A 115,037-nucleotide genomic window follows, 5' to 3' on the forward strand; every position below is an offset into this window, starting at 1 on the left:
GGACTGGTTCTTGGGCCCCTTCGACGGGTTCGCCCCATCGCTCGGCTTGGTGGACGGCCCCTGGGAGGCCGAGTGGTCCGAGCCCGCGGCCGATTCACTCTTGCCGCCGTCGCGCGCGGTCTGCTCCGCAGACACGACGCGCCGCCGCTACGCGGCGGAAAGGCGCCGCGCTCCGCGCGGCTGGTCCGCGACTCCGTCGCGGACTGTGGTCAACTCCGTTGACCACAGTCCGGATTGCTCCGCAATCCGGGTGCCGGCCCACTCCGTGGTCCGGCACGTTCGCTGTGGCCGGGTGAGTGTACACGTCTGCACGTCAACTAGGCAGGTAAATCGCATAGTTCAGTGTCTGACGGACAGTCTGTGTCTAGGTTGGAGAGTACCGGATTCCACTGCGTTCCATCCGGTGAGCTGGCTACGGGAGGGGGTCGCGGGCTCGGCTTTCGGGATACGGGGTGGCTGTCGGAGGGGGTGCCGGTCTGAACCGACGATGTCACGGTATCAAGTTCCGGTAGCCTTGTCAGGAAATTGAGAACTTGGAGCACGGTCAAAAACGCCACCCACCCCCGCAGGGAGCAGAGCCGACGGTTGGCCGGCTCCCGACGCTGAACGAAGTGGCCTGAACCCTATGGGAGTTGTCGTGACGCACAGCGAGATGGTGTTGGCGGGCGGTCCCCACATGGTGGCGCAGGCCGCGAGGGACAAGTCGGATGAGTGGGCGTGGCTGTTCGATCACCAGCCGGATGTGGTGGAGGCGGTGGCCGAGGCATTCACAGCGAAGCCGGGGTCGCGGCAGAAGTGGTTTCGGGCGCAGGTGCATCTTGCGCCGGGGCTGGGCAAGACGCGGATCGGGTTCATGGTGCGCGAGCGGGTCGCGGCACAGGGCGGGATGCTGTTCGCGGTGCCCACGCGCGGTCTTCTGGAGCAGACGTACAAGGCGTTGCGGGAGTACGGGTGGCGGGGGCCGGTGGTGGCGGTCTACTCGCCTCGGGATGCCGCGTTGGCGGGGCGGGAGGGCGAGGGGGTGCGGGTGACGACCAGCTCTCGTGAGCTGGCCGTGCTGGTGCACCGGTTTCGGGCGGCCGGGGTGCCGTACACGGTGCTGACGACCTACGCGAGCGTGGAAGCGGTCATCGCGGCGCACCGGCTGCAGGCCGAGCGGGACGGGGTGGAGCCGCTTCCGGCTTGGGATGTGCTGGTGAAGGACGAGGCGCACCATACGGAGTCCTCGGCGGTGTGGGGGCGGATCAATTCGCAGCGGTTGGTGCCGGCGGTGCGCAGGCTGGCGATGACCGCGACGCCGCGGCTGATGGGGCTGGTGAAGCGGGATAAGCGGGGTCGGATCGTGGTGACTGCGGGGGTGCGGATGTCGGAGAAGATCCACGGTCCGGTGGTGTACCGGATGGGGCTCAGTGAGGCGCAGCGGCGGGGGAAGCTGGCCAGGTCCCGGGTGGTGGTCGCGGAGGTGAACGAGGAGCGGCTGCGGGTCATGGTGGACCGTCTGGGGAGGGGGGAGGCGGGAGTTCAGGCGGAGTTGATGGCGTCGGCGTCGGGGGCGGTGCTGCGGGCGGCGGGGCGGTACGGGTGTCGGCGGATGCTGGCGTATCACCGCACGGTGGCGGGGGCGGTGGCGGCCGCGGGGTCGATGGCCGAGCAGTCCCGGCTGTTGCATGAGCAGGGCACGAGTGCGCCTTTGCGGGTGTTCGCGGTCGCCCTGCACGAGGACACCCCGGCCAAGGAGCGGGAGGCGGCCCTTGATGCTCTGCGGGCGGGGAGCGACCTGGATGGCAACGAGGTCGACTTGGTCGTGGTGTGCTCGGTTCGTGTGCTGAACGAGGGGATCGACGTCCCGCGCGTGGACGGAGTTGCCCTGATCGAGCCGCGGACGCAGCCGCACGAGCTGCTGCAGATCGCCGGGCGGGCGCTGCGGTTCGACCGGGCCAATCCCGAGAAGATCGCGAACATCATCGTGCCGGTGATTCACCTCGAAGGCCCCGCAGCCGAGGGCGATGATGCGGAGATCGGGGAGTCGTCGGACTGGGATCCGGTCACCAACATGCTGCGGGCGGTGGAGTCCTACGAGCCCGACGGCGGTCCCCAGGCGTTCCTTGAGGGGTCCACCAGCCGTACCTGTCCGGTGATCGGGGGTGAGGAGCAGCGCGAGCGCCAGGAGCGGCGGGCGAGGGAGCTTGCGGACATGCTGGTGCTCACCCGGGAGCGGTCGTCGCGGGCGGTGGTGGACTGGCTGCGGTTCACCGTGGTCAACGACCCAGTGGCCGGGGACCTGTTGAAGGTCATGGAAGCCGCCGCCGCGTTCCGGCAGGAGCATCAGCACCTGCGGGTGCCTGCCGACTGGGAGGAGGACGGACTGCTGCTGGCCGTCGAGCTCGACAAGCTGCGGCGCCGTGCTCGGCGGGACCGCGAAGACCTGGCCCAGCTCACCGCGCAGAAGGGCGGCGATGCCTCGGCGGCGCGGGAGGAATGGCTGCGGCGCGGGCCGCGGATCCACCCCGACGACCTCGACCGCCTCGCCGGTATGGGGTTCGAGTGGGACCCTCGGGCGGACGGACGGGCCCTGCTGCTGGCCGCCGCCCGCGCCTACACCACCGCCCACGGACACCTGCTGCCCGGCAGGGACGAGACCATCGACCTCGGCGGCGAGAGAGTCCCGATCGGAGCGATGCTCACCGAACTGCGCCGCCCCCACACCACCGATACCGAACTGGACGCGATCGGTGAGTGGCGGCTGCCACCCGAAGCGGTCTGGACCGCGGTCTGGCACCGCCAGCTCGTACGACTGCGCCTGTTTCGGGCAGAGGGCGGCCGACGGGCCGAACTCCTTGCCGGGCCACGGGAGTTCCGCGGCAACGACCTCGGGAAATGGCTGCGCACCCAGCACGTGCGGTGGAAGGACCTGGCCGAGGCGCAGCGAGCGGCGCTCAAGGACCTGCGTATGGGGCCCGCCGCCGGCGACTTGCGCCTGAACGCGGCGGGTGTGCCCCAGGCACGGCGCAGCCGCAGTGAGCGGGCCATGGAACTCGTCCTCGCCGCCCGGCAGCACCTCGCCGAGACCGGGCCCCTCGTCGACGAGGCGGGCAGGATCATCGTCGCCGACTCCTACCGGCCCGTCATCGCCGGACGCGAGGTCCAGCTCCGCAAGCGCCTCTACCCGGTACGCGACAGCTTCAACGACTACCCACCCGAACTGCAGGCCCTCTTCCACGGACTCGGACTCCCCTGGGCAGACAAACCACACCAGCCACAGGACACGATGGATACATGAAACGCCCACCGTGTCCCGGCGCCGGGTGAGGCGGGGCGGGGGTCAGGTTACTGATGGAGCTACCCGGCGCCGCGTCGAAGCCGTGCTCCGAAGTCGGTGCCGGTCTGGATCAGCGTGCAGCTTCCAGGTCACCGAGGGCGAACGCGGCAGCAAGAACGCCCAGTGAATCTGTCCCCGAACGTGCGGGCCGGTCAGTTCAGCAGGGCAGCTGTGAACGTCTCGCGGCGGTCTGCCAGCCAGGTCTGCATGCGGTCCCAGCGTTCCCATCCACCACGCTCGGCCAGCGCCTGGAGATAGACGGGGTCGCCGTTGGCCACGCGACGGGCGACGAACGCCCGGCAGACCTCCGTGGCCTGCTCGATGACGGTCGGCAGATCGGCGCGGTCTCGCGGCGAAAGGCCGTAGTTGTCGGCAAGAATCCGCAGCCGCTCGGGCGCATCCAGTCCCGAAGGGTAGAGGGCGGCGGCGGATGCGGGATCGACCATGGGCACCCAGTAGCGGGCGGTCATGGCGACGTCCCAAAGGGGACGGCCCGGAGCCGCCAGGTCGAAATCGATCAGGGCAGCGGCACGACCGTCGCGGAAGACGACGTTCTCCGGGCACACGTCGTTGTGACACAGCATCGTTCCCCCCTCCGGGGTCGGCAGGTTGGCTTGGACGTCGTTCTCCGGCCCCACCGTGACGGTCAGACCTGGGCCCGGTTTGTGAAGGTCCATGACGGCTTGGGACGGCCCCACTTGGGGATCGATGCAGATCGGCACCGTCAGGTAGTGGGACCAGCGGAAGCCGACATGGTGGGGCCGCTGAACAACGTCATAGCCAGGCTAGGTCCCCGGGCCACCCGGCACAGGTGTCGACCGTGATGGCGCTGCTCGCCTCATGCAGGCGCCGCAGCAGGCTCCCCACCGATTCCAGGGCGGTCTTCGTCATCGCCCAGTCCTCGAAGGGTGGCAGAGCCACGTCGCCGGGGATGAAGGTCAGCTGCTCACAGCCATCCGCGGTGAGACCAACAGGGGCCGGCGCCTCGTCGAAGCCGTGCTCCTTCAGTGCAAGGAAATAGGCATGCAGGGCGGCCGCGTTGCGCGGCGCCGGGCGCTCAACCAACGCACCCCGGCGAAAGACCGCCCCAGCGTTCACCATGCCGCCGACCAGTGCTTCGCCCTCAGCCGTCATGACGATCACGCTACTGCCAGATCGACCAGGCGCGTGCCGGTCCTCAAACTCGGCGCGAACAAGCGCCCGACGCCGCTCGCAAAGACCGGGGACGCCCAAGCCATGCCTGTTCAAGGACACGGTCCAGGGGACCCCGGGGACGCCCAACCTATCCACCCGACCCGCTTCCACCGGCACGAACACACAGGGCTTCATGCAGACCACGGCAGAAGTCACCCAATAGAGCTGGCCCCTATTCTTGTTGCCGATCATGACCCTGCGATGGTGTCCACCGCTTTCACGAACGAAGCAAGGCAGTCCCCATTCTCATTGCCTAATTGGTCCCCTCAGATCCTGCCGAAAACACGAGCCGTGATGCTCTCGCCGGAGCGGATGGAGCAGCTGTCCGCGATCCGGGTGCGCTGGGCGTGAATTTATCAATGGGCTCTCCATTCCGTGACATCCGTCACCGAACATGTGACGGGTTCTCGTAACTTCCCTTCCATTGTTTGCTTTTGAATACACGTCAGGGCGAGTCCGGACTCTGTCCGGGTGCCGGACGCACCGCCGGGAACCAATGTCCGGACAGTGTCCGCGCTGGTGACGGCACATTTGGGCAGGCCACGAGCGTTGGGCCCCGGGCAGAGTGTCCGGACACTCTGCCCACGTGTCCGGGCAGGTCACGTGGGGTCGCATCCGGCTGTCCGAGCATCGGCAGACAGACTGTCCGGACACTGTCCGGACAGCTCCCTAGAGCTGTCCGGAAATTGCATAAGGAAATCTGTCTTCGCGTATTCGGTATTCGATGAGCGATGAGATTTCTGCTCCGGCCCGCTGGTTCGTAGGCGTGGATAGACTCGCTCACATCCGGCGTCGGTCAACCTTCCTTTCTTCCTGCTTACTCCAGGGGGCATCCAATGAACTTCTTCCACTCCGTATGGGCGTACGTCGAGAAGGCCCGTCATGAAGCGCGCCGCAAGCAACAGATGATGTTGACTCAATTCGTGAAAGGACTGTCTTACGGGGCTGGAACGGGTGTTGCAAGCCTGGCGATGTGGTGGCTGCAAAGCCACCACGGTGGCTGACCACCGGCCAAGGCGCAGCCAGCCGTTGCCAACACGGTCTGTTCCCGATTTTCGTCCCGGCAAGTCGGCGACCACTGCGGCGTGCAGCGGTGTCCAGCCGCCACACGCCCTCTTCCGGGCTGGGCAGTCTCTTCTTGCCCAGCCCGGAAGAGGGGGGAGGGCGGAAGCCCGGGCGGCCACGCTTCCGTACCATGCGGCGCCCCCACCATGAGCTCCGTGGCCTCAACACTGCCCGTTGACAGCAGGACTTGCCTCGGGGTGCTGTGGTTTCCGGGAGGGTGGGGGGATGGTTCCTGGGGTGTTCCGTCTGTCTCCTGTGCGTGGGGAGACGACGTTGTCGTTTCTTTGCCGGATCGCTGACCGGTACGGGCTGGAGGAGAAGGCGCTGTTGGCCTGTTGGCAGTGGCGCGGTCACCGGCCCCGGCATGACGGTGGCGGCCTGCGGGCGGATGCGGAGGTGCTGCTGGATGCGGCGGGCAGGCGTGCGCTGGTGGGGTTGTCCGGGGTCGGGGAAGAGACGCTGGCGCGGGCGCTGCCGTCCTGGGGGCAGGAGGACTCCAAACTCACAGCGGTGGAAGAGGGTGTTGCGCGGGGGCTGTGGCGGGTCGGGGGCGCGGTGGTGGGGCCGGTGGCGTTCGGATGCCGGTTGTGTGCGGCGCGGCGTACCGGGGCCGCGGTGCGTGTGGTGCGGTACGCGCAGCGGTGGGAGCGGGTGTGTGTACGGCACGGGCGGTGGGCTCTGGACGCGGACGCCGATCAGCCTCTCGAGCACCTGGATCTGCGCGGGATGCCGGAGATGGCCGCGGCGCAGCGGCGGTGGTCCGGGGTGGCCCGGCGCGCGGCGCGGAAGGGGGTTGATGCGGGTGAGGTGTTCGGTCTGGCATATGCGGTGGTGGCCCGGTGGTGGGAGGGGGCGTACGGGTGGGAGCGGGAGGAGATCTGGCCGCGTCGCCTGCACTGGGTCGCGGGCGGCAACGCTGGGGGTGATCTGGAGCGTTGGCGGGTGGTGGGGCGGGATGCGGTCATCTTCCCCGAGGTGGTGGCGGTCGCGGATGCCTTGCTGGATCCGGTCATGGCGCAGCTGGTGTGGGCCGACAGCGGCGGTGAGCGTCCGCGGGCATTGCCCGCGGATGGGCAGTTTTGCCGTCGGCTCGGCGAGCGGCTGGGAAGGGACTGGCTGGGGCCGCTGATCGCAGTCGACTACGGGGGTCCGCTGATCGCGTGGATGGGGACCGTTATCCGCCTGCGTCGCCATCCCGGGGGACGGCCCGGGCCGTATGCGCGGTTCGACGAGAACCTGTGGTGGGTGCGGCAGGAACACCAGCCATCGACGATGGCCGCCGGACTGCGAGTCTTGTCCAGAGAGAAGAAGGCGCCCGGCTCCGGGACGAACTGGCGCGCTGTGGTGCCTGCGGAGCAGCGCTTCCTGATCACCAACCTCCTTGGGGAGGCCGAGGAGCAGCTGCAGCAATTACACGGCGCCCAGGTCGGCACCACCGCCGAGGTGACCCGGTCCATGCTGGAGGGTCTGAGCCGTGGGAGCGATCTGCTCGACCAGGTGCTGCTGCGAGTCATGGTGGCGGCCGTGAACGCCGGGGTGGGACTGGAGGAGGTAGCCCGATGGGCGCGGCTGACCTTGGATGAGGCGGCGGAGGTCCTCGGGCCGTACCGGGGCGCACACGACCAGTACCGGTAGAGGGAGCGGATGCTGCTGGTCGTTGAGAGCTCGGCCGTGGTGCGGGCAGACCTCGCCGTCGCGTGGCACCAGGCTGTATCGCGTCGCGTGGTGGCGTGGGGCCAGAACGCGGGGAACGCGCCCGGCGCGGGCCGGTACGGACCGTACGGGAAGTGGCGCCGCGCGGTTCGCACTTCCGCTGAGAATCACCTTTTTGAGTGGGACGGGCGGTGTTCGCGGGTTGTGCGTGGCCGGTACGCCCTTGGCTGTCCGGCGTGAAGGGTGCGGAGTTACGTGTGGTGCCCGGTGTGCTGCTGAGGAGGGGTTCGGGCGTGGAGGTCGCTTTCAGCAGTCCTGCTGGACAGGTGACGCAGCTGTCGTGGGAGCAGGCAGTGGCATCGGTGCGGTTCGAGGAGCTGGGGCCGGTGTCGGCGTTCCCGGTGGTGCCGGGGCGTCGGTGGGGTCCGGGCTGGTGGTGGTCGGCGAGTACCGGGCGGCATGTGGTGCACGGGTCGGCCGCGATGCGCACGCAGCTGATGCTGCTGGACCGGGAACCGGCGGTGGCTGGCCTGGCGGGGCGGCCTGTTCGGTTCGTGTGGCGGGACGAGCCCGGCGGTCGGGTCCGCTCGTGGGTACCGCAGTTGTTCGCCCGGTACGTCGACGGCACCGGGCTGTTCGCCGACTGCCCCTCGAGCCGGACCACTGGCGGGGCGGAGGCGCAGCGGGCGGGAATGGTGATGGGAGCGGCGTGTGCGCAGGTGGGGTGGGCGTACCGGCGGCTGGAGCCGCCGTCCGTGATGGTGGCGGCGAATCTGCGGTGGCTGGCCGGCTACCGGCATCCCCGGTACCGGGGCACGTCCGGGCTGCAGGCTGCGGTGGCCGAGGCGTTCGCCGTGTCGCGGCCGCTGTTCGACGGGGCGGCGTCGGTGGGTGATCCGCTGCAGGTCTTGCCCGTCGTCTACCACGCGTTGTGGTCGGGCCAGTTGGTGGCGGGGCTCGATGAGCCGCTGCATGGCGGATCGCTGGTCTGGGTGCCTGCCGACGGTGGCCCGGTGCGTGGATGGGGAATCGACATGCTGGGTGGGGAGTGAGCGCGGTGGGTGGCAGCAAGGAGACGGGGCGGCGTCCGGTGGTGGAGATCGGGGCGCACGTCATCTACCAGGGGCAGACGTTTCAGGTTGCCGCTGTGCAGGGGCAACAGGTCTATCTGCTGTGTGAGGACGGCACGGATACGGCCATGCTGCTGGGCCAGTTGTTCGCTGATCCGGGCTTTGAGGTGGTGGGCGCGCGGGCACCGGACGCGGTGCCGCAGTGGGGGCTGTTCGAGACAGTGCCGACGGCGGCGCAGCAGCGGGCGTTGGCGTGGCTGCCGCACATTCGGGAGGTGGAGACCGGGTGGCCGCACCCTGGTGGTGGCCGCGAGGGGCAGACGATGCGGGAGGAGTACGACCCTGAGCGGTGGACGCTGGCGCAGCGGGAGGCGGCCAAGGCGAAGGAGATGACGGCGCTCGGCTTTACGCGGGTGACGCATTTGACGGTGCAGAAGATGCGGCTGGCGTACCGCAAGCAGGGGCTGTGGGGTCTGGTCGACAAACGCACAGTCCCGGCGCGTGGCCGTCGGCCGACGGGTTACGCAGACGAGCGGGTTGTGGCGGCGATGCTGGAGGGGCTGCGCCGGCAGCGGGGCCGGTCGAAGGGGACGGTGAAGGGGCTGCAGGTACTGGTCGGGCAGATCCTGGAGGAGACGCACGGGCGCGGGGTGGTGGAGATGCCGTCACGGTCGTCGTTCTACCGGCTGGTGAGCGTGCTGGCCGATCCGGCCGATCGGCTGGGATACGGTGCGCGGACCGCTACCGCGCCGGGGCGGGGGCCTGCGACGCCGGTGGTACTGCGGCCCGGGGAGCAAGTGCAGATCGACACCACCCGCCTGGACATCATGGCAGTGCTGGAAGACGGCAGCCTGGGACGCCCTGAGCTTTCGATCGCGGTGGACGTGGCGACGCGGTCGATCCTGGCGGCGGTGCTGCGCCCGCACGGCACGAAGGCCGTGGACGCGGCGCTGCTGCTGGCCGAGATGGCGGTTCCCCACCCGGCCCGGCCTACCTGGCCTGCTGCGCTGCATCTGTCGCGGGCGCAGGTGCCGTATGCGCGGATGCTGTCGCTGGATGCGCGACTGGAAGGGGCGGCGGCCCGGCCGGTGATCGTGCCGGAGACGATCGTCGTGGACCGCGGGAAAATCTACGTCTCGGAAAGCTTCGTCGCCGCGTGCGAGGTGCTGGGAGTGAGCGTGCAGCCGGCCCCGCCGCGGCGGCCCCAGGCCAAAGGGGTGGTGGAGCGGACCTTCGGGTCGATCAACGACCTGTTCTGCCAGCATGTCGCCGGCCACACCGGCTCCAACCCTCTCCTGCGGGGCAAGAACACGGAGGCGGAGGCGTGTTGGACGATTCCGCAGCTGCAGGACTTCCTCGATGAGTGGATCGTCTGCTGGCAGAACCGGCCCCACGATGGCCTGCGTCACCCGGTGTTGCCGAAGACGTCGCTCACCCCGAACGAGATGTGGGCCGCGCTGATCGCCCTGTGCGGGTACGTGCCCGTGCCGCTGAGCGGAGCCGACTGGCTGGAGCTGCTGCCGGTGCGCTGGCAGCCCATCACCGAACGCGGCATCCGCATCGATTACCGCACCTACAACCACCAGGTCCTGGATTCCTGCCGCGGTAAGCGTTCCGACGTCGTGGCCAGGGACGGCAGATGGGAGGTCCACCACAACCCGCATGATGCCCGCCAGATCTGGGTGCGCCTGAGTGACGGGAAGCTCCACGAGATCCCGTGGATCCACCGCGACCACGTCCATCAGCCCTTCAACGACCAGACGTGGCGCCACGTCCAAGGCGAAGTCGCCCGGCACGGCGAACGGGAGCAGCACGAAGCCGACCTCGCCGACGCCCTCGACCAACTCCTGCGCCGCACGCGCGCCACCGCGGGGAAGCCGCCGAAGCGACGGGGCCGCAAGAGCCCCATCACCGCACCCGGCAGCACGGCCGTGCTCGAAGGCCTGGCCGTCGGCCTGCCAGCACCGCGGTGGCCCTCTGATCCGGAGAGCGGCCAGGCCACCGGGGGCGAACCTGCGGTTGACACAGGTCAGGACACGGCAGCAGGCCCGGCCGAGACCGTGGATACCGCGCAGACGGGGCCGGTGCCGGACGGGGAATGGGGCGAGAGTCTGGACGACCTCGCCGCCACCGGTACGACGGACAGGACCGATGGACCAGAGGAAGCGGACACGGACGCATCGGCGGCTGATGCCCTTGCCGGCGGATACGGGCTGTGGAATGCCGAAGCGGAGGCCGAACAGTGGTAAGCGGCCCGTCGGGCACGGGAAAGGCATGGAGGAACAGCACCGCTTCAACCGCACATCAACCGGCGGACTCTTCGGTGAGCACCGAGGACGTCGTGGGCAGCGACGGACAGGCGCAGCCCGGAGCGGTGACGGTGTGGGACGGGTTCGCCCGGTTCGCCACCACGCCCGTGACCGCGCCTCCCGCGCCCGGGGCACCCCCGCGCAGCCTGGCCGAACGCCTGGCCTACCACTCGCAGTTCGTCACCGTACGCACACCCGCGATCGACGCGCTCGCCAAGCAGGTGCGCACCTTGATGGTTCTGGGCCGCCACCAGCAGGTCACCGCACGTCCGTCCCTGATCGTCACCGGTCCGGCCGGGGCCGGGAAGACCACGGCTCTGCTCGAGGTCGGGCGTGTCTGCCACCTGGCACACACCCGTCGCCATGGCCAGGCGGCGGCCGGGCAGGTCCCGGTCGCCTACGTGCTGGTGCCGCCCGCTGCCAGCGCCAAGACCCTCGCCCTGGAATTCGCCCGCTACCTCGGCATCCCCACCACCGGACGTATGTCCCAGGCCGGAATCGTCAACAGCGTCTGCCACGCCTATGCCGCGGCCGGGGTACGGCTGGTAATGATCGACGAGATCCACCGGCTCAACCCCCACACCACCACCGGTGCCCAGAGCGCCGACCTGATCAAAGACCTCACCGAGCGGATCGGTGCGACGTTCGTGTACGCGGGCATCGACGTGGCTGCCACGCCGTTGTTCACGGGGGTGCGCGGGGAGCAACTCGCCGCACGCGCCAGCCTCGTCGACTGCGACCCCTTCCCCGCCCGCGACGGTACGCACGAACCGTTCAAGGACCTGGTACGGGCGCTGGAGAACGCCCTCGACCTCCGTCATCACCGGGCCGGGAGCCTGGTGCGGCTCGCGCCGTACCTGCACGCCCGCACCGCCGGCCGGATCGGATCCCTGTCCCGGCTGATCAAACAGGCGGCCCTGACCGCGCTGGCCGACGGCACCGAACGCATCACCAAAACCACCCTCGACGCCGTCCGTCTGGACCACCTCGCCGAACAGCACTACCGGCCCCGCACCCGCACCAGGAACAGCACCCGGTGAGCCAGACCGCTCTCGCGGCTCCTGCGGCTGCCGCGTCCGACACCGAGCGGGGCGGCGCGCTCATCGTCGAGGCATGGACGCAGACCCCGCCCCCGGCAGCGGGCGCATTCCGGGTACGGCCCCTGCCGTACGAAGCGACCGCCTCCTACCTGGAACGCCTCGCCCACGCCTACTGGCTGACACTGCCCCAGCTCCTCGACGGCACCGGCATCGCCCTCCACGGCCACGGCACCACGCCTACAGCCACACTGGTCCTCTCCCCCACCGCCGCAAGCCGAGTGGCTGAAGTGGCCCGTCTCCGACCGGACACCCTCGCACGCGCCCTGCCCGGCCTGACCCAGGACGGCGCAAAGGCAAGCGGCCCGGCCACCGCGCGCTGGAGACCCGTCGAGCGCCGACAGCAAGCCGTACGAGCGTGCACGATATGCGTCCGCCACCACAGCCACGGCGCCACCGACACCGCACGGATAGTGCGGCCGTGGCACCAACTGGTCTGCCCACGCCACCAGCAAGCCGCCCCCGACCCGCGACTCGACACACCCGTGCGCACCAAGGCTCTGCCCGAACTCACCACGGCCCACCATGGCCACCAGCTCCTGGTCCGGCATCCCCGCAGTCCGAGTGCCTGGATGACGGCACGCGCGATCACCACCCGCTGGTACGACCACCAACAACACCTGACCGGCCGGTGGCAGCGACGCCTGAATCAACTCGTCGTGGTCAACGCGCACTTGGGCCGCGCAGGAAACGCTTCAGCAGTGCTCCTGGCCCGCGACCTCGTCATCTATCCAGAAACCGTCGCCCTCGCCCGCACCCTGGCACCCCTCCCCCACCAGAGCCGAACACGCTCCACCCGCGACATCCTCGACGTAATCGCCCACCGGCTCAGACTCAACACCCTGACCCCGACCACCAGCGACCCCTTGGTCGCCTACCTCACACGACCACGCCCCTGACCAGCACAAAACAAGCACCGCACAAAACCCGCGCCCTACAGCCCCTACAGGCGTGCCATCACACCCACAACAAAAACAAGATCAATCCCATAAGACCACGAAACCGCAAGTCAGCACACCGAACAGCCAAACCGAACACCTCCACACGACACCCAAAACGATCAGCCAAAGCCATCCCGCCCCACCCTCAAATTCCCACCACAAACACAAAACACCAGCCCACAACCTCTCAACTACCGCAGAACCAACGCTCCGTCACAGAAGCCTTCGAGATTGTGCAGGTTGGCGTCATCCGCGAGAGCCCGGGCGACGTCGTCGGGGAAGGGCCGGCGCCGTCCGCCTTTGTAACGGCCGGTCGGCAGGGTGACGATGAAGCTGCGGGGCAGCCCGATCCGTTCGGCCTCGCCGGACTCCAGGGCGAAGCGCAGGATGCGCCGGGCGCCGTTGAAGGTGGCTGCCATCGTGCTCCTGGTCACCAGGGTGGGGCCGCCGTCCGGCCCGCGACCCTGGGTGTGGGCGCCGAGGGATTTCAGTCCGTGCTGGGCGCGATATCGCTGGTCGGCGATGAAGTCGGTCATGTGGGCTGCGGTCAGTGCGGTGGGGTCGTGTCCGCCGCCAGGGGCCTGGGCTTCGAGGAACGCGGACAGTTCCACGCATCCGCGCCGATGGGTTTCGAACGTGGTGCGGCTGCGGGGCGGATCGGCGGTCAGCCGGGCGGCGATCGCGTCCCAGACGAGGTCGCGAAGCCACCGCTGCGAGATGAGGGTGAGATCGAAGTGGCTCCTGGTTCCGGGGAAGCGGACCCCGAAGTGGTCGGTCTCGATGAATCCGGCGTCCTTGGTGTCCTCGCGCGTGAAGTAGACCAGCCGGAGGTACTTCAGCATCAGCGACGCGATCGGCTCGGCATGAGCCCGGCAGGCGTCCAGGTCAAGATCGGCCAGTGAGTTAACTCGCTGTTTTCGGCAGTCGTCGGCCACGTACTGAAGCCAGGCGAGAGGCCACTGGCTCGCCTCCTCCGGGCCGTTGCCATGGTGGAACATCGCCCACTGGATCTCGGCCTTGGCCAGGGGCCGCAGGCCGAGAAGGGACACCTTGCCGTTCATCCGGTTGGCCAGGCCCGTCTCCCGGCACCACCGGTCGAAGCTCACCCTGTCCGCGTACTCGACGGGGACGGGCTCACCCCGATCCAGCCACCGAGACCAGTTCGGTGACGGTGTTGCCGCCCCGCCCGGCCTGCCGGCCTTCTGGTAGCGGGTCGAGTGCCGTCGGCAGAGCCTCAAGGGGTTGTCCGCAAGCTCAGGACACGGCTCGACGACACACTGCCCGAAGGCGGGAAACGGCGACTGATCCTGGAGCCAGGTGTCGAAGTCGACCTCGGTTCCGTGCAAACGGCGGTGATAGCCGCAGTACTTGTCCCAGCGGCATGAGTGCACGTAGCACAGCCTGTCCATGGTCCAGGCCGGGACGTCCGGGCAGATCAGACAGGGCGGTGGGGTGAACCACGCCTGCGGCTTCAACGGCTCGGCGGTCCGCTGGAACTCGATGACCGACATGCCCTGCTTGCGCAGAGTAAGCCACTGAAGATCGTGCGTATGGCAGTAGTCGCGATGAGCGGCCAGAGGACGCTCACAAGCAGGGACACCGCAGGCCCATCCATAGACGAGATGCTCGCGAGGCACCACGATCACGTCTTCGCGAAACATCGGATCGACCGTCGGCGATGCCAGCAGCGCGGTCAGCACCTCCAGCCGGTCGGTGGTCGTTCGCGTCGGCATGTCGCCGCTCGGGACCAGCGGCAATAGCTGAAGAGCCGTCATTCTCCCTCCCCCCAAACCGTGTTCAATGCAGCGATGAACTCCGGGGAGTGCTGATCGGGATGCCCGTAGACCTCCTCGACGGTCCGCGCGGATGCCCAGTTCCCGGCGACCTTGGCGACCATCGGGTCGTTGCCCGAAACGTCGAGGACTTTCGAGGTCGTCGTGTGCCGGAAGGCATGGGGCTTGATCCGCCCGGGGAGTTCGGCCCGACGGCCAGCCCGCCGCAGCATCCCGCGAGCCCCGTCCGCCGTCCACGGCTCACCGCGGTTGGGACCTGCCAGCTGGATCAGCAACATCCCGTGCCCGGTGGCGTACTTCCTGTACTCCGTCGTCATGTAGGCGAAGTAGCTGCTGACCATCGCCGGGCTGACCCGGTAGATCTCGCCGCCGCAGATCACGCCGTCGCGCAGCCACCACTCCGGCTTGCTCTTCGCCGCAGCTCGGTTCGGGTTGCCCCACCGATGGCAGACGTGGACATGCGGTTTCGGGGAATCCCCGCAGGCCGCGTTCTCCCGCAGGTGCAGATCGGACAGATGCAGCCCGGTCAGGCCACCGATCCGCAGCGTGGTGTCCGACAGCCAGGTCACCACCATCGCGTCACGGGCGGTGTTCACCACCTCCAGCAGCTCCGGCCGTGCCCCGTCGGGCAGCATCTTGGGATGGCGGCGGCGCGTGCCCTGCTTCGGCGCCAGCGGATTCGCCGACGCCGAGGCCATCGTGTGCCCGAGAAGGGCCCGGTCCCGGTCCTGCTGGGTTGGCAGCCGTCGCACCTCCAGCGCGACCCGCAGGTCGTCGTTCACCCCATGCCTGGCGCACTGGTGCAGATAGAAGCCCTTCAAGCACGCTGCCGCAGTCTGCAGCCCCGACTGGCCGTACGGCTTCTTCGGCGGCGTCCGCCACGGCCGCCCGAACGGCATCGGCACCCTCGCCCCGACCGCCCCCATGTACCGGTGCAAGTCCAGCAGCGTGACCTTCTCCGTGTCCAGTCCCTCGCGCACCCGCCACCGCAGGTGATCGACCAGCGTGTACGCGTAGGTCTTCTGCGTCCCCGAGCCCTCGTACGTCCGCAGGAAGCTGTCCGCCTCCTCGTCCACCGAGCCGTCCGGCCAGACGACCGTGTACGACCAGCCACCGCCAGCCCGCTTCATCGGCTGTACTCGGAGGTCCTCAAGGACCATCACACTTCTCATAAGCTCACCAACCTCGCAAATCCACCTACGCGGCGAAGAGGCTTGCCAAGATTGGTAAACGGGAACGCGACGGGCTTACAAACCCCTCAAACGAGCGAGAACGACACCTGAAGGCCGCTCGGTAAAATCGTCGACGGGATCCGCTACGTCGTGGACACCGGCTGCAAATGGCGTGCTCTCCCTGCCGACTACCCGCCTTGGCGCACGGTTTGGGGCTTTATGGCCCGGTGGGCCGCCCGAGGGATCGTCGGGCAGATCCGCGACGCCCTCGCCGGCCGGATCCGCCGCGAGATGGGCAAAGGCCCCAGGGCTGTGGCCACCATCATCGACTCTCAGTCGGTCAAGGCCGCCGAGACCGTCAGCCGGGCGACCCGCGGCTACGACCCCGGCAAGAAGATCAACGGCAGGAAACGGCACCTGGTGGTGGACACCCGGGGGCTGCCGCTGCTGGTCATGGTCACCCCCGCTGATCTGCACGACTCCGCCGCGGCGAAGGAAGTCCTCTTCCGGCTCCGGCTGATGCACCCGGAAATCACCATCGTCTGGGCCGACTCCGCATACGCCGGGAAGCTCGTCGCCTGGGCGAAGAGGCACCTCCGCCTCACCATCAAGACCGTCTCCCGGCCCAAGGACGCCTCCGGCTTCGTGATCCTGCCCCGCCGTTGGGTTGTCGAGAGGTCGCTCGCGTGGATGATGCACGCCCGTCGGCATGCGCGGGACTACGAACGCCTCGTCCAGCACTCCGAGACCCTGATCACCTGGGCCGCGATCACCCTCATGACCCGTCGTCTGACCCGCACCGGACCACGGATCTCCTGGACGAAGAAGGCGGCGCCCGCCGTCTGAGTCAGCGGCGGAGGACGCTGACCACTCGGTCCCTGCCCAGGACGGGGGCGTCCTCGCAGCCGGCGGGGGTGACGAGGTAGGGGCCGACCCACTTGCGGGAGTAGCCCGTCGGGTCGATCGGGCTGCTGTCCGCCCTGCGACAGGTGCGACAGGACGGACAGCACAAGGCGGCGCGCTACCCCTTCAGCCCATCGCCAAGGCTCTGATGGAACTCGGCAACCAGATCAGCCGATCTTCGGCCACCCGCGAGGCCGGCGAATGCCGGTACCAGCGCAACAGAAGACCTCCGCCGCCCTGCTCCGGCCAACGTCCCGTGCAGGCCTCACCGTTGATAGGGCCTCCAGGTCCTGGCCCCGGACTGGACGGGACGTCCGCGAGGCGCTGGAGAAGCAGTTCACCCTCCCGTGACGGGCCGATGTGCGAGCGTGAAGGCTGGTGGATTTGCGAAATTCACTGGCCCCCATCAGGGCGGATCTTCGCCACGTCTGATCAGAAGGTCTTGGGCCAACCGTCGAGCACGGAGAATTCCTTGCTCCGCGTCTTCCACTCGACGAGAGGGCTGCCGTCCATTCGCTGAGCGACGTACCTGTCTCCCCGGTACCAGAGCGCCTCGGAGATCCTCTTCCCGTTGTCAGCGTAGGTTCTCTTGATGATGTCCTTTTCCCAGTGCTCCTCGGTATCGGAGGAAGAGTGGGTGGTCTTCAGGCTGTCCGTGACCGTCGTGCTGATCCCTGCCGAGAACCCCTTGAAGGCGAATCCGGCATCCGCGGTCACGGAGATGCTCGTGGTCCGTTCCACCTGTTCGTAATTCGACGTCGTGAGACCGATGTACGTCTCCTTGATGTGTTCGTGCGTAGATGTGCCAGGGTGCTCGTAGAAGAACACCTGGTCCCAGTACCCGTACCGCTTGATGATCAGGTATGGGTTGTGGGTTGCCTGGTCAGCCGCCGACCCGCCGCCATCCTGGACTGCGAAGGGCACCGCGACCTGCCCGACCAGCACTTCCTGCGTCTGCAGCGGATGCGGCTGGCTGTGGCTGGTGAACCGGATCACGTCGCCAATCCTGTCGACCGGCAGGTCGATCGGCGCGAGGTCGATGATGGACTTGTACTCGTCGACCACCTCGAGCTGCCACAGCTGTGACTGGAGCTCGTTCCCGCCGCTTTGCTTGTAGAACAGATCGACCTCGCTTGCCTTGGTCGACCAGCTCTTCGGCGTGAGCGCCAGCCCCGTTGCCTGGTTGATGATCTGGACATACCCGCCGCCGTTGTCGATGAAGTACCAGAGCTGGTACCGCTGCTGATCGGCGCGGTTGATATGGAACTGATCGAGAGCGCCCGGCTGATCCGACCAGCTCCTCGGCGTGAGCGCCAGCCCCGTGCGCTTGTTCACGATGAGGTAAGTGCCGTTGTCCATGGGGAATATGTGCCAGGTCTGCTTGTCCTTCGTCTCTCCCCCGCCTTGCTTGTCGAACTGGTCCACACCGCTCGGCCCTGTTGACCAGCTCTTCGGCGTGAGCGCCAGCCCCGAACGCTTGTTCGTGATGCGGTAAGTCCTGCCCGGCCCCAACTTCATGCGGCGTCCCCTTCAGACGGAGGAGTCGCTGCGGCTCTCCGCAGCCTCCCGAAGAGGCAGAAATTAGCGACACTTCACGTCGCCAGTCCCGACGTTGGTTCGCGTTGGCCGGAAGCAGCACGCTTCCGGCCGGATACCCCCGGGGCGGCGCCAAGGCGGATCTTTGCTGTAAGGAACCGCCCAGGTGGATGAACCCGCAGCCACCCCAGGAACGGCGAACCGCAACTGCACTGCACCGACCGCATCAAGCAGCTCGGGGCGGACGGCGTCGTTGGCGCTGACAGCCGCAGCTTCGGCGGCGGCAAGCTGATCTACGGCCGAAAGCGGCACCCGGGGACTGTGCGGCAGCCAGGGGTCTGCTCGCCCGGGTCGCCGCGCATCACCGGCTGGCCCTGGTCTGGCCCAACGTCGGCTACCTCGGCGAGTACGGCCTCGCCGCCCTCGTGCTGGCCCTCGCTATCGTCAGGCGCACTGGCGACATGCGCGGCTTCGTCGGGTTCTAGCATCCCGCCCACGGGCGCCAACCCCGCCGAGCGCGCCTACGTCCACTACGGCTTCACCTGCACCGACATGTGGAACACCAAGCTGGCCTTCGGCTAACGGACTACCCCAACTTGCCTAACGTGCCTTAATAGAGTGCATGCCTCTGACCTGCATCAATACCCGATAGCACTAGATAACCTTGGCGTCGGGGTAGGTGCGGCGGTGCGGCCGGACGAACCACTGGTGGCGGTAGATGCGGCCGGCGGTGTCGCGTGCTCCGAGGTCGTCCTCCGGGGCGGGGCGGACGGACTGCCGGAGGGTGATGTAGCGGACCGGCGCGTCGGGCTGCCCGGCACCCGCCCGGCGCAGACGCTTACGCGCGGCGGCATCGGGCCGCACCTCCTCGGCCTGCCAGAGGGAACGCCGCTCGTCGGCGGGCTGGCGGATCAGCAGCAACGTGCCCAGCAAGGTCCGGATCACCCTCAGCTGCATCTCGTGGAGCTCGTCGATGCGCTCGGTGCCCACGCCGTACCGGTCCTTTGCCGGACGGCCGTACTTGTCAACGGTCCACGCGCGCTTGATCTCCTCCCACCCGGTCTCGGTGTTCAGAGGGATCGTCGCGCCGAAACCGAGCGCCAGGTCGCCGGCGAGCGACATGGTGATCTGGCGGGCCCAGGTGGGATCAGCCCGGCTCCCGGCCTCCTCCAGCGTCCGCCGGAAGGGCCCGGCGTCATCCAGCACCAGCACACGTAGCGACGTCCCGGTCCGGCACCACAGCACCGCCCGCGGCCGCCCGAGGGTCGTCGGCCGCGGGCACGGGTCGTCCGACCACACCAGGAACCCCAGCGGGTCCGGCAGATCATCCGCATCGAACGCACACACCGGCAGATCCTTGCCCATGTCGCGCGCCAGCCACGTCATGCGGTCGTTGACGAAGAACTGCTCCGCCCCACGCACGGCCGACTGCATCAGGAAAGGATCGGTGAACCCGCTGACCTGCATTGCCCCCGAACCACGCTGCCCGCGCACCACGTTCTCGTCGGCCCACCCCACCAAGTCCTGCCGGACCTCAGGAACGTCACACGCACGCAGATGAGTCGTCGCCACGAGCGGCACGGTACAGGCCACCCTCCGAGACGCGGCCGGAAGTTGAGAAACACGTTGTCAAAGGATCCACACCCAAACCCTTTAGGCCCCTCCCCTGTCCCTCGTGCCCCTGACCGCCAGCAAGAGGTGGACAGACGGCCTTCCGGGACTCCGGGGCCCTCCTCGCAGTCACAGGAAGGACTGATTGCAGTGATCTGCGTCAACCGGCAGGGCCTCGCCTACCTCAAGAGGACTCTCCGACCCACCTACGCCTTCGTCCAGGCCACCCCCAAGAGCCAGTTCCTCGACCCCGCCTTCGACCGCTCCGTCGACGTGTACCCGGGCATGGTCCTCATGAAGACCAGCGGCGAGAACGTCACTGTCATCGATGCCAAGGGCGTCCCCTTCGGCCTCAGTGCCAACTACATCGGCGGCGACGGCATCGATGAGCCCCTCGAGGCAGGCCTGAACGCCGTCGCCTGCTGGGTCCTGACCCCGGCCGCCGAATTCGAGGTCCTCGCCCCGGCCTTCGACGACAAGCAGAGCTGGACCGAACCCGGCGACGGCACCGAAGTCCTCGTCCATGCCCAGACCACCGGCCCCAACCGCGGCAAGCTCGTCCCCGCCGGCACCACCGGCGCCAGCAAGGACCCCGTCGCCCGCCTCATCAAGGTCAACTCCCCGACCAAGATCACCATCGGCGGCCTGCGCTAACGCGCCCCGAAACCAGAGCGAAAGGACACCCCTTACATGAGCACGACGCTCGCCCACCGGGTCGCCAAGAAGTCGGACGACTACGTCGGCGACATCCTGGCCCGGCGCGCCGGTGCCGACGGGAAGACCGCCTCCCTCTCCCACGAGGCCAAGGTCAAGAAGCTGGCCATGGTCCTGCAGGACGAGTCGGCCGGCATCAAGCGCCTCGGCGTCGGCATGATCGGCCCCATCCAGCTCAAGCTCCGCTACCAGGGCATCGTCCGCAACGTCCTAGTCGAGGACCCGGTCACCCCCGGCACCCCCGTCCAGTACGACGTCTGGGACGACCGCGGTCAGGCCTACCTGATGTCCGGCACCGAAGGCGAAGTGCGCATCACCCCGTTCGAGGGCAAGCGCGTCGACATACGGTTCTTCCGCATCGCCAGCCGCCCGGCGATCCGCAAGGAAGACCTCTTCTACCTGCGCATCAACGCCGTCGAGCAGGTCCAGGACGAGACCAAGCAGGCCATCCTCAAGCAGGAGGACTCCCGCCTCATCGCCCTCCTCCAGGCCGCAGTCACCGACTACGCCAAGCGCCCCGACCACACGGTCACCCCGAACCACACCATCACCGAGTCCTCGGGCTACCTGACGCCGGGCTCGCTCTACAGCGCTGTGTCCATGACGGACATGCACGAACTGCAGTCCTCGCGGATCCTCATCAACCCGATGGACTTCCGCGACCTCTACCGCTGGGACATCAACCAGACCGGCTGGGCCTTCAAGGACCGCGTCGTCGCCGGCGAGACCATCACCTCCTTCGGCGAGTTCCAGATCCAGCGCTCGATCGTGGTCCCGCAGGGCAAGACGTTCCTCACCCCGGACCCGCAGTTCCTCGGCGTCATGCCGATCCTCTACTCCCTGGACGTGGAGGAGCGGCACATGGTCGAGGATTTCTGGAAGGGCTGGGTCTTCGACGAAATGATCGGTCTTGCAATTTTGAACAGTGCCGGTATCGCGCAGATCGTCAAGCAGTAGACTGGCCTGAACAGCTCGTTTGTCGAGTGATCCCAGGTTTTCGAGAGGGGTCATGCTCGCAAAAAACCCTCTCCTTCCATTAAGATCTTGCGATGGATCTTGCAGAAGGGGAGGGTTTTCTGTGACGGGCAGGCCATCCAGGAGCCACCGGTATATAGATGACGCGCTGCGTATGCACAGCGAGGACTTGATGTCCTTGAGCGAAATCAGCAAGACGTTGGGTCCGAGCGTTCAGAGCTTGTCCCGGTGGTTGAAAGCAGCCGATGTCGAACTGCAACCACGCCCGCGCAACCCCAATGCCGGACGCTCCCAGGAAGTCCAACAGGAGATCAACGCCCGCATCAGTCAGAACCGCCAGGGACTTGGCTGCGGCGAACGGGTTGCGCGGGAGGACCGGACCTGCCGACGATGCGGCAAAGAGTTCCGAGTCCCCAAGGCCTCACAGAAGAAATACTGCTCCGTCGGCTGCTCACAGGCCGGGCGCCGAGACCCACAGAAGCGGATAGTTGCCAACTGCGAAGTCTGCGGCACGGAGTTCGAGCGCTTTGTCAGCGCTCAGGGAGCGAACAGGTTCTGTTCGATCCCTTGCCGTAGCAAGGGATCGAACGCGATCCAGTGGAAGTACCAAGAGAACGTTCTGGACTCCGGCTACGAAGCACTCTTCGTCGGCCTGTGCGCCGTGTACAACGTGACTTGCCAGCGATACGACCGGTCCAACGGGGCAGCGTGGGAAGACGGCCGATGGTACGCACCCGACTTCCTCGTCAAAGCCCACGGACAGGCTGTTGCAGTCGAGACCAAGGGCCGTGTCCGTGACACCGACTCACCCAAGTGGGAAGCGTTCCGCTTGTGCTGGCCGGAGACCCCACTCATCGTCCTCAGAAGAGAGGACCTGGTACCTCCACCGTCTTCGCGTGGGCAACTGCTCCGACTGCTCGGATTGCTTCCCTGAGGGCGATTTCTGTGCTCGTGAGGCTGCTTGCTGTCAACCGGCGAGGGCAAGCGCGTCGGCGAGGTGGTCCAGACCGGGGATGCCGCTCGGGAGCGTTCGGTAGAGGGCCAGGGCCCTGGTTCGGGTGAGGCCGGTTCGGTACGAGGTGGGCAGGCTGCCGTACGCCGTGGTGGCGGTTACAGGCATCGGCGGCGTTGCCGCGATGGTTCTTTCCTCCGGCCGACGGGCTGTTCTCGTGTGTCATCTCGGCGCTCCCGGCCTCGCCCGTGGTCACCCTTGGGTGATGCGCCACGACCGTGCCAGGGAGCAGGCTCGCTGACCTTGCGGATGACCGCTGTGCAGCGTGCGCCCGATCGCTCCCCCAGCGCCGAGATCGTCTCCACGTCCCTGATCACGCAGCGAGCCCCACCCCAGTGAATGATCAAGAACAATCTATCCCTGAAGCCCCACGCTCTGACAAGCCCTCAGATCCGGTGCATTTGGTCCCGTACCTGCATCAGGGCGAAGCCCAGCAGGTTCGTCCCCCGCCACCGCGAAGGGCGGGCAGCATCCGGATGGTGCTCCAGAAGTCCGATCCCCCACACTCGGTCCATCGGGCTCGCCTCCACGAGCGTCTTGCGCTCGGTCCCGGCGAGGTAGGCAGCAAGCCGTGGGTGCTGGCCGAACTTTGCTCGATTGCCCTCCACCACGGCTGCGAAACGGTGGTAGCGCCACGTCTGTTCGTCGAAACCCACCACCTGGGCGCCGGCCGACTTCGCCACCAAGGGGTCATCTGTCGCAAGAATCGCCGCCAAAGCCCGCTCATCGCCGAACAGCCGCGCCTTGTAGGCCATCATCCAGTGCTCGGCCGTCGCGTACCGGACACCGTCGACGGTGAACGGCTCGGGCCACCACTGGCTCAGACACCCAGGGCCGATACGGCCATCGGACTCGGCCGCGTGCGCAAGGAAGAACACGAACTCCTCACGCGGAGCGTCCGGCAGCATCCGGTGATCCGGCTCGGGCAGTGCAGTGGCCATCGGTCCCATGCGGCCCAGTGTCCCCCACACTCACCGGCCCCGGTAAGCGATGTGGAACTGAGCAACAGGCACCCGGCCTGGTATCGATGGGACGATGACAACGTATGGGGCACCTTGGCGGGCGCTGACCACAACCCCTTCCGGGACGGCCCCGCCTTACCCAGGTTCAGCGGCGGTTACCGCGACCACTTCCGACCGAACGGCCGCCCCCTCGAGGGCGACGGTCCCCACGCCAATGAGCTCGAACGCCACCTCAGAGGCGAAGCCGACCGCGCACAGATCGCTATACGGGCACGCCCCTCAACCCTCTGGCGCGCACTGGACCAAGGGCGGTTCGGCACCGTCCACGACGAGCCGGGCCACGAGTTCGCAGGCCGCCAGAACGCCCGCCGCGAAGGCGAGAACGCCCTGTTCGGCTACCCCATACACCACCCTGCACAAGCCCGGCCGGTGTACGGCTTCCTGACCGGCGATCCCGAGAACAGCCGCCGCGCCGAAGGCTACGGGGAGCACACGATCGTCCTCCACCGTCCCCGTATCGCACACCGGACCACCGTCACCTTCGGCGACAGCCTCAATCACGCGACGATGCGCAGGCAGGATGGCGGAGTTCCCGTAGTGCCGCACCCACTGGGCGACGTCCGGCTCTCCGCCTACCCGCACTCCCACCTCGGCCGCCCCATGGGCTCTCCCGCACGGTTCCGGCTCGACCACGACGAACCCGGCCAGGGACCGATGCCCCGATACGCCGAGACGCAGATCCACGGCGGGGTGCACCTGCCCGACATCGCACACGTGGTGCTACGCGGCCACCGAGACCCCGCACTCGAACGGACACTGCACGACAGACGTATCCCGTTCTCCCGGCCGACCCCATCCACCACCGCTCGTGTCACCGGTCTCTCCGGCTGGCAAAGCAGAAACCACACCCACAAAAGCCACACCAGCCCTACTCTCAGGCCCATGCACGGCTACGCCGCCTGAAGCGGTGACAGAGTCTCTCCTCCGGAAGGGGCCCGTATGACCGGCCGGTTCACGCGCATCCCCCACCCGCGCGATCTGGAAAGGGCACGGCGCATGCACCGGTTGGGATACGGAGTGTCCGTCATCGCCACGGCACTGGGGTGCAGCCGAGAGGACATCGTGCGCTGGGTGAAGCGCAGCGGCGGCGACCGTCAGCTCCCGCCGGCTTCTGCCCCGGCTGGGGCTTCGCGTACGGCCCGGGCGGTCAGGCAGGAGACCGTGCGTGCAAGGCAAGCACGCAGACTGTGGCAAAGCGGAGCGACGGCGGAGGATATAGCGCGCGGTCTGGCCGTACCGGTCAGCCGTGTGGAGACCTGGCTCGCCCTGCCGTAAGTCGCGGACAAACGCCCCCGTTCGAGATGCACCCCTGTGCAAGGATTGCGGTGTTCCGCCAAGAACCGTGTTTGCCCAGGGGAATCCACTGTGAGCGTTGCCGCCCAGGCGTTCGACGATGTCTACACCGCCCTGCCGTGCACAACGGAACCGGAGCTCTTCTACGCCCCGGACCGCCGATCCAAGATGTCTCCCGCCGAGGCAGCCCTGGAGGACGCACGGGTGACCCAGGCGAAAGCTCTGTGTGCCAAATGCCCCATCGCAGACCCCTGCCGGGAACTCGGCCGGACCCTGCGCGACCACGGCGGCATCTGGGGCGGCGAGGACGACGCAGACCGCGCGATGGCAGCCCGCCGCGAAGCTCGGGTGCGGGCCACGGCCTGAGTGCTGAGCGGTGAGCTGGGGCTCGGCCTCGCTCGAACCGACTGAATGAAAACAGCCCCGCCAGCCGATAGAGTCGCAGATCAAGAAGTGTCGGTCCCGCGCACGCGGGGATGGTCCTGCCTCGCCAACAGCCATGAGGAACATTGCGCCGTCGGCCCCGCGCACGCGGGGGTCAAAGCCTTCTGTGCGGACCCCAAGTCCGCACAGAAGGCTTTCATGACGATCTTGAGGCTGGGCTGTCAGAGGCGGGTGAGACGATGAGCCCCATTGGCCTCAAACCGCTTCTGGGGGATGACAGCATGCCGCTTGTGGCGATCCAGCCATCGTTTGGCAACCCTGCTGCCAGGCGCCACTGGCGCGACACCTTGGACCAGGAAGTACCTTTCGCCTCCGGGCAGCACATGTCTGCTCTCACCGAGACTGAGCGGGCACTGCTGCTGGAGGCACACCCCTCCGGCAGTGCGCGGTTCTGGGGCGCCACGGCGGTTCAGGACAAGAACATGGCGCGCCTCCGCACGGGCGACGTTGTGTTGTTCACCGGCGGAAATCTTGTGCGCGGCATAGGCGAGGTAGGCGTCACGCTGAGGAACTCGGGGTTCGCGGACACGATGTGGACGCCGGATCCGAACAAGGGCAGCTGGCACAACGTCTACAGCTTGCTGTCGTTCCAGCCCACCGAGATCCCTTACGCCGAGATCTGGGCTTTGCCGAGCTTCAACGTGGGCGACAACTTCATGGGTCTGCGCATACTCAGCGGGGAGAAGGCCGAGGAGATCCTGCAGGGTCTGGGTATCGACACCTTCGCCGGCGCGCAGCAGGAGATCGCCCGTGACATCGAGGTGGCCACTGCGATCGCGGAGGGTACCCAGGTCGTGCCTGTCGAAGGGCTCCATACCGCTGCCGCGACATACCGCCGTGATGCGCGTCAGATACGCGTGAACAGGGCCGAGGCACTTCTTGTGCGTGAGTACGTCGACACGCTGAACGGTCTTGAGGTGCAGCGCTTGCGAACTCCTGCCGGGGTGACGGACATCCACGTGTCGGGGCCGGACGGCACCGAGATCATCGAAGCTAAGCGGAGCAGCGACCACGCGTACGTACGGGCCGCGCTGGCGCAGCTCCTCGACTACGCGCCTCACAGCCCCCAGCAGGCGGACCGGCTCACCGGTCTGTTTCCTTCCCGTCCCGCAAGCCCTGACATCGGCCTGCTTCACCGCTACGGCATTGACTGCCTCTACCGGTCGGCTCCCGGTGTCTTTGAGCGGGTGGAGGCACCGGACGCGATGCGGGAGCACATGTGTCAGGTGTGGATCAAGGTCTGAGCTGTTCACGGAGGGCAGAGTTGCCCTGTCCGTCCCCCGGCCAGCCACCTGGTTAAGAAGCGAGACCTGCTGTTTGCCAGAGGGAGGCGCTTCGTGGGGACCACCGTCGAGGACATCGTCACGCAGATGCGCAACGCTCTGCGCGTAGCGGATCCGGAGCTGGACACCTCCACCGGCACGGTGGTCCGCAAGATCCTGGACGCGGTGGCGGGTCCAGTCGCCGATGCATACATCCAGAACCACCTGCTGTCCTATCCGTACGACATCGACAGCAAGATGGGTACGGACCTGGAGCAGTTCTGCCAGCTGTTCGGCATCGGCCGTATTCCGGCCCGCCGGGCGACAGGAACGGTGACCTTTTCCCGGGACGGCGACCTCAAGCCGACGGTCTTCATCCCGATCCACACCGAGGTGGTCAGCAGCAAGGACAGGGCTGCCACCGTGCAGACCGTGGCCGGTGCCGTGTTGCTGCCGGGCGTTGCGACCGTGACGGTCGCAACGCAGGCGGTCAACGCCGGGTCGGAAGGGAATCTCGCAGCCGGGTCTCTCAACTCGATCGCGACGCCGGTGCAGGGTGTCTCCACGATGACGAACACTCAGGCCTTTACCGGCGGGCGTAGCGGGGAGACGGATTCGGAGCTGCGGCAGCGGTGGAAGAGCACGGTGTTCCGGTCGTTGGCGGGTACGGAGCAGATGTACCGGGGGATCGCGCTGGATGACGCGGACTGCTCGGCGGTGAATGTGGTGTCTGCGTCGAAGCCGTACCGGGAGACGCTGCAGATGCCGCCCTCCGGCAACTTGGTGGGCAAGGTGGCGGATGCGAAGTTTGTGTATGCGTCTCCGGTGCGGGTTTCCGTGGACGGCAAGGTGCTGACGGAGGGCCTGGACTACAAGTGGATCAATTCGGTTCCGCCGCAGGTCCAGCAGTTGTCGTCGGGGAGGCTGGTGCCGGGGAAGCTGGTGACGCTGGAGTACGAGTACCTGTCGAATGCCTCCCGTAACGATCCGTTGTCGCAGATCACCAACCGGGTCGACATCTGGACGGTGGGCACGCGGGCGCAGGCGGCGCAGCAGTCGGTGGTCTTCCAGCAGTCGTTGAAGTTCACCGGCGCCAAGGGCCAGACCATGAGCGTGGGGAACTGGGTGCGGGCGGATCAGCGCAGGCCGGCGGATGGGAATGTGTTCGTGCCGCTGGCTTTCGGGCCCATCATCAGCGTTCCGTCCGAGCTGTTCGTCGACAACGTCGGGTACGGGCTGGTCGATGACGACCATCCCTTCGGGACGCTCAAGGACAACATCCGGTATGCGTACCAGATCGTGCACGAGGACACTCCCGACGGCTGGACGCCGACGAGCCGGTTCGGTCTGGAGTGGGATGCCCGCTATCTGCCTGCCGACAAGACCGCGTTCGAGGTCGGCCAGTACAGCGAGGGCAAGAAGAAGGCGCAGGACGGCGGTTACACCTACAACGAGCTGCCGGCGGCGATCCAGGATGCCGTGGACCGGTGGCGTCTGGCCGGTACGGACGCGAAGGTGCACCAGGGCAAGCGGCGGTGGCTGCGGTTTTCGTTCGGTGTGGTCTACGACCCGGATTTCAACGCCTCTGTGGCATCGGTCCAGAACGCGCTGCGCAGCGCGTTGTCGGGGTTTTTGGCGTCGAAGACGTTCGGGCAGCAGGTTCAGGTGGCCGATGTGCTTGGTGTGGTCAACGCCGTGCCTGGGGTGGACAACATCCGCTTGATGAACGGCTCGGATTTCCTGGACTACGACACGGCCAATCCTGGCAAGTCGCAGGTGGGCATTCAGTTGATCTCCCCGGACGCGGATCCCACGGACAAAGCGCTGGCTTCCTATGTGGATCCCGCGACCGGCCGTGCGATCGATGTCGTCTTCGGGGACGACGAAGTGCCCGTCCTCGGGCAGATGCTGCTGACGACGTTCGCCTCGAACACCTTCGGGGCGGTGTGAGCCGATGTCGGTGATGGACACGTCCACCGCGCCGGGGCTGCTTGCGGACCAGACGGCGGTCTCGGTCCCGCAGTCCGTCGCGCTGCGGTCGGCGACCAACATGCTGGTGCCGGATGTGCCGGTACTGCAGCGGCTGGAGAACTTCCCCGAGGAGCTCTACGACCTGTCACCCGGCTCGCATCTGATGCGGCTGATGCAGGTGCTGCTGGGCGATTCGGGTGTCGGGCAGCTGCGCAAGCGGCTGTTGATGGCGCAGTGGCAGGCCATTTCCGTGTCCGGGGCGCGGTTTTACGACCTGGACCGGTTCTACGGGCCGATCCTCGGCGCGTACCGGACTCCGTCGGAGGCGCTGCCCATCAGCCCCATGGATTCCGCGACGGCCACCGCGGAGGAATGGGAGCGCATCGAGACGGCCGATGCGTCCTACCGGGACCGGATGAGCTCACTGGTCCGCACGCTGCACCAGGCGGGGACGATTCCGGGGCTGAAGGCGGCCGCGGAGGCCGTGGTCGGTGCGGAGTGCGACGTCTTCGAGTCCTGGGGCATGCTCGAGGCCAGCCTGCATCCGGAACAGAACGGCCGCACCTGGGACTACTTCGCCACCCGCACCTTCGACAACATCGAGGGCACCCTCTGATACGTCCTGGAAGGCCTGCCCTTCATCGGCAAGTCCGGTGCCCTGTCCCGGTCCGAGATCCTTGTGCGGGTCCACAAGGACTACCCCGCCGATGCCGAGGGTGAACGCGAGCGCTCCCGCGACGAGATGGCCGTCGTCCAGGTGCTGCGCCAGCTCAAGCCCGCGCACCTGCTGCTGACCGTCGACACCCAGGGCGCCGGTGCGCTGGGCGAGGTGCCGGTGGCCGGGGCCCGGGCCGACAGCGAACACGCCGCTGTCGCAGACCGCGGGGGCCGACTGGTCGTACAACACCCAGCTTCCCCAGTCGTCGTCGTACGGCTTCGTGCCCTCGGAGGAGACCGGCTGGGACGAGCCGGGCGACGGCGAGGTGTTCACCGCCATCGACGAGATGGTGGCCTTCCGCGACGGCACCTCTGCCACCTACGGCTCCTCCCGGGCGCTGGTCACCCCCGTACGAGCCATCACCGGTGCGCTCAGCCGGTGCGTTACGCGACAGGTGCCCCCGTGGTGCTGTCGGTCACGGACTCGCTGCCCGCCATCATCACCGAAGGCGTCAACGACGATTCCCGGCTGCACCCCCAGCACTACGGTGCCGGCCACTGGCAGCGCCAGGAGCTGAAGACGACTGCGGTGGTCGCCCAGGCGTTCCGGCTGGTGATGACCCGCATCCCTTCCGCCGACGGGCCGCGGAACGTGGCGGGCGAGCCGGTCGCCTACTCGCTGGGGGTCAAGGAGGTCCAGGCCTCGTTCGCCGCCGTCACCAAGGACGACGTTCCCTGGCGGCCGCTGGCGGACCGTCACTACGCGCAGCCCATCGCCACCGGCCAGGACCTGCTGGGTTCGCCGGTGGAGTACCAGATGCGGCACAGCCTCGCCTTGAACGTCCTGGAGGACGAGGCTGTGTGGCGGTGTGAGCCGCAGCCCGTCCCGGACGCTGTGGTGTGCCTGTACCTGGACATGCGGGACGCGGCCGGTAGGCCGCAGACCCTCGACCGGCTGCAGCTCGATCCGCTCACCGCCGACCCGAGCATGAACGTGTACTACACCCAGGACCAGCCGCGCCCTGCGGCGTTCTCCCCCGCTCAGACCCCCGTCCCGCCGTCCATGCTCTCCGCTCCTCTCGGGCTGCCGCAGCCTGTCGAGGACGGGCTGCTGTTTCGGGGCGAAGGGGCGTGGCTGGACGTGGACAACCGGGCCACCCAGTTCGACCCGTACCAGCCGTTCCTGCTCGCCGGGGTCGTGCACCCTCAGTTCACCTCCGACGAGCCTGAGGAACAGGTCCTGCTGGCCAACAGCGCGCTGCGCGTTGCCGTGCAGTCCGGCCGCCTGTCGGCCACACTCGGGCCGCGCCGGGTGGAGTGCCCGACCGGGAGCTTCGCCTTCAACCAGGAACTGCGCTTCGCCGTCGCCCTGCACGATGACGTGCTCTACCTGACTGCGGGCGGGGCTGTGTGTGCGGACGCCGCCGGGCTGCCGGTGCCGCAACGGCTCGACCGGCCCCGGGTCCTGCGCTTGGGAGCCGGCATGGACGGGCAGGGCGGGCGGGCAGGGTTCCGGCTCCGTTCCCTGCTGCTCAAGCAGGGCTGCGGTGAGCAGATCCATGATCTGACCGGCTACTGGGACGATCCCGACGCATGGACGGTGCCCCAGGCCGCCGGGGAGGTTCCGGACGGGCTGTCGGGCAACGCGCTGCTGCGGTTCTCCCCCCGGCTGGTCACCGAAGGCGAAGGAAGCGTGTGCCCCACCGGGTTGATCGGTGGTCCGGCACACGCCGAGGACGCCGTCGCGTGGACGCCCGTGCTCGGCGACTACGTCCTGGCCAAGGGTGCGGCGAAGTTCCGGCCCGTCAAGGCGTCCTTCCTGAAGCTGGAGTTCACCAACCTCTCGCCCATGGTCGTCAGCCCCGGCCGGGAGGCGCCGGTGATGACGGTCAAACGCTTCCCAGCGAGCACTGGCGGACACGCCCCGACGCTCAAGGCCCGCGAGACGTACTCGTCGGCCGCCGATCCGGGGACCCGGCTTGCGGGTTCGCTGCCGACGCCCTACCGGTACTTCGACACCTTCTCGATCGACCGCGGCGACAAATACGCCGATCGTCCTTACCTGCCGACCGAAGCCCTCTACGCACCCGACCCGGCACAGGCCCAGGAACTGCGTTCAGGGTTGCGTGGTTTCCCTTTCCAGCCGCAGCCGGGTTCCATCGCGCAGCGCTGGTCGGCGACCGGCCGTCATGCCTATCAAGTCGAGGAGATCACTCTCGATACCAAGGTCGCCTACGAGGTCGCCCTCCACCGCGTGCGGGCGTACCTCTCCTCGGCGGGGGCCGAGCAGGATCTGGGCCAGTACGTCGAGCTGTTCCTGGACTCCGGGGCGCTGAGCGACTACCAGCACGGCCGCCCGGGCCAGTGGGTGCTGCGGGACGACGGTGGTCTGGAGTGCCCGGAGGACACACCGCCGGGCGGGGCTGTCGCCGAGTCCATCATTCATGTCTCGCGCCGCCGGGTGACGGCGGTCCAGTTCGCCGGTCAGCAGACCGATCCCGTCCAGCTCGCCGAAGACCCGTACATGGACGACGAGTCCCTCCACTTCTGGAAGGCGACCGGTGACGCGACCATCACCTCCACCGACGCCTACTCCGGCGACATCGGCCGTATGGTCCACGTCGTCCGCGGTTACGCGCACTCGACCTGGTCCGGGCTGGAGAGCGCATGGCGGTCCTGGGAGGCCATCGAGGCCTCCGGCCCCGGCCCGCTCAAGCCGAGCTGGGACGACGTCACTCAGGAGAAGGCGGCTTCCGACTTCGGCGGCATCACCCTGCTGCGCCCCAAGACGCCGCCTCAGGGCGGGCGGCTGTATGCCGCGGCCCGGGTCTACGCGACGCGGACGCTGACCGATCCGCTCGTCCTGCAGCTGCTCAATTACGACGGCACGGTGCTGGCCGAGGCCGAACACCGGCCCGTTCAGGGGCAGGTCGCCGAGTGGTACGTGGGCCGGACGTTCAAGAACACCCTCCCCGGCGATCGCGTGAACTGGGACATGGTCAGCGCCGAGGGGCAGGGGCCAGCCCGGACATGGCCTGGGCGATCATCGTGTACACAGCAGCGCTGTTCGGGTCCCAGTACCAGTTCTGCAGCCGTTTGAGCGTGCAGGATGCGGTCAGCGGTACCACCCGTGGCCAGGCGGTCACCAGTGGCACCGAGTTCAGATAGCCGGAGAAGACCGGAAGCCAGGTCACCCGCTTCATCTTCACCACGATCCGGTCGTTCGGCGCGCAGATCTGGTCGTACTTGCGGCGGGTGTTCTGCAGGGAGAAGTTGAAGGTGGAGATGCCATCGCTACGGCGGGTCATCGTGCCGTCCACCAGGTCATCCGACACATCGAGGATCCCGTGCTTCTCGGTGTGGATGTACGCCCGGACACCCGGTGCGTTCACGAAGTTCGGCATGGCGTCGTCGTCCCTGGGCTCGGCAGTGCGGTCACTGCTTTAGGCACCAGACCGTCAGCGCCGACAGGCGGCCTGCTGTCCTGCCCGCGAGCTGTGCGGCGAAGAGGCGCAAGAGCCCAGCCGAGACCGTGGAGCCTCCCCATGCCCGTGACGTAGCAGGTGACGACCCGCAACCTGACCGAGGGAGTCCTGGTGATCACCCCGGACCCGACCAGCCGCGACTTCCTGCGGTGGGAGGGCAAGGGAGACCCGGACGGCGAGGACATCAAGTACCTCTCCCGTGACGTCGTCGCCATGCCGGCGTTCATCAAGGCTGCCCAGAACGGCACGATCGCCGTCGAGGGCCTGGACGACTCCGACAGCCTCAAGGTCCTGCTCAAGCCCAAGCGCAGTACCAAGCAGCAGGCCGCACAGCTGCTGACGGTCGAGAACGTCGACTGGGACCAGAACGGCAAGCCGGTCACCACCCATGTGCCGGTGACGGTCGAGCCCCTCTACAAGGGCTGAGCGCACATGAACAGCCAGGCATCGTACGACCTGTTGATGTGCGTCTCCGGAACGCTGGACACCACCCACACCTCCGGTGGCGATCACGAACGCCTCGAGGGCATCGCGCATGCCTTCGCCCCCGAACCCCCGGCAGAGACCCTCCCCGAACCCGTTCCGGACGCTGATCCCGCTCCCCCGGCGAAGCGCACCTCCGCAGCGCCCAAGCGCAGCCGGGCCAAGGCTGCGGCTGCCAAGTCCCCCGAGACCGCGAGCACCGAGTAGGAAACACAGAGAGGTTCGCCGTGCCACAGAGCAAGACCGTCACCGCCGCCGACACCGCGTCGTCGGGCACTGTCGAGACCACCGGGGCCAACTCCGGCGGAGGAAAGAACGCAGCCGCGACGCCCACCGCAGTCTTCGTCGACACCTCCGGCGCCACGGGCGGCACCGGCGTGCTCGTGGACACCTCGCTCAAGGCGACACCGGACACCACCGGCCAGTCCTCGGTCATCGACCGCCAGCTGCCCTACCGTCCCCCGTCCACCGGAATCCCCGGCACGACGGCCGATACCACGCTCACGGACAAGCCGGTCTCCGACGGACGGGGAGCCACCTTCGTCCCAGCCAGCGTCAACGTCGGCGGCACCACCGAGACCGCGAACTTCGGTGCCCAGCCCCTCGGTTCGACGGCCGTACCGGCGGCTCCCGCAGCCCCCGCCGCCGTCAGCGCGGACCGCTCGGTGGCGCTCGAGTGGGCCCCGGTGCCCCACCCCGCTCCGGACGCGCCCGTCCTCGGGTACACCATCGAGTCCGACACAGGCGGCCACCTCAACGCCGCCGCGAACGTGACCCGTTCTTCCTTCGGCCAGGTGGTCGGCGGCCAGTCGTACCGTTTCCGTATACGGGCCGAGAATCGCAACGGCACTGGACCGTTCTCCCCTTGGTCCGCCCCGGCACAGGCCCTCAACTACGAGGAAGTCCCCGCCAAGGACATCTGGCCGGCCAACCGGATCAACCCCGTCTACCGCCAGGACGGGACTATCGTCGACGGCACCGGCATCGGCCTCGACGGCATCTCCCCGCTGCCCGCCCCCACCGGCGTGACCGTGACCACCGCCCAGGGCCCCGACAAGGCCCAGATCTCCTGGGCCAAGCCGGCCAAGACGCCGCGCGGATACGTCGTCACCATCACCGGAGCACTGACCACCACCGCCCAGGTCGACGGCACCGCCACCGGTTTCCTCCTGTCAGCCCTCACCAAGGACATGGCAGGCAAGAAGCTGACCGTGGTCGTCACCGCCATCAACGCCATCGGCTACGCATCCCCCGGCACCTCGGCGGAGTACACCGTCCCCGCCGAAGGCTTCCCCGCCGCGTAACCAGGCCTCCGGACGGCCTGTACGGAGGCCACACCCGTGACCTCCGTACAGGCCGTGTGCTGTCCAGCGGTCCCGGCCCGCATGCCAAGAAGCGGAAGACGATCCGAAGGGGAGCGCCCAGGTGTCCACTCTGACCAAGCGACTCGCGCTGAAGGTCTGGGACGGTGCTGATCCGTTCCTGCGCCAGGACTTCAACGACAACAACTCCAAGCTCGACTCCTACCCAGGCCACTACGTCTGCACGTCCGGCACGCGCCCGGCCTGGGGAGCCGCCCAGAGCGGCATGATGATCATCGAGGCGGATACCCGTCGGACCCTGATGTGGGACGGCAGTTCCTGGCACGAGCCGCTGGTCGCCCCGGCGGTGTGGACCGGGTACAGCGACGTCCCCTACACGCTGCCCATCAAGAGAAACCTGACCTGGCAGGTCGGCACTTTCAATCTGCGGCGCACGACCGGCATCCGCATCGACATGATCGCGCAGCTGTACACCTCGACGGAGAACGGTGTCGTCGTCGACATCGACCCGTACATCGACGGCTCGTTCTGCCAGGTCGGCTCCCACGGGACCGTCGGTTTCCCGAAGATCCCGAACATCAACACTTCCTGGAACATCCCCGTGACCGCGTTCGGCATCCGCGGCTCCCTGGGCCCGGGAGTGCACACGGTCGGCATCAACATGGAGGTCGACTCCAGCTACCCCAACGCCATCGCGACGGTCCAGAACGTGGCGTACATCGTGCAGGCCGTCAACAGCAACGACACCTGATCCGAGGGGAAGGAGGGGGAAGGGTGGAGGAGTACACCGACCGGTTGTACGTGTCCCGATACGCGGCAGCCGACTTCGGCCTGCAGGTACACCGCGAAGGCCGACTTGGCGACGCGGACGGTCCGGTCACCGTCGCCCTCATCAACGAGACGGGCCCCGAGGACCGACGAACCGTCTGGTCCCGTACGGCCGACCACCCGGACACCGGCACCTACACCGTCCGCCTCACCAGCAAGGACACCGGCATCCCGGGCCTGTTTCATCTCCTGTGGACCTACACGGCCGCCGGCGAGAACGACGAGTGGAGCACCTTCCTCGAGATCGGCCAGGCGGCACCCGAGTACGACCGCCTCGCCGACCCGATGAAGGGCGTCGTCGAGGCGACCTGGAACCGCTTCCGCGACCTGTTCGACATGGCCACCGAAGGCCCCCACCTGCAGACCTACATGCAGACGAACTTCGGCCGCCAGCGCCTGGCCCAGCTCCTGCGCATCGCGGTCGGCCGCCTGAACACCGTCGCCCAGCCCTACCAGAGCTACACACTCGACGGCGACGGCGGAGCGAGCTTCCCCGCCGACCGGTGGGGCTCACTGCTGGAAACCACCCTGTACGTGGAGTGTCTGCGGCACCTCGTCCGCTCGTACGTGGAGCAGCCGGAACTGACCGGCGGCGGTGGCGCGACACGGCACGACCGCCGGGACTACATGGACCGTTGGAACAACGTGCTGATGACCGAGGAACGCATCCTCAAAGGCCAGCTCGACACCTTCAAGATCGCCAACATGGGGCTGGGGAACGTACGGGTCCTGGTCTCCGGCGGCGCGTACGGCAAGTGGGGCCCCGCCCGCTACCCCGGCACCGCCGGACGCCCCTACCTCGCGGCCCGGTACTTCTGATGCGGCCGGGCCAGGGTTACTACGTACGGCGCCACCAGGCGTGGGCAGTCGAGCAGGAGAGGATGCGGCACGACCAACCACTCTGGTCAATCGGCGAGTTGTGTGTGTTCGCCCTGATGTGGACGGCCCGCGACGCGGGCGCAGGCCTGGTGAAGCGCTGCACCGTCTGCGTCGGAGCGAACCGCATCGCTGCCGCGTACGGGCAGGGCGAACGCAATCGATGCGCTGGCTGCTTCGGTACCACCTTCGAGGGCGGCTACCGGGGCCTGATCGTTCGGCCGGCACTCTTCTCCCAGGCTGACGTCGAGGTCCGCCAGGACGCCCACGGGCAGGTCACCCCGAGCGCCTTCGGAGGCCTGCAGATGGTCGAGTCCACCAGCGACTTTCTGACCCACTCCGGCGACTACGTGATGCGAGCCAATGGCGAGCGATACCAACTACGCACGCTGCAGCGCTCCAGCGTCCGGACGGGGTTCGGCACCCCGGACCAGCCTGATGCGGTCTACGCGTCGAGCCAGTCCCGGGCGGTGCTGGAGGACCCGGCGTCGGTGGCGTACCAGCTTCCCCCGCGGGGGAAGGACTTGCGGGCACTTGCTGGAGCTTTTGACGCGCCGCCGGATTTCGCGCACCTGGAGACGGTCCGGGGGCCGCTTGTCCCGGCGTACTCGGAGGCGTGGGCGCCAGGATGAGCAGCCAGTCGGCGCTTACGAATCTTCGACATGCGACAGACCATCCCTGCACGGGCGGGGATCGCCCGGGTGTCAACGGCTAACGTTCCCGTGAGGCCAGCCCCGCTACGCGGTGCCGGGTTGAAGCCAGCAAGAGGCCCGTAACGGCAAGCAATTGCCGTTACGGGCCAGTGCTGCCCGCTGTTTCCACGGACCTGAGGGCATCCGTCCCTTGCCCGAAGCAGCTGTTCATACGATGTGGATGCGTTCCATGACTCCTTCCTGGTCACGAAGAAGCACATCGCTGCCCTTGCTCCTTTGCTCCTCGAGGAACGCGTAGACCTGCACGGCCCTGTTGATCACGTCGGTCTTGGTCAGACCAGTGAGATCGGTCAGCTCCTTGATCGCCCTGACAGCTGGCGGGACCAGCGTGACGGAGTAGCGCTCGTTCGCTGGCTGGCGCGGCTCGTGAGTCGACTGCTCCACAGTTGTCTCTCTTTCCATTGGATCAGTCCTCCCTTGGCATCGTATCGACTGGTTTATGCACCTTCAGACGCAAGGAAGCAAGTCAACTCTGCCACAAGAAAGCGCCCACTTGCAACGTTTCAGGTGTAGTTACGCACCTAAGTGGTAGGGTCAGGCCCAGCTCCGTTGGGGACCTGACGCCGCCACCTGAAGGCGCAGGGCCCCTCCCGGGGCTGATGTCAGGGGCCGGGCAACTCGCCGGCCTTGGCCTTCCCTGCGAGAGGAGGTGGCTGCCATGGCGCTAGCAGCGGACCCGGTTCCTACCTAGGCGAGAAGCGCCTAGGTCCGGGTCTCAAGAGAGGCCAATATGTCGGACGATGAACAGCTCACCCCTGCGGCGTATGTGAAGATCACGACCACGACTGAGGGGCCTTCCTTCGTGGCATCTGTGCCTGCGGGGGAGACCGGCACGTTGCTGCGGATCGTTGAGCTCAGCTTGGGTATCACCGGGACCGCTATCGGCCCGTACGCGATGGCTCAGGCTCTGGACTCGGCGGATAGCGGCTTCCCGTGGCCGGCCCGGGTCGCGTGTCTCCTCATGGCAGCACTGTTGCCGCTTGCCTTCTTCTTCATGAGGCGGCGCGCTTAACGAGGTGAGCGCGTGGCGGCGGTCCGTCTCAGCGTGGTGTACCGCCGCCATGCTTAGCTTCACGCGAGCCTTCACGGAGCCATCCCTGCGTGTGCAGGATCGGTTACACAGGGGCGTCGTCCAACCTCCGGTACCAGGGCAAATCCTCGCGTGCGCGGCATTGGCGGCGGTGGCCCGGGTACCTCTGCCGACGTATCTGCGCGAGCGGGTACTGGGCCAGGCTTCGAACTCTCCCATCTTGGCCCGCGCAGACGCTCCATCACTCCACTGGGGCTCAGCGACGTCGGGTAGGCGCGTCGCGTACGAGGAGGAGACCCGTCGAATATGCGCGGCCACGCCCGATGCCTCCGGCCAAAGTGTCGGCGAAGGCCATCGGGTCAGTGACAGTGAGGGTGCCTTTGATCTCGGCCCGCGTCAGACGGAGCCCCGGATGCTCACTGCTGCTCGTGATCGCAGGAAGCATGCGGACACTGAGCTGTTGCTCATCCGTAGTGGCTCCAATGCGCTGGATGCCCTTTGGGCTCGTGCGGGGTTCACCGTCGGACTGAAGACGGGCACTGAACCACTGTGTGACATGGCGTGGTGTGGTGTGTGGAAACCGTCGACCTCGGCTTGTGGGCTTTCCGTCAGGAGAGCTAGGGGACTTGTGATGGCTAGTGGGGTTGACGACCGTACGGAAAGTGTAGGTATTTCCTGGGCGGATCGTCATGTCCACGGTGATGCTCTTGGGCTTGTCGGTGAGCGCGGCGGAGGGGATACGGGACCAATCCGGTGCGACGCGTGACTGGACGACCAGCAGGAGCGAGTTGGTCTTGAGGTCAAGTGTCCAGGTGGAGAGCACACCCATCTGGGCTCGGGGGTCCGGCTGGTCGGGGTCGGTCCAGCCGTAGAAGCCGGACATGACGGTCCGATGCATGTCCTGAGCGTCGATGATGGATTTGGCGGCGTAGGGGTGGCGGGCGTCGAGGGCGAGGATGCTGTGGGTGGTGACGAAGCGCGCCGCTGGTGCGGTCGTCGTCATGGAATCAGGTCCCATTCGATCGTGTGCTCCGGGGTGATGCGGATACGTTCTTCCCAGCGGGTGGTATGGGTGCGCTGTTCCGGGTGGAAGGACACAGGTTGGTCCGCGGTGCGCATGGCCCGGGGGGCGTCGGCTGAACTTTCGATCCATGCCCATACCCAAGGTGGTGAGGGCGTGATGCGGGGCAGCAGTGCCGTCTTTTCCAGAACGGTTCTGAGCGTTCCGGGGTGGATGCCTCCGACAATCTCGCCGCTGGGCGGGCAGGATTTACGGCCGAGCCACAACAGGCGCTGGGGATGCTCCAGCGCGTGAGCGATCTGGGCAAGGAATTCGGGGTCGGAGTGTTCGAGAGCGACGACGAATGCGGCGTCGGCGATGTACCAACGGCGGGTGACCATCGGGTCGCGGGTGACGGCCTTGGCCTCGGTGACCAGGGCGCCGGAGTCGGGGTCGGTCACGATGTATTTGGGGGCGCCGTACCACTTGTCGAGGGGATGGTGCCCGAAAGCGCGGCCCGTGGCCGCGTCCAGGGAGTCAGCGACCCTCGCGGCCCTGCGGTGGTCGGTGATCACGTCCCGGGGGCGCAGGGGGTAGGTTCCGCCGCCGACAGTGTGGTAGTCGGCGATCGGGGTACCGGGCTGGTCGGCGCGGGTGGCGAACTTCAGCTCGGCGAGTTCGCCGAGCGGGGTGGTGCGGTCATGGCCTAGAGCTGCCGCGCACATCCCGATGACGCCGGATTTGGTGGGGCGCTGGAAGGTGTCGCGATGTTCGAAGCGGGAGACCGCACCCCAGGACTGCAGCGGGGCGGCCAGCCTTGCCAGGAGGACGTGGCTCACAGGTCAGTCAGCCCTTCGACGGTGTCCGTCTCCGTCGCGGTAAGAGTTCCCGCTGCGATGAGTTCGGTGAGCAGCTCCTGGATGTCAAGGTCATAGGTGAGGATGCGGCCTGCTTCGATATCGGCGCGCTTGCGGACGACGAGCTGGTGATGGCTGATCAGGCGTCGGGCGGCGGCCAGGGAAGCGTGTCCGTCAGTCTCCTCGCGGATGGGCTTTTCGAAGGCACCGGCGTAGTTGAAGGGACGTTGTCCGTCGAAGGCGAGGATGAGTTTGGGCAAGGAGCCGGTGGAAGCGGTGGAGTTTCGCTTGGCTTCAGGGAAGGCGTTGACGAAGGCGTCCACAAACTCGGTTTCGGCGGCCTGCGCAGCACTTTCCGCCTGGTCGGCGGGCATGCCAGCGGCCTGGAGGTTGACGCGGAGCTGGAACCGGTCCAAGGCCGCGTGACGGTAGAAGGTGCCGGAGATGAGAGCCTGGTAGCCAGTCATGCCAGCGCCGGAATCGTCGGCGGCATCGATGAAGTCGAGGGCGTTGGTCTTACGGTTGACCTTCGCATCGTCAGCTGCGGCGTAGAAGTCGTCGATCTGTTCCGATGCGTGGACGGTGAAGGCGTGCCCGGTCTGGATGGCGCCGTCCACGTTGGGCGAATCGGCGATCTCTGCGAGGAATCGTCCGTAGAGCGCGATGTCGATGGCGTCCCCGGGGGCGAGAGCAGCGAGGACAGCTGCCCGGATGTCCTTGGGGATGGGTAGCAGCCCGGCCGTGCTCTCCTCGGCGTCGTCGTCCTCGGTGCTCTTGTTCTTCGCCTTGCCTTTGGCCTTCTTCGCGGCGGCCTCGGCCTTGGCGTCGATGTACGACTCCGCCCAGGTGACGACCGTCGAGCTGTTCTTGTCGATGTAAGCGGCGATGGTCTCGCCGGCGGTCTCCGGGGCGAACAGCAGGACCTTGGTCAGGTTGACGGTGTTGGGCTTGTCCCCGAACTTCAGACCGATGCCTTCCAGGCAGGCACGGGCGATCGCCAGGGCGTGATCGTGTTCCCAGCCGCGCTTCTCCAGAGCGCGGGACGTCAGGAGGGCCCATTCCCGGGTGCGCATGCCCATGGTGTGGCCGGCGAGGTGGCCCTGTCCGCTGTTGGCCCGCTTGCGGGTGTAGACGCGCTCGGAGCGGCGCCGGGCCTGGGAGGTGATCATGTCCCGTTCGTCGCCGCCGAAGACGACCTTCTTGGGCATGCCGTTCTCGTCCCGGACCGGCAGGACGGCGACGAGAGTTTCCAGGAGGTGCAGGGAGAGGTACTGGTTGCCGTCGAAGATTCCGGCAGAGGTCATCACGAACTCTTCCTGTTCTGGGGGGTGGTTTTGGCCGGGGTGTAGAAATCGCGGGCCCAGGACTCCCGGACCTCGCGGTTGCGTTCGGTCCAGCGAGTGAGGTCCTCGGTGAGCAGCGCCCAGGAAGGGGGAACGGTGCCACAGGCGCGGGACCGTTCGATCGCGTGCTGCAGGTGGCGCCACGGTATGGTGCGGGAGGCCACGATGCGGTCGAGGAGGCGGGTGGCGCCCGGGTTCATGGGCCCTCTGGCAGCGGGGGTTCCGACGCGGCGCAATGCGGTGCCCATGCTGCCGTAGCCGTAGGAAGGGATGCTTGCACCTGCGTGGTAGCGGGCGAAAAGGAAGGCCACCCGCTCGTAGACGGGCCCGTGGTGTTCCTCGGCTGCGTAGTAGCCTGCCCAGAACTTGGCTTCGGTGAGTGCTGCGGGTCGGCGCAGGTCGGCAAGGAATCCGTAGTTGCGGGTGCGCACGAGTCCGGCAAGCCAGATAGCGAGCCGTACAGCAGGTGGCCGTTCGGTTTCCGTGTCTTCCGGTGCGGGGACGTCAGTTTCCATCGGAGGCGGCTTCCCTGAGGTAGTAGGGCGCTTTCTTGTCGGTCAGGAAATCGTGTAGATGCCTTTCTGCCTTGGCCCTGGCCTGGAAGCCTCGTGAGTTGGGCGGCAGGGAGTGCAGGCGCTGGCCGAGCAGGTCTCTGGCCTTTACAGCGACGGCGGCGGCGTAGGGACCGAGGGCCTCGGCGGCAGGGGTGTTGTCGGCGACATCGTCAAGCAGCGCGTGGAAGGGGTCGGCTGTGGCGGCCCAGTGTTCCTTGGCGGCGTCGAACCGGGCGATCTGGGATTTCTTGTCGGCCGGCTTGGGGTTGGGGTAGGCGACGGTCCAGGCGGCGTGCGCGGCTCGGCCGAGGGCTGTGGCGGTGTATTCGGCAATGTCGCAGCCGCACTTGGCCGCCTCATAAAGCTCGTCGTTCTGCCCCGGGACGAACGGGAAGGCGTCCGAGACCCATGTAGCGATCTTGTTGTTGTCAGTCGCAAGTCCGACCGCCCACAGGGTCACTCTGTACGTGTCGGGTAGGTCGATGAGCCGCCCGTACAAGTCGTCGTCCTTGTCGTTCTCGGCAATGGCCGCGTACAAGGCGTGCGCTTCACGCCACAGTTGGCGGGACGCCGAGGGCCTGAACAGACTCCCGGTGCCCTTTGCGTTGGTAGTGAGTACGGCGTCTTGGACGAAGACATCGAGCAGCGGGGCCAGGAGCTCTCCTGCCCCGACGAGGACCTTGTCCACTGCGAGGTTGCCCTCGTCGGTGAGCGTAGGGTGCATCAGGATCGACCGCCCCAGGACGCTGTGGAGGTCTGCCGGTCCGTCCAGGTCGCGTCCCTTCGGCTTGGTGGCAAAACGGCGGCGTACGTGTCCGCCGTCGGTCCAGGAGCGGTTGAACGTTCCAGGGAAATCCTTGGGATACGGGTGAAGGTTCAACCGGATGGTGTCGCCCAGGGTGTTGCCGAGGGCCAGGATCCGGACCCGGGCGGCAAGCCGGCAGGTGGCGAGGTTGTTGAGTGTTGGGCCGAGGTCAGGAAGGCTTCCGGAGATGCGCCCGCGCTTGCCTGGGCCGTAGGCGTGCTGTGTGAGCATGGCGCGGAAGGCGGCGTCTGCGGGGAGCGGGGTGGGGTGTTCCAGATGGTGGTGGTCGAAGAACTGGTTGTAGTCCCCGGCGTGCTCCAGGACGAGCTGTGCGGGCCCAATGCCATGACCTGTGAGGAAGGGGGCGAGTTGTGCGTTCTGCCCGAGTGGTTGATGGGGATCGAATAGGTTCCACTCGGCGGATGGGTCGGCCAGCCACTTGGTCGCTGGGGCCAAGGGAGTCTTCTCGAGGACCCAGGCGTGCCACTGCTCTGGGGTCCTCGGGTAGTGGCCTGAGGCGTAGCAGATGGCGATCAAGTATTCGATGAGGGCCACGGCCTCGCCGGGAGTTGCTGCGCTCACAGCCTGGTAGTTGTCGGCTTCTGCTAACGCCGCGGTGAGGCTGATCTTGGTGCAGGTGCCCGAGCGTGTCAGTACTGGGGTGCATGCTTCCGAGCGTGGGTCCCACCGGAGCTCGGTCAGTGCTGCCGGACCTGTGACGGATGGAGTCAACGTGTACCTCCTTCGCTACGGTAAGCGGCTGGCGACGCACTGTACTACAAGCTGGAGATCGGCATGTTTGAAGGACAAGTTCCGTTAGAAACAGTCAAGTTGGTGTGGGGGAAGACTGATAGGTTCGGCCTGGTTCGGCGTCGCGGCGGGCCTGCCTGGAATCCGCTTCTGGCGCATCTGCTGGACGTCGCAGCAGCTACCGGAGAGCTCTGGGACCGCTACCTCGCCCCCACGGTCACGAGGAGACTCACCGAGGCATTTGGTAGTAGTGACGAGAAGAGCACCCGGATAGCAGTCATGTTTCTCGCTGGCCTTCACGACCTGGGCAAAGCATCAACTTGCTTTCAACGTGGGTTCGTTGGAGGCAAAGTCACTTCAAAGGACAAGCAAGCCTGGGAGGAACAGGCACGAGCTGCTCACGTGCCGCTGGGCAGCGTGCCGGACGCCGCCCCATGGGCGCGGCATGAGCACATCACCGCGGCGATCCTGCCGCGCGCATTGGGGTGCACCTGCCCGGACTGCGGCGGTTCTGGCAGGCCCCTTGAAGGGTTGCATACGGCAGCGTTCCTTTTGGGCGGGCACCATGGGCACGTTCCCAACCGGAGCAAGGTCAAGCGCGCCAGAAGGGCTGCGGCCTACCAGGCCTGGGGCCCTGTCCATGCCGTCCTCGTCCAGGAGGTTGCGAGGCAGTTGGGATACGTGGACGCAGCGGAATGCTTGATCCGACCGGAGGGTCCGGCAGCGCTTGGCCTCTTCCCAGGCCTTGTGGTGCTTGCGGATTGGATCGCTTCGAATGAGGAGCGGTTCGATTACCGAGACAGGGAGCTGTCGCCGTCACAATGGTGGGAGGATGCTCAGAAGGACGCTGCCGAAGCTGTCACCTCACTGCGCCTGAAGCGGTGGAGCCCTGTCCCGGTCTCGTGGCAGCAGATCTGGCCAGGGACTGAGCCGCGGCCTCTCCAGAAGGCGGCCATGGAGTTGCTTCCGGATCAGGGGCCCTCCCTGGTCTTCATCGAGGCTGGCACTGGTTCCGGCAAGACGCGGCTTGCTCTGTGGTGCGCTTACCACCTCGCCTGCACCAATGGGTACACAGGCTTCTACATGGCGATGCCCACACGGGCTGCTTCCAACCAGAGGGCAAGGGAACTCGCCAAATTCGTCGATGCCGTTCGAGGCACGGCTGATCGAGCCAACCTTGCCGTGGTGCACAGCACAGCCCTGGCTGCCACAGTTGTCCGGGACCTCCTCCAACCGGCTATGACCGAGCTTGGCCTTTCTACTGCGCGGACGGTGGAGCTGCCTGACAAGGTAGTTCTGGACCCCTGGTACCTACGACGTTGCCTGGGGCTCGTAGCCACGTTCGGTATCGGCACCATCGACCAGGTCATGCTTGCTGCGCAGAAGTCGGGGCTTTGGTTCCTGCGCCTGCTCGGGGTTGCCGGAAAAACGGTGATCGTCGATGAGGCACACGCCTACGAGCTGTATCAGCGAGGCCTTCTCAGAGCCTTGGTGAGCTGGCTGGCCGATGCCGGAGCATCGGTGGTCGTCCTCTCCGCCACCTTGTCGGCCGAAGTCCGGGCAGCTCTCACCGAAGCCTGGTGCCAAGGCCATGGCACGTCCGTCAAGGACACCAAGGCGCAGGGGCCAATCTCGATCATCGACAAACATGGGACAGTCCGGAGAGGGGGCGCGGCATCAGCTCCGACCGAACAGCGGACCCATCTGGACCTGCAACCCGACCCTGGTCCCGAAGCCCTCGCTTGTGCACTCCTGGCTGAGGGACGCGAGGGCGGAACCATCGCCGTGATTCGTAACCGCGTGCTGGCTGCCACAGAACTGTACGAGCATGCCGTAAAACAGGCACAGGAAGCAGGGTGGAGCGAGAGTGAGATCGTCCTTGCTCACGGGCGAATGATGCCGCGTGATATTCGGTTCACCGAGGACCGCCTCGTTCGGTTGATGGGACCGGCCGAGGACCGAAACCGGGTAAACCCTGAACGTCCGGAACGCCTGCTCGTCATCGGTACCCAGATACTCGAGCAATCGCTCGATCTGGACTTCGACCGTTTGTACTCCGATCTGGCCCCCATGGACCTGCTCATCCATCGTCTCGGTCGGCTGCACCGCCATGAAGTCAACGCCCCTCAACGAGAGCAGGAGTTCACCCAGGCCCGGATGACTGTCTGGTGGACTGTGGACAGCAACGGCCTTCCACTCGTCGAACCCCCAGACCGCCTAGAGGGGCGTTCGGTGGGTAACGACGACGGCCTCGTCTATGCACCGTACGTTCTGGCTGCGACCTGGCAAAGCATCAGAAAGCGAAGAGGGCCTGACGGAACACTTCGTATGCGCACTCCTGCTGACAGAGGGGGTCTCATCGAGTCCGTGTATGGGCCGTGCCAGGCTGCGGAAGGGGGGATCGGTCAGCTCTTGTATCGTACGTGGGAGGAGTGGCAGCGGCAGTTGGACTCGGAAAAGTCCCATGCGAGTACTCGTCCGCTCTGGCCCTACCGTGACTCCGGTGGACCTGTAGGTATCCATGAGATCGCATCCGGTGTGGCGCACGGTAACGGCGATGGCGACGGAGTTGAAGGGATCGCCGCCCGTTCCCGGACCGGTGATCCTTCCATCAATGTCATTGCCCTTTACCGGCAAGTGGACGGCAAACTCACCTACGACGCAGACGGACAACGCAGCGCGGTTCTGAATAATCCGTCCAGCCCAGCGGCCCGTCATCTCCAGCAGCAGGACATGCTCGACAATACTCTGGCCATTCCGGCACGGTGGTTTAAGGGCAAGAGAGGCCTGCCCCGGCCCGAGACGTGGCCAACGTTCACATTCCCGGCGTTGTGGAAGAAACACGTTGTCATCCTCGCTCCGGACGGCACCTGCACGAGTGGACCTGTCGGACTGATCACCTACTCTCCCGAAACCGGGCTGGCCAGGTTGTAGGGTGATGCGCGCTCCGCGAACGCACAGCCGTTAGCGGTGTTCGGCAGCGGAGATGGGCCAGAGGTACACCTGGACTCGACCGTGCCCCGCACCGCGGGGAAGAGAAACCAACCGCCCCCGGCCTCTCCGCCGGTGGGCGGTTCTCTGTGCCCCCGGCTACGGTCGGCTGCTTCATCCCGCCACGAAGAAGTGACCACCGTCACCCACTGCCGGAGAGCTCCCATGCCCACGTTGCTCGCGGACGGCGTACCCGAGGTGCATCTATCCCCCTCCCCCGACCGCATGCTGCTCGTCGACCCCCGCCTCTCCTCCGCACGCGCGCTCACAGCCGCGCGCGAAGCCGTGCGCGCCGCGCGGCTAGGCATGCCAAAGGTCACCGGTGCCAGCGCGAGGGCGATGCAGCCGTTGTACTGGCGCGGCTTTTTCGGGATCTTCTGGCCGGACCGGGCTGTGTGGTACCAGGACCACGGCACTTCCCCGTTCACGAAGTACGCCCTGGCTGGCCGGACCGTGCCGATGTGGGTGGACGATCCGAGCGGTCAGGAACGGCAGCGGAACTCCAGGGCTCGGGTCCGTACGACCGAGGATGGCCGGATGCAGGTGCTGATCTTTCGCCGTGCGGCGCCTATCGGGCAGCGCAGGAAGAAGTACAAGGTCGACCGCATGACGGGCGTCCGATCCCTCGTCGGTGATGCGCCCGCGTCATATCCGGGTGCGCCAGGCCGGATCAGTGCACGTGGCGGTGACGGCCGTATCAGCAGCGGGAATGGTGGTGTGCGCTGGCGGCATCCCGGGGTGCAGGCGCGTGGGTTCCTGAATCCGGCGATCGCGCATGCAGCACGCGGGGTGGGGTTGATTCCGGTGCGGGTGTATGTGGCGGACAGGGCCTGGCGTGGCTTGGTGCGTCCGGCTGGCGGTGAAGTGGAGATGATCGGGATGGGTGGGGTCTGAGATGTATGTGACGAAGGTGAAGACGCTGGGTGTGGAGGCGCTCAAGGCAGCCTTCGACGAGCGGTATCCGGTGCCGGAGTTTCGTGGGTTGAAGTGTTCGCTGGAGTATCCGGTGTCGTCGGCTTCGTACCCGGAGGTGTGGGTGCGGTACTCGGACACCGGGCAGCTTCAGCGTGCCGGTGTCGCGCATGTCGAGGTAACGGGGCTGGACGGGAGTGGGGTAGCGGCGGCGCCGTATACGCGGTGGCGGTTCGCCGGGACGTTGGAGTACGTCGTGGTGGCGCTGTCGTCGCTGGAGCGGGACCGGATCTTCGATGAGCTGGTGAAGACGATTGCGTTCGGCAATGAGGATCCGGTGCTGGGCCGGTTCAAGAAGGTCATCGAGGAGAACGACTTCATCGCCGCGACCGCCAACCTCGATCAACTGTCCTCGCTCGGTGAGTCGGCGGCTCCCGGTACGCCGTGGGGTACGGATGAGGTGGTGTACGAGCGTTCGCTGCAGCTGGATGTGATCGGGGAGTTCGTGCCGGATCCGCGCAGGAGTGAGCTGGTGCCGCTCAGCAGGATCGTGGTGCGACCGGAGGCCGACCTGTCCGGGCGGATCGGGGGCTCGCAGGGCTGGTTGTAGGGGTAGGGGCTGCTGTCTGCGTTCTTCCCGGTGGGACGAAGCGGTGAGTGAACCGCTTCGTCAATGGGAGGGAAGGGAGCCCTGTGGTCTCCTTCAGCACGTACCAGCCGCCGGGCGTCTATGTCACCGACTCCACGGTGCCGATCGTCTCGTACGGTTCGATTTCCACTTCGACGTTCTCCCGGGCGCTCCGACGTGTGGCAGGACGCTGCGTCTGATCGTGTGAGCTGGGGTTCTTCCTCGCATCTCTGGAGCTGTCGTGATCGTTGCGACACGTTGCAGATGGAGTGGAGGAAGCCTTGCGGGTGTTCCGTGTGCAGTTGCCCTCGGGTGCCGGGTACTGGACGGTGCTGGACGAGGACTTGGCGGTGGTACCGGCGGCGGACGCGTTCTTGCGGTACGTGCGGTTCGGCAGGGATCAGGCGGAGTTGACGACGCGTACGTATGCCGGGCACGTCGCGCTGTACCTGCGCTGGTGCACGCGGACCGGTCGCGACTGGCGGACCGCCGCGCAGGATCTCGGGCTGTTCACCGTGTGGCTGAGGTACGGAACGCCGGAGGCCACCGGCATGGATCGGCCGGTCGCGGGCCGCGGGGTGGTGATGGCCGGGCCGGGGACGCAGCCCCACCGGCAGCCGGCCCGGATCGGGAACGTGCTGACAGGGGTTCGGCAGTTCCTCTTGCACGGCATCACCGCGAAGACCGTGCCGTCGGAGGTGCTGGTCCAGCTCTATGAGGTGGCCGAGGACTGGGACCTGCCTGAGGAAGCCCGCGGCGAGGGGATGAGCTACCGGCTCAAGGCCCGCCACCGGGTGCAGGTGCCGCGCAAGCGCCGGGACCGGGCCACGGACGCCGAGGCGGTGGCCTTGTTCCTGGCCTGCCGCAACGCCCGGGACCGCTTCATCGTGCTGCTGCTCGCCCGTGCCGGACTGCGCCGCGGCACTGCGGCGGGGCTGCGGCGTGAGGACATGCACTTCATGCCGGACTCGACCGCGCTCGGCTGCCGGGTGGCCGGCTCGCACCTGCACGTGCTGCGGCGGGAGAACGCCAACGGGGCGTGGGCTAAGCGGCAGGAGTCCGCTGCGCCGGGGAAGGCCAAGCCGGTCGACTTCCTGGTGGTGCAGGCCCACGACCAGTATGTGATCGAGCGGATGGCGCTGCCGCACGGGGCGGCGAGCGATTTCGTGCTGGTGAACCTGTTCGCCGATCCGTTGGGCGCCCCGATGAGCCCTGACGGCATCACCGAGCTGCTGGTGCGGCTGTCGAAGCGGGCCGGGCTGTCGCGGATCGTGGCCCCCCATATGCTCAGGCACGCTATGGCCAGCAATGTCGCGGACGCCGGCGGCACCCTGGACGAGGTGGCCGCCCTGCTCGATCACGCGCGGCTGTCCAGCGCTGAGCCGTATCTGCACCCGGATCCAGATCGACTGCGGGAGGCGGTGGACCGGGTGCCCTCGCCGCGCGAGCTGGCGGGAGGGCCCCGGTGACCGCGGCGGTGTCCCTCCCGGCAGTGCCGCCGGCCCCGGGCGCCTCCGAGGAGGAGAAGACCGCGTTCTTGTGGTCGCTGATCGAGCCGGCGTTCTTCAAAGAGGTCGGCTGGGACAGTGATCGGCGCGTCCTGGCCGCGCCGATCGACCACCCCATGCTGGGGATGCGGGCCTGCCCGGTGCCAGGGTGCGACCTGCCGTCGAAGGCCCGCGGTCTGTGCCGCACCTGCCAGGACCAGCACCGCAAGTCGGGACTGCCGCTGAAGGAGTTCATCAAGCTCCCGCGCACCGCGCCGCGCGCCGTGCCTGGCCAGTGCCGGGTCGACGGATGTGAGCGGACCTGGATCAACTCCCGCAAGCAGCCGCTGTGTCGGTCGCACTGGTACCAGTACAAGCAGTTCGGTTGCACGTTGACGGAATTCCTCGCCGACCCAGCAGCGCGGGCATTGCCGGGCTTCGGCGACTGCGGCGTGCTCGCCTGCACTCGCCAGGCCGTCACCACCGTGGGCCACCGGCTCTGTCATCCGCACGGCAAGCAGCTCAACAACCTCCGCAAGGAGGGTCCCGTCGACGAGCAGCTATGGCTGCGGACCGCGCCATCGGGCTGCAACGGCGCCGAGATCAGCTTCCGGGGCTTGCCGGACCTGGTCGTCGCGCAGCTGCTGTTCGGCTTGCGGCACCGCTGCCGGCGGGGTGCGAAGACCGACGTGGGAGGGGTGCGCTCGCTCATCGACCGCACGGTCCGCCCCTCGCGGGCGGGCCGCCTGGAGGACGTTCCCAGGCCGGAGTCGAACGGCACCGCGGTGATCCTGCTCAACCGCCTGACCGCCTACGCGCTGCGGGCCTTCAAGACCCCGGAGGGCGAGTACGGCAAGGACACCTGGGACCTGGCGGTCTTCGGGCACCGCGGCTCGGTGGAGTTCACCGCCATCCGGCAGCCGTGGCTGAAGGAGGCCGCGAAACGCTGGGCCCGTGACTACCTGACCCGCACCCGATCCCGCAGCACCTCCTCCCACGCCCGCCAGCACCTGACCGGGCTGGCCTTCCTGTCGCGGACTCTGCACGCCCGCCCGGACCATGGCACGGACACGACGGCGCTGGGGCGGGCGGACATCGAGAACTACCTGAACCGGATGACGTTCCTGGAGGCCAACGGCCGCGTCGCCGCAACCACCCGCACCTGCTACGTGCGGGCGACCCGCAACGTGCTGCGGCAGTCCCGCGTGATGGGCCTGACCAGGGTCGACGGCCCCATGGCCGGACTGCCCGACGACTTCGTGATCACCCGGCACGACGTTCCGAAAATGCCGGAGCTGTCGGAGGAAGGCCAGGATCTGCCGCCGGAGGTGATGCGGCAACTCTGCACTCACCTGGACCTGTTCGAAGAGATGACCTGCCGCGAAATCCGCATCGCGCAGGAGCTGATGATGGACACCGGCCGACGCCCCGAGGAGATCTGCAAGCTGGAATACCACTGCCTGAACCGGGACCGGCAGGGCAAGCCCGTCCTCGTCTACAACAACTGGAAGGAGCAGCGGATCCGGCGTGAGCTGCCGGTCCACGAACCCACCGCCCAGCTGGTCCGCGAGCAGCAAGAACGTGTCCGTCTCCTCTTCCCGGACCGGCCGCTGTCCGAGCTGGTCCTGCTGCCGTCGTCGGTGATGAACCAGCTGGGGAACAAGGGCATCGACGCCAACCACTTCAGCGCGGTCCACCGCGAATGGGTCACCACCCTGCCGGAGTTCCGCCTGGACGACGGCACCGTCTTCGACAAGGAGAGGATCTTCCCCTATGCCTACCGGCACTCCTTCGCCCAGCGTCACGCGGACGCCGGCATCCCCATCGAGGTCCTCTCGCCGTTGATGGATCACGACTCCTACCAGTCGACCCGCTGCTACTACCGGGTCAAGGAAGTACGCCTGCGCGAGGCCGTCGACAAGGTCACCGCCATGCAGTTCGACCGCCACGGACAGCGCGTCTGGGGAGCGGTCACCACCTTGCTGGACGCGGAACGCACCCGCCTGGCGATCGGCTCGGTGCAGGTCCCCTTCGGCACCTGCTCCGAGCCCTCCAACGTCGCCGCCGGAGGCGGCGCCTGCCCCTTGCGGTTCCGCTGCGTGGGCTGCGACCACTTCTCCACCGACGTCTCCTACCTCCCCGAACTCGGCGCCTACCTCGACGGCCTGCTGCGGCAGCGGGAGAAGCTGCGGTCGATGAATGAGGCCGACGACTGGGCCCGAGCCGAGGCCGCCCCCTCCGACGAGGAGATCGCCCGCATCCGGCGGCTGATCCGTCGCGTCACCGAGGAGGTCGACCAGCTCACCGACGCCGAACGCGCCGAGATCCAGCAGGCCGCCGCCATGGTCCGCAAGACCCGCCAGGGCTTCCTCGGCATGCCCCGCATCCCCCAGCCCCTGCCCGACCTACGACCGGAGCGACCCGCATGACCCCGACCGACCCCGCCGTCCAGGCGATGCTGGAAGGCCGGCGAGCCGACACCGGCCGACGCCGCAACCGCGTGCTCGCCGTCCTGGCTGAGGCCGCGAAGGACGGCTCCGAGGTCAGCGTCGCGGCGATCGCACGCCGCGCGGGCGTCGACCGCACCTTCCTCTACCGCCACCGCGACCTGCTCGGCCAGGTCCACGCGCAGGCCGCCGAGCCGCCCACGATCCCCAGCGGCCGGGGCCCGGCCGTCAGCCGGGCCTCGCTCCAAGCCGACTTGGCGGCCGCCGACGCCCGCACCGCCCGCCTCGCCGCCCAGATCCGCTGCCTCGAAGCCCGCCTCAGCGAGGTCCTGGGCGAGCAGGTCTGGCGCGAGTCCGGCGTCGGCGGCCCTGACGACACCGAACAGCTCCAGGCCCGCATCACCACCCTCGAACAGCAGGTCGTCGACCTCGAACTCAAGCTCCAGGACCGTGACGACGACCTCGCCGCCGCCCGCGCCGCCAACCGCGAGCTCATGGCTCAGCTCAATCGTGACCCTCGGCGAGAGGGATGAAAGCCACAGGTCAGGAACTTCTTCGCGACTCTTGAAGTAAAAGGACGCCTAGGCGTGTGACTTGAATTGCTCCGTGGTGTCGATCTGTCAGCGATATGTGGAGTCTGTGTGGTGGGCAACACCGCGCCAGGGCGTAGCCCGTGGTGGCGATATTGCTAGTTCGCCTCCAGCGGCTTCAGCATGTTCCATTCGGACAGGGGGCGGTCCGCTGTGACGACGGTGTCCGTGTGGGCTGGTCCGTCGGCGATGGAGATCAGCCGGTAGCCGTCCTTGTGGAGGACCCAGTACTGACTCACCCCGTTCTTATGCTGCTGGTCCGGCACAGGAATAATCCCCACAATCCGCTTGATTCCGGAGAGGGATTGCCATTCGGACAGGGGGCGGTCCGCTGTGACGACGGTGTCCGTGTGGGCTGGTCCGTCGGCGATGGAGATCAGCCGGTAGCCGTCCTTGTGGAGGACCCAGTACTGACTCACCCCGTTCTTATGCTGCTGGTCCGGCACAGGAAGGAAAGCCTGGATCTGGGCGATGCCCGCAAGTGATGACCACTCGGCCAGCGCGCGGTCCTCGCCCACCAGGACGTCCTGGCCGTCGGCGGTGTCCGGGAAGGAGACCAACCGGTACTGCAGCTTCGGGTCCTCGTGGAACAGCCAGTACTGGCTGGCACCGTCGATGTTCTGCTTGTCGGGCACCGGAAGCAGCGGGCCCAGGCGGGTGATGCCAGCCAGCGACGGCATCTGCGAGGCTGGCTTGTCGTTCTCCACGATGAAGTCGGTGTGTGCGCCATTGTGCACGATGGCGACCCGACGCGCCTTAACCCGTCCGTCAAGGTTATGGAGCATCAGATACGGGGTGACGGTATTGTCACCTGCTTTGGCGAACGCTTTGTTCATTTGAATGGCCGCTGGACCCATGATGGCGACGCCAACGGCCACGGCAACCATCCTTTCCACCATATTTGCCACGATTGGCCTCCCTTGCTGGTGTCTCTTCCAAGACACACCGCGTTCGAGTGTCAGCGAGCACGTGCAGGGACCCAGCTGGCTATGACCAGCCCGAAGCCAGCCAGATCGCGCATGCGCTCGCGAGGCCCGTACCTCTCAACCCAGGAGCAAGGGCCCTGTTGGATGCACGATCCCCCGCTGCATTCACGGCAACCCGCCGACCACTCGAATGACCGAGGGCGAAACGATCCGCCCATGCCCATTCGAGTGCGACCGACCGGCTGAACGACCTGAGGTGAGCCGTCCCTCGCGTCCGGGTGAATCGTCGAGTGCGTCCGTGCACCACAGGTGTTGCACCCGTTATGGTTGTCTCTACCGCTTCTGAGCTGCGTGAACTCGAACCGCACGCTTGCGGCGCCCCGGAGAAGCTGCGGTGACTGTGATCGGTCCGGCCCAGGGGTATCAGACCTTCAGCGAGATCGTCACCGCCTTTGCGGGGCAGGACACCAGGCTCACGCAGCAGGGCATCTACCTCACGTCGGTGCCCGGGCCGCCGGCCATTACCGCTCCTGAGGTACGCAAGATCAATGGCACGCAGCTCGAGGCAGGCAAGGACTACCAGCTGGTCTCCACGACGGAGCGAGGTGGCCCGGAGTCCTTCACGCTGCTGCGGCGTCTGAGCGTGGACCCGAAGGACCTGACCCAGCCCTCCCCCAATGGCCTGGTCGACGGTGAACAGGTCCGCATCACGTACCGGTTCACTGATGCCACGTACTACACGCCGCGGCTGCTGGACGACTTCATGCAACTGCAGTCGCTGTACGGGCAGGCCATGGTCTCCGCGGCGCCCGACTCGCCGACCGCTTCTCAGGTGCACTCTCCTCTAACGTTCGCGGCGCAGATGGCACTAGAGAACGGAGCTTCGGACATTCTGTGTCTGGCGACGAATCCGGCTGACGGCAAGTCGGTGCGTGAGCAGCTGACGGCGGCCTACCGGAAGCTCGAGGGCGATCACCGGGCGATGCTGCTGGTGCCGCTGTTCGTCGGGGCGAAGGTGTCCACCGAGGTGCAGTTGCTGGTGCAGGACGCGAAGAAGCATGTGGAGTCCCAGGCGGATGCCGGGTTCGGCAGGATCGCGTTCCTGGGGGTGGCCAGTGACTACGACGACGCGATCCCTCATGAGCAGATCGCGATCAATGCCTCGTCCAAGCGGGTGGTGATCGCCTACCCGAACCGCGTCAACGCCTACAACTCCAACCTGGCCTCGGCAGCGCAGGTCGACGGCTACTTCATGGCCGCCGCGCAGGCCGGATGTCTGGCCCGCAGCGCCGTCAACCGGGGGCTGACCAAGCAGCCGGTGGCGTCCTTCAACGGCATTCCGGCCGGGACTCTGCACAAGATGACCGCCAGCTACAAGAACACGCTGAGCAAGAGCGGCGTATCGGTCGCGGAGATTGACCGGAGCAACAAGCTGACTGTGCGGCACGGGGTCACGACCGACATGTCGTCGCTCTACACCCGTGAGATCTCGCTGGTGCGCATTGGGGACGTACTGTTCCAGCTCGTCCAGGACGGCATGGACTCGTCCAACCTGATCGGGCAGTCCATCGACGCCGACATGACCGTGCGGGTGAAGTCGGCGCTGGCAGGGATTTTGGAAACGGCGGTCACGGACGGGGTGATTGTCTCCTACGGCAACCTCACCGTCCGGCAGCAGGGTCTGCCGGCAGGTGACCCATCGGTCATCGAGTGCAGCTTCGTCTACCGCCCTGCGATCCCGCTCAACTACATCACCGTCACGTTCGCGATCGACAGCTCCTCCGGCGACATCCGCGTCACCGATCAGGCATAACCCCCACATCACGACAGGGAAGGAATCACAGTGCCCAACGGTCGCGTCAGAGTCGTCGGAAGCGGCTACAGCGCCTTCGAATACGACAACAAGCCCATTGCCTTCCTCGAGGGTGTGCAGGACTCAGGCCAACGTGCGTTCAGCGACTCCGGGCAGCCCTACCAGTTCATCCACCCTCTCGGTTCCCGTACTCCGGTGGAGATCGCCACCTCCCGGGTCCTGCAGGGCGGCACCCTGCAGTTGACGATCCGTGAGCTGTGGGACAAGGCGATCTGGGAACAGCTTGCCGGGCTGGCGGGGACCCACAATGTGGTGGAGATCTTCGACAAGCTGTCCCGTACGCCGAACTACGTGACGTGCCGGACGGTCATCAAGCCCGCGGGCACGGAGAACAACCCGGCCGCATGGCGCGGGAAGATCTACCACTCCTGCACGGTGGTCGACATCAACGACGGTGACACCATCACGGTCGGCGCGCTCTCGGTGGCCAAGGGCATCACCGTCGCTTACACGCACAGCACCCCCCTGTCGAAGCGATAGCGGTACCGGTCCCCGGGGCTGCTTGCTTCGGGGACCGGCCGCGAGCCGTCCCTGTCCTGCCCGCCCGGACCCGAGCGAAGCAACGACCGTCCTGCCTACCTCGCCGGGAGCCACCGTGACCGCCAGCCCCGAAACCCCCACCGGCTTTGCCACCTACGACCCCGAACAGCTGCGCCCTGCCGCCGCCACGGACGAGGGCACGAAGAGCGAGACGCTGACCGGCCCGGACGGCAAGGAACTCCCGAGCTTCGACGAGCGCTACCGCGAGCCGTTCAAGGGCCTGCTGTACCTGGGTGCCCTCACCGACACCTTCGAATGGCTCGGGCACACCTTCACCATCCGCACCCTGCGCGACGATGAAAAGCTCGCCATCTCCACGGCCATCAAGCCGTACCAGGACACTCCCGGCGAGCAGCTCGCCTACATGATTGCCGTTGTCTCGCTCGCCACGACGTCGGTCGACGGGGAGGAACTCCCCTCCCCCATCGGCAAGGCATCTTCGGTCGGCGACTGGGCGCGCCAGCGGTTCGACTATGTGAAGGCGAACTGGTTCGGCTACACGACCGCTGCGGTCTTCGAGCGCTACCTCATCCTCGAGGACACCGCTGCGAATGTCGTGGAGGCCATGGGAAAAGCATCGGGCTCGGCCGCGTAGCGCCCTGGCTCGAACGCCAGCTGCGCCTGGCGGAGCGGCGGGGGCTGCTGAGCGGGCCGAGTCTGTCGGAGGTGCAGGCGGCTGGGGTGGGGATCCTGGAGTACGCGGATGGTCTGCGTCGGCAGGAGGAGCGGGCTGATTCGCTGCGGCTGGCTCTGGTGGCTTCCGGTGCCTCGGTGCGGAAGATCTTCTTCGAGGAGTTCGCGGAGGAGGATGGGGGACAGGGTTCTCCGGTGGACGCTGAGGAGGACTTCGACCCGGACGCGGACTTCGACTACTCGGCAGTGGCTTGGGAGGGGTCGCCGAGTAGTTCGGAGTGGGACAGGATGCAAGAGCTTCTGGCGGACTCCACGGTCGCGGTCACGGGTACCGATGGGGCAGAGGCCGGGCCGCAGGGCGCGTTGCCGGCCGGATCTGCCGATACCGAGGACGAGTTCGATGCGGAGTGGCTGTGAGTCAGCCCATGTCCTTGATGTCCTTCGCGCAGGCCACTTCTATCTCGTTGGTCATACCGAGGATGGCTTGCTGGCCGTCTCCATTGGAGTCGCTCGAGACCCGGGGGTCGCCGAGGAACATGGGGTAGACGTGCTGTGCGGGCACATCGAAGTCGTTCACAAGCCGTGCCAGGGCTTGATTGTCTTCGTCTGCCAGGGTCTTGAAGTATTTCCTCTTGGCCTGGAGGGCCTGCACAACATCGGCGGCGCATTGCTTTGCAGGTGAGAGCTCCTCGTCCGACTGGCCCGGTTCCCCGTCCCTGGCTGCCGCTGGCGGCTTCTGGCCTTCCTTGAGGATGCTTCCTTGATCTCCCTGCCCCGATGAAGAGCAGCCGACCAGGAACACCACAGCCACCACGACCCCTGCGACGACGCGCACCCCAACCCCTTTGCTGGAACTCTCCCTGGCATGCAGGGAGGTGACGGGCAATCAGTCTGCCAAGTAATGGTCATGATTCTTACATGACATCACTCGGCGTTGACCATGCGGTACGCCCCGTTCAACGGCCGAAGCGCAGTACCAACCGAGCGGGCTTCCTGCGCGGTGACGGATGTCGACCCCGTCCTGCGCGCGGCCTAAGTGACGAAGCGTGGTAGTCGGTGCATAGGAGAGGGCAGCGTGTCGGCAGGTGACGGGTCCTTCGAGGACATCTTCCGGGCAGTTCTGCGTGATCCGAGGGCCTCGCAGGCCATGCAGCGGGTACTGCGAGAGGGGGTGAACGCGGGACTGCACCGTACTCAGACCTACACTCCTGCGGCCGATGAACGTATGCGCGCGCAGGCGGCTCGGCAGTCGATGCCGCCGACCACTGCGCAGCCGTCCGGGGGTGGTGACGCGATGGACGTCCCTTCCTCTCAGTGGGCGGGCCAGGCCGCGCAGTCGTTGGTCGATGGCTCCGCGGGCCCGTCGACGGCACAGGGAGCAGCGGTGAATGGCGCGGCGCCGACGGTGGGGCCCGGGGGGGGCGGCTGACGTACGTGCCTCGGGGCGAGGACGGCAACGGTGGTGCGCCTGCTGCTCCGTATGGAGGGGATTGGGGTGGTTCCCGGTTCGGCCAGTCCGGCTGGGGGGCTGTTGTGAATCATGCGCTGATGCAGATGAACACGGGGCGTTCAGCCATGGGCCGGTGGGTGTTCGGGAACCTTCCGCAGTGGGGTGGCCAGGTTGGCGCGATGATCGGTGGCAGGGCCGGTGCCGGGGGAAACGGCGGTGGCCAGGGTGTGGGATCTGGTTCCGCGCCTTCGCCGGACGAGGGCGGCGAAGGCAGTGGCGGCCTTGTGCACTTGGGCGTAGGGCCTGCTGCTCGTGGTGCTGTGGCTGGCGGGCGGGCCTTGCTGGGCGGTGCTGGTGCAGGTGGTGCTTTGCGGGCCGGTGCGGGTGCTGCGATGCGGTTGTCGCCGTGGGGGATGGCGGCTGGTGCCGCGTTGTCCTTGGCCACCAAGCTTCCTGCCGAGATTCGTTCTCAGCGGGACAAGAACGCTTTCTACCAGTCGATTGAAGGCGGGTCGAACGTTTCCAAGTTCTCGGACCGGTTCTCCGAGGAGGTGTACCGGTGGTCGACTCTTGGTGTTTTCTCCTCGAGTGAGGCCCGGAAGGTCTTCAAGGGAGTGACGGAACTCGGGTATCACGACGAGCGGGAGGCCGACGGCCCGTCCCGCCAGGATGCGTTGAACTTTTCCTATCACGGAAAGACGTCGTACGGAGCCAGCGTGGACGAGTCGCTGGAGATGCTGAGCCGGTTGGCGAAAGAGTCGACGACGAGCCTGGACAAGGTGTCCGGGGCGTTGAAGGATGTTTCCGATTCTGCGGGCAAGGCGGGTATCAACGCGGAGAAGGCGCGCAAGGGGTTCGGCGAGCTGTATTCCGCCGCGCTGGCCAATGGTTCGACCGGCGATACGGCGGCTGGTGAGGCGAAGAACCTCCAGCAGTGGAAGAACAGTATGGGGAAGCGGGTCGAGGACACGGACTTCTCGGGCCGTCTGTCCAAGGACATGAGTTATCTGTACGCCCAGGAAGCCGGGATGACGGTGGGCAAGTGGCGGAACCTTTCGAAGGATGACAAGGCCAAGTGGCGGTCGAAGTTCGACAAGAGCACGCTGAGCACCGTCGTCTCCCCGAAGATGCAGCAGGCGATCCGGGACCGGGTGAAGGAGGCCGGCGGCTGGGAGAAGGTTCAGAAGGAAGGCAAGAAGGAGGAGCTGGCCGAGTGGCTTCGTGGCGAGTATGGAGACCAGGTGGATGCCGTCACGGAGATCCTGAAGGCGTTCTCCGGCGTGAAGTTCAAGACTGACATCGATGCCATGACCTACATCATCGATCAGGTCATGGGAAATACCGAGGAAAAGGCGGCGAAGGACGACAAGAAGAAGACCAACAAGAAGGTCGGTGTCGGCAAGAACGACAAGATAGACGACTCGTGGGTGGCCTCGGTCGACAAGATGCACGACAACACGACCTATGGAATGGCCTACGACCCGAAGAAGCTCAAGAAATCCAAGGCAGCCGATTCCTACAAGAAGTGAAGCAAGGACACCGGCCGGGTCGATCCTGTTGTGCACGATCTGCTGCAGAAGATGCCCGGCGGTGATGCGGACAAGGTGAAGATTCGTATCGATGGCAAGACCATGTCGCTGTCCGATGCCATCAGCGATCACATGGACGAACTTGCTTCCGGAAAGGCCACCGTCGTCTCCGGTTCGAAGGATCTTGAGGGGAAGAACATCTACGACATCGTCGGCGGGCGCGGTGTCACGATCGATCGTGAAGGCGACATCAGAGGGAAGAACGGAGACAAGCTTCGCAAGGAAGCCAAGAAGTACAACGAGTCGGAGAAGTTCAAGAACGACAGCAAGTCCTCGTCGAAGGAGCACGCCGCGACGCAGTCGTCCTTCGCGCGCCAGACGGCCGCCGTTGGGCCGGGTTCCCAGAAGGTGGTGCTGGAACTGTCGGCAGACGCGAAGCGCATGCTGACAGTTCTGAACAACACGGGCACCGAAGGGGCGGCCGGCCAGGGCGCGGCGAACCAGTCCCCGTACAGCGACAACCCGACTCGCTCGGCCTGAGGGGAGACCGGTCATGGGGATGGCGACTCTGGGGTTCCCGGGCGGGCCTGAAATTGTGTTCCGGGTCGATCCGACGGAGGTGAAGCGGTCGTACGAGATCCATACCGCTGTCATCGACACCGTGGGCGGCCGGGTGGTTCAGGTCACGGGGGCCACGCTCACGGATATTGAGGTCACTGGATATCTGGGGCAGCTGCGTGCTCTGGGAGAGCGGGGCGAGTCCTGGCGGCTGGCGGAGGCGTTTCTCGCGCAGGTGCGGGCGATGTTCGATCATCAGGCCGCCGACGCGACGGAGATGGGCAAGATGCGTAATCCGGCGGTGTTCAACTACCCGCCGCGTGGGTGGCGTGTGCCGGTCTATCTCAAAGCCGTCTCGGAGCTGGATTCCGGTGCGGTGGTGCACCATGCGACGGGCAAGTTCTCGCACGGGTACCGGCTGGTTCTCTTCCCCGTTCAGGACGGGGACGGCGATCTGCTGACCCTTGGCTCTTCGTACGGGGACGAGGCTCAGGCGCGGGCCAAGGCGATCAATGACTACATCGCACGCATCTCGGACGGTGTCGGTTGGAAGCCCAGCCAGTACAACGGCGGCAATACTGAGAAGTTCGAGGATGGGAAGGACGCGCAGAAGGACAAGGGCAAGGGCAGCAAGGACAAGGACGCAGAGAAGAGCAAGGAGAAGGGCCGTGGCTGACGGTTACTGGGGTTCCGATGTGCCGGTGTCGATGCCGCAGCCGCTGGACCCGGAGGCACGGTCGCTGGTGCCGATGAGTGGCTTCACCATGACCGAGCACGGCTTCTTCTTCGACCTGAACGAGGCCGATCACGAGCGTCTGGCGACCCCGACGTTCCGCCCCTACGATCCGTCCGTGCCGGTGGTCGACCATGCCACATTGCCGGTGAACGCGTGGGATCGCGACGACATCAACGGTGGCCGGTGATCCGATGGCTGACGTGCGCAAGGGGCTGAACTGCACCCTGTCCTTCCCTTACATGGGTTCCCGGCAGCTGCTGCGGGTGCGGGTCGACCAGATCGACCACGGTGTGCAGATGGTGGCGACCGAGTCGATCGGTCGTAACCGGCGGGCGTTCTATCCGCATACGCTCTCCCCCGCACGGTTCTCGCTGCGGCTGCTGCTGAAGGGGTACCAGGAGCGGAAGGTATTCACCGACTTCATGTCGCTGTACGCCGACTTCGTGATGGACCCGGCGCTCGCGGCGGGGTCGGGGTTCCCGTCGATGACGGTGATGGTGCCGGTGCGCGACTTCCATATCGAGGGCATCCCGTTGAACGGGTTCGAGTGGGGTGACACGGTCGGCGGGATGCTGTGGCGGCCGGTGATCACGTTCGAGACGATCAAGGAGCCTCAGGACAGCCGCCCGTACTACTCCGAGGCGTCGGGGCTGACCAACGACTACCGGTTCTTCTACCCCACCGGTGACCAGCTCGCGGGTGATGCCGCTCCGTCTGGGGGCTATACCCGGATCCTGCCGCACCAGGATCCGGGAACGGGGAAGGGCAAAGACAGCAAGGACAAGCCCAGTCCCCCGAGCCGGGACGAGCACGGTGACTGATGCCGTGACCGGGCACGATCACCGGGTGGTCACGTATGGAGGGCCGGGCACACTCTCGTTGAAAGGCCAAGTGCGTGCGACGATCAGAGAGTGGAAGCGCCTGACCCCTCGATTCTCCGACGTCTGCTGATCGGCTCGCTGGCTGCGCTGGCAGCTGATGCTTCGGTTCAGGCAGCGTGGCTCAATGAGCACGGCGTCATGATGGACGAGCTTGCCTTGGACTTCGACCATGCGTTTCGCATGGTCGCGAGGCTGGTCGAGCAACAGCAGATCGGCGAGCACACCGTGACGAGCTTGCACAGGGTCGATGCGCTGCTCATGGAAATGAGCGGCCCAGAGCACGCCGAGTGGTGGACACGCGATGCGCTGTCCAGCGACGAGAGGTGGAGCCAGGTCCGGCGGCTGGCCCGCCAGGTCCTCGTTGACCTGACCGGTAGGTGGGACCATCCTTTGCCGGAGATCCAGGTGATCCGGTAGCCCGGCACGACCTGGTTGGGCACAGCCTGGTTGTGCCGGGGTGGACCGGGCTTTTCTGCCGCTGATTGGTCAGGCGATGCCAGCCCAGAACCGATTGGCGCCACTGTCCATGTTGGCCAGGACCACGGAGCTCGGCAGGGTGCTAGATCCGGGGTTGGTGAACATGCCGAACCGGATGACCTTGTTCAGGCCGAAGACGCCGGGCGGGGCCGGGGAGACGGACTCCGAGACGACCATCATGGGGCCTTCGCCATCCTTGAACTGCAGCATGAACGCGACGTAGTAGACGCCGGCCGAGAGGGTCACCGGATTGCGCAGCGCGAGGGCGGAGGTGGCGCCGCCGGTGTTGAGCACTGCGGGCCATGCACCGGCCAGTTCGCCGGTATCGGCGATCAGCTTGCCGGAGGCGTCGTAGATGCCAGAGTAGCTGCCCGTCTTGAGTTTTCCGCTGTAGCCCGTGACCTGGAATGCGATCTTGCTGATGGAGGTACCGCGTCGCAGGATCACTGCGGTCAGGTAGAGCTTGCCTTGGGCGGGGAAGACGCCGGTGGACATGCCGACGGCGGGGTCGAAGGACCAGGCTTTGAGGCCGTGGTCGTCCGGGAGCCAGATGTTGGGGGCGATGGTTTGTGCTGCGGGGAGTTTGCCCCAGCTGTCGAGGGTGGCGACGCCGTTGTTGGTGCCCTTGTCCGTGGTGGGGATGGCGCCGACGTGGGCGGCGGTGAGGGTCACGGTGCCGGTTTGTTCGTTGACGGAGGTGACGCCGTTGCTGAGGGACGGCAGTTGGGCCGCGGGGACCTTGCCTGAGGTGTCGAGGGTGGCTACACCGCCCGGAGTGCCCTTTTCCATCGCAGTGACGGCACCGACATCCGCAGCACTCAGGACGACCGTTCCGGTCTTGCGGTTGACCGAGGCGACCGCACCGCTGGTGAACCGGCTGTCGGCCTCTGCCTTGGTGTAGGCGTCGACATCGGTCGCGGAGAGCTGGATGTCGCCGGTCTTGCCGTTGACGGACACGACTTCGCCTGCCTGGCCGGCCACGCGGGCGTAGGAGGCGAGGACTTTCCCGATTGTTTCGGCGGTCATCAGGCCGAACTGGCGGTCCGAGAGCAGCACGCTCTCTCCTGCGTCGTACTTCTTGCCGTTGGGGAGGAGGACCCCGGTCAGTCCTTGTTTGATCACGACTTGGAATGACACGACCGTTTCATCTCCCGTAGCTCGTCCGTCAGGGGCTTTCGTCTCTTGGGGAGGGCGGGCTGCGGGTGCACAGCGGTGCGGTCGGGGGCGTGGGGCGGGCCCTGGAAGGGGTGAGGTGTCGGCTTCTTTCTGGGAGGGTCGTGTGCGCGCCCATTTCTTCCGTCCGTTGCTGGATGAGAAGGGCAATTTGATCCGGCAGGCGACGGTGCGGGTGTTGTCGGCCGGGACGAGTGCTCTGTTTGCGGATGTGCTGTACCGGGATGGCTCGTCGGCTGTGCAGTTGCCCAACCCGTTCACGGTTGATGACGGCGTGGTGTCGTTCTATCTGGACCAGCCTGCCCGGGTGCGGATCGGGGCGGTGGTCGATGCCAGTGGCGTGGAGCGGTTCTGGGATGACCTTGATGTGCTGTCCGCTGGTGCGGAGTCCGCGCACAGCGGGGAGGCGGCCGACAGCACGCGGGTGGGGGCGCGTGCACAGGCGTCGGCTGCGCAGGCTGCGGCGTTCGGGGCCGGGGCGGTGGCAACCGGTGTCCAGTCGGTGGCGGCCGGCAGCCAGGCGCTGGCCACGGGTGACGGCGGGACGGCGGTGGGCAGTGCGGCGTCGGCATCCGCGCTGTCCTCGGCCGCGCTGGGGACTTCTGCACTGGCTGCCGGCGAGCACGCGAGTGCGCTGGGTGCGGGTGCGCAGGCGCCGTTCGGTGATTCCACGGCGGTGGGATCCGATGCGGTGTGCACGGGGGCGCGGCAGGTGATGCTCGGCAGTGCGCGGCATTGTGTGGAGGTGCCGGGTGCGCTGGTGCTGGTGTCGCCTTCGGGTGCGCGGTGGGCGGTGGCTGTTGGTGATGACGGTGTGCTGACGGCTCGTCCGGCGGCGGTTCTTGAGCAGACGAGTGGCCGGGGGAACTGATGGCGCGCGCACATCTGTTGCGGTCGATCACCAATGCGCAGGGCGACTTGTTGCGGGGCGCGATGGTGACTATTCGCGAAGCGGGTATGTCGGTGCTGCTGCGGCAGCCCTTGTACAAGAGCGCCACGGGTGACGAGGTGTGGCCGAACCCGCATACGGTTGCGGACGGGATCTTGGATGTGTGGCTGGATGTGCCGCAGCGGGTCAGTGTGCTGGCGCAGGCCGGTGGGTCCTACGACATGCTCGTGTATCTCGATGCTCATCCGGCGCCTGAGCTGACGGTGCGTTCGGCGGAGCCGTTGCTGATTGCCAACACGGCGGTGTCGGGGAATGTGCTGCTGGCTTCGGAGACGCCGGGGCAGGCGGTGTGGGGGCCGGTGCCGTCGGCTTCCGGCATGTCCGCGCGTGTGGTGGCGCTGGAGGAGGGGTTCTCCGCGGTGGGGGATCCGGCGGGCTGGCGGCTGACGGTGCTGGGCGGTTCGGTGCGTTCGTACGCCGAGGATGTGCCGGCGGGTTCGGGTTTTACGCACAGTCTGTATGTGGCCCATGGTGCGTCGGCGGGTGCGCTGACGGTGGAGAGTCCTTCGTTCACGCTGGCCGAGGACGGGTTCGTGCGGTGCTGGGTGAAGACGCGCATGGACGGTGACGCGCTGGTCGTGTCGGTGGTGGATTCCGGTGGTGGGGAGCATGTGCTGGAGGTGGTCACCGGTACGCGTGAGTGGGGCTTGTATCAGTACCGGCTGAGGGCGGGGACGTATCAGTCGCTGCGGCTCAAGTCGGTTGCTGCTGCGCCTTTTGATGCGCAGGCGCCGCATCAGCTGTGGGTGACCGGGGTGCAGGCGGTCTACGGCGGTCAGGTGCCTGCGCATGACCATACGGGGCAGGGCGCGGACAGTGTGCAGCTCGGTCCCCGGGCGCAGGGCAAGGACATGGGTACGGTGGCGGTTGGCGCGGGGAGCGTGGCTGGCGGTGAGGGTTCGGTGGCGGTCGGCCATCAGGCGGCGGCCAGTGGCGGTATGGGGGTGGCCATTGGTGCGAAGACTGCGAACTGGGGCACTCGGTCGGTGGCGGTCGGTGCGGGCGCGCGGGGTACCGGGGCGAGCGGCGACTGGATCGCGGTGGGTGGCGGTGCGCGGGCCGAGGCGTTCAATGCGTTCGCGGTCGGCCCGGATGCCGTTGCCCTGGCGGCGGGGTCTGTCGCGCTGGGGCCCGGGGCCTATACCGGGCAGGGGGCGGAGGGTGCCATGGCGCTGGGCCCGCGTACGCAGGCTTTGGCCCCGGGTTCGGTCGCGGTGGGGGACGGTGCGGTGGCGGGGGCGTCCCATACGGGGTCGGTGGCGATCGGTGCGGGTGTGCAGACCACGGCCCCGCAGCAGATCAAGCTCGGTGGGGACGGGCAGAAGGTGCTCATCACCGGGGACGCCCGGATCAAGGGTGCTGCCACGCTCGGGGCGGATGCCTCGAGCCGGCTGGGGTTCTTCGGCGCGGAGGGCGGCCCCCGGCAGGCGGTCACCGGGGCGAGCGGCAACAATGACGTCCTGCGGCAACTCCTGGCCGCTCTGGCGTCGTTGGGCCTGATCGACAACCAGACCAGTGACGCCACGCCTGTCGATGTGCCTGTCACGGGCCTGATCGACACGTTCCAGCGCACGGACCGCGGTGACGGCACTCTGGGTGTCCCGGACTACTCCCCCGTGCCGTACCAGTACGCCCCTGTCGCCGAGTCTCTGAGCCCGTACCCGACCGCTCCGGCGTGGCGTATCGGCCAGGCCACGGACGCGGACCGCACGATCGGCCTGGCCGCGAAGACCGACGGTCAGGGCCTGGGCCTGCTCAGGAACGCCCGGTCCCTCAACCATGGCCTGGAGGTGCGGGTACGGGCGTCTGCGGTGCAGGGACGGCTCTCGATCGCCTTGCGCCACCCGCTGGATGCTGCCGACGCGGGCAGCTGGGTCACCGCGAGCCTGGACCTGAAGGCCGGTGAAGTGCAGTTGCGGTTGAAGGAGGCTCAGCAAAAGCTCTCCGGTGCCGTCGTCATCGCCCGCAAGGCCTTCGATGCCGCCTCGCTGCTCAAGGCCGACACTGCGTTCACGTTCGCGGCGGCCGTCTTCGGCCAGACGGTCAAGGTGGCCGTGAACGGCGTCTCTCTCGCGGTCTTCACCGACCCGCGCATCCCCAACGCGACCGTCAACACCTGGACCGGTTTCGACGCCTCCACCACCGCATGGCAGTTGCTCTCCTGGACCATGCGAGCCCCCAAGGACGTGCCCTAGTGGACCGCTGCCACCTGCTCTTGCCTATCACCACCGAAACCGGCGATCTGCCTGCCTACGCCTCCTACACCCTCCTTGACCAGAAGACCGGCAACCCCCTCGACGGCCGTGTCTACCTCACCGCCACAGGTGGCAACCCGCAGATCCTGCCCATCCTTGCGACCCCGGCCGTCATCGACTGCTGGGTCGACGAGCCCGCTACCGTAACTGTCCAGGCTGCCCTCCCCCAGGGTCGGTTCGTCCGCGAGAACATCGAGCTGCGCCCCGCCCCCAGTACCGCTGTCCAGTCCGCTGTCCCGCTGCGTATCCGCCCGGCCGACCAGCCTGTGCCTGGGCAGTCTTTACTGGTGGCCGAAAGCCCGGCGGAAGCGGGCCTGCAGGTGCTGGATGCCTTCCGCTATCACCAGCACGAGGGTGACTCCGTCGATACGGTCGTCCTCAACCTCCAGGATCCTTCGGACTGGCAGGAGGGCCAGACGTGGCTCGGTGCCGGCTCCGGGGCTCTTGAATCCGCCGTCGGCCTGGGGCCTGACGGCACGGCTCTCGGTCTGGGGGCGAAGGTCGCCGGGACCGGGGCGACCGCGGTGGGGGTGGAGGCCCGTGCCCAGGACGGTGCCGTGGCGGTCGGCGAACACTCTTCTGCTGCCCGGGCGGCGGTCGCCATCGGCGCCGGGACGACGGCTGCCGACTCGTCGGTGGTCATCGGTGTGTATGCCTCGGCTGGTGGTGAGCAGTCTGTCGTCGTCGGCACTGCCAGTGCAGCCGCCGACCGCGTGGTGGCCGTGGGCCGCGCCCCGGCGGGCCTGCCGGGGCGGGCCGTCGTCCTGGGCCGGGCCACCGCACCATGCGCTGTCGCGATCGGTACCGGGAACCTTGCGGAGGCGGGTGAACTCACGGCGGACACGGTGGCTTTGCAGGGCGACGTCGAGACGACCGCGGCCTGGACCCAGGTCGGCAGCAGTGCTGTTCATGGTGCGTCCCGGGTGGGTTTCTTCGGGGCCACGCCCATGCCGCGGCCCACGGTCACCATCATGGCCGCGAGTGCGGCGGATCCGGCGCAGCAGGTGGCGATTGGGCTGGCGCGGGTGCTGGAGGGGTTGGGGCTGGTGGAGGTGGTGAGTGCTGCGGGGTGAGGTTGGCCTGTCGTAGCGAGGGTTGAGCGATGCCAGGGGCTGCTCATGTTTCCTTACCTCTATGTGGGGTCGAGGGTGAGCGACCAGGCGGTGAGGCAGTCCACCTCGATCAGCCCGGGTCCGGGAATCTCGACCGTGCCCCGGTACGGTCCCAGGGACACGTACTCCAGCTCCTGCTGGTTTCCGCCGTCGGGGGAGCGATGGTGGAGGTGTGCGTAGCCGCTCTTGTGGACGTCGAATCTCGCCTTTGTGGCCGGTCCGCGGTACTGCAGGACGTCAGGGTGCTTGCCATGTGCGGCATTTCTGAGTTCGGCGCAGGTGGTGGACGGTCGGTATCCCAGCTTCCAGCGGAGCAGGCCGGAGCCGCCTCCCGCATGGAGCGTCACGTGGGTGTAGGTCTTGGGGACGACTGCGCGTACGCGCTGGACGGAGTTGTTGAGGGTGCAGAGCATGTCCCCCTGCTGTAGCCGGTTGGGGGTGTCGACGAGCCCGTAGACGAAGTACGAAGACAGGATGTTGCTCTGCAACTCCACGATGGTCGCTGCACCGTCGGGTGCGTGGTTGACCGGGACGCTACCGTGGCCCCAGCCTCGGTGCGGCAAGTTGATCTTGTTCATGGTGTGCAGTGTCGCAAGGCGGTGGGCGTTGCCGCGAGACAGTCAGACCTCGCCTTGGCACTCGGCCTTCGGCAAGAAAGCCTGGATGGCCGACTACGTCCCAGGTCCGGGCAGGGGCTGCCGTCTCACACACCCCCGTACACATACCGGGCATGGCATGATCAACTTGGCGTTCCCCCCACATCCTTGCGCCATTTCGTTGTATAGCAAGGACTCTCACCATGCTTCGAACCAACGCCCCGCGCCGCGCTTCCGCGGCGGCGCTTGCCATCACCACCGTCGCGGTGGGTCTCACGCCGCCGGCGACCACCGCTCATGCGGCGCCTGCTGTCAACTGCGCTCCTGGTGTGTGGAAGGCGGACTTCTACGCCAACACCGCCTTCCGCGGGACTCCGAAGAAGACTGCCTGTGACAGCACTATCAACGAGAACTACCGCGACGGTGCTCCCGCGGGCCTGCCCCGCGACAACTTCGGCGTCCGCTGGACCACCACCCGCGACTTCGGTGTCGGCGGCCCCTACACGTTCACGGCCGAAGCGCAGGATGGCATCCGCGTCTATCTCGACAACAGCCGCAAGATCGACCTCTGGAAGGACGTCAAGACCACCCAGAAGAAGTCGGTCCGCGTCACCATCCCCAAGGGCAAGCACACCCTTCGCGTCGACTACGTGAACTTCACCGGCCCGGCCAACGTGAAGTTCACGTACCAGGTGTTCAAGGAGAAGGACACCACTGCGCCGGGCATACCGACCGGGCTGCGTGCGCTGGCTGTCCAGCCGACCGGAGTGGTCCTGAACTGGAGCCGGAACACTGACTCGGACTTGGCGGGTTATCGCGTCTATCGGCGGACGGCGGGCAGCGGAGAGTGGGAGCTCATTGGCTCGGTTCAGCCGACCACGTACCCTGGGCGTGCCGATGACCCGAAGCGCGGTGCCACCTACGACTACGCGGTCACGGCGTACGACACCAGCGGGAACGAGTCGAAGCGGTCTGCGGCTGTCTCCTACAGCTCCAAGTGACGGTCACCCGCGCCCCTTGGGGAGTGACTGCCGCGTTCGGCAGCAACTGAAGCGTACGGCCACTGGCCGGCTCCGGGAATGTGTTCGCCAAAGCCACTCCGCATCCGCTGAACCTGGTCCGGTGGATGCGGTCGAAGCACGGCTGACATCATCGCTGCAGGGCGATGCCGAGACAATGTTGGCCCCGCACACGGGGATGGCTCTGTCTCCAGCGACTGGATCCGCTGGTACGGGGCGTCGGCCCCGCGCGCTGTGGGGATAGCTCTGCGGCAGTCTCGAACACGTGGGTACGGACGGCGTCGGCCTCGTGCACGCGGGGCTCACCAACCTGCCGGAGCGTCGGACCGGAGATGGACTGAAGGAAAACAGCGCCCTCGGCCGGTATCGTCGCTGCTCACGAAGTGTCGGCCCCGCGCGTGCGGGGATGGCTCCGCGGACTCGGTGCCGCTCCTGTTGTGCCTGGAGTCGGCCCCGCGCGTGCGGGGATGGCTCGCCGCTCGGCCTTCGGTTGCCCGGTGTCACGTTGTCGGCCCCGCGCGTGCGGGGATGGCTCGTACGTGCACCGGCTGGTCCGGGAGGCTGCTGCGTCGGCCCCGCGCACGCGGGGATGATCCCGACCGCCACGCGCTGACGACGGGTCCGGAAACGTTGGCCCCGTGCTGCTCCAGGTCAAGCTGTGGCGAAGGCGCGAGCGTGCTCGTCGGCCCGCACACGCGGGGATGGTCCCATGGAGTTGAGGGTTCTGGCCGCCTTCATCGGGTCGACCCTGCACATGCGGGGATGGTCCTTGAGCGCACACGCCTCGTGACGCCTCGCTAGGGTTGGTCCCGCACACGCGGGGATGGCTCCGCGATCATCTGGGGGCTGGGCCCCAACGTGACGTCGGCCCCGCACGCGGGGGTGGTCCGAACGGGGCGGGATCCCTGACCTCCGGCACCCAGTCGGTCCCGCGCACACGGGGATGTTCCTCCGGTGAGCCGGTACTCGGACACCTGCTTGTCGTCGACCCCGCGCACGCGGGGGTGCTCCGCGGTCGGCCCCGCACGTGCGGGGATGTACCCAGCCCCTTGCAGATCATGGATTCGATGCTGTCGTCGGTCCCGCGCACGCGAGGATGATCCGTTCGTGAAGTTCAGCTTGGACGAAATCCAGCGGTTGGTCCTGCGCACGCGGGGTGGTCCAGCGATGACGGCGGCGCGTTCGGCGGGGGTGGCGTCGATCCCGCGCGTGCGGGGATAGTTCCATCATGGGCCGTATCACCATCACCTGCCCGAAGTCGACCCCGCGCACGCGGGGATGGTCCCCACGCTTGGTGACAGTCGAGGCCCGCCCCCTCGTCGGCCCCGCGCGTGCGGGGATGGTCCGGTGAAGGAGGAGCCCTTCACGTCCCCGCGCTTGTCGGTCCCGCGCACGCGGGGGTGGTCCGCAGTCCACTTGATCTGCCGGGACGCCCGGCGGGTCGGTCCCGCGCACGCGGGGATGGTTCCACCGAGAGCTTCCACGACGCGCAGACGAGGCTGTCGGCCCCGCACGTGCGGGTATGGTCCGTCGGCGCACCACTGCTCACCGTTGAATCCGTTGTCGGCTCCGCGCGTGCGGAGATGGTTCGTGCGACTCACCGTCGATGAAGATCGCGAGGAAGCCGGTCCCGCGTACGCGGGGGTGATCCCCACGCCGACGCGAGCGCGAACGTCCACACCAGGTCAGTCCCGCGCACGCGGGGGTGGTCCCTTCCCGCTGGGGCAGTGGATTGCCGACGCCCGGTTGGTCCCGCGCACGCGGGGATGGTCCCTGGCGGACCGGCGTGGTCCTGGTGCCCGACGTGTCGGCCCCGCACGCGCGGGGATGGCCTGCTCTTCGACGAGCTGTGCCACACTGCCGAAGAGTTCGGCCCCGCACGCGGGGATGGTCCGTTCATGGTCATCGACGTCGCGGCGATCGCCGGGTAGGTCCCGCGAACGCGGGGATGGTTCCATGATCAGACTGGCCTGATATGCCGTCTCAAGGTCGGCCCCGCACACACGTAGTGGTGAGCGGTCATGACGCGTCGGCTCCGCGCGTGCGGGGATGGCTCCCAGGAGTCAGTGATCTGTCAGGGTTCTCCGTCATCGGTCCCGCGCGCGCGGGGATGGCCCAACGGTGTTCCCTGGTATCAAGGTCGCGGCAAAGTCGGTCCCGCACGTGCGGGGATGGCCCGAGGCAGGTCCGCCATGGAGCGTACCCACCCCGGTCGGTCCTGCTCGCGCGGGAGTCGCCAACCTGTCGGAGCGTCAGGCCGAGACAGACCGAATGAAAACAGCGCCCTCGACCGGTATCGTCGCTGCTCAGGAAGTGTCGGTCCCGCGCACGCGGGGGTGGTTCGGTGGGCGGTACTGAGCCGCCGCCACCGGTGTCGTCGGTCCCGCGCACGCGGGGGTAGTTCCCCGCCGGGCCCCAAGGCCCGCTGTACAGCTGTGTCGGCCCCGCGCATGCGGGGATGGACCTCGCCGACTGGCCTCAGCTCCTCGTGCCAGCCTGTCGGGTCCGCTGACGACCGTCACTTATTAGGACCGCGACTGTGCCTGAGGTGAGGATGACGTTGCTGCAACGCGCTTATTGCCGGGGCGATTTACCTCGCGACATCCTGGTGCCGCGCGAGGCCACACGGTAGGACGGTGATGCAGTGGTCAGTCTTATCTCGGCAGTGGTCGCGGTCGTGGGAGCGATCTTCACTGCAGTCATCGGTTTTTGGTGGCAGTCCCGGCTGAAGAACCTTGAGCGGCAGGACCACATGGGCCGATACCGCGACTCTCTTCTATGGGTCGCCTTCGACCTGCAGAGCAGGGTCTACAACATCCTCTTCGGCCATCAGGTTGACCGGCACAGGGTGAACGCCGGCTTCATGCAGGCGTTGCTGCTCGACGGGACAGAACGGCAAGCGCAGTACGCGCGGCTCAGCACGGCGTACGTCTTCGCCGAGTACCTCGGCTGGGCCGAGATCTTCAGGCGCGACATCCAGTTCCTCGATCTCGGCAAGAGCGACCGGAACCGCAAGGTCCTGCTGTGCCTGGCGAAGATCAGCCGGACTCTCGGATCGTCGCGCATCCCCGGGACCCGCTACAGACTCTTCCGCGCCGACCAGCGCGCTATCGGCGAACTCATGATCGCACCGGGCAGCAGCCCAGGGCACCGATGGTGCCGTGGCTATGCGGAGTTCAGGCGGATGGTCGATGAGGACACGGAGTTCGGTTACTGGACGCAGGAACTCATCGAACACATTGATGCGGCAGCCCGCGAACCCGACAGCGCAACCGACCGCCTGCTCCGGCTGCAACACCAACTTGTCGAACTGGTCGATCTTCTCGACTCCCACCACATTCGCTTCCCCACGGCAGAACGCACCCGCTTCCCGACCGAAGAACCTCCCACCCATCTCAGTCCCTATCAGGCTGGACCACTCGGCCCAGCACAACCGTCCCCTCCCGAGTAGAGGACTGTAAGACTTGGGTGGGAGTGGGTGCCGCTCGTACGGTGCTCATATGGGCAGGGACGCAGTGCCCCGGCTGCGGCTGGTCGTGACCCGCGCACGAGGGGATGGCTCCGACTACCGGTGCATCAGACCGGAGACGGACTGAATGAAAACAGCGCCCTCGGCCAGTATCGTCGCTGCTCAAGAAGTGTCGGTCCCGCGCACGCGGGGATGGTCCGGCCGCCTACGACTGGCTCACCACTGCGGACCGGTCGGTCCCGCGCACGCGGGGATGGTCCCGCGGCGAGGTCGATGACCTTGGCCTCGTGCGAGTCGGTCCCGCGCACGCGGGGATGGTCCTGGTGTGACCACCTCTGGGACCGGCTTTTCTGAGTCGGTCCCGCGCACGCGGGGGTGGTCCTTCCTCGGCCGCCAAACCGAGCCCGATCGAGTTGTTGGTCCCGCACGCGCGGGCATGGCCCGGACCTGGTGCGACTGGGCTGAGCCTCTGGGGGTCGGCCCTGCGCACGCAGGGATGGTTCCATGAAGCAGCTCGAACGGGCGACGGGCATCCCGCTGGCCCCGCGCACGCGGGGATAGTCCTCGCGAGCAATTCGACGGCTTCCTCGTCGTGTGGTTGGTCCCGCGCACGGGGATGGTCCCCTCGACAGGCACCGGCCCCATGGCCTTTTGTAGTCGATCCTGCGCACGCGAGTGTGGTCCCGCAGTCATCGACGCCGCGCAGCGGAGCCGACCGCGCCAAGCAGGCACAGGAGTGGCTAGTGCTGTGACCGGGATGGTCCACCGTGATCGGAAGGCGGCTCGCGGGACGAGCGCACGCGCAACGGCTGGTATTACTGGGGCATGCAGGAAGAGACGGCACGCTCCGCGATCGACACGTTCATCTCCGCGTTTAACGCCTCGGACGACAGCTATGTGACTGCCCTGCTCTCCCAGGCCCTGACCTCAGACGTGGTCTTCTGGGGGCCGTTGGGTCGCATCGAAGGAATCGCGGCGGTCGAGCGGTTCGTGCTGGACATCCGGCGCCACCCGGCGGGGACCGGCACGATGGTGCGCTGCTCAGCGGTGGACATGCCTGACGAGTGGGCCCGGTACCAGTGGGTCTTCACCACGCCGGATGGAGGCCCCCGCCTGGCGGGAACGGACGTCGTACATCTGCGGCGGAGCCTCATCGACCAGGTCATCGTCTTTGCGGGGGAGATCGAGCCGTCCGCCACCTGAGCCGTCCCTCTGTCGCTGTCCTTCTCGTGAACTTGTCCCTTTCGGCACTCCGGGGCTGCGGTTCGCGGTCGGTCAGGCTGCGGCGTTGAGGGGGCGTCCGCCCCAGCGGATGCCCTTCTCGCTGCGGATGCGGGCGCGTTCCTTGCGCTGGGCGGCAAGTACGTCGAGGTGGCGGGCGTTGGCGTTGCGCCAGCGCAGGTAGCGGTGCAGTGCCTGGGTTTGCGTGGGGTGGCTGCGGTGGTGGGAGTTAGCCAGGGTGAACTGCCGCAGCGGGCCGAAGTGGGCCTCGACCGGGTTGGCCCAGGATGCGTAGGTCGGGGTGAAGCACAGCTCGACCTTGTTCTTCTTCGCCCAGCGGCGGATGTCGGCGCCGGTGTGGACGGAGAGGTTGTCCAGGATGATGTAGATCGGGGCGCCGTCGGGTCGGGCGGCGCGGATCGACTTCAGCGCGGCCAGGGTGTTGGCGGTGCCCTTGCGGCGGCAGTTGACGCCCCACAGGCGGTCGTCGCCCACGGAGCAGCAGCCGTGGAAGTAGGTGACGCCGTGGGTGCGGCGGTAGGTCGCCGACAGCCGGTTTGGCTTGCCCTGCTTCGCCCAGCAGGAGCCTTCGGTGGGCCGGATCCCCAACGGCCGAACTCGTCGAAGGCGAAGACCCGGTCCGGGAAGCGGCCCAGAACCTGCTCGATCCGGTCGAGCTTGGCGTCGCGATGAGGGTCGGGTGATTCGTCCGGCGTTCACCGTCGCCGTTCCGGCCGACGTCCAGTCGGCCCCGCGCGCGGGGATGGTTCCGGACCCGATGACGATCGCCACGACGGCCTCCCTGTCGGTCCCGCGCACACGGGGGTGGCTCGTACGGCCTGATGATCTCCGGCCTGCTGGTACCGTCGGCCCCTCGCAGCGGGGATGGTCCCGCGCGGCCGCCGTGCTGCCACGTCTGGGCCAGGTCGGCCCCGCGCACGCGGGGATGGTCCGGACACACTCATGCCTGCCTGCCCAGGAGATGGGTTGGTCCCGCGCACGCGGGATGATCCCAGGCGCCTCGCCGAGAGATCACCGTGCTCATCGCCGACCCCGCACGGGCGGGGATGTACCAAGAGATCGGCCTCGGAGGATCAGGTCAGACCGCCATCGGCGTGTATGTTCTGGCCGGTCAGCCATCCGGCGTCCGAGCTGGCCAGGAATGCCACGACGTCCGCGATGTCGGTGGGGCGGCCGAGCCGGCCGAGTGCTGTCATCCGGGCCACGCTGTTGAGGGCTTCGGTGGGTACGACTGCCCGGAGCATGTCTGTGTCGGTCGGGCCGGGAGAGACGGTATTGACCCTGATGCCGCGGTGTCCGAGTTCCCTGGAGGCGATGCGGGTGAACTGCTCGAGCGCCGCCTTGCTCGCCGCGTACAGTGCCTCGCCCGGACTCGGCCAGACGGTTCCCAGCGTCGACACGTTGATGACCGCGCCACCGGTGCGCATCCTCGTCGCGGCGTGCTGGAGAACGAAGAAAGGGCCCTTGGCGTTGACTGCCATCACTTGGTCGTAGTCCGCCTCGCTGACTTCGGAGATCGGCACGGTCGAGGAGATGCCGGCGTTGTTGACGAGGATGTCCAGTCCCCTGTCCGAGCCCGCCTTCGTGAAGTGCTCGTCGGCGGCGGAGAAGAGCCGCTGTATGTCGGTGAGGTCTGCCATGTCGGCGCGGACTGCCCAAGTGCGCGGGCTGCTGGCTTCAGCTGTCCTGGCTTCCCGCTCGTCGGTGGCGTAGCTGAACACCACTGTGGCGCCGTCGGCCGCCAGCCGCTGCACGACCGCCCGGCCAATCCCCCGCGAACCACCTGTCACCACTGCTGACTTGCCGTCCAGGTTGCCCATGCCAGCACGCTAGAGCAGCAATAGGCCAGGCGCTGTCCTACCAACGTGCCTCGACTGGAAAAATCCGGAGCAGCCGCGCGGGATGCGTCTTGACCATGCGTTCTCCTTGAGTACGAGGGGCAGTTGGCCCCGCGCACGCGGGGAAGAGGCTCGGGGGCTGCCCCGGCTGGGGCCGTCGGCATAGGGTGACATCCGTGGTTCCTGCTGATCCGCTCCAGCCGCTTCGCGATTCTCTTGCCAACGCTGATCCCCTCGACGTGAGGACCGGAACGGTGGTGGCGATCGACGGCACTGACGTCGTCGTGCGCCTCCATGAGCCAGGCGCGCTGCCGCCGGTGGGAGTGATCGAGCGATACGAACTGTCGAGGAAGGCGTTTGGCCACCCCTCGGAGATCATCGAGGTGGGCCAGGAGATCTCGGCCGAGGTGATCTCAGTGGACCTCCACAGAGAGGTCGTCCAACTGTCAGCGAAGGCCTGCGAGGACAAAGCCCTACGCTCGTTCCTCCTGGGGATTCGTCCAGGAGATGTCCTGACAGGGACCGTGGCCGAAGTCCGCAACTTCGGTGTGTTCGTTCATCTCGACGGTGAGCCACCCGGAAGCCGTGCTGGCTTCATCCGGGTGCCAGAGCTCTCCTGGTCGCACATCGATCACGCATCGGAAGTGGTCACGGAAGGGCAGCAGGTCACTGTCGCGGCGCTCAACGCCGACACGCAACAGGGACAAGTGGCCGTGTCATTGAAGGCTCTCCAGGAGGACCCCTTCGTCCCCTTCACCGACCAGGTCGGTCAGACGATGCCAGGGATCGTGACCAAGATCGTTCCCTTCGGGGTCTTTGTGCGAGTCGGCGAAGGCGTCGAGGGTCTCGTTCATGTTTCCGAACTCACCGATCCACCTGTGGAGTCGCCCAGGCAGGTGGTCCGCGAGGGTGACGAGTTCATGGTGCGGCTTGTCGAAGTCAACCTTCGACTTCGCCGGGTCCGGCTTTCGCCCGTTCGCACGTTGTAACTGGCAGCCAAGCCGAGCGCCAGCGACACGTACTGCCAACGAAGTCTGATCACCCCTGGTGCTGCTCAACCAAGTGCCTGCCCCGTGCACGCGGGGATGCGCCCGCGTATTTGCCCGGCGAAGACTCCGTCGCCGAATCGGCCCCGCACGCGCGGGGATGGCTCCGTGCACACCCACCCGGAGGTCTTCGACCTCGCCTTGATCCCGCGCACGCGGGGATGGTCCCGTGCAGTTCCTTTGCCGTCCGTGCCACAAGATGTCGGCCCCGCGTACGCGGGAATGGTCCGGGTTCGCCATCTGATGTGCCGGAGCCAGCAAGTGCGGGCACTTTAAGCGTCCCGCGACGGCTATGTCCTTCTCGCAAAGTGAAGAGCACCAGCCGGAACGGCCCACAACCACGGCTACAGAACGTGACCTCCGGCGTCCTGGTCGGACCAGTCGGGTCACAGTCGGGTCAGTTGGTTCAGGGTGGACCGACTGAGCTGACTGTGCGTTGTCGGGGCGGAGCCAGCCTGCCCCGCTCCAAAACCCTTACGCTGCGTAGCTTTTACCCCTGCCTTGCGGCGGGCTGCACGGACCCCCGGCCAGGCTTGAGTCGAACCGTCTGGGCGTCACTCCCGACCGGGCGCTGCTGCCGGTGATGCGGCCGGCATGGAGGTCTCCTCGCCAGCAAGCCCAGATGGCGAAGTGTGTGGGCGTCGTTTGAAAAGTGGACCGGGATCGACAGAACCCAAGCGTCGGTGATGGGTCACGATTCGCGCGTCGCCGACAGAAGTGAAGGAGAACAGCCCCCTCGGCCGGTATCGTCGCTGCTCACGAAGTGTCGGTCCCGCGCACGCGGGGATGGTTCGCTCTCGGACACCCTGCGCGCCCGGCCCGACCGGTCGGTCCCGCGCACGCGGGGACGGTTCCATGACCAGCGAAATCTGGTAGGCAGTCTCATTGTCAGTCCCGCGCACGCGGGGATGTGCCCCGCACCGCACCGGCGACCGTGTCACGGTCGGTATCGACCCCGCGCATGCGGGGATGGCTCAACGTACGGCCCGGCCTGCGTCCTCTCAGCGCTGACTACAGGCTGGGGTTCGCTGGGCTGCCTTCTGGGCCTCGGCAATGTCGCGAACCCCGTCGGCGCTCTTGCCGGTGATCTCACAGATCCGGGCGATACGCTCCCTACCCGCCTTGTTCTGGCGTCCGCTTGGCGGCACGGGGGGCATGAGCCGGGCGATCTCCTGGTACAGGGCTTCGCGCGCCTTGTCGCGGGCGTTGAGCGGGGCGCGGGCCTCCTCGATGCGGGCGAACGCTTCCTCCGAGTCGATGAGCGGGATGCTCTTGAGAACGTCATCCTTGCCCTCGTCGTAGTCCTTGCGGATCTTGGTGACCCACCGGGTGCTGATCCCGGCACGTTCCGCGATGTGGGTCCGTCGCCCGTGGTAGGGGCCGCTGCGCTGGCCTCCGGGCGGGAACGCCGAGCAGATCATCCAGCGCAGACGCGCCTCCGCGTCCAACCCCTGCTCGTCAGCACGGGCGACGGCCTCTTCCGTCCGGTTGTAAGCGGTCTGGAGGCGTCGGAGCTGGGTGTAAGGGTCGGCGGGCGGCGGCGTCATGCGCACAGGTTGCGTTAGACGGCACCGCTTCAGCAAGTTTCCCCGTTTGACCAGGGTGGTGGTCACGGGTTGGTCTCCTTGGGGTCGTATGCCGCGGGTGAGGGCCGGGCGAGGCCGGGTGACCGGATCGGCTGGCATGGATCAGGTGGCTCCCGTGTCTTCCAGGTAGCGCACGGCCAGCTCCGGGTCGCCGCCGACGAGACAGGCGATGGCGGCGGTTTCCATCGCCTGCGGGCTCGGGTCCGGGGCGAGGGCGAGAAATATCTCCTCCGCCCACGCTTCGCCATCGAGGTAGGCCTGGGCAAGGGCTGCCATGCGAGCAGTGATGGGGCTGTCATAGCAGTCGGGGACCTCGACGACGATCCAGCGGGCAGCAGCTTCCATGCCTACGCCGAGGTACTTCGCGACCCGCTGGACTTCTCCCAGCAGACTCATGCGGATGACGGGCTCGTGTGTGCTCATGTGCAGTGTTCCGGGGTGCTGTTGGCGGTCTGGGCGCGGCAGGGTACGCACAGGCTGCCGGGGCTTCCCACGGACCGCCGACCGTGCGGGCAGCCCGTGCCCCGGAGGCCGGGGCAGGCGGTCCGGGTGTCGGCGGTTTCTCGATCTGCTCGGCGATCGGCTGCGGCGCGGGCGCGGACGGCTGCCATGCCGAGCGGCTGCCGGGGGGTGGGCTCGGGCGGCGGGCTTGCGCGGTCGGCGACCTCGTGCACCGCCTCGGCGCCGTCGCGCAGCGACTTGGCGCGCTCACCTTTCGTGGAGCCGGGGTAGTCGTCTGCTGGTGCGGTCTCAGGCGTCTCGGAACCTGTACCTAGACGATCACAGTAACCATCCCTATTAACCAAAACCCCCATAGGAATAGGGGGAGTGTGCTCGCGCTCCCCTTGAGGAGTGCGCACACGCTTCTCTGGGGGAGCGTCCGCGCACTCTCCAGAGGGGAGCGTCTGCATGCTCCCCTGAGACTGGCTGTTCACGGTTCCATCCCCGGCCGCACGCTTACGCTTCCTGATCGAGGCCGCCGTGGCCTGCGACGTATCCCGGCTGCTCCTGGGCTTGAACCCTAGCTCGGCGGCGAGCACGAGACACGTGTCCACATCGACTGCGCCCCGGGCGGGGATGGCCGTCCGGTACACGGCCTGGCGTCCCATCACGGCACGTTTGACCAGCACGAGCAGGCCGAGCGCGATGAGCAGCTTGATCATCTTGGAGGTTTGCTTGTCGGTGATCTCCACCAGTTCGCACAGCGACGGGTCAGGGCGGTCGTGCAGTGCCGTACCGCGCCGGGCCTTGGCGCTGTAGGTGCCGCGCCCGGTCTCATCGCACAGGGACGCGAAGTCCAGGGCGACGAGGTAGAGATCCCGTTTGCAGGGGAGGGTGGCCAGACGTCTGTCAGTGAGGGTCTGCCGGACGATCCGCCTCCAGGCGTGGGGATGGTGCTCGATGATCGTCTCGCTCATCGGATCACCCCCGCGCGAGCGGCAGGCTGGTACTTCAGCGCGCGAACGTACACCGTGAGTCCTTGCCTGCTGTATGCGCGACCGTGCAGGCCTTCGCCCAGCCTCGGGGGTTGCCGCCCCAAGGCCAACCGGGCCCTACACGACCGCCATGCAGCTTGTGATGGAAAGCTCTTCACCGCAAATCCCGCTGAAAATCGGCGACTTGGAGCCTGGCTCCTGTCCGTATGAATGGGAGCCAGGCTCATCTGTGAGGCCGGCAGCCTTATGCGCCTGCAACGGCGGGCAACCGCACGTGTTGGCCCGTGGTCATCTCAGCTGAGAGCCAGGTCGCCGGTCAGCTACTCGCCTCGTCGTCGGACCGTTCGCCCTCGTCAGACAGCCCCTCATCACCGTCCTCACTCCCGTACGCGTCGATGCGCAACTGCCCGGCGTAGGCAAGGAGATCTGCGGTGGTGGCGTCGGCGAGGTCCTGGCCGCCGCGGGCATGGTAGTCGGCGGCGAGCGCCTGCGCGTCCATGCCCACCCCGGCGCCGAGCGCGAAGAGCGCGCGGCGGGCCTGGTCCCACGTGGCGGGCTCGTCGGTGTGCGGATCGAAACCGTCTCCCTCGCCTGCCGGGTCGCGCGCCTCGGCCTGGCGCAGCTCCGTGCCGCGCCGGGTGAGGTACGTCCCGAACTCGGCGCTCTCGCTCGTGTCCGGTGCGGTGATACGGGCGGTGAAGAGACCGGCGCGGCGGGCCTGGCGGTAGGCATGAGCGATCTGGTCGGCGGTGATGCCGTCCTGCGCTGCCCACGCGGCGCCTTCCTGTGGGTCGAGGTACCGCTCCTGCCCTTGTCCGGTGTCGGGGGTGGGGTTGTCTGCCTGGTCCATTTCCTCGGGTGTGTAGATGCCGCCGAGGACCATCGGGAACGCCTTGCGCAGGGCGAGGGCTTCAGCCACTTTGCTGATCATCAGTACGGGCATGCGCCGCCAGAAGTGGTTCACTTCGCCCTTCTTCGTCCGGCCGACGTACTCGGTGAACAGGGCTACCGCATACAGCGGTTCCCGGAAGCGGCCCCGGTAGATGCCGATGCGGGCGGCGGCTGGAGGCTGGGCGTCCAGCCATACATCTCGCCACGCCCCATCTGTGCCGCACCACTGCGGCGCGGTCTGGCCCTCGTAGTCGCCGTGGCGTTCGGCCACGGACCGGAGCCCATCGATGGTGGTCATGGGCACCGGCCGGGAGCCGGAGGTGTTGACATACAGCTGGCGGGCGAACGGGTCGAGTCCGGTGCGATGGGCGACCTCCCACAGCAGCATCCGTACGGACTCCCAGCGCGGCACGTCCAACGCATCGAGCGCGGCGTGCTGCTGCTCGGTCCAGCCCGGCCCCGCAGGCGCGGCGATCGGTTTCTCGATGACGGCAACGGTCACAGCGGTTCTCCAACACACGAGCACGGCCCCGGCCGACATTCCGGCCGGGGGCCACTGCGGGGCTGGGCGTACAAGTCGGCGACGGTCACCGGGCGACGGGTGAAGGTGCAGGTCACGTAAAGCAGCCGCAGCGCCTTGTGGTCCACGTACGCGTTCTCGATCATGCGCTGGTGCTCGGCGCGCACCGCGTCGGGTGTGGGGATGACGCGGGGGCCGCACAGGTGGAAGCGGTAGAACGCTGTGACGCGCTCCGCCGTTTCCGGGACGTCGGGCAGCGGTGTGGGCTCGTCTGTGCCGGGCAGGTCGGCCAGGGCGATGTGGGTGCGGTGCTCGGTGATGGTGTGCTCGTAGACCTGCACGCTGGTGAAGCGGGCATCGCCTGCGTACTGCTCGTACATCTCGATGGCGCGCAACGGCGAGTCCAGGGGGCTGGTGGAATGCGGGCCGGGCTTGCGCGAATCGCGGTACTCGACCGTCCAGTGCAGCGAGGCACTCTGGGCGGGGATCAGGGATACAGACATAGCGGTTCCTCTCCTCCGGGCCCCCGCCCGTGCGGGCGGGGGTTGTTGAGGGTGGAGTGGTTGGTCAGAAGGTGAGGCCGGGGCGGCGGTGCCGGTCGCGTGCTTCGAGGTAGGCGGCGAACGAGGTGTCAAAGGCGTGCTCGTCGCGTTCGGCCTGGTCCAGGAGCAGCGACGTGCAGCCGGGCAGGTGCTGCCAGCGCCCTTGTTCGTCGCGGTCGCAGTCGGTGCCGTCGCAGCCGACCGGGCGGATCACTGGCCCCAGTCCATCCGCAGCTCGCACCACGGGCGGTGGTGGACCGGGGCGGCGGTGGCGGTGCCGCAGTCGCACACGTCGTCGGCCCACGGAGTGGCCGAGCGCCACGGTGGCGCGGGTTCGGTGGCGGGGTAGAAACCGGCGGCCCGGCCGAGTGCGTTGAGGGCAGTCCCCGCCAAAGCGGGTGCCGTCACCGGGGCGTTCATGCGGCCACGGCCCAGGCGAGGACATGGCGGTCGGCGGTGGTCGGTAGGTAGTGCACGGCTGGGGCCTGGTGCAGGCGCGAGCGGTAGTCGCGCTCCAGCTCCCAGTCGATGACGTCCGCCTGGGTGGCCCCGTACGCGGCCAGCGGAACCAGCCGGGGTTCCTCCGGGGCGACGGCGTACGCCATGCCTCGGTGCACGGTGTAGCTGTGCAGGTGGGTGAGGGTGAACGTGCGCTGCTCGCGGCTCTCGCGGTCCCAGGCCGTGATCTTGATCTGGCCGATGGAGTCGGTTACCAGATCGGTGATCTCGATGGTGCGCACGGTCTCGACGCGGCGGCCGGTCGGACGCCCGGCGTCGTTCTTTTCCTGCTTGCGGTAGGTGATCGTCACGGGGCGGCGCGTGTCCCAGGCTCGGATCAGGTCGGCCAGCGTCCGCGTGGTGTCGATGTGGCGTCGTGCCATACTGGCGGCTCTCCTTCGAGTCAGTCATGCAGGCGGACAAGGGGGAGATCCGGCCGGTAGGGGGCCCAATCCCCTACCGGCCTTTGTCGTTTCCGACATCACAAAGGTTAAGCGGGTCAACTTCCGGAAGTCAACACGTTCATTAAGGGAAGCGAACTCCTCAACACCCACCTCCCGCCCACACCTTGGCCAGCCCCGGACCAGCCTCGCTTCGACGATGCAGGCCGCACGCACACGGGGATGGAACTGCGGTCAGGTGACGGGGGCGCCTTACGGGCCGTGCAACTTCGGGTTCATACCCGCCCTATGAGCGAGCACGAACCCGAAGTCTCTTCGGCGAGCTGATCAGTGCTGGTGGCAGTCCTCCCCGTAGATGCCACTTGACCGGGTAGAAGGCCGATTCGTCGTCACCAGTGCGTTCGAGGACCGTGTAATGGTCGGCGATGCCTGGCCGGCCAAGTCCCACCCAGTCGTGCACCAGGGCCGCCAGGTCGTCGGCAACAGCGCCGTCCCCGGTGTAGCGGAGGTGTCCGGTCCGCTGAATCCAGGCGGTTCCGCGGCCGGGTTCGTGCAGGCAGGCCATGCCCAGGGCGGGTTCGAGGCCTTCGATGTAGGCGCGGGTGGTGCGCCCGGTCCGAGCGCCGAGGCGAAACCACAGGTCGTAGTACTCCTCCGGCTCCAGCTCCGGGCCGACGTTCTCACGGGTTGTCAGCGGCTGAGGCTGAAGCGGTTCTGTCAGGGCCGGAGTCTGCCCAGCGGGCCACGCATACAGCGGGCCGGCCGCGGACATAAAGTCACTCGACATCACACCGCGGCCCACCAGTTGGACAGCGTTGCGGGTGACAGCGAGGGTGGGGTGGAAGCCGCCGTGGGCGACGGGGACGACGATCAGACCCTCGTCGGCAAGTTGGTCGAGCCAGTGCGGGGAGATGCCGGTGACGCCGCAGGTGACCACAATCCGGTCGTACGGACCCTTCTGCGGGTGACCAAGGTAGCCATCGGCCGCGAGCGCGGTGACGTTCTTCTCCCCGGCCCGCTCAGCGGCCTCGGCGGCCTCGGCGACGATGACCGACGAGACATCGATGGTGACGACCTCGGCGCCGGTGATGGCAGCAATCAGACACGCGTTGTATCCGGTCCCGGCGCCGATCTCGAGGACCTTCATGCCGGGGGCGAGCTGGAGGGCTTCGAGCATGGCAGCGATGACCCGGGGCTGGGAGGTGGAGCTGTAGCGCCCAGCCGCGTCGGTGGACTTGGGCACGTGGGTCATCAGAGCGGAGTCGGAGTAGATGCCATCGAGGAGGTCGTCGCTGGGATCAGCGGGGACGGGGACGAAGCTGCCGCTGGTGTAGTAGCCGCCAGGCAGGAACAGGTGCCGGGGCACGGTGGCAAATGCCCGCTCGACGGGGCTGGTGCGGATCGCGCCGCGCTCGCGCAGGGTGGCAGCGTAGGCGGCCATGCGGGCGGTCAGCGACGGGCTGGTGCTCTGATCGGTCACGACACTCCTCCGGGCGGGACGGTCAGGGTAGTGGTGAATGTGGCGATGTACCGGGGGTCTTCACCAACAGGCTCACCATCGGCTTCAACCCACGCATGTGAGACCAGGGGCGGGAAGCGCACGCCGCTCTTCCAGGTGGGCCAGGCGCCGCCGAGGCGGCAGAGCAGGGCGGTGGCAATCGAGCGGGGCAGACAGCCGTAGCCGCTGCCGCAGCGGGGGCTGACCGTCGTCACCACGTCCCGGGCCCGCGCCGCCTGTTCGGCGGTGGCGGGAGCGGCCCGGCGGGCAAGCATGGCCAACAGGTGCTTCAGCCGGGCCGGGTGGGAGCCGAACGCCGCGGTGATCAGGTGGGCAGCGCCGACGGCGAGGTGTCCGGCGACCTGCTCGGTGCGAGTGAGATGGACGCGTTCGGGCAAGGCGATGACCGTGCTCACCGTGACTCCAGCAACTGGTGGCCGGTCAGGCTGGTGGTCAGGTTGCGGACGTCGGTTGCAGCTCGGTCCGTGGTGATGCCGTAGGTATCAACGAGGGCGATGACGGCCTCTTGTTCTCCGTGGCCGACGAGTGCGTCCAGGGCCATGGCGGCGGAGTCGTTGAGGGCGAAGTAGCCGCCGGTACGGGTGTTGAAGAGCATGGGCGAGCCGTCGGCGTCTACGCGTTCGACGCCGCGGGCAAGGCGGAAGGGCATGGCAGCCGTCCTCCTGGTGTCAGGGACGGGCGGTCCGGAGCCACAGCTCCAGAGCGACCGTCTCGGTAATGAACGCGGGCGGGATGCGGCGGGCGGCGGCCTCGGCCAGGGTCTGGCGGACGGCACCCTCGTCGATCAGACCGGCCTTGCCCAGGGCCGAACCGCAGAAAAGCTCAGCGAGCTGCCGGTGGTGGGCCGCGAGGCCGGCGTGGATCTCGTGGTTGTAGTGCCCCTTGTCCCGCCGAACGAGCAGCCCCGGCGGGGCCAGCGGGGCAACGGCCGCCGCCAGCAGCGGCTTCGGCGCCCACGGGTCGGTCCGCTCCTCCGGCCGCGTCGCCAGGGCCGTCTCGATCACCGCCCGGTCCAGGTAAGGGAAGTGGCCGGGGACTCCGGCCGTCTCCATCGCGTCCCGGTACAGGCTCGCGCGACGGGCGACCGAGCGGATCCGCATCACCGCCCCGTGCATCGCGATGTCCTGCGCAACCGGCTCGGCCGTCTCCGCAGCGGCCAGCAGCTCGTGCCGCAGGTCACTGATCACCTCGGGCGCCGTCCAGGGTGGAAGGCGGGGAGGGGCCTCCCAGCCTGCCAGGGCGGCGGCCGGGCTCGCCGGGAGGATGAGCCGATCGGCGGCCCGGGTGAGCCACTGCCGGTAGGTGCCGGCCGTGGCGGCCGCCCGCGCAAGGCTCAGGCTGCTCGTGCGGTTGAGGGCCGCGTGGCCGCGCAGGTGCCACCACGCGCGGTACGGACTGCGGCCGGCAGCCTGGGACAGGTAGGACAAGGGGGCGAGAAGGGTCTCGTCGCCGCCCTGGCCGTTGAGGTGGGCACCGCTCGCATGCTCGGCCAGCACGCGGAGCGTGTAGCGGAAGCGAGCCGCCGAGGACGCGAAAGAGGCGGGCTCGTCCAGCGCGAATTGTGAGGTTTCCAGGTCCTGGAAGATTCGCGGGTAGGTGCCGGAGTCGAGGACCAAGTGGTCCACACCGTCCAGCAGTTCGGCTGTGCGGCGGGCCCATCGTTCGTCGGGGTTGTCGGCCGCCCGTGAGCCGACGGTGATCAGCATGGTGGTGGACGCCGGACGGGCTCGCGCGGCCAAGGCGGCCAGTGCCGCCGAGTCCAGACCGCCGGACAGTTGCACGCTGGCCATCGGGGGCGAGGCCACCCGGCTGGCGACCGCCCTGGCCAACACGTCCCGCAGCCGTTCCGCCGCCACATCGAGCGGGAGGGCGGCCGTTGGAGGCGTCCAGTAGCGAGTGACGGCCAGCCGGCCGGGCGGGCTCAACATGGCCTTGCACCCCGGGGTGACCGGCTTGACGCCCTCGTACGGGCTGCGGCCGAACAGCAGCGGGGCGGGCGCGTGCGGGGCGAGCAGCCGCAGGGCCGCCCACCGCTCGTCCACTCCCCTGCCCACCTCGTGGGCCAGCTGACGCGGGCTGCTGGACACCGCCCACACGCCGTCAACGCTCGCGTAATACAGCCGGTTCAGACCCGCAACGTCCCCACGTGTGCTACGGACTCCCCGGCGGCAGGTGATCAGGTAGTAGCTACCGGGCAGCGCGGCCAGTTCCTCCTCGTCGCCGGTCTCGGCTGCCCTGGTGGCCAGGTCCCGAAGCCGTGTGGTGCCGACCGGGCAGGACCCGATCAGCACCACCTTCAGCGGACCGGCCGCGACCGTCCGCAGCCTTTTCCCCCACCCGAACGCGATCAGCCACGGACGTCCCGGGCTGTGCTGGAAGGTGCGGGCCGCGTCCTGCCGGGCGAGCCGCCGGGCCAGAGGCCCGGCGGCGTCGTCATCGGGCAGAACACAGAACCACGGCGGCCTGAACGCACCGGCCGCCTCGGTCACGAGCGGCTGGTCGGGGCGAACGGGGGCGCGTAGTACTGGCCCGCGTCGGAGTCGTCGCTCTGCCCGACGCTGACATCCCCGAGGGTGTCGGCGGCGAACGAGCCCACAACCATCACCTTCGGCGCCTCGTACGCGGGCGAGCCCGCCTCCTGCTCGCCACTGGTCACCTTGCTCATGGGCACTTCCCTTCTGCCGGTGCCGGACGCAGTCGTCCGGCACGACGGCCGCCCGGCCGGCTGGCCTGGCGGATGGTGCAGGGTGGTGCGGCCTGCCCGGCTGGGTCCCAAAGGGATGTCACCGGCGGGGCAGGAGCCTGGGATCACGGCTTCCGGTCGCCACGCAGGATGGAGCCGATCGGCACCGTGCTGGTCGGGTCGGACAGCGCGCGGACGGCCTGCTGGAGCCGTCCGGGGTCCGCTCCGAGGTGGGTGATCGCGGCGGAGGCCAGCTCGTTGGCCAGCCGGGCCTGGAGGAGGGACTCGTGGTGGTGCTCGGCTATCGCGATGGCCAGGGCCTCCTGCGAGGCGTACGTCTTGCGGCGCATCGTCTGCCGGGGCGGGGTGCCGTAGGTCATCATCACCACGACCTCGCCCGCGTCGGCGTCGAAGCGCACGTGGAACGGCGGCTCGTCGGCGGCTTGTTCAGGCACGAGCTCCACCTCTTCTGTAGGGCACGCGGCAGCGGATCTACTTGCCGACTGGCGTGATGACCGTGTGCCAGCCCGGAGCGAGCAGGTCGAGCAGGGGCAGGCCACGGCCGGACTCGGTCGTCGGGTCGCTCATCAGGACCGGGGCCCGGCGGGGCAGGTGCTCGCTGTCCGGGTCGTGGACCTTCACCGAGACCGCGACCGGCTCGGCGGCGACCTCGACGACCAGGGGCACGAAGGGCCCGCACCGGGCGACGGCGTTGCCGATCAGCTCGCTGGTCACCAACTGGGCGTCCTCGGCGACATCCGCAGCAACTCCGGCCTCGCACAGCGTCGAGCCCGTCATGTGCCGGACGCGGCGTAAGTGCTCGGCGGAGGAGTGCATGTGGACTGCGAATCCGCCGGGCCTCTCGGTGAGGTAGAAGCCCGGGATCGCCGGTGCCCTCTCGTCCGCCATGGTGACCATGGCCCCTCCATCCGCACAGGCTTCCGCCCACGCAAGATCGACGCAAGTGCCGTGCCAGGAAAGCCAGTTGGCTTGCCTGGCGGCCTTTCCGAAGAGGATGGACCCAACCGCCCATGGGTCGCAAGCTTTCCACCAACCTCGTTCGGATGATCTGAAGAAGGGGCTCCCGCTCTCCCGACGGTGGTGAAACACTGCGCATATGCCCAACAGCCCCGTGGTACCGACGATCCGGCGCCGCCGACTCGGCTCAGCCCTGCGCAAGCTCCGCAACGACGCCGGGCTGACCCTGGATGGTGCCGCCGGGACCATGGGCTGGAAGGCGCCGAAGATGTCGAAGGTGGAGAACGCAGCCGCGGGCATCCGACCGGCCGAGGTCACCGATCTACTCAAGGCGTACGGCGTGACGAACCCCGAGGTGTTCACCGCGCTGGAGAACCTGGCCCGGGACGCGGGCAAGAAGGGCTGGTGGCAGACCTACAGCGGCGTGGTCGCACCCGCCTACGCGGACTACCTCTCGCTCGAGTCCGACGCCGAGCGCGTCTGCGAGTGGTCACCCACCCTCGTACCCGGCCTGCTGCAAAGCGCCGCATACGCGCGGGAGATGATCGCGGCCTCCGCCGTCACCCGCACCCCGGAAGAGGTCGCCGCCCTCGCCGAGGTCCGCATGGCCCGCCAGGCCGTCCTCTCCCGCCCCGACGGCACCGGACCCCTGAACGTGTGGGCGGTCATCTCCGAAGCGGTCCTGCACCAGCGGTTCGCCATCCGCCCGGCCACCATGCGCGAACAACTCCGCCGCCTGCTCGACGTGGCCGAACTGCCCAACGTCACCCTCCAGATCATGCCCCTGGGCGCCACCCCGCACCCAGGCGTCGCCGGAGGCTTCACCGTGGTCAACTTCCCCGGCCCCATGCCGGACGTCGTCCTCGTGGAGAACCTCCGGGGCAACTCCTACGTCGAGGGCAGCGAAGACGTCCGCGTCTTCACCGGCGCCTTCGAACGGATCGTCGCCGCCGCACTGCCGGTGGACGACTCGCTGGCACTGATCAAACGCATCGAAGAAAGCAGCCCACAGTGAACGGACCCAAGGCGGAGCTGTACGCGCACGACCTCTCCGCCGCCACCTGGCGCAAGTCCTCCGCCAGCGCCGGAGAAGGCAACTGCGTCGAGATCGCTAATCTCCCCGGCGGGGGCATAGCCGTACGCGACTCCAAAAACACCGGTCTTGAACCCCTGCGCTTCGGAGCCATGCCATGGCATGCGTTTCGCACAGGAATGCTGAGCCAGCTGTAACAGCCCCTGCAGCAGGCAGCCCGTGCCTTACTTCTTACCCTCTATCGGAGACCCAGGAGCGCCCCCATGCCCGCCAAGAAACCGAAGCGCGCACCCGACCGCACACGCCGGTCGGTATGGGCCGACGACCCCACCTGGGAACACGCCGACAACCTGGCCGCCACCGAAGCCATCACCGTGGGCCACATCCTCAGCGCACTACTCACCGCCTACGCAAACCACACCATCAACGTGGACATCCCCACCAAGGAAGTCCGCTCCGGCACCCGCGGCCAACACCCCACCACCATCTCCAACCCCGCCTGGACCAACGCCGACAAACGACGAACCACCGAAGGCATCCAATCGATGTCAGTCCTGTGCGAACTCCTACTCAAGGAGTACGCAGCCGGCCAAGTCACCGTCGCACTCACCGTCAAAGCCCACGCCGACAAAGACGCGTGACGCAAGACGGCCCCCCCTTCGACCGGTACCGTCGCAGCGCAAGAACATTGATCCCGCGCACGCGGGGATGGTTCCAGGGCAGGCCCTTCAAGGGCGTTGGACTCTTTGTCGGTCCCGCGCACGCGGGATGTTCCGCGGTGGGGCCACCGGCAGTCGCCGCAGGCGAGGTCGGCCCCGCACACGCGGGGATGTTCCCTCCTGTGCGCAGCGGCGTTCGTGGTCGGCATTGTCGGTCCCGCGCACGCGGGGATGGTTCGCGGCGGCCGTGGACCAGCGGCATGAGGTCCGCGTCGGTCCCGCGCACGCGGGGATGGTCCCGAGCGGGGATCGCGGTAACGCCACATGGCGCGGTCGGTCCTGCGCACGCGGGGATGGTCCCCACCTTGCACAGCGCTGCTGCGCTATCTGTCCGTCGGTCCCGCACACGCGGGGCTCACCAACCTGCCGGGGCGTCGGACCGGAGATGGACTGAAGGGAAACGACGCTCTCAGCCGGTATCGTCGCTGGTCAAGAAGTCTCGGTCCCGCGCACGCGGGAATGGATCGGCCACGGCGTGCGCACGACAGAATCCGTAGGCGTCGACCCTGCTCACGCGGGGATGGTTCAATGCCCGGTTCTTGGTTCCAGGTCTGGTGCAAGTCGACCTCGCACACGCGGGGATGGTCCGCCCGGTGAGAAGACCCACCGTCACTCTGGACGTGTCGGTCCCGCGCACGCGGGAACGTCCGGAGAACGCACGAATGCCGGTGAGAAGTAAGAGCACCCGAAGCAGTGCGGGCTCTCGACGATCACGTGCAGAGACAGCCCGACCCGTGGCAGGATGACGGCATGTTGATCCGAAAGGCAGATGCCGCGTAGACGTCCGAAGGCTGTCCGCGCTGAGCGATGGCGGCCACGTAGATACGTTCCGGTGCAACGGATCCATGGCGTCTCCGCCCTTACCCGTGCTGCCGTCCGGCGCCTGGAAGACCAGCAGATGGAGCAGGATGCCGTCGCTAAGGCACTGTCTCGCTTTGAGTGGGCGTTCAAACAGCCTGGCCGCTACTTGAACGCTTCCGAGGTGTGGGAACCCGGTCTGGAGGTCGAGGATGCGCGTGACACCTTGGAAGAAGCCATGCGTCACCTGCCTCGCGGCGCCCGGCATGATCTGGGCCAGCTGGTGCAGCGAATAGACGCCGAGTTCGAGCGTCGCACTCTGCCAAACCCTGGCCGGACGAGCGAGTGGACGGCGGGCCGTTGGTGGTGGCGGCGAATCCGAGAGCGCTGACCGATGGAAACACCCGACTTGGCCACGCTCTCAGAAACTGACACTCCCGCGCACGCGGGTATGGTTCCCCCTCAGGCGCCGTCCAGGACACCCTCTTCTGGTCGGCCCCGCACGCGCGGGGATGGTTCCTCCCTCGTCGGCTCCGGCGGAGCCGGATGACTGTCGGTCCCGCGCATGCGGGGATGGTCCGTTCATCCACGCCCACCCATGGGTCAACGGTGCGTCGGCACCGCGCACACAGGGACCCGCCAACCTGCCGGAGCGTCAGATCGGAAACGGACCGAATGAAAACAGCGCCCTCGACCGGTATCGTCGCTGCTCACGAAGCGTCGGTCCCGCGCACGCGGGGATGTGCCGCCATGCGCACATGCGCAGACGCCCACGGACACGTCGGTCCCGCGCACACGGGGATGTGCCGGACCGGTGGGCGCTGGTGCGGTCGTTAGCGGAGTCGGTCCCGCGCACGCGGGGATGTGCCGGTGCCCGGGGTGACCAGCGTCATCGGCATGCTGTCGGCCCCGCACGCACGGGGATGGCCCCCATCCCACCTCGGCGTGAGCACGGAAACGTGCTCGGGCGGCGGGGTTCGGGGCGGCGTAATGTCGGCCCCTCGGGGAGGGCGGGTTCGTGCCTGGGATCATGAGCGCATGTCCGAGGAGTCGAACCTGATGTCCAGCCTGTGGCCGCTTGTGCCGTCCGGGGCCACCGACTGGCTGCTGGAGCTGTGCGGCAGCGGCATCACCGGGTTCATGCCTCCGGCGATGCCTGACGCGGTGTGGGTGCTCAACGCCATGTACGAGCACGAGCAGGGGCCGGCCGACGTCACGTACCACGACTCCACCAGGCACGTCTGGCAGACGGGAGCACCCCGCCCCACATCGTCGCGGGCACCAACCTCGACACCGTGGGCATCGCCACGGGAGGAGGGCTGGGCCGCGCCCAGCACCCAGGCCCCGGCTGGCGACGGCTGCGCTGGGCCGAGCTTGCCCGACGGACCGGCGACCCGGCCGTGCCCGACGGGCTGATGCCCTCCTACCGCTGCTTCCCCTCAGCCAGGAAGGAGGGCAGCTGGCCGCTCGGTATAGCCCCGCCGACCGAGGGGAGCCTGGACCGTGAGACCTGGAACCGGCTGATCGCCGTCCTCACCCAGTACAGTCCCGCAGGCCCGGACACCCGCTGCCTGGCCTACTACAACCCCCTGATGCTCGCAGCCACCGACTTCGACAACCTCCACGTGCGTACGGGCCGGCTCGGCGACGCCGAGACCCTGTACGACCAGTCCGAGGCCGACTTCAGCCCGTCCAACCTCTGGGCCGATGACCACTCATGGGTCCTGTGCACCGACTACGACCTATGGGCCACCAAGATCGCCGGACCCCCAGCCCTCATCAACGCATTGCTGAACGACTGTGAAATCGAGACAATGCAACTACCCTGGGCGCACTGAGCTGACCCCGCGCACGCGAGGATGGTCCCCCCGGAGACCACTGCAACGCATGCGGAGTCGCGTCGGCCCTGCGCACGCGGGGATGGCCCCGACTCCTCCACTGCACCGAACCCACGCAAGGGGGTCGGCCTCGCGCGCGGGGATGGCTCGGGCACCATCGGGCGTGCGCTGCGGCTGCTGCGGTTGGCCCCGCACGCGCGGGGATGTACCGACACTGCTCTCCGGGATCTGGGGCAAGGTCGTGTCGGCCCGGCACACGCGGGGATGTACCCGCGGTGAACGCCACCCGGATCCAGGCCGGATCGTTGCCCCCGCACGCAGGTACGTGCCGCTCTGGCACTGTCGGTCCCGCGCACGCGGGAATGGTCCGCACTGTTCGGACGTGTGACCAGTGATCCCGTAGTTGGTCCCGCGCACGCGGGATGGTTCCGACATGTTGATGTCAACAGCCACCAAGTACCGGTCGGTCCCGCAAACGAGGGGATGGCCCCTGCAAGGTGCCGCCGGTGACGGGCTTGCTGAAGCTGAAGTCGGCCCCGCGCATGCGGGGATGCCCCGTCCGCCTACCAGTCGTGGCTGGACGCCGGGAAGTCGGTCCCGCGCAGGCGGGGATGGTTCGCAGCTCGTGGACACCATCAACCGCGCCGTTTTGTCGGTCCCGCGCACGCAGGGATGGTCCCTTCCGACTGCTTCAAGGCCGTGTCCGCCTGACGTCGACCCCACGGACGTGGGGATGGCCTCGTGCCGACGTATCGTGACGTCCCGATCCTCAAGTCGGCCTCTCGCACGCAGAAATGGCTCTGCCCACGCGGGGATGGCTCAACCTCGCGACGCTGGTCGTAGTAGTTGTCCTCGTCCGTCCCGCACACGCGGGGATGGTTCCCGCGACACCAGACGGGTGACTACACCGGCGATGTCGGCCCCGCACGCGGGGTAGCTCGTCGCAGCGGGCTGGCAGGAGAACCCCGCCCAGCCAGCCGAGGACGCCGAGGAGGAGGCAGCGGAGGGCGACGCCGAGGCCGACGAGGACTGAGCAGCCAGCACCAGGCCGGGCCCTCGGGGCGGGGGCGGCGCGGCAGCGGAACCCATCACGTGGCACCCCGGTACCGAGTAGCGTCAGTTCCACCGTGAAGGAGGCCGCTCACCATGACTGCACAGCCCACCGAACACCAGCCCTTGCCCGATCTGCCGCCGATGCGTACCCTGCGCGAGCTCCGGGCCGCCCTGCAGACCCACGGCCACCCCAGCGACGTAGAGCAGCTCGAGGACGACCTGGACGCCGCGGATTTGGACGATCTGACAGCGGTTCGCCGACTCGCGCAGCACTACCGTCACCGCGTGCTGCTGTGGCTCGACCCCGAGGGGACGGCCGCCGTGACGAGGACGACTGAGGATGTCGAGGCTGAGCTGCGGCGCAAGCTCGAGGCCGCCCGGTGACCCACGCGTTCTACAGCGATGGTGCCGAGAAAGTCCGCGTGGAGCTGACCCGGGCCGAGAGGGCGGCTGTTGACAGTGTCCGCGCCGCCCTGGAGGCCGACCCCCGGCAGGGCCGCCCCATGCCCGACAGCGACCTGAGAGTGGTTGATCTGCTGCCCCAGGAGACCGGCGGCCGCGGCATCTCGGTGGTGTACCGGCACAGTGCGGAACTTGACGCCGTGTTGGTGCTGTGGCTGGTGGCAGGACCGTAGCCGCCCATCGACCCCACGCACGCGGGTATGGTTCCCCCTCAGGCGCCGTCCAGGACACCCTCTTCTGGTCGCCCCGCACACGCGAGGGTGGTCCGTAGTAGGCGACGACGGTGACAACCGCGGCGACGTCGGCCCCGCGCTCGCGGGGATGGTTCCGGCACATACAACGTCGCCACTTTCACGATGAAGTCGGCCCCGCACACGCGGGGGTGTACCGGTCATCGTGTTTCTGGTCTGGTCGCGGCTGACGTCGGCCCCGCGCGCGGGGATGGACCGGGCGACCCGCTCAAGGGCTGGGCGAGCAAGCTGTCGGTCCCGCACGCGCGGGGATGCTCCCCGAAGCTCGCTCATCCACGCGAGCTGTCGGCGAGCGGCAAGCGCGCGGTGTGCTGATCCACGACGACAGCTCCAGACCGGCCCCCGCACAATGATCGGCATGACGTCTCTGCACACCAACCCGCTCTTCGCCCGGCTTGCCAATGCTGAACGGATCCTCGTCGCGGGCGCGGGCGGCGGCTTCGACATCTACTCCGGCCTGCCGCTGGCCCTCTCCCTCCTGCACCAGGGCAAGGAAGTCCATCTCGCGAACCTCTCCTTCAGCGCCCTCGACGGTCTGCCCATCGAGGACTGGGCCGCCCCCGACCTGGCCGCCGTCACCCCCGACTCCGCTCTCCATCAGAGCTACTTCCCGGAGCGAACGCTCGCCCAGTGGCTGAGCCAGCACGGCTACCCGTCCACGGTGTACGCCTTCCCTCAGACCGGGGTGATTCCGCTGCGTGCCGCCTATCAGGCACTGGTCGAACTCCACCGCATCGACGCGGTGGTGCTGGTCGACGGCGGTACGGACATCCTGATGCGAGGTGACGAAGCCGGTCTCGGCACGCCGGAGGAGGACCTGGCCAGCGTGGCGGCGCTGGCCGCGCTGGACGGCGTACCGACCCGGCTCGTGGCGTCGGTCGGCTTCGGCATTGACGCGTACCACGGCGTCAACCATGTGCAGGTACTGGAGAACATCGCCGCGCTGGAACGCGACGGTGCGTACCTCGGAGCGTTCTCGATATCGCGCGCCACGCGTGAGGGCGTGCTCTACCTCGACGCGGTGGAACACGCCAGGGAGTGCACCCCGGAGCACCCCAGTATCGTCAACGGCTCGATCGCAGCAGCCGTGCGGGGCTCCTTCGGTGATGTCCAGTTCACTGACCGCACCCGGGGCAGCGAGCTGTTCGTGAACCCGCTGATGTCCCTGTACTTCGTCTTCGACCTGCCGGGCCTGGCAGCCCGCTGCCTCTACCTCGACCAGATCGAGGACACGCACCTGATGCGCCAGGTCCACTCCCGGATCGCCGAGTTCCGCGAATCCGCCGTGACCCGCCCGCCCCGCCGCTTCCCGCACTAACGACCAAGGCGACCTGGTGCTGCCGGGGCCGCGACGTCAGGTCGGCCCCGCGCACGCGGGGATGATCCGTTGCGGCCCGTCATGTCAGGGTCGACTATCCAGTTGGTCCCGCGCACGCGGAGATGGCCCACCTCAGCTGGGTGTAGATCCTCTGAAGTGAAGATCCGGACTATGCCATTGAGCGGTAGTTGGTGGATTTGAGCGAGAGTTGGTGAGGCTGAGTAGTCTAATCTGCGGGGCCCAGGGCCCGGTGGTGGTACCAGACGGCGTGGAATTGCGCGAAGTAGGGCGAGTCCTGGTCGACGGGTCCGAGGGCAAGCAGTATCTCGTCGCCGCGTGGGTCGTCGCGCAGGAACAGCGGGATTGCTGCCGCGACCCGTACGTTCTCGGCCTCGTCATGGAGACAAGCGGCAAGAGCGTCCCAGGGAGCAGGGGACTCCGCGGGGGCCTGAGCAAGTGCCCCGCACGCCGCCTCGCGTACCAGGGCGTCCGTGTCCCGGGTGCATGCGATGACGCTGGTCAATGCCTCGGGGCTCCCCTGCGCGACCAGCGGGCGGAGGCCGGCGACCGCACATCGCCGGACGTCCCTGTCGTCATGCCGGGTGAGCGTCGGCAGTGGCTGCTCGGCCCGGGGGTCCATGGCCTCAGCCAGCCCCGCAGTGAGGGCCCGCATCACCCGTGGATCCTCTTCCCACGCTGCCCAGGGCAGGAAGAGGTCGACGAGGGGCACGTCGAAAGGAATGTCGTCGCTGTCGTCGAAGAGGTTGATGAGACGGATCACTTCGGCGCCGCAGTACCGCTCCAGCGGGTTCGGGCGGTCGCGCAGGGCGGCGGCCTGGGCCCAGACGGTGGGGGCGCCGCGCTCCTGGAGCGTGAGTGTGGTCGCCGACCACACTGGCTGGTCGATGTCCGGCTCGGCCAGAGCACGGCCCTTCAGCTCCTCGAAGCTCGGTGTGATCCCGTACCTGGGCTCAAGCTCGGTGAGGATCGCGGTGTGCCCGTTGCGGACCTTCAGGCCGCCGATGGACAGCTCTTCGCAGACACTGCCCCACCCGTCCAGGGCCGCTCTGCAAGTGACCGGCCCCGAAGTACCGCTCCTGCGGCACAACTCGGCCTCGACGCCCGCGAGATGCCAGTGCCGCGCGAGCTCCAGGGCATTACGCCCTTCGCAGTCGGTGATTCCCAGGTCTGCTCCGCCGCTGATGAGCACGGACATGATCTCGCAGGCACCGCGGTCGACCGCACGCAACAGAGGCGTACTGCCATCAGGGGCCGTGCAGTTCAGGTTGGCTCCCCGGTCCGACATCATGAGCTCTTCGACAACCGGAAGATCGAAGGCGTCCACCGCCAGGCACAGCACCGGCATACCGTGCCCGTCAACGGCGTCGGGATCGGCGCCCGCCGCCAGCAGCGCCGCCACCGCCTTGACGTCCCTGCACCGTACTGCCGCTATGAGCGGACCCTCACCCATACTCTCCGTGCCAACCTCTCATCTCGTCCAGGGAGCCGTCGCAACACCGAGCCAGTGATGACATGCCATCTCAGCACCCCGAACCGAGTGTCACATCCGGCGACGCTTGCAAAGTGCGGCACCCAGCGTCGGTCCCGCTCACACAGGGATCGCTAACCTGCCAGGGCGGCAGACCGAAGACGAACTGAATGAAAACAGCGTCCTCGACCGGTACCGTCGCTGCTCGGGAAGTGTTCATCCCGTACACGCGGGGATGGCCCCTTCGCCGGGGAGTTCTGCTACTCCGAGGCCGGACCGACCCCGCGCACGCGGGGATGGTCCCGCGCGGACCGGCCTGCAGGACCTGCCGCCCACTGTGCTCGCTCCGGCCGACGAGAGCGAACCGCCTGCCCGAGGTGTGGGTGATGGGCACCCCGCGCAGTGCGCGGTCGTCCGGGAAGTGCTGACCGCCAGTATGCGACTGCGGGCCACCAGGTACTTCGGGGCCCGTACCGAGCGGGACATCGGCGACGGCCGGGTACGGCAGCCGTGGGCCACATCTCATACAGGAGTATGCTCGCCTGTATGAGTGCTCGTATGCGTACCACGGTCACCCTGCCGGCTGATCTGCTGGCCCACGCCCGCGCGGCCGCACCCGGCGGCAACCTCTCGGCCTACATCGAGCACGCACTCAGGGCCCAGCAGCTGCGCGACGCAGCTCCCGCCGTCCGGGCCTGGCGCGAGAAGGCCGCAGCCGACACAGAGGAGCTCGCCGACCTCTTCGGCGAGGACGTCGCGTGACGCCACTCGCCCGCGGCCAGGTCTGGCGCGTCCAGCTGGCCACCAAGACCAGGTCCGTGGTCATCGTCGAGTCCGACGCCGCCCTGGACGCCCTGCCCGGCACCGCCGTATGCATGATGATCGACGAGACCCAGGGCGCCCCGGACACCGTCGTCACCATCCCCCTGACACACCCAGTGCACGGCGCCGCTGTCGCCGTCGACCTCACCGCACTCACCGACAAACGCCTCACCTCCGGCGAGTACCTGGGCACCGTCGACACAGAGACAATGGACCGAATCTCCGCCGCCCTACGCGTCACCCTCGACCTCACCTGAGGAAGCCACGGGGGCGGCCCCGCACACGCGGGGATAGCCAACCTGTCGGAGCCTCAGGCCGAGACAGACCGAATGAAAACAGCGCCCTCGACCGGTATCGTCGCAGCTCACGAAGTGTCGGCCCCGCGCACGCGGGGGTGGTTCCGGGTTGGTGCTGCCCGCCCGGGCCGCCCGCAGGTCGGCCCCGCGCACGCGGGGGTGGTTCCCAGCACCTCTTCTGGGGCCCGGGTGGTGGTGAGTCGGCCCCGCACGCGCGGGGATGGTTCCGCGTTACGCGCCAGAGCAGCCTGGCTGCGCATGTCGGCCCCGCACACGCGGGGATGGTCCCTACGCCCGCCACTCCGCACTCACCCCCGGCGCATCGATCCCACGCGCTGGGATGGTCCCCGGCTGCTGTTCCTCGCCGCAGCCGCCAACGGGTCGGCCCCACGCACGTGGGGGATGGTTCCACCACCGATCCATCACGTAGACGAGCTGGGACGTTGACCCGGCGCACGCGGGGATAGCCCTTCGTCAGGTTCGGGCAGGTCGTTGTTCATGTCGTCGGCCCCGCGCATGAGGGGATGTGCCCTACGAGTCCTACGAGTCCTACGACGATGCGCCAGCACGGGTTCAGAAGGTCGGCCCTGTACTCGCGGGGATGTTCCCTGGCCCAGTACGACTCAGGTGCGGTTCAGGACGAGGGAATCGAGGTGAATATCTGTTTCGGCAGCGTGCCGGGCACGCGTTACTGTGCGGGGAGATCGGAGGAGGGGCTGTGGCATTGGTACGGAAGGGGTCGCGCCGCATTGTCGTGGACGGGGTGACCTATCGGTGGCGGCTTCGCCGCAGGCCCACTTACGGCCAGGCACTGTGCTGGACACCGTGCACCTACGCCGTCGAACACGCCAACCGTCCCGGGACACTACTGCTGGTCACCACCGGCCAACCGCACTGCAGTAACTGGATCGGCAGACCAGGTGCCCCGGTTCTTCCCTCTAACGTAGCGGAGCACATCCGGACCGCGCTCACTCGCGGCTGGACCCCGGATCGCTCCGGCTCTCCCTTCGAGTTGGACCTCTCGCACGGGTTCGTCTCCTCCCCCTGATCGGTCCCGATGAAGGCGGCAGCGGCGTTCTGGTCGGCCCCGCGCATGCGGGGATGTTCCTTTGTACGTTCTCGACGCGAGCGCCTTCAACGTATCGGCCCCGCACGCGGGGGTGGCTCGTGGGAGCCGGAGCACCTGGCGATTCTGGGACCGGACCCTGCGCACGCGGGGATGTGCCTGGGCGTGACAACATGCCGGATGTCGTCGCCAAGTCGACGCCGCACATGTGGGGGTGGGCCCATCACAGGTTCCGTTGGCAAGACGGATGCTGCATGATCGAACGATGCTGGTTGAGGTAGGGAAGATCGCAAAGTTTCCGGGGCTCCCCTGGCTGGCTCAAGTCAAGACGCGCTTCGGACACACTGCGGTGCGCTGGTGCGGGGACCCAGCCGCGAAGCCAGGCGAATACCACGTCGAGTGGACGATCGACGAAGACATCACCTGGGGCTGGAACGCCAAGCCCGCCGTTGGTACAGGGCCGGGGATCCGGCCCGGCGGACACTGCGTAGTCCTGCGGGGACGCCTGAACCCCACGGACAACGATGCCGCCGTGCTGGACCTGGACAGCACACTGATCCTCCTGGACCTCCTGAATCCACTGCCCGAAGGTATCGCCGATACGTGGGTCGAACTCTTCGTAGCGCGCGAAAAGATCAGCCTCTACCCCTACCAGCTCTGACAATGCCTACCCCGCACGCGGGGATGGCTCTATGTACGCGGTCCACCAGATGACCTTCGCGCAGTCGGCCTCGCACACGCGGGGATGGTTCCGTCTATGGAGCGATGAACTCGTCTCCTTGGACGTCGGTCCCGCGCATGCGGGGATGGCCCAGGCCCGTAGCCCGTCAGATTCCGCGACCGGCCAAGAACGTCATCCTCCAACAGCAGCCGCAGGCTGCGCCGGGCACCGGCGGGTATCTCGTCATGGGCAAGGGCCCGCTGCAGCTCACACCGCCCCTCTACTCGCAGTAGAGTCGAGGTATGGCAGACGAAACGAGCATCAAGGTGAGCGCGGCCACGCGCGACCGGCTGGCCGCACTGGCGGCTGAGCACAACACCACGATCCGGCAGCTCGTCGAAGAGCTCGCCGAGGGCCGGCCGACCCAGGCCGAGTACGCGGAGCGAGCCGAGCAGGCCCGCGCCGAACTCGCCTGCTTCCTGGGCACCGCGCCCAGCGAGCAGGCCGAAGCGAAAGCCCGCGGCCTCCTGGAGCGCCTCGGCGCCCGCCAGGACCCGGCAGCCGCGTAGTGGGACCGATCGCAGTCGTCCTGGACCACACAACCGCCACCGCCCTCCACGACCCCAAGAACCCGCACAACGAAGCCGTCGCCGCCTTCTACGTCCAAGCCTCCGGCGGACTGGGCACCCTCTACACCCCAGCACTCACCCTCACCGCCGGCGACACCGAACGGCCAGGCCTCCTCGCCTACATCAACGGACTGCGGTTCATCACGATCGAACCCTTCGACACCCAAGCCGCACTCGCCGCCAGCGAACTACTGCACGCCGGACACCCCTGGGCCACCGTCCACACCATCCACGCAGCCCGCCCCTCCGCCGACTTCCCCACCGGCCGCTTCCTCCTCACACTGACACCCGAGCTGTACGAAGAGACCGGCATCCAGGCAGTCCACCCCGACCAATAGGCCGGAAACGACGAAACCCTGAAGTCAGCCCCGCGCACGCAGGGGTGATCCCTTCGAACTGACCAACCTGCCAGAACGTCAGACCGGAGACGGAGCGTAGGAAAACAACATCCTCGGCCGGTATCGTCACTGCTCAAGAAGTGTCGGCCCCACGCACGCGGGGATGGTTCCCAGCTGTTCCCCGGCGCGGAGATCATCACGTTGTCGGCCCCGCACATGCGGGGATGCTCCTTGGCCCCACTTGGTGTTGAAGTCCTCAGCCTGGTCGGCCCTGCGCACGCAGGGATGGTCCGCGCTTCCCGTACGACGGCGACCCCCGCCTGGACATCAGTCCCGCACACGCGGGGATGTGCCCGTGCCGTGCGCGGTCGTACCCAGGGGGCCAGAGTCGGCCCCGCACATGCGGGGACCACTAACCTTCCGCAGCGTCAGACCAGAAACGAACTGAATGAAAACAGCACCCTCGACCGGTATCGTCGCTGCTCACGAAGTGTCGGTCCCGCGCACGCAGGAATGTTCCAACCCCCACAGCGCAGCTTGCGGTGAACGGAGGGTCGACCCCCACAAATGTGAGGATGGCCCCTCGGTGTCAGGCCGACGACATCCTGGATGTCAGCCCTACAGCACGCGGGGATGTTCCCAGCATGCCAAACTCGATGGTCGGCAGAACGCCGTTGGTCCCGCGCACGCGGGGCTGGCCCGATCACGCATCACGGGACGCCGTTCTCGCCATAGTCGGTCCGGCGCACGCAGGGATGATCCGCCTTCGCGGACGACGCGCCCCTTTCCACCGAGGTCGGTCCCGCGCACGCGGGGATGGCCCACCGCCGCTGGGACACTGCATGCTGCTCACCGAGTCGGTCCGGCGCACGCAGGGCTCACCAGCCTGCCGACGCGTCAGACCGGAGACGGACTGAAGGAAAAAGCGCCCCCAGCCGGTATCGTCGCTGCTCAAGAAGTGTCGGTCCCGCGCACGCGGGGGTGGTTCGTGAGCCGCAAGGTGGTCGAGGCCCTGACGGGCGTCGGTCCCGCACACGCGGGAATGTGCCAGCCCAGCAGCGCTCTGGCCGGCTACGGGAGGAGCCGGGCCGCTCTCTGCCGCAGTCCGTCCGCTTCAGCAAGACCCTTGAACCGGTTGAGCCGGGTGCGCATGTCGCTCGCAGCAGTGTGAACCTTGACGGAGCGGACGCCATCCGCGCATTCGACGAATTCGGTCCAGATGGCGAGGGCGCCGTCAAGGTTGCCTTGGCGGAGGAGTACGCCACCGAGGTCGGCCAGGACGATGGCCCGGGTACGGCGGCGATCGAGCCCGTGAATGCCAAGGGCAAGGCGGAGGTGTTCTTCGGCAGCGTCGAGGTCACCGAGACGAGACAGGATCATCCCGGATTCGTGGGCCCAACGGCCCGGTGAGTAGTGGGCAGCCCAGGAATCGCCAGCCATGGCCGAGGAACGGCCGATGGCGATCTCGGAGAGGGCAAGGTGACGGGTGGCCATCTTGCGGTCGTCGTCCTGGGCAGCGGCGTTGGCGAGTGTGGCCTCGTAATAGGCGACGGCCCGGGGGTTGTCGAGGCCCTTGCCGTAACGGACGCACGCTTCACCGAGCTGGACGGCTTCTGCCCTGAAGCCGAGGTCAATGGCCTGGACGGCCAGGCCACGCAGGGCAGTTGCCGAGAGTTCAGGGTCGCGGGCTTCGGCGGCGAGACGGTAGGCGTGCGCGTAGTACTGCTGCGCCCGGCCCTGGTGTTCGGGATCGTTGCCTTCGTCCTGGGCCATCCATCCGGCTAGGTGGACGAGCTGGGAGGTGGCGGCGAACAGTTCGCGGCCGGTGGCTTCGGTGTATGTGCCGTTGAGCCAGGGTGCGACGTCGTCGGTGAGGTAGCGCACGGCCAGGTGGCGGGCGTGTCCGCCGCCGAGTTCGGCGGCGGAGTCGCCGAGGGCCTTGACCATCTGCATGACGGCGGCGACTTCGCCGGAGCCGACGCGGACGGCGCCGGCTGAGGCAGCCTTGGTGCGGCGAGTGATGCTGTCGAGGTCGGGCAGCGCGAGCGCGCTCAGGGCGTAACCGCTCGTGGCGGCCAGGAAGTTCCGGCGGTTCACGTCGCTCCTCCCCAACTGGAGTACTGAGGCCACGGTATCGGTGGCCCTTCCCTCCAGCCCGGCGGATTCCCCCTCTGTGGAGGTCTGTAAGTCCAGGTCGAGAACCTTGATGACGAACGGCAGCCAGTACTTCGGTGATCGTTCGCCAGTCATCCAGCGGCGGGCGTACTGCCGCTCGATGCTGCCCGGGGACCGCCCGGCCGCGATGCTGACCTCCCGGGCGAGCTTGGTGGGGCCCCAGCCGCGTTTCTCGCACGCGTGTCGGATGAGTGCGGCGAGTTCTTGTTTGGTCGGCACGGTGCCGTCGCCTCCTGGCCTACACGGGCCTACAGCTGGCCTACATCCTGGCCCCTCCTCGCCGTCCATGCCCGGCTCTTCACTGAAGCGCACCGCCCGATCCAACGGGCGGGCTCTCTGAAGCCGCAGCGGGCCCTCGCCGGGGGCGCCGACCCGCTGCATCCGCTCCCGAAGGAGACGATGGTGGCGCACACGTCCCGTACGACCCGCGGTAGGAAGGCCCGCAGTGACTTGCTGGGGGTGACGCTCGGATGGGTCTGGGCTCTCGGCGCGCTCATGACGGTCGGCGGCCTGGCCGTCAGCGTCGAGCACGACCTTGCTCACCCCGGGAACAGCTCCATGGCGGTGTCCATGCCGGAGGACGACGTGCCTTCGATGCCGGGGGGCCACTGACATGGCGGGCGCACCAAACGCTGTACCGGAAGCCCCGGATGTCTTCGACTACGCGGACCGGCAGATCGAGCAGGCCGCGGCCTTGCTGTGGCCGGGTGCCGTGGTGGGGCTCGGTTTGCACGTGCCGAGCGTGACGGCCTACGTCCGCCGTGTGCAGGTGGACGGGCGGGATCTGTTCGCCAAGGTCTCGTTCTTGGGGCTGTCGCTGGTGTCGGTGCTGCGGGGCACTGCCGGGGACTGGGTACAGGTCCGGGCTGCCCAGGCGGCCTACCTGGGCTCACCGGGCACCCTGCTGGAGCGGGAGGCCCGGGGGCTGGCCATCCTGAGGGAGGAAGGCGGGGTGCTGGCCTGTCCCGTCGCCGGGCACAAGGCTGGAGTGCTGTTCACCGAGCAGGTCACGGGTCCAACGCTGGCCGACCTGCTGGCCAAGGAGCCCCACCGGACCGGCGAGCTGATGACCCGTGTCCTGGTGGAGCTGGCGGGCCTCCAACGGCCTGCTGTGGCCCGGTCCGTGGATGAGGCGGCGGTCGTCGAACGAGGTATCGGGGCCACCTTCCATCGCAAGTTCAACGGCATCAGTGGCCCGACCTATCTGCGCAAGGCCGGAGCGGCGGGTGAGGTCCTGGCGACTGTGGTCGGCAGGCTGCGGCGGCTTCGGCCAGCCCCTGTGGCCGGGTGGCGGCCCGTGATCTACGGCGACCTCAAGCCGGACCACGCGGTCTTCCCCGAGGGGCCCGAGGGCCGACCGGTCTTCCTCGACCCCGGGCTGGCCCGCGGCCGACCGCAGACGGACCCGGCGAAACTGGTCTCCCGGACCGTGCTGAACCTGATCGCCTCCCCGCCGGACCAGGCGGCGGCCAAGGCTACGGTCGACGGCATCGAGGTGTTCGCCAACGCGATGACCGCCGACCTGGAGCCTGACGAGCGAGCCTCATGGATCAAACATGTGGTGGTGCTGTGGCTGATGGACACCACCAACATCCTCAGCACCTACCTGACCTGCCCGGCCGACCTGCCCGTGCCCGAACACGCAAACAAGATCACACGCCAGGCCGGGGCAGTGTGCACTCTGCTGGACCGCACCACAGCGGACCTGCTCGCCGGAACGGATCCACGGGCGGTGTGGCAACTCGCCCTGACCGACGTGGCGAAGGCGGCAGACCGGTGACCCCGTCGGCCGGTGCAGTCGGCGTGATCGGCGCCGGTGCCGTGGGCCAGAGTGTGGCCATGCTGCTAGCCGCCGGAGGCTGGTGCGAATCGGTCCGAGTCGTCTCCCGCACCGGGCTCTCGGCCCAGGCCCTGGTGACCGATCTGGAGGACATGTGCCAGGTCACCGGCTCCCCCGTCCGGGCGGTCCACGCCACCGACGCCGGACAGCTCCTCTCCTGCGAAGCGGTGGTCGTCTGCCCACGGGCCGACTTCACCAACACCGCCCGCACCGACGTGAGGATGGCCGGCCTGAACGCGAACGCTCCCGTCATCGCCAGCCTGGCCCGGAAACTAGCCCATTACCAGGGGCTGGTGGTCATGGTGACCAACCCCGTCGACGTGCTCACCCGACTGTTCGCCGAAGTCTCCCACTGCCCCCACGTCTACGGGGTCGGCTCGAACACCGACACCGCTCGCTACCACCTCGCCCTCGCCCGTCTCCTGGACATTCCCCCGCAGACTGTGGAGGGCCATGTGATCGGCGAGCACGGCGACCAGGCAGTGGTGTGCGCGTCGGCCACCCGCGCGGGCGGCCGACCCGTGCTGGTGCCGCTGCGACAGGTACGTGAGGAACTGACCAACCGGCCCCGGCGGATCAACGCGGGCCTCGGACGTACACGTTGCGGCCCCGCCGGGGCGGTGATCGCTGCCCTCCGCGCGGGTCTGGGCCTGACCGACACGGTGGTGGAGCTGTCCGTCAACCACGAGGGCTGGTGGATGGGAATCCCGTTGCGCTTCACCGCCGGAACCCCAACCGTGTGCCTCCCCCGCCTGGATGCCGCCGAGGCCCGGCAACTGGCCGCTGCCCACAGCAAACTCCGCGACGCCTACGCGCCCCTTGCCCGCCTGTATCTCCCTGCACATCCCACACAGAAGGAGAAGACCGCAGTGCCTCAAACCGCTGTCCGCATCGCCACGGCCACCCAGGCCGCGACCCTTACCAGCAACAGTCCAGTGGTCACCGACTGGGCCCTTCGCTACTTCGGCCCTTGGTGGAAGGCCACCAGCACCACCCCGGACGCCGACACGGCGGTGACCGCGGACGTCAACCCCAACCGGGTCACCGAGATCGCCCAGCGCGTGGCCGACCACCCCCACGAGAAGACCGTCTACGCGAACTCGAGCATGTTCTTCGACCGGGACGACGACGGCACCATGGTCGCCTCCCAGCCCGACGACAAGACCGCCTACCAGGCCGAACCCGGTGGGCCCCTGCACATCTACGGCTGTGAGGACGTCCCCGTCGCTCTGGCCGCTGCACGGCTCGCCCGCGAAGTCGTCCGTGGCCAGCTCCTGGCCGATGGCTGGTCGATCCTGCACGCCTCCGCTGTCGTCCGTGACAGGCAGACCGTGCTGACCCTGGGCGACAAGGGCGCTGGGAAGACCACCACCGCCCTCCTGCTCGCCCGTGCCGGCTGGCAACTGCTGGCCAACGACCGCGTCTTCATCCGCCGCGAGGACGACCGGCTGCGGGTCTTGCCCTGGCCCTCAGCCGCCGCGATCGGCCTCGGCCTGCTGGATGCCCTCGACTGGTACGAGACCGTCCGCGAACACCTCCGCAGCGGCGAACAGCTCCACCCCACCCAGCACCAGAAGGTCACCGACGCCCTCAACTCCGACAACCGCACACCCCTGTGGAAGGAAGATGGCAAGGAACTCAAGCCCCAGTTCTTCCCCGACCAGCTCCACACCTGGCTCGGCCTGACCCTGGCCACCGAAGGCACCGCCGCCCGCATCTTCTTCCCCCGGATCACCCCCGGCACCAAGCCCGCCCTCCTCGACGAGGACCGCAGCGTGGAGGCCAGCGACTTCTTCACCACAGGCACCGAAGACCGCTACCCCGACGTCTTCGGCCTTCTCCCCGCCGACCTCCCCAGCACCGAGCCCCTGCGCGAACTTCTCGGTGAGCTTCCCCGGCACACCCTGCTCCTCGGACATGACGTGAAGGCGAACACTGACTTCCTCACGCAGGTAACAGAGCTGGGTACCTGACCCCAGGCACGAGATGGGGAGGTACCCCTGCGTGGTACCTCCCCATCTCACATAGGTACTGCCTGCGTTTCCCTCACCACGACTGTTCCGGCGGGACGAGCACGGCTAACCCACAACCAGCCCAGACGGGAGCAATCGGGTCCCCTGAGCTCGAATCGGCCCCACGCACACGGGGATCACTAACTTGCCAGAGCGTCAGACCAGAAACGAACTGAATGAAAACAGCGCCCTCGACCGGTATCGTCGCTGATCACGAAGTGTCGGTCCCGCGCACGTGGGGATGGTCCCCCCATGAACCCGCAGGACATGCGCGCGGGAATGTCGGTCCCGCGCACGTGGGGATGGTCCCGGGGCAGCGAAGGTGGCGATGGCCAGGCAGAGGTCGCCCCCGCGAATGCGGGGATCTGCCCCTCGGACGTCGACTGTTCCGAATCTTATGGAGTCGACCCGCGCCGAGCTTCGGCGTCAGGGCGCAGGGACGGCGCGGGCCAATGGGTGAAGGTCTCCGTAGAGGGCGGCGTGCAGCGCGGCGGCGAGTTCACGGGCCCTCTCCTCAGTCTTCACACCGTGCAGCGTGTAATGCACCAGCCCTGGCCCAGCGTTGGGGCGGATCTCGCCACGACGGACCAGGCGGAGGACAGCGGCCAATACCGCGTCATATGCGGTGTCGTCGACGACGTGCTCTGGGGAGGCGGTGAGCGCATCGGCTTTCACCGTCCACTGCTGGCCACGACGCTCGATGCCGATGTACACGGCGCGCGAGGTCTTGGCCGCCTGGTAGGCGGCGTTGAACGCGTCGAGGCCCGTGGCGTTGGGGATGAGGGCTGCGGGACAAGGAACCGGTATCGGCTGCATGAAGAGCTATCGTGCCAGGAAAACGACCCCGCGCACGCTGGGATGTTCCTCGGCGCCGTTCCGTCCTCGCACTTGTCAGGGGGTCGGTCCCGCGCGCGGCGCGGGTTGGCCCCATGGGTCGGGTGTCGCACAGTACGAGCCTGAAGTCGGCCCTGCACACGCGGGAGTGGCCCCTTGGACGCCCATATCACCGCGGCCTCCGACAGGTCGGTCCCGCGCACCGGGGATGGTTCGGTCAGGACGCCGTCCTTGTTGGTCTTGCCCTCGTCGGTCCCGCGCACGCGGGGATCACCAAGAGCTGCCGGGGCGTCAGACTGCGGACAGGCTTGAGGAAAACAACACCCCCAACCGGTACCGTCGCTGCTCAGGAAGTGTTGGTCCCGCACGCGCGGGGATGGTCCCCTGCGCGCGTATCTCCACACCACGCGCGGCTTGTCGGCCCCGCACGCGCGGGGATATGTTCCCGCCAGGATCGACCCGGTGGCGGCCGCGGCCTGGTCGGCCCCGCGCACGCGGGGGTGGTTCCTACGTGTCGTTTCAGCCTGCCCGATACCCGGCGTCGGTCCCGCGCACGCGGGGATGGTTCCGCCCCGGCGCCCTCGGTGTCGACCGCGGTCAGGTTGGTCCCGCGCACGCGGGATGGTTCGAGACCCCCTCTGACCATCTGCTCACTGTCCGGGTTGGTCCCGCGCATGCGGGGATGTGCCCAGGAGCGAGCGGCGGCCACCCAGCACGCCGACCGCGCCGAGCAGGCACAGGAGTGGCTGGCCAGGGAGCTGCGGGCCGAGCTCACAGCCGACCGGCGGGAGAACCCCACCCGGTCGGCGAGGGCACCAAGAAGGAGGTGGCGGAGGACGACGCCGAGGCCAGCGAGGACTGACCAGCACCAGCCAGACACAGTGCTCATACAGGAGTATGCTCGCCTGTATGAGCGGTCGTATGCGTACTACAGTCACCCTGCCGGCTGATCTGCTGGCCCACGCCCGCGCGGCCGCACCCGGCGGCAACCTCTCGGCCTACATCGAGCACGCACTCAGGGCCCAGCAGCTGCGCGACGCAGCTCCCGCCGTCCGAGCCTGGCGCGAGCGGGCCGCGGCCGACACAGAGGAGCTCGCCGACCTCTTCGGCGAGGACGTCGCGTGACACCGCTCGCCCGCGGCCAGGTCTGGCGCGTCCAGCTGGCCACCAAGACCAGGTCCGTGGTCATCGTCGAGTCCGACGCCGCCCTGGACGCCCTGCCCGGCACCGCCGTATGCATGATGATCGACGAAACCCAAGGCGCCCCAGACACCGTCGTCACCATCCCGATCACCCACCCGGTACGCGGCGCCGCCGTCGCCGTCGACCTCACCGCACTCACCGACAAACGCCTCACCTCCGGCGAGTACCTGGGCACCATCGACACGGAGACAATGGACCGAATCTCCGCCGCCCTACGCGTCACCCTCGACCTCACCTGAGAAAGCCGCGGGGGCCCGCGCGTGCGGGGATGGTCCCTGAGCCGCGCTGAATCGGTGGTCGGTGATCCAGTCGGCCCCGCGACGCGGGGATGGCCCGCGCTCGCGGAGTACGAGACCCGCGGCCGACCGGTCGGCCCCGCGACGCGGGGATGCTCCCTCGGGTGCCTCCGGCCACGAGGCGCTGCCTACGTCGGCCCTGCGCGCGTAGGGCTCACCAGCCGGAGCGCCAGACCGGATACGGACTGAATGAAAACAGAGCCCTCGACCGGTATCGTCGCTGGTCAAGAAGTGTCGGTCCCGCGCACGCGGGGATGTGCCGCCCTCCATCTTGAGCATCCGGTATGCCCGATTGTCGGTCCCGCGCACGCGGGGATGTGCCTTTTCGAGCTGGTGTGGACTGGCAGGTCGGCCCGTCGGTCCCGCGCACGCGGGGGTGGTCCGGTGGAGACCCGCGGGAACAGCTCCCACAGCGGGTTGGCCCCGCACACGCGGGGATGGTCCGGCCGCGGACAAGGTCCGCACCTCCGCCAAGGAGTCGGTCCCGCACTCGCGGGGATGGCTCCACGACGACGTCGGTCACCACAAGGTCGACCAGGTCGGTCTCGCGCGCGCGGGGATGGTTCCAGCCTCGACCAGGCGATCACCAAGCGTTCGGACTCGGTCCCGCGCGCGCAGGGACGGCTCTCGTCCCGTCTATCACTTTGCGATGGTTAGAGGGTCGGCCCTGTACTTGCGGGGATGTTCCCTGGCCCAGTACGGCCCAGGTGCGGTTCAGGACGAGGGAATCGAGGTGAATATCTGTTTCGGCAGCGTGCCGGGCACGCGTTACTGTGCGGGGAGATCGGAGGAGGGGCTGTGGCATTGGTACGGAAGGGGTCGCGCCGCATTGTCGTGGACGGGGTGACCTATCGGTGGCGGCTTCGCCGCAGGCCCACTTACGGCCAGGCACTGTGCTGGACACCGTGCACCTACGCCGTCGAACACGCCACCCATCCCGGGGCGGTGCTGGTGGTCACCACCGGTCAACCGCACTGCAGTAACTGGATCGGCAGACCAGGTGCCCCGGTTCTTCCCTCTGACGTAGCGGAGCACATCCGCACCGCGCTCGCTCGGGGCTGGACCCCGGATCGCTCCGGCTCTCCCTTCGAGTTGGACCTCTCGCACGGGTTCGTCTCCTCCCCCTGATCGGTCCCGGTGGCCGAAGACGGCGCGGCGAAATCGCTCCGGCCCTCGGGACCCAGGCTCCGACCTGACTCACTCGTCCAAGATCACGCTGTCCGCCGGCAGGTGAGCCACCACGAGAGCGGCAGCCTCCTGTGGCGTCGCTGCTTCGCCGAGGAGAGTGGTGTAGCCGGATGCGTAGACCTTGTAGGGCGGTCCACCGCAGACGATGAACGGCAAGTCATCGTGATCCCCATCCCATGGCGGGGCAGATCGCAAGAACTTCAACGTGCCGTGGCTCGGCCACGGGTAGAAGCCGCGGAGCATCGGCTGCGCGTGCGCGGCCTCGACGACCAGCGGATCCCCTTGCCGGGTTCCTGGAGTGCACCCCAGCAATTGACGCCAGGCAGTTGGGACATCGGGAGCTTCAGCCATGAGTCGATCATCCGAGACCGCAGAGCCGCGAACAAGTGGCCTTGCCGCAGCCCCGCGCCGAGCAGACAGGCTCTATCCGATCGGGGGCCTGCCGATTGTCGGCGTAGGTGGACGTGGCTCTGGAGATCAGCTTGGCGGGGTGGTCGGCCGGTCCGCGTAACAGGCAACCTCTGGTTGTGTACTGTTGAACTTTCCTGTCTATTAAGGCACTTGACGGATGCGCTGGTGGCCTCGGTCGACACTTCTGGTCCTGTTGTGGCGGCCCGGCCCAAGACCCGGTCGTGTGCCCCGTCGGGATGTACGGGGCGCGGCGCACTGAGCGGGTGCCGGTACCGTCGCAGCACAAGAACGTTGATCCCGCGCACGCGGGGATGATCCTGGCATGGCTCTCATGCCGTCGGAGCGGGAAGCATCGGCCCCATGCACACGGGGATGGTCCGTTGTACTGCGCCTGGCTCAGGTTGTAGTCGGCATCGGCCCCGTACGCGCGGGGATGGTCCCGTCTCCAGCGACTGGATCCGCTGGTACGGAGCGTCGGCCCCGCACGCGCGGGGATAGTCCCGAGGCCGTCCAGCTCTACCAACGGATCGTCCAGTCGGTCCGCGCACACGGGGTGGTCCTCGTTCGGGTGCTCCACACCGCCGGACATGACCGCCAAACGGACCGAATGAAAACAGCGCCCTCGACCGGTATCGTCCCTGCTCAAGAAGTGTCGGCCCCGCGCGTGCGGGGATGGTTCCCGGCGCGCCGGGGCGCCAGGACGGCCCGCGCAGTCGGCCCCGCGCGTGCGGGAATGGTTCCCTGTGCGGTGGAGGCGCTGGCTGCAACCGGCGGTCGGGCCCGCGCGCGGGGATGGTTCCGGGCACAGAGGTTCCTCGTTCGAGAGCGCGAGGCTGGTGGGATGTGCAGTGGGCTCAGTTGGTCCGCTCGCGCCATTGCACGCGGTTGCCCTGAACTTCGGCGATGCTGGGGTGCCGCACGGCGTCCAGCCCGTCATCAGCGAGGAGGTCGGCGATGAGGGCCGGGTTGCCGAAGATCTCGGTCGCGCTCAAGTCCCAGTCGGTGAGGACGAACCAGGCCCCTGCTATGGGCCACCAGTACGCGGGGAACTGGGTCCCGACGGTCCGGTCGGGCCACGCGCAGGCATCGTGGTGAGCAAGCGCCTCATCCAGCCGGCCCCGACGGGCCGGAATCGGGCGGCCAATGTCCTCGATCGCGGCCTGGGCCCAGTAGCACTCCGTACGCAATCCGTCGGGGCTGTGGCGGGCGAGGATCTCGACCAGACGGGCCAGGCTGTCGTGGTCGATCTCGCCCACGTCCCCTCCTTCAGGGTCTTCAGGCAGGTCCAGTCCCTCGAAGACCCTGAAGGAGGGGGTGTATGGCCAGTCCTCCAGGCGCTTGCCGACCTGCGCCAGCAGGTCGTCCCACCGGACCCGCTGCCCTCCCACAGTGACGGTGTGCAGAATCCAGCAGCGATCGGGGAAACCCTCCTGGGGCTCGTAGCCCAAGACGGCCTCGTTCCCCTCCAAGATCGGACGCATACCACCCAGCGAATCGTCGTCCGGCACAAGCTCCAACGCAGAATCCCCCGACACTTCGCTCATGCATGTGGCGTTCTGTAACCGATCGAGGTTAAACGACAAGTGAGTGTTTTTGATCCTCGGTCATGTCAACGGGCACCGTGCGGCCGTGCAGCCCGGGCTCCATGCCCTACCTGGCCAGCTCCACGAACAGTGGGCTCGCGACCACGACCCTGGAGGCATCTCTGCCGGACACGGCATAGAACGGTGTGTGGTCGACTCTGATGTTTGCCGTCACGCGTGCATATCCGGTTACCCCGGTGGCGATCTCAGCTGGGTAGCAACGGTCCAGGTCTTGGAGCGTGAGCCACAAGGTGTCCGAGAAGTCCTGTTGCGTCAGCCCAGTGAGGAAGTCGACCAGGCCGATCGGCGAAGACATCACCGCGACGTGGCGGGAAGTGACCCTCGGAGTCTCGTCAACGCGAGTACCGACGAGGTGTTCCGGTGATCCGTGCAGCAGCAACCGGGTGGGCCACTCATCACCACTGTCGGGCGGTTGAGGGTCCCAGAACAGTAGTGCAGGTGGTCCTGGGCTGCCTGCCCTGGGTATGCAAGCAAGTCTCTCAGGGTCACAGAAGATCTGGTAGATCATGCTGGCAGCGAACCGCACCCATTGTCCCGGCCGCACGTCCTCGTCGGTGAACGGCTTCGGCGCCGTGGTCTTCTCAAGGTGGCGGATGACCTCGGCCAATCGCGGGTGTTCGCCAGTCTTCGACTCAGACAACCCGACCTGAAGCCCGCCCAATCCCATAGGCGCGGTCGCCCCTACCTGGTTGACATGCCGCTTGCGCCCATCCTTTCGATCATCGACAAACTGACTCAGCTTCCGCTCAGATAGATAAATCAGCTCGCGCATGCCCCAACTATGAGCATTCTCACTGCCGTTGGGCAACGGCGGCGCCAGACCCTGTGACGGGCGCGCATGGGCTGTCCGCAATGGAGCGGGCCACGCACGCAGTGATTCCCGACGCCAGCTGCCCATGCCAGCAGCTTGGCATGGGCAGTCCTTGTCCAGGGCACCGCTGGTTGCTGCCGAAGCTGGTCGGGAATCAGGAAACCCGCATTGAGCGCCACCTACGATCGGCAGGATGAGCGCATGGGTCATGAGGAAGAGAGCCCGGACCGGATGCGGCCGATCGTGATCAGGTATCCGCAGGATCCGGTGGAGGCGGTCGTTGAGGCCGACGCACTCGACGCCACACTGGACGCAAAGACGATGCTGGTACGGGGCCCGCTGTTCGGAGTAGCCGCACAAGACGCCGGCGAGGCACCGCGGTGGCGGGTGGTGGTCGCGGTGACGGCCGGCTGTCCCCAGGAAGCCCGGGACAGCCTCAACTCGCTGTGGTGGTTCCGGGCGAAGGACGAGGCCCAGAACAGGGCAGAGCGGCGTGCTCTGTTGACGGCGGTCACCCGCCTGGAGAGCGAACGCGTTGATGAGCTCACCGTGCTCGGCGCCCGCTACCGGGTGGTGCGTGCCGAGGAGTACGCCGGGCTGGGGCGGGACGGCATCGAGCGACCCCGCCCGACCGACCCCGAGCCCGCCACCCCGAACTGGGACCGTGGGAGCAGAGACGCAAGGATCGATGACGGTCTGGTCCTGGATCCCGAAGCGCCGGTCACGCCTGTCCAGGCCGCGGAACGGCTGGCACTGCGCGACCTGGACTACGCCGGGTACCGGTTCCCCGAGGACGTGCGCAGTGACTCCCGACAGGCACTGGTGACCCATCCCGACGTGATGCTGCTGCCCCCGGTATTCAGAGTCGTGGAAGGGGACGGTCCCGGGTGGAAGGTGGGCAGCGGTGCGCACGCCAGTGCGCATGACGCCCGCAAGACGCTGGACTTCGCCCTGACATGGTTCGAGCCACGCCAGCGGGGTCTGATCCCCTGGGACGCCGACGACAGGACGGTCGACGCCCGCACGGTGGCCGCGGAGGGCACCGATCCTGCGGCCGGAGAACTGGCCGAGTACGCTCAGGCCGCCGACCGACTCCGCACCGAACGCGCCAACCAGGTCGAGGCTGGGGGCACTGTCTACCAGATCTGCCGTGCCCGCCGACTGCTGCGCTGGGGCCCCGACGGACCCGAAGGACCACGCCCCTCCGACACCAACAGCCACCCTCCCGCGCCGATGCACCCCCTCCTCGATGAAGACGGCAACGTCCACTACGACCACCAGGACAACGAAGCCTGAGAGGACGTAGCCTTCCTCGAGCAGGTCGGCCCCGCGCACGCGGGAGTGGTTCCCCGTAGTGCGTCTCCGCGAGGATGAGGACGAGGTTGGCCCTGCACATGCGGGGATGGTCCGTTCTGGCACCACGGCGGCGAGAAGGTCGCGTAGTCGTCCCCGCACGCGCGGGACGGTCCGCCCTCCGTGTTGAGCATCGCCTCCTTCGCCCGGTTGGCCTCGCGCACGCGGGGGTGATCCGTACGGATCAAGCCGCTCCCGTACTGGACGCCGGTCCGACCCCGCACCACGCAGGGATGGTCCGGCGCCGGTCTTGTCCTCTTCGACTTCGACGTGGTCGGCCCCGCACATGCCGGGCTCGCCAACCTGTCGGGGCATCAGGCCGAAGACGGAGTGAAGGAAAACAGCGCCCTCGACCGGTATTGTCGCTGCTCAAGAAGTGTCGGTCCCGCGCACGCGGGGATGGTTCGGCCATGGACGCCGGACCCGACCTCACCTCCGCGTCGGTCCCGCGCACGCGGGGATGGTTCTCCGCTTGACCGGGTGCTCCTCGGTGTTGCCGAGTCGGTCCCGCGCACGCGGGGATGGTTCCGGCCTCCACGTCAACGCGGTCGTCGACCACGAGTCGGTCCCGCGCACGCGGGAATGGTTCGTACGGCGGCACCATGGCCAAGGCAGCTGGCCTGTCGGCCCCGTATACGCGGGAATGCGGCGCTCTCTTGGATGACTGGGCGCGCTTGTTGGCCCCGCGCACGCGGGGATGTTCCTGGGGGCCTCCTCGCCCCGGCCATCGCCGACCTGTCGGCCCTGCACGCGCGGGGATGGTTCCACGACGACGTCGGTCACCAGGTCGGTCCCGCGCACGCGGGGATGTGCCGACGGTTTGGGAGATGCGGGAGAAGCTCCGCAAGTCGGTCCCGCGTACGCGGGAATGATGCGGGTTCGCCATCTGATGTGCCGGAGCCAGCAAGTGCGGGCACTTTAAGAGGATGTCTCACGTGGCGCTGTGGTGACGTGCGGCATCATGGTCGCTTGTGAGTGTTGATCTTTCGCGGCGGCTGGTTCCTGACGGGTTGTGGGAACTGGCCGCTCCGTTGCTGCCATCGTTCAGGTCCCGTCCGCAGGGCGGT

General features: G+C 67.7%; 107 protein-coding genes and 4 pseudogenes. 68 read left to right on the forward strand and 43 right to left on the reverse strand.

The window, feature by feature from the left end; genetic code table 11:
- The first annotated feature begins 637 nt into the window (after positions 1-637).
- Positions 638-3,280, forward strand: coding sequence for a DEAD/DEAH box helicase family protein (locus tag ACV530_RS25660; protein WP_494334969.1), 2,643 nt, complete (start codon positions 638-640; stop codon positions 3,278-3,280).
- Positions 3,281-3,471: 191 nt separating this feature from the next.
- On the opposite strand, the pseudogene ACV530_RS25665 reads toward ACV530_RS25660, so the two are convergent.
- A pseudogene (locus ACV530_RS25665) lies at positions 3,472-3,921 on the reverse strand (phosphotransferase); the annotation flags it as partial.
- 181 nt (positions 3,922-4,102) lie between these two features.
- Positions 4,103-4,453, reverse strand: a pseudogene (locus ACV530_RS25670) (aminoglycoside phosphotransferase family protein); the annotation flags it as partial.
- Between the two features lie 896 nt (positions 4,454-5,349).
- Between ACV530_RS25670 and ACV530_RS25675 the strand changes: the two are divergent.
- The 6 genes from ACV530_RS25675 to ACV530_RS25700 all read left to right on the forward strand — a co-directional run bounded on the left by ACV530_RS25675 (position 5,350) and on the right by ACV530_RS25700 (position 12,606).
- Positions 5,350-5,517, forward strand: coding sequence for a hypothetical protein (locus tag ACV530_RS25675; protein WP_494334970.1), 168 nt, complete (start codon positions 5,350-5,352; stop codon positions 5,515-5,517).
- A gap of 298 nt (positions 5,518-5,815) precedes the next feature.
- Entirely contained in the window at positions 5,816-7,213 is a 1,398-nt protein-coding gene (locus ACV530_RS25680) for a DNA-binding protein (protein ID WP_494334971.1), read from the forward strand.
- 344 nt (positions 7,214-7,557) lie between these two features.
- Positions 7,558-8,283: a TnsA-like heteromeric transposase endonuclease subunit gene (locus ACV530_RS25685; protein ID WP_494334972.1), complete on the forward strand. Its 726-nt coding sequence runs from the start codon at positions 7,558-7,560 to the stop codon at positions 8,281-8,283.
- Positions 8,253-10,550, forward strand: a complete 2,298-nt coding sequence (locus tag ACV530_RS25690) for a TnsB C-terminal domain-containing protein (protein ID WP_494334973.1) — start codon at positions 8,253-8,255, stop codon at positions 10,548-10,550. Before ACV530_RS25685 ends, ACV530_RS25690 begins: the two co-directional genes overlap by 31 nt.
- 125 nt (positions 10,551-10,675) lie before the next feature.
- Positions 10,676-11,650, forward strand: coding sequence for a TniB family NTP-binding protein (locus ACV530_RS25695; protein ID WP_494335073.1), 975 nt, complete (start codon positions 10,676-10,678; stop codon positions 11,648-11,650).
- Complete coding sequence (locus tag ACV530_RS25700) at positions 11,647-12,606, forward strand: TniQ family protein (protein WP_494334974.1); 960 nt, start codon at positions 11,647-11,649, stop codon at positions 12,604-12,606. The genes ACV530_RS25695 and ACV530_RS25700 overlap by 4 nt, the downstream gene beginning before the upstream one ends.
- A gap of 233 nt (positions 12,607-12,839) precedes the next feature.
- Here ACV530_RS25700 and ACV530_RS25705 read toward each other — a convergent pair whose 3' ends face one another.
- Both ACV530_RS25705 and ACV530_RS25710 read right to left on the reverse strand, forming a co-directional pair.
- Entirely contained in the window at positions 12,840-14,423 is a 1,584-nt protein-coding gene (locus tag ACV530_RS25705) for a site-specific integrase (protein ID WP_494334975.1), read from the reverse strand.
- On the reverse strand, positions 14,420-15,571 hold the full coding sequence (locus tag ACV530_RS25710) for a tyrosine-type recombinase/integrase (RefSeq protein WP_494334976.1): 1,152 nt from the start codon (positions 15,569-15,571) through the stop codon (positions 14,420-14,422). The genes ACV530_RS25705 and ACV530_RS25710 overlap by 4 nt, the downstream gene beginning before the upstream one ends.
- 156 nt (positions 15,572-15,727) lie before the next feature.
- Here ACV530_RS25710 and ACV530_RS25715 point away from each other — a divergent pair.
- A pseudogene (locus ACV530_RS25715) lies at positions 15,728-16,441 on the forward strand (IS5 family transposase); the annotation flags it as partial.
- 507 nt (positions 16,442-16,948) lie between these two features.
- Here the strand turns inward: ACV530_RS25715 and ACV530_RS25720 are convergent.
- Both ACV530_RS25720 and ACV530_RS25725 read right to left on the reverse strand, forming a co-directional pair.
- Positions 16,949-18,034, reverse strand: a complete 1,086-nt coding sequence (locus tag ACV530_RS25720; RefSeq protein WP_494334977.1) for an RICIN domain-containing protein — start codon at positions 18,032-18,034, stop codon at positions 16,949-16,951.
- Between the two features lie 672 nt (positions 18,035-18,706).
- Positions 18,707-19,624: a hypothetical protein gene (locus ACV530_RS25725; protein WP_494334978.1), complete on the reverse strand. Its 918-nt coding sequence runs from the start codon at positions 19,622-19,624 to the stop codon at positions 18,707-18,709.
- 189 nt (positions 19,625-19,813) lie between these two features.
- Between ACV530_RS25725 and ACV530_RS25730 the strand changes: the two genes are divergently transcribed.
- The 3 genes from ACV530_RS25730 (at position 19,814) to ACV530_RS25740 (ending at position 22,286) form a co-directional block, all read left to right on the forward strand.
- Positions 19,814-20,317 carry a hypothetical protein gene (locus ACV530_RS25730; RefSeq protein WP_494334979.1) on the forward strand — a complete coding sequence of 168 codons (504 nt, stop codon included), beginning with the start codon at positions 19,814-19,816 and terminating at the stop codon, positions 20,315-20,317.
- Between the two features lie 36 nt (positions 20,318-20,353).
- A complete protein-coding gene (locus ACV530_RS25735) occupies positions 20,354-21,334 on the forward strand; it encodes an HK97-fold major capsid protein (RefSeq protein ID WP_494334980.1) in 981 nt (326 codons plus the stop codon).
- Positions 21,335-21,506: 172 nt separating this feature from the next.
- Positions 21,507-22,286: a hypothetical protein gene (locus ACV530_RS25740; RefSeq protein WP_494334981.1), complete on the forward strand. Its 780-nt coding sequence runs from the start codon at positions 21,507-21,509 to the stop codon at positions 22,284-22,286.
- Between the two features lie 33 nt (positions 22,287-22,319).
- Here the strand turns inward: ACV530_RS25740 and ACV530_RS25745 are convergent, their stop codons facing one another.
- Entirely contained in the window at positions 22,320-22,472 is a 153-nt protein-coding gene (locus tag ACV530_RS25745) for a hypothetical protein (RefSeq protein WP_494334982.1), read from the reverse strand.
- Positions 22,473-22,750: 278 nt separating this feature from the next.
- Entirely contained in the window at positions 22,751-23,305 is a 555-nt protein-coding gene (ybiA, locus tag ACV530_RS25750; protein ID WP_494335074.1) for a riboflavin biosynthesis intermediates N-glycosidase, read from the reverse strand.
- A 114-nt stretch (positions 23,306-23,419) separates the two neighbouring features.
- On the opposite strand from ybiA, the gene ACV530_RS25755 reads away from it, so the two are divergent.
- From ACV530_RS25755 to ACV530_RS25780, 6 genes are all read left to right on the forward strand, one after another.
- Complete coding sequence (locus tag ACV530_RS25755) at positions 23,420-24,289, forward strand: hypothetical protein (RefSeq protein ID WP_494334983.1); 870 nt, start codon at positions 23,420-23,422, stop codon at positions 24,287-24,289.
- A gap of 462 nt (positions 24,290-24,751) precedes the next feature.
- The gene (locus ACV530_RS25760) at positions 24,752-25,045 is read left to right on the forward strand and encodes a WhiB family transcriptional regulator (RefSeq protein ID WP_494334984.1); all 294 of its coding nucleotides are present in this window, start codon (positions 24,752-24,754) and stop codon (positions 25,043-25,045) included.
- 257 nt (positions 25,046-25,302) lie between these two features.
- Positions 25,303-26,367, forward strand: coding sequence for a hypothetical protein (locus ACV530_RS25765; protein WP_494334985.1), 1,065 nt, complete (start codon positions 25,303-25,305; stop codon positions 26,365-26,367).
- A 93-nt stretch (positions 26,368-26,460) separates the two neighbouring features.
- Positions 26,461-28,335 (forward strand): baseplate J/gp47 family protein, encoded by a 1,875-nt coding sequence (locus ACV530_RS25770; protein ID WP_494334986.1) that lies wholly within the window; start codon positions 26,461-26,463, stop codon positions 28,333-28,335.
- A gap of 13 nt (positions 28,336-28,348) precedes the next feature.
- Complete coding sequence (locus tag ACV530_RS25775) at positions 28,349-28,972, forward strand: DUF7297 family protein (protein WP_494334987.1); 624 nt, start codon at positions 28,349-28,351, stop codon at positions 28,970-28,972.
- 63 nt (positions 28,973-29,035) lie between these two features.
- Entirely contained in the window at positions 29,036-32,113 is a 3,078-nt protein-coding gene (locus ACV530_RS25780; RefSeq protein ID WP_494334988.1) for a hypothetical protein, read from the forward strand.
- Here ACV530_RS25780 and ACV530_RS25785 read toward each other — a convergent pair.
- The gene (locus tag ACV530_RS25785) at positions 32,013-32,417 is read right to left on the reverse strand and encodes a hypothetical protein (protein WP_494334989.1); all 405 of its coding nucleotides are present in this window, start codon (positions 32,415-32,417) and stop codon (positions 32,013-32,015) included. The two genes, ACV530_RS25780 and ACV530_RS25785, sit on opposite strands and share 101 nt — an antisense overlap.
- A gap of 159 nt (positions 32,418-32,576) precedes the next feature.
- Here ACV530_RS25785 and ACV530_RS25790 point away from each other — a divergent pair, with 159 nt between their 5' ends.
- The 6 genes from ACV530_RS25790 (at position 32,577) to ACV530_RS25815 (ending at position 36,639) form a co-directional block, all read left to right on the forward strand.
- Complete coding sequence (locus ACV530_RS25790; RefSeq protein WP_494334990.1) at positions 32,577-32,924, forward strand: hypothetical protein; 348 nt, start codon at positions 32,577-32,579, stop codon at positions 32,922-32,924.
- 6 nt (positions 32,925-32,930) lie between these two features.
- Positions 32,931-33,188: a hypothetical protein gene (locus ACV530_RS25795; protein ID WP_494334991.1), complete on the forward strand. Its 258-nt coding sequence runs from the start codon at positions 32,931-32,933 to the stop codon at positions 33,186-33,188.
- A gap of 20 nt (positions 33,189-33,208) precedes the next feature.
- Complete coding sequence (locus ACV530_RS25800) at positions 33,209-34,285, forward strand: fibronectin type III domain-containing protein (protein ID WP_494334992.1); 1,077 nt, start codon at positions 33,209-33,211, stop codon at positions 34,283-34,285.
- Between the two features lie 121 nt (positions 34,286-34,406).
- Positions 34,407-35,054, forward strand: a complete 648-nt coding sequence (locus ACV530_RS25805; protein ID WP_494334993.1) for a hypothetical protein — start codon at positions 34,407-34,409, stop codon at positions 35,052-35,054.
- 23 nt (positions 35,055-35,077) lie between these two features.
- Positions 35,078-35,950 (forward strand): hypothetical protein, encoded by an 873-nt coding sequence (locus tag ACV530_RS25810; protein ID WP_494334994.1) that lies wholly within the window; start codon positions 35,078-35,080, stop codon positions 35,948-35,950.
- Between the two features lie 62 nt (positions 35,951-36,012).
- A complete protein-coding gene (locus ACV530_RS25815; protein WP_494334995.1) occupies positions 36,013-36,639 on the forward strand; it encodes a hypothetical protein in 627 nt (208 codons plus the stop codon).
- 228 nt (positions 36,640-36,867) lie between these two features.
- Here the strand turns inward: ACV530_RS25815 and ACV530_RS25820 are convergent, their stop codons facing one another.
- Complete coding sequence (locus tag ACV530_RS25820; protein WP_494334996.1) at positions 36,868-37,104, reverse strand: hypothetical protein; 237 nt, start codon at positions 37,102-37,104, stop codon at positions 36,868-36,870.
- 346 nt (positions 37,105-37,450) lie between these two features.
- On the opposite strand from ACV530_RS25820, the gene ACV530_RS25825 reads away from it, so the two are divergent.
- Complete coding sequence (locus ACV530_RS25825) at positions 37,451-37,732, forward strand: hypothetical protein (protein WP_494334997.1); 282 nt, start codon at positions 37,451-37,453, stop codon at positions 37,730-37,732.
- A gap of 274 nt (positions 37,733-38,006) precedes the next feature.
- Here ACV530_RS25825 and ACV530_RS25830 read toward each other — a convergent pair whose 3' ends face one another.
- The 5 genes from ACV530_RS25830 to ACV530_RS25850 are packed head-to-tail and all read right to left on the reverse strand — an operon-like array spanning position 38,007 to position 43,041.
- A complete protein-coding gene (locus ACV530_RS25830) occupies positions 38,007-38,753 on the reverse strand; it encodes a type I-E CRISPR-associated protein Cas6/Cse3/CasE (protein ID WP_494334998.1) in 747 nt (248 codons plus the stop codon).
- Positions 38,750-39,589, reverse strand: a complete 840-nt coding sequence (gene cas5e / locus ACV530_RS25835) for a type I-E CRISPR-associated protein Cas5/CasD (RefSeq protein ID WP_494334999.1) — start codon at positions 39,587-39,589, stop codon at positions 38,750-38,752. The genes ACV530_RS25830 and cas5e overlap by 4 nt, the downstream gene beginning before the upstream one ends.
- Positions 39,586-40,911 (reverse strand): type I-E CRISPR-associated protein Cas7/Cse4/CasC, encoded by a 1,326-nt coding sequence (locus ACV530_RS25840; protein WP_494335000.1) that lies wholly within the window; start codon positions 40,909-40,911, stop codon positions 39,586-39,588. Before ACV530_RS25840 ends, cas5e begins: the two co-directional genes overlap by 4 nt.
- Positions 40,911-41,465, reverse strand: a complete 555-nt coding sequence (gene casB, locus ACV530_RS25845; RefSeq protein ID WP_494335001.1) for a type I-E CRISPR-associated protein Cse2/CasB — start codon at positions 41,463-41,465, stop codon at positions 40,911-40,913. Before casB ends, ACV530_RS25840 begins: the two co-directional genes overlap by 1 nt.
- Positions 41,455-43,041, reverse strand: coding sequence for a type I-E CRISPR-associated protein Cse1/CasA (locus tag ACV530_RS25850; protein WP_494335002.1), 1,587 nt, complete (start codon positions 43,039-43,041; stop codon positions 41,455-41,457). Before ACV530_RS25850 ends, casB begins: the two co-directional genes overlap by 11 nt.
- A gap of 63 nt (positions 43,042-43,104) precedes the next feature.
- On the opposite strand from ACV530_RS25850, the gene cas3 reads away from it, so the two are divergent.
- From cas3 to ACV530_RS25880, 6 genes are all read left to right on the forward strand, one after another.
- Positions 43,105-45,993: a CRISPR-associated helicase Cas3' gene (gene cas3 / locus ACV530_RS25855; protein WP_494335003.1), complete on the forward strand. Its 2,889-nt coding sequence runs from the start codon at positions 43,105-43,107 to the stop codon at positions 45,991-45,993.
- Positions 45,994-46,215: 222 nt separating this feature from the next.
- Entirely contained in the window at positions 46,216-46,944 is a 729-nt protein-coding gene (locus tag ACV530_RS25860; RefSeq protein WP_494335004.1) for a hypothetical protein, read from the forward strand.
- Positions 46,934-47,572 carry a hypothetical protein gene (locus tag ACV530_RS25865; protein ID WP_494335005.1) on the forward strand — a complete coding sequence of 213 codons (639 nt, stop codon included), beginning with the start codon at positions 46,934-46,936 and terminating at the stop codon, positions 47,570-47,572. Before ACV530_RS25860 ends, ACV530_RS25865 begins: the two co-directional genes overlap by 11 nt.
- A gap of 305 nt (positions 47,573-47,877) precedes the next feature.
- The gene (locus ACV530_RS25870; RefSeq protein WP_494335075.1) at positions 47,878-49,059 is read left to right on the forward strand and encodes a tyrosine-type recombinase/integrase; all 1,182 of its coding nucleotides are present in this window, start codon (positions 47,878-47,880) and stop codon (positions 49,057-49,059) included.
- Positions 49,056-51,506, forward strand: coding sequence for a tyrosine-type recombinase/integrase (locus ACV530_RS25875; protein ID WP_494335006.1), 2,451 nt, complete (start codon positions 49,056-49,058; stop codon positions 51,504-51,506). Before ACV530_RS25870 ends, ACV530_RS25875 begins: the two co-directional genes overlap by 4 nt.
- The gene (locus tag ACV530_RS25880; RefSeq protein WP_494335007.1) at positions 51,503-52,057 is read left to right on the forward strand and encodes a hypothetical protein; all 555 of its coding nucleotides are present in this window, start codon (positions 51,503-51,505) and stop codon (positions 52,055-52,057) included. Before ACV530_RS25875 ends, ACV530_RS25880 begins: the two co-directional genes overlap by 4 nt.
- A gap of 155 nt (positions 52,058-52,212) precedes the next feature.
- Here ACV530_RS25880 and ACV530_RS25885 read toward each other — a convergent pair whose 3' ends face one another.
- On the reverse strand, positions 52,213-53,022 hold the full coding sequence (locus tag ACV530_RS25885) for a hypothetical protein (RefSeq protein WP_494335008.1): 810 nt from the start codon (positions 53,020-53,022) through the stop codon (positions 52,213-52,215).
- Between the two features lie 412 nt (positions 53,023-53,434).
- Between ACV530_RS25885 and ACV530_RS25890 the strand changes: the two genes are divergently transcribed.
- The 4 genes from ACV530_RS25890 to ACV530_RS25905 all read left to right on the forward strand — a co-directional run bounded on the left by ACV530_RS25890 (position 53,435) and on the right by ACV530_RS25905 (position 56,503).
- The gene (locus tag ACV530_RS25890) at positions 53,435-54,853 is read left to right on the forward strand and encodes a hypothetical protein (protein WP_494335009.1); all 1,419 of its coding nucleotides are present in this window, start codon (positions 53,435-53,437) and stop codon (positions 54,851-54,853) included.
- 30 nt (positions 54,854-54,883) lie between these two features.
- A complete protein-coding gene (locus ACV530_RS25895) occupies positions 54,884-55,393 on the forward strand; it encodes a hypothetical protein (protein WP_494335010.1) in 510 nt (169 codons plus the stop codon).
- A gap of 115 nt (positions 55,394-55,508) precedes the next feature.
- Positions 55,509-56,048, forward strand: a complete 540-nt coding sequence (locus tag ACV530_RS25900; protein ID WP_494335011.1) for a hypothetical protein — start codon at positions 55,509-55,511, stop codon at positions 56,046-56,048.
- 86 nt (positions 56,049-56,134) lie between these two features.
- Positions 56,135-56,503: a hypothetical protein gene (locus ACV530_RS25905; protein WP_494335012.1), complete on the forward strand. Its 369-nt coding sequence runs from the start codon at positions 56,135-56,137 to the stop codon at positions 56,501-56,503.
- Between the two features lies 1 nt (position 56,504).
- Here the strand turns inward: ACV530_RS25905 and ACV530_RS25910 are convergent, their stop codons facing one another.
- Entirely contained in the window at positions 56,505-56,921 is a 417-nt protein-coding gene (locus ACV530_RS25910) for a hypothetical protein (RefSeq protein ID WP_494335013.1), read from the reverse strand.
- 713 nt (positions 56,922-57,634) lie between these two features.
- On the opposite strand from ACV530_RS25910, the gene ACV530_RS25915 reads away from it, so the two are divergent.
- From ACV530_RS25915 to ACV530_RS25940, 6 genes are all read left to right on the forward strand, one after another.
- Complete coding sequence (locus ACV530_RS25915; RefSeq protein WP_494335014.1) at positions 57,635-59,065, forward strand: hypothetical protein; 1,431 nt, start codon at positions 57,635-57,637, stop codon at positions 59,063-59,065.
- A gap of 30 nt (positions 59,066-59,095) precedes the next feature.
- Complete coding sequence (locus ACV530_RS25920; RefSeq protein WP_494335015.1) at positions 59,096-59,605, forward strand: hypothetical protein; 510 nt, start codon at positions 59,096-59,098, stop codon at positions 59,603-59,605.
- A 13-nt stretch (positions 59,606-59,618) separates the two neighbouring features.
- Entirely contained in the window at positions 59,619-60,299 is a 681-nt protein-coding gene (locus ACV530_RS25925; RefSeq protein ID WP_494335016.1) for a hypothetical protein, read from the forward strand.
- A complete protein-coding gene (locus ACV530_RS25930) occupies positions 60,292-60,546 on the forward strand; it encodes a hypothetical protein (protein WP_494335017.1) in 255 nt (84 codons plus the stop codon). Before ACV530_RS25925 ends, ACV530_RS25930 begins: the two co-directional genes overlap by 8 nt.
- A 4-nt stretch (positions 60,547-60,550) precedes the next feature.
- Complete coding sequence (locus tag ACV530_RS25935; protein WP_494335018.1) at positions 60,551-61,180, forward strand: hypothetical protein; 630 nt, start codon at positions 60,551-60,553, stop codon at positions 61,178-61,180.
- Positions 61,181-61,270: 90 nt separating this feature from the next.
- The gene (locus ACV530_RS25940) at positions 61,271-61,657 is read left to right on the forward strand and encodes a hypothetical protein (RefSeq protein WP_494335019.1); all 387 of its coding nucleotides are present in this window, start codon (positions 61,271-61,273) and stop codon (positions 61,655-61,657) included.
- Positions 61,658-61,726: 69 nt separating this feature from the next.
- Here ACV530_RS25940 and ACV530_RS25945 read toward each other — a convergent pair whose 3' ends face one another.
- Positions 61,727-62,839: a hypothetical protein gene (locus ACV530_RS25945; protein WP_494335020.1), complete on the reverse strand. Its 1,113-nt coding sequence runs from the start codon at positions 62,837-62,839 to the stop codon at positions 61,727-61,729.
- A 157-nt stretch (positions 62,840-62,996) separates the two neighbouring features.
- Here ACV530_RS25945 and ACV530_RS25950 point away from each other — a divergent pair, with 157 nt between their 5' ends.
- From ACV530_RS25950 to ACV530_RS25960, 3 genes are read left to right on the forward strand one after another with little or no spacing between them, the layout of a single operon-like run.
- Entirely contained in the window at positions 62,997-63,761 is a 765-nt protein-coding gene (locus tag ACV530_RS25950; protein ID WP_494335021.1) for a hypothetical protein, read from the forward strand.
- 17 nt (positions 63,762-63,778) lie between these two features.
- Complete coding sequence (locus ACV530_RS25955) at positions 63,779-66,034, forward strand: hypothetical protein (RefSeq protein WP_494335022.1); 2,256 nt, start codon at positions 63,779-63,781, stop codon at positions 66,032-66,034.
- 20 nt (positions 66,035-66,054) lie between these two features.
- A complete protein-coding gene (locus ACV530_RS25960) occupies positions 66,055-67,167 on the forward strand; it encodes a hypothetical protein (protein ID WP_494335023.1) in 1,113 nt (370 codons plus the stop codon).
- 59 nt (positions 67,168-67,226) lie between these two features.
- On the opposite strand, the gene ACV530_RS25965 is transcribed toward ACV530_RS25960, so the two are convergent.
- Positions 67,227-67,784 carry a hypothetical protein gene (locus tag ACV530_RS25965; RefSeq protein WP_494335024.1) on the reverse strand — a complete coding sequence of 186 codons (558 nt, stop codon included), beginning with the start codon at positions 67,782-67,784 and terminating at the stop codon, positions 67,227-67,229.
- Positions 67,785-68,005: 221 nt separating this feature from the next.
- Here ACV530_RS25965 and ACV530_RS25970 point away from each other — a divergent pair, with 221 nt between their 5' ends.
- The 3 genes from ACV530_RS25970 to ACV530_RS25980 all read left to right on the forward strand — a co-directional run bounded on the left by ACV530_RS25970 (position 68,006) and on the right by ACV530_RS25980 (position 73,493).
- Positions 68,006-68,803 carry a PA14 domain-containing protein gene (locus ACV530_RS25970; protein WP_494335025.1) on the forward strand — a complete coding sequence of 266 codons (798 nt, stop codon included), beginning with the start codon at positions 68,006-68,008 and terminating at the stop codon, positions 68,801-68,803.
- Positions 68,804-71,465: 2,662 nt separating this feature from the next.
- A complete protein-coding gene (locus tag ACV530_RS25975) occupies positions 71,466-72,272 on the forward strand; it encodes a hypothetical protein (RefSeq protein ID WP_494335026.1) in 807 nt (268 codons plus the stop codon).
- An 843-nt stretch (positions 72,273-73,115) separates the two neighbouring features.
- Positions 73,116-73,493, forward strand: coding sequence for a nuclear transport factor 2 family protein (locus tag ACV530_RS25980; protein WP_494335027.1), 378 nt, complete (start codon positions 73,116-73,118; stop codon positions 73,491-73,493).
- A gap of 72 nt (positions 73,494-73,565) precedes the next feature.
- Here ACV530_RS25980 and ACV530_RS25985 read toward each other — a convergent pair.
- Positions 73,566-74,218, reverse strand: a pseudogene (locus tag ACV530_RS25985) (transposase); the annotation flags it as partial.
- 387 nt (positions 74,219-74,605) lie between these two features.
- Positions 74,606-75,352 (reverse strand): SDR family oxidoreductase, encoded by a 747-nt coding sequence (locus ACV530_RS25990; RefSeq protein ID WP_494335028.1) that lies wholly within the window; start codon positions 75,350-75,352, stop codon positions 74,606-74,608.
- Between the two features lie 194 nt (positions 75,353-75,546).
- Between ACV530_RS25990 and ACV530_RS25995 the strand changes: the two genes are divergently transcribed.
- Positions 75,547-76,359 carry a S1 RNA-binding domain-containing protein gene (locus ACV530_RS25995; protein WP_494335029.1) on the forward strand — a complete coding sequence of 271 codons (813 nt, stop codon included), beginning with the start codon at positions 75,547-75,549 and terminating at the stop codon, positions 76,357-76,359.
- A 1,058-nt stretch (positions 76,360-77,417) separates the two neighbouring features.
- On the opposite strand, the gene ACV530_RS26000 is transcribed toward ACV530_RS25995, so the two are convergent.
- The 15 genes from ACV530_RS26000 to ACV530_RS26070 all read right to left on the reverse strand — a co-directional run bounded on the left by ACV530_RS26000 (position 77,418) and on the right by ACV530_RS26070 (position 87,410).
- Positions 77,418-77,963, reverse strand: coding sequence for a hypothetical protein (locus tag ACV530_RS26000; protein ID WP_494335030.1), 546 nt, complete (start codon positions 77,961-77,963; stop codon positions 77,418-77,420).
- Between the two features lie 141 nt (positions 77,964-78,104).
- Positions 78,105-78,425, reverse strand: a complete 321-nt coding sequence (locus ACV530_RS26005; protein WP_494335031.1) for a hypothetical protein — start codon at positions 78,423-78,425, stop codon at positions 78,105-78,107.
- On the reverse strand, positions 78,422-79,420 hold the full coding sequence (locus ACV530_RS26010; protein ID WP_494335032.1) for a hypothetical protein: 999 nt from the start codon (positions 79,418-79,420) through the stop codon (positions 78,422-78,424). The genes ACV530_RS26005 and ACV530_RS26010 overlap by 4 nt, the downstream gene beginning before the upstream one ends.
- A 334-nt stretch (positions 79,421-79,754) precedes the next feature.
- Entirely contained in the window at positions 79,755-80,831 is a 1,077-nt protein-coding gene (locus tag ACV530_RS26015) for a RecT family recombinase (protein ID WP_494335033.1), read from the reverse strand.
- Positions 80,828-81,352 (reverse strand): hypothetical protein, encoded by a 525-nt coding sequence (locus ACV530_RS26020; RefSeq protein ID WP_494335034.1) that lies wholly within the window; start codon positions 81,350-81,352, stop codon positions 80,828-80,830. Before ACV530_RS26020 ends, ACV530_RS26015 begins: the two co-directional genes overlap by 4 nt.
- Positions 81,353-81,416: 64 nt before the next feature.
- Positions 81,417-81,605, reverse strand: a complete 189-nt coding sequence (locus ACV530_RS26025; RefSeq protein ID WP_494335035.1) for a hypothetical protein — start codon at positions 81,603-81,605, stop codon at positions 81,417-81,419.
- A complete protein-coding gene (locus ACV530_RS26030; protein ID WP_494335036.1) occupies positions 81,602-81,811 on the reverse strand; it encodes a hypothetical protein in 210 nt (69 codons plus the stop codon). Before ACV530_RS26030 ends, ACV530_RS26025 begins: the two co-directional genes overlap by 4 nt.
- On the reverse strand, positions 81,808-82,272 hold the full coding sequence (locus ACV530_RS26035) for a hypothetical protein (RefSeq protein WP_494335037.1): 465 nt from the start codon (positions 82,270-82,272) through the stop codon (positions 81,808-81,810). The genes ACV530_RS26030 and ACV530_RS26035 overlap by 4 nt, the downstream gene beginning before the upstream one ends.
- A 304-nt stretch (positions 82,273-82,576) precedes the next feature.
- Complete coding sequence (locus ACV530_RS26040) at positions 82,577-83,770, reverse strand: protein-L-isoaspartate O-methyltransferase family protein (RefSeq protein WP_494335038.1); 1,194 nt, start codon at positions 83,768-83,770, stop codon at positions 82,577-82,579.
- Positions 83,767-84,204 carry a lasso peptide biosynthesis B2 protein gene (locus tag ACV530_RS26045; protein WP_494335039.1) on the reverse strand — a complete coding sequence of 146 codons (438 nt, stop codon included), beginning with the start codon at positions 84,202-84,204 and terminating at the stop codon, positions 83,767-83,769. Before ACV530_RS26045 ends, ACV530_RS26040 begins: the two co-directional genes overlap by 4 nt.
- Positions 84,201-84,458: a PqqD family peptide modification chaperone gene (locus ACV530_RS26050; protein WP_494335040.1), complete on the reverse strand. Its 258-nt coding sequence runs from the start codon at positions 84,456-84,458 to the stop codon at positions 84,201-84,203. The genes ACV530_RS26045 and ACV530_RS26050 overlap by 4 nt, the downstream gene beginning before the upstream one ends.
- A 19-nt stretch (positions 84,459-84,477) precedes the next feature.
- Complete coding sequence (locus ACV530_RS26055) at positions 84,478-86,298, reverse strand: asparagine synthase-related protein (protein ID WP_494335041.1); 1,821 nt, start codon at positions 86,296-86,298, stop codon at positions 84,478-84,480.
- On the reverse strand, positions 86,295-86,474 hold the full coding sequence (locus tag ACV530_RS26060) for a lasso RiPP family leader peptide-containing protein (protein WP_494335042.1): 180 nt from the start codon (positions 86,472-86,474) through the stop codon (positions 86,295-86,297). The genes ACV530_RS26055 and ACV530_RS26060 overlap by 4 nt, the downstream gene beginning before the upstream one ends.
- A 143-nt stretch (positions 86,475-86,617) precedes the next feature.
- A complete protein-coding gene (locus ACV530_RS26065; RefSeq protein WP_494335043.1) occupies positions 86,618-86,947 on the reverse strand; it encodes a hypothetical protein in 330 nt (109 codons plus the stop codon).
- Between the two features lie 37 nt (positions 86,948-86,984).
- Entirely contained in the window at positions 86,985-87,410 is a 426-nt protein-coding gene (locus ACV530_RS26070) for an ATP-binding protein (protein WP_494335044.1), read from the reverse strand.
- A 199-nt stretch (positions 87,411-87,609) separates the two neighbouring features.
- On the opposite strand from ACV530_RS26070, the gene ACV530_RS26075 reads away from it, so the two are divergent.
- From ACV530_RS26075 to ACV530_RS26085, 3 genes are all read left to right on the forward strand, one after another.
- Positions 87,610-88,485, forward strand: coding sequence for a helix-turn-helix domain-containing protein (locus tag ACV530_RS26075; protein ID WP_494335045.1), 876 nt, complete (start codon positions 87,610-87,612; stop codon positions 88,483-88,485).
- The gene (locus tag ACV530_RS26080; protein ID WP_494335046.1) at positions 88,482-88,700 is read left to right on the forward strand and encodes a DUF397 domain-containing protein; all 219 of its coding nucleotides are present in this window, start codon (positions 88,482-88,484) and stop codon (positions 88,698-88,700) included. The genes ACV530_RS26075 and ACV530_RS26080 overlap by 4 nt, the downstream gene beginning before the upstream one ends.
- A 66-nt stretch (positions 88,701-88,766) precedes the next feature.
- A complete protein-coding gene (locus ACV530_RS26085; protein ID WP_494335047.1) occupies positions 88,767-89,144 on the forward strand; it encodes a hypothetical protein in 378 nt (125 codons plus the stop codon).
- A gap of 1,904 nt (positions 89,145-91,048) precedes the next feature.
- Here the strand turns inward: ACV530_RS26085 and ACV530_RS26090 are convergent.
- Positions 91,049-91,237: a hypothetical protein gene (locus tag ACV530_RS26090; protein ID WP_494335048.1), complete on the reverse strand. Its 189-nt coding sequence runs from the start codon at positions 91,235-91,237 to the stop codon at positions 91,049-91,051.
- A 78-nt stretch (positions 91,238-91,315) separates the two neighbouring features.
- Here ACV530_RS26090 and ACV530_RS26095 point away from each other — a divergent pair, with 78 nt between their 5' ends.
- From ACV530_RS26095 to ACV530_RS26110, 4 genes are all read left to right on the forward strand, one after another.
- Complete coding sequence (locus tag ACV530_RS26095) at positions 91,316-91,858, forward strand: hypothetical protein (protein WP_494335049.1); 543 nt, start codon at positions 91,316-91,318, stop codon at positions 91,856-91,858.
- 1,146 nt (positions 91,859-93,004) lie between these two features.
- Positions 93,005-93,295 carry a hypothetical protein gene (locus tag ACV530_RS26100; protein WP_494335050.1) on the forward strand — a complete coding sequence of 97 codons (291 nt, stop codon included), beginning with the start codon at positions 93,005-93,007 and terminating at the stop codon, positions 93,293-93,295.
- Entirely contained in the window at positions 93,292-93,546 is a 255-nt protein-coding gene (locus tag ACV530_RS26105; protein WP_494335051.1) for a hypothetical protein, read from the forward strand. The genes ACV530_RS26100 and ACV530_RS26105 overlap by 4 nt, the downstream gene beginning before the upstream one ends.
- A 436-nt stretch (positions 93,547-93,982) precedes the next feature.
- Entirely contained in the window at positions 93,983-94,942 is a 960-nt protein-coding gene (locus ACV530_RS26110; protein ID WP_494335052.1) for a DUF1152 domain-containing protein, read from the forward strand.
- A 226-nt stretch (positions 94,943-95,168) separates the two neighbouring features.
- On the opposite strand, the gene ACV530_RS26115 is transcribed toward ACV530_RS26110, so the two are convergent.
- Positions 95,169-96,413: a HEAT repeat domain-containing protein gene (locus tag ACV530_RS26115; RefSeq protein ID WP_494335053.1), complete on the reverse strand. Its 1,245-nt coding sequence runs from the start codon at positions 96,411-96,413 to the stop codon at positions 95,169-95,171.
- 564 nt (positions 96,414-96,977) lie between these two features.
- Here ACV530_RS26115 and ACV530_RS26120 point away from each other — a divergent pair.
- The 7 genes from ACV530_RS26120 (at position 96,978) to ACV530_RS26150 (ending at position 100,243) form a co-directional block, all read left to right on the forward strand.
- Entirely contained in the window at positions 96,978-97,193 is a 216-nt protein-coding gene (locus tag ACV530_RS26120) for a type II toxin-antitoxin system CcdA family antitoxin (RefSeq protein ID WP_494335054.1), read from the forward strand.
- A complete protein-coding gene (locus ACV530_RS26125; RefSeq protein WP_494335055.1) occupies positions 97,190-97,510 on the forward strand; it encodes a type II toxin-antitoxin system PemK/MazF family toxin in 321 nt (106 codons plus the stop codon). The genes ACV530_RS26120 and ACV530_RS26125 overlap by 4 nt, the downstream gene beginning before the upstream one ends.
- Before the next feature lie 757 nt (positions 97,511-98,267).
- On the forward strand, positions 98,268-98,597 hold the full coding sequence (locus ACV530_RS26130) for a hypothetical protein (RefSeq protein WP_494335056.1): 330 nt from the start codon (positions 98,268-98,270) through the stop codon (positions 98,595-98,597).
- 283 nt (positions 98,598-98,880) lie between these two features.
- Positions 98,881-99,276 (forward strand): hypothetical protein, encoded by a 396-nt coding sequence (locus ACV530_RS26135; protein ID WP_494335057.1) that lies wholly within the window; start codon positions 98,881-98,883, stop codon positions 99,274-99,276.
- A gap of 104 nt (positions 99,277-99,380) precedes the next feature.
- A complete protein-coding gene (locus tag ACV530_RS26140) occupies positions 99,381-99,569 on the forward strand; it encodes a hypothetical protein (RefSeq protein ID WP_494335058.1) in 189 nt (62 codons plus the stop codon).
- Positions 99,570-99,578: 9 nt separating this feature from the next.
- Entirely contained in the window at positions 99,579-99,845 is a 267-nt protein-coding gene (locus ACV530_RS26145; protein WP_494335059.1) for a hypothetical protein, read from the forward strand.
- Positions 99,845-100,243 (forward strand): PIN domain-containing protein, encoded by a 399-nt coding sequence (locus ACV530_RS26150; protein WP_494335060.1) that lies wholly within the window; start codon positions 99,845-99,847, stop codon positions 100,241-100,243. The genes ACV530_RS26145 and ACV530_RS26150 overlap by 1 nt, the downstream gene beginning before the upstream one ends.
- A 1,071-nt stretch (positions 100,244-101,314) precedes the next feature.
- On the opposite strand, the gene ACV530_RS26155 is transcribed toward ACV530_RS26150, so the two are convergent.
- The gene (locus tag ACV530_RS26155) at positions 101,315-102,637 is read right to left on the reverse strand and encodes an NsdA family TPR-like regulatory protein (RefSeq protein WP_494335061.1); all 1,323 of its coding nucleotides are present in this window, start codon (positions 102,635-102,637) and stop codon (positions 101,315-101,317) included.
- A gap of 180 nt (positions 102,638-102,817) precedes the next feature.
- Here ACV530_RS26155 and ACV530_RS26160 point away from each other — a divergent pair, with 180 nt between their 5' ends.
- Genes ACV530_RS26160 through ACV530_RS26170 form a run of 3 tightly spaced genes read left to right on the forward strand, consistent with a single transcriptional unit; the run spans position 102,818 to position 106,231 of the window.
- The gene (locus ACV530_RS26160) at positions 102,818-103,030 is read left to right on the forward strand and encodes a hypothetical protein (RefSeq protein WP_494335062.1); all 213 of its coding nucleotides are present in this window, start codon (positions 102,818-102,820) and stop codon (positions 103,028-103,030) included.
- Between the two features lies 1 nt (position 103,031).
- A complete protein-coding gene (locus tag ACV530_RS26165) occupies positions 103,032-104,198 on the forward strand; it encodes a phosphotransferase (RefSeq protein WP_494335063.1) in 1,167 nt (388 codons plus the stop codon).
- Positions 104,195-106,231: a lactate/malate family dehydrogenase gene (locus ACV530_RS26170; protein ID WP_494335064.1), complete on the forward strand. Its 2,037-nt coding sequence runs from the start codon at positions 104,195-104,197 to the stop codon at positions 106,229-106,231. The genes ACV530_RS26165 and ACV530_RS26170 overlap by 4 nt, the downstream gene beginning before the upstream one ends.
- Before the next feature lie 465 nt (positions 106,232-106,696).
- Here the strand turns inward: ACV530_RS26170 and ACV530_RS26175 are convergent, their stop codons facing one another.
- Positions 106,697-107,086 carry a hypothetical protein gene (locus ACV530_RS26175; protein ID WP_494335065.1) on the reverse strand — a complete coding sequence of 130 codons (390 nt, stop codon included), beginning with the start codon at positions 107,084-107,086 and terminating at the stop codon, positions 106,697-106,699.
- 927 nt (positions 107,087-108,013) lie between these two features.
- Here ACV530_RS26175 and ACV530_RS26180 point away from each other — a divergent pair.
- The 3 genes from ACV530_RS26180 (at position 108,014) to ACV530_RS26190 (ending at position 109,731) form a co-directional block, all read left to right on the forward strand.
- Positions 108,014-108,229 (forward strand): type II toxin-antitoxin system CcdA family antitoxin, encoded by a 216-nt coding sequence (locus ACV530_RS26180; protein WP_494335066.1) that lies wholly within the window; start codon positions 108,014-108,016, stop codon positions 108,227-108,229.
- Positions 108,226-108,546 (forward strand): type II toxin-antitoxin system PemK/MazF family toxin, encoded by a 321-nt coding sequence (locus tag ACV530_RS26185; RefSeq protein ID WP_494335067.1) that lies wholly within the window; start codon positions 108,226-108,228, stop codon positions 108,544-108,546. Before ACV530_RS26180 ends, ACV530_RS26185 begins: the two co-directional genes overlap by 4 nt.
- Before the next feature lie 855 nt (positions 108,547-109,401).
- On the forward strand, positions 109,402-109,731 hold the full coding sequence (locus tag ACV530_RS26190; RefSeq protein ID WP_494335068.1) for a hypothetical protein: 330 nt from the start codon (positions 109,402-109,404) through the stop codon (positions 109,729-109,731).
- A gap of 69 nt (positions 109,732-109,800) precedes the next feature.
- On the opposite strand, the gene ACV530_RS26195 is transcribed toward ACV530_RS26190, so the two are convergent.
- The 3 genes from ACV530_RS26195 to ACV530_RS26205 all read right to left on the reverse strand — a co-directional run bounded on the left by ACV530_RS26195 (position 109,801) and on the right by ACV530_RS26205 (position 112,578).
- Positions 109,801-110,142, reverse strand: a complete 342-nt coding sequence (locus tag ACV530_RS26195; RefSeq protein ID WP_494335069.1) for a DUF6193 family natural product biosynthesis protein — start codon at positions 110,140-110,142, stop codon at positions 109,801-109,803.
- A 914-nt stretch (positions 110,143-111,056) separates the two neighbouring features.
- Complete coding sequence (locus ACV530_RS26200) at positions 111,057-111,683, reverse strand: hypothetical protein (protein WP_494335070.1); 627 nt, start codon at positions 111,681-111,683, stop codon at positions 111,057-111,059.
- 169 nt (positions 111,684-111,852) lie between these two features.
- A complete protein-coding gene (locus ACV530_RS26205; RefSeq protein ID WP_494335071.1) occupies positions 111,853-112,578 on the reverse strand; it encodes an SAVMC3_10250 family protein in 726 nt (241 codons plus the stop codon).
- Positions 112,579-112,818: 240 nt separating this feature from the next.
- On the opposite strand from ACV530_RS26205, the gene ACV530_RS26210 reads away from it, so the two are divergent.
- Positions 112,819-113,913, forward strand: coding sequence for a DUF5954 family protein (locus tag ACV530_RS26210; RefSeq protein WP_494335072.1), 1,095 nt, complete (start codon positions 112,819-112,821; stop codon positions 113,911-113,913).
- The last annotated feature ends 1,124 nt before the right edge of the window (positions 113,914-115,037 follow it).

Source organism: Streptomyces sp. SX-6 (genome assembly GCF_059089585.1).

Bases quoted from the DNA above. Each gene is read 5' to 3' on its own strand.
- ACV530_RS26070 (WP_494335044.1), bottom strand. From the start codon at position 87,410: ATGGTCACCATGGCGGACGAGAGGGCACCGGCGATCCCGGGCTTCTAC.
- ACV530_RS26200 (WP_494335070.1), bottom strand. From the start codon at position 111,683: ATGCGTCCGATCTTGGAGGGGAACGAGGCCGTCTTGGGCTACGAGCCC.
- ACV530_RS26180 (WP_494335066.1), top strand. From the start codon at position 108,014: ATGAGCGGTCGTATGCGTACTACAGTCACCCTGCCGGCTGATCTGCTG.
- ACV530_RS26110 (WP_494335052.1), top strand. From the start codon at position 93,983: ATGACGTCTCTGCACACCAACCCGCTCTTCGCCCGGCTTGCCAATGCT.
- ACV530_RS25745 (WP_494334982.1), bottom strand. From the start codon at position 22,472: ATGCCTGTAACCGCCACCACGGCGTACGGCAGCCTGCCCACCTCGTAC.
- ACV530_RS25675 (WP_494334970.1), top strand. From the start codon at position 5,350: ATGAACTTCTTCCACTCCGTATGGGCGTACGTCGAGAAGGCCCGTCAT.
- casB (WP_494335001.1), bottom strand. From the start codon at position 41,465: ATGGAAACTGACGTCCCCGCACCGGAAGACACGGAAACCGAACGGCCA.
- ACV530_RS25990 (WP_494335028.1), bottom strand. From the start codon at position 75,352: ATGGGCAACCTGGACGGCAAGTCAGCAGTGGTGACAGGTGGTTCGCGG.
- ACV530_RS26120 (WP_494335054.1), top strand. From the start codon at position 96,978: ATGAGTGCTCGTATGCGTACCACGGTCACCCTGCCGGCTGATCTGCTG.
- ACV530_RS26075 (WP_494335045.1), top strand. From the start codon at position 87,610: ATGCCCAACAGCCCCGTGGTACCGACGATCCGGCGCCGCCGACTCGGC.
- ACV530_RS25765 (WP_494334985.1), top strand. From the start codon at position 25,303: ATGAGCCCCATTGGCCTCAAACCGCTTCTGGGGGATGACAGCATGCCG.
- ACV530_RS26205 (WP_494335071.1), bottom strand. From the start codon at position 112,578: ATGCGCGAGCTGATTTATCTATCTGAGCGGAAGCTGAGTCAGTTTGTC.
- ACV530_RS25935 (WP_494335018.1), top strand. From the start codon at position 60,551: ATGGCTGACGTGCGCAAGGGGCTGAACTGCACCCTGTCCTTCCCTTAC.
- ACV530_RS25815 (WP_494334995.1), top strand. From the start codon at position 36,013: ATGCGGCACGACCAACCACTCTGGTCAATCGGCGAGTTGTGTGTGTTC.
- ACV530_RS26210 (WP_494335072.1), top strand. From the start codon at position 112,819: ATGGGTCATGAGGAAGAGAGCCCGGACCGGATGCGGCCGATCGTGATC.
- ybiA (WP_494335074.1), bottom strand. From the start codon at position 23,305: ATGGCCACTGCACTGCCCGAGCCGGATCACCGGATGCTGCCGGACGCT.
- ACV530_RS26145 (WP_494335059.1), top strand. From the start codon at position 99,579: ATGGCAGACGAAACGAGCATCAAGGTGAGCGCGGCCACGCGCGACCGG.
- cas3 (WP_494335003.1), top strand. From the start codon at position 43,105: ATGTTTGAAGGACAAGTTCCGTTAGAAACAGTCAAGTTGGTGTGGGGG.
- ACV530_RS25970 (WP_494335025.1), top strand. From the start codon at position 68,006: ATGCTTCGAACCAACGCCCCGCGCCGCGCTTCCGCGGCGGCGCTTGCC.
- ACV530_RS26140 (WP_494335058.1), top strand. From the start codon at position 99,381: ATGAACTCGTCTCCTTGGACGTCGGTCCCGCGCATGCGGGGATGGCCC.
- ACV530_RS25785 (WP_494334989.1), bottom strand. From the start codon at position 32,417: ATGCCGAACTTCGTGAACGCACCGGGTGTCCGGGCGTACATCCACACC.
- ACV530_RS26035 (WP_494335037.1), bottom strand. From the start codon at position 82,272: ATGGCACGACGCCACATCGACACCACGCGGACGCTGGCCGACCTGATC.
- ACV530_RS25735 (WP_494334980.1), top strand. From the start codon at position 20,354: ATGAGCACGACGCTCGCCCACCGGGTCGCCAAGAAGTCGGACGACTAC.
- ACV530_RS26195 (WP_494335069.1), bottom strand. From the start codon at position 110,142: ATGGCTGAAGCTCCCGATGTCCCAACTGCCTGGCGTCAATTGCTGGGG.
- ACV530_RS26005 (WP_494335031.1), bottom strand. From the start codon at position 78,425: ATGAGCACACACGAGCCCGTCATCCGCATGAGTCTGCTGGGAGAAGTC.
- ACV530_RS25860 (WP_494335004.1), top strand. From the start codon at position 46,216: ATGCCCACGTTGCTCGCGGACGGCGTACCCGAGGTGCATCTATCCCCC.
- ACV530_RS26060 (WP_494335042.1), bottom strand. From the start codon at position 86,474: ATGAGCAAGGTGACCAGTGGCGAGCAGGAGGCGGGCTCGCCCGCGTAC.
- ACV530_RS25830 (WP_494334998.1), bottom strand. From the start codon at position 38,753: ATGACGACGACCGCACCAGCGGCGCGCTTCGTCACCACCCACAGCATC.
- ACV530_RS25795 (WP_494334991.1), top strand. From the start codon at position 32,931: ATGAACAGCCAGGCATCGTACGACCTGTTGATGTGCGTCTCCGGAACG.
- ACV530_RS25705 (WP_494334975.1), bottom strand. From the start codon at position 14,423: ATGACGGCTCTTCAGCTATTGCCGCTGGTCCCGAGCGGCGACATGCCG.
- ACV530_RS25775 (WP_494334987.1), top strand. From the start codon at position 28,349: ATGGACACGTCCACCGCGCCGGGGCTGCTTGCGGACCAGACGGCGGTC.
- ACV530_RS26160 (WP_494335062.1), top strand. From the start codon at position 102,818: ATGGTGGCGCACACGTCCCGTACGACCCGCGGTAGGAAGGCCCGCAGT.
- ACV530_RS25980 (WP_494335027.1), top strand. From the start codon at position 73,116: ATGCAGGAAGAGACGGCACGCTCCGCGATCGACACGTTCATCTCCGCG.
- ACV530_RS25720 (WP_494334977.1), bottom strand. From the start codon at position 18,034: ATGAAGTTGGGGCCGGGCAGGACTTACCGCATCACGAACAAGCGTTCG.
- ACV530_RS26115 (WP_494335053.1), bottom strand. From the start codon at position 96,413: ATGGGTGAGGGTCCGCTCATAGCGGCAGTACGGTGCAGGGACGTCAAG.
- ACV530_RS26020 (WP_494335034.1), bottom strand. From the start codon at position 81,352: ATGTCTGTATCCCTGATCCCCGCCCAGAGTGCCTCGCTGCACTGGACG.
- ACV530_RS26030 (WP_494335036.1), bottom strand. From the start codon at position 81,811: ATGAACGCCCCGGTGACGGCACCCGCTTTGGCGGGGACTGCCCTCAAC.
- ACV530_RS26165 (WP_494335063.1), top strand. From the start codon at position 103,032: ATGGCGGGCGCACCAAACGCTGTACCGGAAGCCCCGGATGTCTTCGAC.
- ACV530_RS25915 (WP_494335014.1), top strand. From the start codon at position 57,635: ATGCAGATGAACACGGGGCGTTCAGCCATGGGCCGGTGGGTGTTCGGG.
- ACV530_RS26085 (WP_494335047.1), top strand. From the start codon at position 88,767: ATGCCCGCCAAGAAACCGAAGCGCGCACCCGACCGCACACGCCGGTCG.
- ACV530_RS25965 (WP_494335024.1), bottom strand. From the start codon at position 67,784: ATGAACAAGATCAACTTGCCGCACCGAGGCTGGGGCCACGGTAGCGTC.
- ACV530_RS25690 (WP_494334973.1), top strand. From the start codon at position 8,253: ATGGGGAATCGACATGCTGGGTGGGGAGTGAGCGCGGTGGGTGGCAGC.
- ACV530_RS25925 (WP_494335016.1), top strand. From the start codon at position 59,619: ATGGGGATGGCGACTCTGGGGTTCCCGGGCGGGCCTGAAATTGTGTTC.
- ACV530_RS25840 (WP_494335000.1), bottom strand. From the start codon at position 40,911: ATGACCTCTGCCGGAATCTTCGACGGCAACCAGTACCTCTCCCTGCAC.
- ACV530_RS26010 (WP_494335032.1), bottom strand. From the start codon at position 79,420: ATGAGCGAGACGATCATCGAGCACCATCCCCACGCCTGGAGGCGGATC.
- ACV530_RS26050 (WP_494335040.1), bottom strand. From the start codon at position 84,458: ATGCCCTTCCGCCTTGCCCGCGGCGTCGAACGCGTAGACGCCGACGGC.
- ACV530_RS26100 (WP_494335050.1), top strand. From the start codon at position 93,005: ATGACTGCACAGCCCACCGAACACCAGCCCTTGCCCGATCTGCCGCCG.
- ACV530_RS26000 (WP_494335030.1), bottom strand. From the start codon at position 77,963: ATGACGCCGCCGCCCGCCGACCCTTACACCCAGCTCCGACGCCTCCAG.
- ACV530_RS25880 (WP_494335007.1), top strand. From the start codon at position 51,503: ATGACCCCGACCGACCCCGCCGTCCAGGCGATGCTGGAAGGCCGGCGA.
- ACV530_RS25740 (WP_494334981.1), top strand. From the start codon at position 21,507: ATGCACAGCGAGGACTTGATGTCCTTGAGCGAAATCAGCAAGACGTTG.
- ACV530_RS26175 (WP_494335065.1), bottom strand. From the start codon at position 107,086: ATGCAGCCGATACCGGTTCCTTGTCCCGCAGCCCTCATCCCCAACGCC.
- ACV530_RS26135 (WP_494335057.1), top strand. From the start codon at position 98,881: ATGCTGGTTGAGGTAGGGAAGATCGCAAAGTTTCCGGGGCTCCCCTGG.
- ACV530_RS25710 (WP_494334976.1), bottom strand. From the start codon at position 15,571: ATGAAGCGGGCTGGCGGTGGCTGGTCGTACACGGTCGTCTGGCCGGAC.
- ACV530_RS25825 (WP_494334997.1), top strand. From the start codon at position 37,451: ATGTCGGACGATGAACAGCTCACCCCTGCGGCGTATGTGAAGATCACG.